The organism is Streptococcus oralis (genome assembly GCF_022749195.1).
In the GTDB taxonomy this organism is placed as follows: Bacteria; Bacillota; Bacilli; order Lactobacillales; family Streptococcaceae; genus Streptococcus; species Streptococcus oralis_CI.
Genome location: NZ_CP094226.1, coordinates 957,402 through 1,072,744, shown reverse-complemented (window position 1 = coordinate 1,072,744; position 115,343 = coordinate 957,402). Strand labels below are relative to the sequence as shown.

General features: G+C 39.9%; 114 protein-coding genes, 1 tRNA gene and 1 riboswitch (2 of these 116 cut by a window edge). Of the genes, 95 read left to right on the top strand and 20 right to left on the bottom strand.

All coding sequences use genetic code 11. The features are described from left to right. From rpoD to MP387_RS05205, 8 genes are all read left to right on the top strand, one after another. A protein-coding gene (gene rpoD, locus MP387_RS05240) for an RNA polymerase sigma factor RpoD (RefSeq protein WP_000201892.1) crosses the window boundary here: on the top strand, positions 1-98 show its final stretch. The gene continues 1,012 nt to the left of window position 1, outside the view; the window shows 98 of its 1,110 coding nt (coding positions 1,013-1,110); its start codon lies beyond the left edge, outside the window; it ends in the stop codon at positions 96-98. Positions 99-112: 14 nt separating this feature from the next. Next, positions 113-442, top strand: coding sequence for a metal-sulfur cluster assembly factor (locus MP387_RS05235; protein ID WP_000331930.1), 330 nt, complete (start codon positions 113-115; stop codon positions 440-442). A gap of 112 nt (positions 443-554) precedes the next feature. Then, positions 555-1,598: a glycosyltransferase family 4 protein gene (locus MP387_RS05230; protein WP_242745548.1), complete on the top strand. Its 1,044-nt coding sequence runs from the start codon at positions 555-557 to the stop codon at positions 1,596-1,598. Between the two features lie 8 nt (positions 1,599-1,606). Beyond that, entirely contained in the window at positions 1,607-2,932 is a 1,326-nt protein-coding gene (locus MP387_RS05225) for a glycosyltransferase family 4 protein (protein WP_242745541.1), read from the top strand. A 20-nt stretch (positions 2,933-2,952) separates the two neighbouring features. Further along, on the top strand, positions 2,953-3,141 hold the full coding sequence (locus MP387_RS05220) for a PspC domain-containing protein (protein ID WP_000735789.1): 189 nt from the start codon (positions 2,953-2,955) through the stop codon (positions 3,139-3,141). A 29-nt stretch (positions 3,142-3,170) separates the two neighbouring features. Continuing rightward, entirely contained in the window at positions 3,171-3,305 is a 135-nt protein-coding gene (locus MP387_RS05215; RefSeq protein ID WP_000863851.1) for a DUF4044 domain-containing protein, read from the top strand. A gap of 71 nt (positions 3,306-3,376) precedes the next feature. Further along, positions 3,377-4,687 (top strand): GTPase ObgE, encoded by a 1,311-nt coding sequence (gene obgE, locus MP387_RS05210; protein WP_242745539.1) that lies wholly within the window; start codon positions 3,377-3,379, stop codon positions 4,685-4,687. Positions 4,688-4,696: 9 nt separating this feature from the next. Further along, entirely contained in the window at positions 4,697-4,861 is a 165-nt protein-coding gene (locus tag MP387_RS05205; RefSeq protein ID WP_242745537.1) for a hypothetical protein, read from the top strand. A gap of 35 nt (positions 4,862-4,896) precedes the next feature. On the opposite strand, the gene MP387_RS05200 is transcribed toward MP387_RS05205, so the two are convergent. Next, positions 4,897-5,367 carry an arginine repressor gene (locus MP387_RS05200; RefSeq protein ID WP_242745530.1) on the bottom strand — a complete coding sequence of 157 codons (471 nt, stop codon included), beginning with the start codon at positions 5,365-5,367 and terminating at the stop codon, positions 4,897-4,899. A 519-nt stretch (positions 5,368-5,886) separates the two neighbouring features. After that, positions 5,887-8,169 carry a Xaa-Pro dipeptidyl-peptidase gene (locus MP387_RS05195; protein WP_242745529.1) on the bottom strand — a complete coding sequence of 761 codons (2,283 nt, stop codon included), beginning with the start codon at positions 8,167-8,169 and terminating at the stop codon, positions 5,887-5,889. Positions 8,170-8,582: 413 nt separating this feature from the next. Here MP387_RS05195 and MP387_RS05190 point away from each other — a divergent pair, with 413 nt between their 5' ends. From MP387_RS05190 to sdbB, 9 genes are all read left to right on the top strand, one after another. Beyond that, positions 8,583-11,684: a DNA polymerase III subunit alpha gene (locus MP387_RS05190; protein ID WP_242745527.1), complete on the top strand. Its 3,102-nt coding sequence runs from the start codon at positions 8,583-8,585 to the stop codon at positions 11,682-11,684. An 81-nt stretch (positions 11,685-11,765) separates the two neighbouring features. Then, complete coding sequence (pfkA, locus tag MP387_RS05185; RefSeq protein WP_242745525.1) at positions 11,766-12,773, top strand: 6-phosphofructokinase; 1,008 nt, start codon at positions 11,766-11,768, stop codon at positions 12,771-12,773. Between the two features lie 66 nt (positions 12,774-12,839). After that, positions 12,840-14,345: a pyruvate kinase gene (pyk, locus tag MP387_RS05180; RefSeq protein ID WP_042902347.1), complete on the top strand. Its 1,506-nt coding sequence runs from the start codon at positions 12,840-12,842 to the stop codon at positions 14,343-14,345. Positions 14,346-14,505: 160 nt separating this feature from the next. Next, a complete protein-coding gene (locus MP387_RS05175) occupies positions 14,506-15,765 on the top strand; it encodes a UDP-N-acetylglucosamine 1-carboxyvinyltransferase (RefSeq protein ID WP_049479008.1) in 1,260 nt (419 codons plus the stop codon). Positions 15,766-15,780: 15 nt separating this feature from the next. Further along, positions 15,781-16,332, top strand: a complete 552-nt coding sequence (locus MP387_RS05170) for a GNAT family N-acetyltransferase (protein ID WP_242745523.1) — start codon at positions 15,781-15,783, stop codon at positions 16,330-16,332. Next, positions 16,325-17,602, top strand: coding sequence for a CBS-HotDog domain-containing transcription factor SpxR (gene spxR / locus MP387_RS05165; RefSeq protein WP_125414106.1), 1,278 nt, complete (start codon positions 16,325-16,327; stop codon positions 17,600-17,602). Before MP387_RS05170 ends, spxR begins: the two co-directional genes overlap by 8 nt. A gap of 15 nt (positions 17,603-17,617) precedes the next feature. After that, entirely contained in the window at positions 17,618-18,478 is an 861-nt protein-coding gene (locus MP387_RS05160; RefSeq protein ID WP_049485226.1) for a methionyl aminopeptidase, read from the top strand. A gap of 126 nt (positions 18,479-18,604) precedes the next feature. Then, positions 18,605-19,312: a thiol-disulfide oxidoreductase-associated membrane protein CcdA2 gene (gene ccdA2, locus MP387_RS05155; RefSeq protein WP_242745521.1), complete on the top strand. Its 708-nt coding sequence runs from the start codon at positions 18,605-18,607 to the stop codon at positions 19,310-19,312. Between the two features lie 11 nt (positions 19,313-19,323). Beyond that, positions 19,324-19,869, top strand: a complete 546-nt coding sequence (sdbB, locus tag MP387_RS05150; RefSeq protein WP_000755591.1) for a thiol-disulfide oxidoreductase-associated lipoprotein SdbB — start codon at positions 19,324-19,326, stop codon at positions 19,867-19,869. A gap of 30 nt (positions 19,870-19,899) precedes the next feature. Here the strand turns inward: sdbB and pbp3 are convergent, their stop codons facing one another. Beyond that, complete coding sequence (gene pbp3 / locus MP387_RS05145) at positions 19,900-21,141, bottom strand: D-alanyl-D-alanine carboxypeptidase PBP3 (RefSeq protein ID WP_242745519.1); 1,242 nt, start codon at positions 21,139-21,141, stop codon at positions 19,900-19,902. A gap of 104 nt (positions 21,142-21,245) precedes the next feature. Between pbp3 and MP387_RS05140 the strand changes: the two genes are divergently transcribed. The 4 genes from MP387_RS05140 to ffh all read left to right on the top strand — a co-directional run bounded on the left by MP387_RS05140 (position 21,246) and on the right by ffh (position 25,844). Further along, positions 21,246-22,355, top strand: coding sequence for an AI-2E family transporter (locus MP387_RS05140; RefSeq protein ID WP_242745517.1), 1,110 nt, complete (start codon positions 21,246-21,248; stop codon positions 22,353-22,355). A gap of 235 nt (positions 22,356-22,590) precedes the next feature. After that, complete coding sequence (gene tuf, locus MP387_RS05135; protein WP_001040720.1) at positions 22,591-23,787, top strand: elongation factor Tu; 1,197 nt, start codon at positions 22,591-22,593, stop codon at positions 23,785-23,787. A gap of 141 nt (positions 23,788-23,928) precedes the next feature. After that, positions 23,929-24,261 carry a putative DNA-binding protein gene (locus MP387_RS05130; RefSeq protein WP_000402068.1) on the top strand — a complete coding sequence of 111 codons (333 nt, stop codon included), beginning with the start codon at positions 23,929-23,931 and terminating at the stop codon, positions 24,259-24,261. Positions 24,262-24,272: 11 nt separating this feature from the next. Further along, a complete protein-coding gene (gene ffh, locus MP387_RS05125; protein ID WP_242745515.1) occupies positions 24,273-25,844 on the top strand; it encodes a signal recognition particle protein in 1,572 nt (523 codons plus the stop codon). A gap of 72 nt (positions 25,845-25,916) precedes the next feature. Here ffh and guaA read toward each other — a convergent pair whose 3' ends face one another. Further along, on the bottom strand, positions 25,917-27,479 hold the full coding sequence (gene guaA / locus MP387_RS05120; RefSeq protein WP_242745508.1) for a glutamine-hydrolyzing GMP synthase: 1,563 nt from the start codon (positions 27,477-27,479) through the stop codon (positions 25,917-25,919). A 140-nt stretch (positions 27,480-27,619) separates the two neighbouring features. Here guaA and MP387_RS05115 point away from each other — a divergent pair, with 140 nt between their 5' ends. From MP387_RS05115 to MP387_RS05065, 11 genes are all read left to right on the top strand, one after another. Further along, positions 27,620-28,318, top strand: a complete 699-nt coding sequence (locus MP387_RS05115) for a GntR family transcriptional regulator (RefSeq protein ID WP_000936178.1) — start codon at positions 27,620-27,622, stop codon at positions 28,316-28,318. Between the two features lie 136 nt (positions 28,319-28,454). Then, the gene (locus MP387_RS05110) at positions 28,455-29,741 is read left to right on the top strand and encodes a peptidase U32 family protein (RefSeq protein WP_000169095.1); all 1,287 of its coding nucleotides are present in this window, start codon (positions 28,455-28,457) and stop codon (positions 29,739-29,741) included. A gap of 14 nt (positions 29,742-29,755) precedes the next feature. Further along, complete coding sequence (locus MP387_RS05105; protein ID WP_242745506.1) at positions 29,756-30,067, top strand: CHY zinc finger protein; 312 nt, start codon at positions 29,756-29,758, stop codon at positions 30,065-30,067. A gap of 231 nt (positions 30,068-30,298) precedes the next feature. Beyond that, entirely contained in the window at positions 30,299-30,499 is a 201-nt protein-coding gene (locus MP387_RS05100; RefSeq protein ID WP_001054555.1) for a F0F1 ATP synthase subunit C, read from the top strand. A 34-nt stretch (positions 30,500-30,533) separates the two neighbouring features. Further along, positions 30,534-31,247 (top strand): F0F1 ATP synthase subunit A, encoded by a 714-nt coding sequence (atpB, locus tag MP387_RS05095; RefSeq protein WP_242745504.1) that lies wholly within the window; start codon positions 30,534-30,536, stop codon positions 31,245-31,247. Positions 31,248-31,260: 13 nt separating this feature from the next. Then, the gene (gene atpF / locus MP387_RS05090) at positions 31,261-31,755 is read left to right on the top strand and encodes a F0F1 ATP synthase subunit B (RefSeq protein WP_242745502.1); all 495 of its coding nucleotides are present in this window, start codon (positions 31,261-31,263) and stop codon (positions 31,753-31,755) included. Continuing rightward, on the top strand, positions 31,755-32,291 hold the full coding sequence (locus MP387_RS05085) for a F0F1 ATP synthase subunit delta (protein WP_038806143.1): 537 nt from the start codon (positions 31,755-31,757) through the stop codon (positions 32,289-32,291). The genes atpF and MP387_RS05085 overlap by 1 nt, the downstream gene beginning before the upstream one ends. A 14-nt stretch (positions 32,292-32,305) precedes the next feature. Next, a complete protein-coding gene (gene atpA / locus MP387_RS05080) occupies positions 32,306-33,811 on the top strand; it encodes a F0F1 ATP synthase subunit alpha (RefSeq protein ID WP_000996617.1) in 1,506 nt (501 codons plus the stop codon). A gap of 15 nt (positions 33,812-33,826) precedes the next feature. Continuing rightward, on the top strand, positions 33,827-34,705 hold the full coding sequence (locus MP387_RS05075; protein ID WP_000301228.1) for a F0F1 ATP synthase subunit gamma: 879 nt from the start codon (positions 33,827-33,829) through the stop codon (positions 34,703-34,705). A gap of 85 nt (positions 34,706-34,790) precedes the next feature. Continuing rightward, a complete protein-coding gene (gene atpD / locus MP387_RS05070) occupies positions 34,791-36,197 on the top strand; it encodes a F0F1 ATP synthase subunit beta (RefSeq protein ID WP_242745500.1) in 1,407 nt (468 codons plus the stop codon). A 10-nt stretch (positions 36,198-36,207) separates the two neighbouring features. Then, the gene (locus MP387_RS05065) at positions 36,208-36,627 is read left to right on the top strand and encodes a F0F1 ATP synthase subunit epsilon (RefSeq protein ID WP_000940836.1); all 420 of its coding nucleotides are present in this window, start codon (positions 36,208-36,210) and stop codon (positions 36,625-36,627) included. A 32-nt stretch (positions 36,628-36,659) separates the two neighbouring features. On the opposite strand, the gene MP387_RS05060 is transcribed toward MP387_RS05065, so the two are convergent. Then, positions 36,660-37,673: a lactonase family protein gene (locus MP387_RS05060; RefSeq protein WP_242745498.1), complete on the bottom strand. Its 1,014-nt coding sequence runs from the start codon at positions 37,671-37,673 to the stop codon at positions 36,660-36,662. A gap of 144 nt (positions 37,674-37,817) precedes the next feature. Here MP387_RS05060 and MP387_RS05055 point away from each other — a divergent pair, with 144 nt between their 5' ends. From MP387_RS05055 to MP387_RS05035, 5 genes are all read left to right on the top strand, one after another. After that, complete coding sequence (locus tag MP387_RS05055; protein ID WP_242745496.1) at positions 37,818-38,984, top strand: AI-2E family transporter; 1,167 nt, start codon at positions 37,818-37,820, stop codon at positions 38,982-38,984. Continuing rightward, entirely contained in the window at positions 38,974-40,203 is a 1,230-nt protein-coding gene (locus MP387_RS05050; RefSeq protein WP_242745494.1) for a tetratricopeptide repeat protein, read from the top strand. Before MP387_RS05055 ends, MP387_RS05050 begins: the two co-directional genes overlap by 11 nt. A gap of 137 nt (positions 40,204-40,340) precedes the next feature. After that, positions 40,341-40,982 carry an amino acid ABC transporter permease gene (locus tag MP387_RS05045; RefSeq protein ID WP_242745492.1) on the top strand — a complete coding sequence of 214 codons (642 nt, stop codon included), beginning with the start codon at positions 40,341-40,343 and terminating at the stop codon, positions 40,980-40,982. A gap of 10 nt (positions 40,983-40,992) precedes the next feature. Then, positions 40,993-41,622, top strand: coding sequence for an amino acid ABC transporter ATP-binding protein (locus MP387_RS05040; RefSeq protein ID WP_000891743.1), 630 nt, complete (start codon positions 40,993-40,995; stop codon positions 41,620-41,622). A gap of 15 nt (positions 41,623-41,637) precedes the next feature. Then, entirely contained in the window at positions 41,638-42,477 is an 840-nt protein-coding gene (locus MP387_RS05035) for an amino acid ABC transporter substrate-binding protein (protein WP_242745490.1), read from the top strand. 227 nt (positions 42,478-42,704) lie between these two features. Here the strand turns inward: MP387_RS05035 and lysS are convergent, their stop codons facing one another. The 5 genes from lysS to MP387_RS05010 all read right to left on the bottom strand — a co-directional run bounded on the left by lysS (position 42,705) and on the right by MP387_RS05010 (position 47,187). Next, on the bottom strand, positions 42,705-44,195 hold the full coding sequence (gene lysS, locus MP387_RS05030; protein WP_242745488.1) for a lysine--tRNA ligase: 1,491 nt from the start codon (positions 44,193-44,195) through the stop codon (positions 42,705-42,707). 138 nt (positions 44,196-44,333) lie between these two features. After that, a complete protein-coding gene (locus MP387_RS05025; RefSeq protein WP_242745486.1) occupies positions 44,334-44,957 on the bottom strand; it encodes a histidine phosphatase family protein in 624 nt (207 codons plus the stop codon). Next, positions 44,957-45,439 carry an aminoacyl-tRNA deacylase gene (locus MP387_RS05020; RefSeq protein ID WP_242745484.1) on the bottom strand — a complete coding sequence of 161 codons (483 nt, stop codon included), beginning with the start codon at positions 45,437-45,439 and terminating at the stop codon, positions 44,957-44,959. The genes MP387_RS05025 and MP387_RS05020 overlap by 1 nt, the downstream gene beginning before the upstream one ends. Then, positions 45,439-46,281: a DUF368 domain-containing protein gene (locus MP387_RS05015; RefSeq protein ID WP_242748046.1), complete on the bottom strand. Its 843-nt coding sequence runs from the start codon at positions 46,279-46,281 to the stop codon at positions 45,439-45,441. Before MP387_RS05015 ends, MP387_RS05020 begins: the two co-directional genes overlap by 1 nt. Positions 46,282-46,386: 105 nt before the next feature. Beyond that, entirely contained in the window at positions 46,387-47,187 is an 801-nt protein-coding gene (locus MP387_RS05010; protein WP_242745482.1) for a glycoside hydrolase family 25 protein, read from the bottom strand. 155 nt (positions 47,188-47,342) lie between these two features. Here MP387_RS05010 and glmU point away from each other — a divergent pair, with 155 nt between their 5' ends. The 7 genes from glmU to MP387_RS04975 all read left to right on the top strand — a co-directional run bounded on the left by glmU (position 47,343) and on the right by MP387_RS04975 (position 53,326). Further along, the gene (glmU, locus tag MP387_RS05005; RefSeq protein ID WP_242745480.1) at positions 47,343-48,722 is read left to right on the top strand and encodes a bifunctional UDP-N-acetylglucosamine diphosphorylase/glucosamine-1-phosphate N-acetyltransferase GlmU; all 1,380 of its coding nucleotides are present in this window, start codon (positions 47,343-47,345) and stop codon (positions 48,720-48,722) included. A 9-nt stretch (positions 48,723-48,731) separates the two neighbouring features. Then, positions 48,732-49,277, top strand: a complete 546-nt coding sequence (locus MP387_RS05000) for an NUDIX hydrolase (protein ID WP_242745478.1) — start codon at positions 48,732-48,734, stop codon at positions 49,275-49,277. 11 nt (positions 49,278-49,288) lie between these two features. Continuing rightward, positions 49,289-49,600 carry a cell wall synthase accessory phosphoprotein MacP gene (macP, locus tag MP387_RS04995; protein WP_000517873.1) on the top strand — a complete coding sequence of 104 codons (312 nt, stop codon included), beginning with the start codon at positions 49,289-49,291 and terminating at the stop codon, positions 49,598-49,600. 15 nt (positions 49,601-49,615) lie between these two features. Next, positions 49,616-50,308 (top strand): 5'-methylthioadenosine/adenosylhomocysteine nucleosidase, encoded by a 693-nt coding sequence (locus tag MP387_RS04990; protein WP_242745476.1) that lies wholly within the window; start codon positions 49,616-49,618, stop codon positions 50,306-50,308. Between the two features lie 76 nt (positions 50,309-50,384). Beyond that, positions 50,385-50,879, top strand: a complete 495-nt coding sequence (gene rocS, locus MP387_RS04985) for a chromosome segregation protein RocS (RefSeq protein WP_000021252.1) — start codon at positions 50,385-50,387, stop codon at positions 50,877-50,879. Between the two features lie 81 nt (positions 50,880-50,960). Next, positions 50,961-51,554 carry a 3'-5' exonuclease gene (locus MP387_RS04980; protein ID WP_061421081.1) on the top strand — a complete coding sequence of 198 codons (594 nt, stop codon included), beginning with the start codon at positions 50,961-50,963 and terminating at the stop codon, positions 51,552-51,554. An 8-nt stretch (positions 51,555-51,562) separates the two neighbouring features. Next, a complete protein-coding gene (locus MP387_RS04975; RefSeq protein ID WP_242745474.1) occupies positions 51,563-53,326 on the top strand; it encodes a glycerophosphoryl diester phosphodiesterase membrane domain-containing protein in 1,764 nt (587 codons plus the stop codon). Between the two features lie 38 nt (positions 53,327-53,364). On the opposite strand, the gene MP387_RS04970 is transcribed toward MP387_RS04975, so the two are convergent. Next, positions 53,365-53,664: a YbaB/EbfC family nucleoid-associated protein gene (locus MP387_RS04970; protein WP_000981515.1), complete on the bottom strand. Its 300-nt coding sequence runs from the start codon at positions 53,662-53,664 to the stop codon at positions 53,365-53,367. A 440-nt stretch (positions 53,665-54,104) separates the two neighbouring features. Between MP387_RS04970 and MP387_RS04965 the strand changes: the two genes are divergently transcribed. The 17 genes from MP387_RS04965 (at position 54,105) to lacG (ending at position 69,747) form a co-directional block, all read left to right on the top strand. After that, a complete protein-coding gene (locus tag MP387_RS04965) occupies positions 54,105-54,812 on the top strand; it encodes an IspD/TarI family cytidylyltransferase (protein ID WP_084943574.1) in 708 nt (235 codons plus the stop codon). 4 nt (positions 54,813-54,816) lie between these two features. Next, positions 54,817-55,839 carry a ribitol-5-phosphate dehydrogenase gene (locus MP387_RS04960; RefSeq protein ID WP_044020846.1) on the top strand — a complete coding sequence of 341 codons (1,023 nt, stop codon included), beginning with the start codon at positions 54,817-54,819 and terminating at the stop codon, positions 55,837-55,839. Between the two features lie 16 nt (positions 55,840-55,855). Beyond that, on the top strand, positions 55,856-56,713 hold the full coding sequence (locus MP387_RS04955; RefSeq protein ID WP_000413085.1) for a phosphotransferase family protein: 858 nt from the start codon (positions 55,856-55,858) through the stop codon (positions 56,711-56,713). Between the two features lies 1 nt (position 56,714). Beyond that, positions 56,715-57,593 (top strand): DMT family transporter, encoded by an 879-nt coding sequence (locus MP387_RS04950; protein ID WP_242745472.1) that lies wholly within the window; start codon positions 56,715-56,717, stop codon positions 57,591-57,593. Positions 57,594-57,604: 11 nt separating this feature from the next. Next, positions 57,605-58,294: a sugar phosphate nucleotidyltransferase gene (locus tag MP387_RS04945; protein ID WP_180833182.1), complete on the top strand. Its 690-nt coding sequence runs from the start codon at positions 57,605-57,607 to the stop codon at positions 58,292-58,294. Between the two features lie 190 nt (positions 58,295-58,484). After that, complete coding sequence (locus tag MP387_RS04940) at positions 58,485-58,961, top strand: PTS sugar transporter subunit IIA (RefSeq protein ID WP_242745464.1); 477 nt, start codon at positions 58,485-58,487, stop codon at positions 58,959-58,961. A gap of 37 nt (positions 58,962-58,998) precedes the next feature. Beyond that, positions 58,999-59,304 (top strand): PTS sugar transporter subunit IIB, encoded by a 306-nt coding sequence (locus MP387_RS04935; protein ID WP_000590551.1) that lies wholly within the window; start codon positions 58,999-59,001, stop codon positions 59,302-59,304. Positions 59,305-59,359: 55 nt separating this feature from the next. Beyond that, on the top strand, positions 59,360-60,835 hold the full coding sequence (locus MP387_RS04930; RefSeq protein ID WP_049484387.1) for a PTS galactitol transporter subunit IIC: 1,476 nt from the start codon (positions 59,360-59,362) through the stop codon (positions 60,833-60,835). Positions 60,836-60,942: 107 nt separating this feature from the next. Further along, positions 60,943-61,839 (top strand): aldose 1-epimerase family protein, encoded by an 897-nt coding sequence (locus MP387_RS04925; protein WP_242745463.1) that lies wholly within the window; start codon positions 60,943-60,945, stop codon positions 61,837-61,839. A 286-nt stretch (positions 61,840-62,125) separates the two neighbouring features. Further along, positions 62,126-62,551 carry a galactose-6-phosphate isomerase subunit LacA gene (lacA, locus tag MP387_RS04920; RefSeq protein WP_000029277.1) on the top strand — a complete coding sequence of 142 codons (426 nt, stop codon included), beginning with the start codon at positions 62,126-62,128 and terminating at the stop codon, positions 62,549-62,551. A gap of 148 nt (positions 62,552-62,699) precedes the next feature. Beyond that, positions 62,700-63,215, top strand: a complete 516-nt coding sequence (gene lacB, locus MP387_RS04915) for a galactose-6-phosphate isomerase subunit LacB (protein WP_001216921.1) — start codon at positions 62,700-62,702, stop codon at positions 63,213-63,215. Between the two features lie 10 nt (positions 63,216-63,225). Then, entirely contained in the window at positions 63,226-64,155 is a 930-nt protein-coding gene (locus tag MP387_RS04910) for a tagatose-6-phosphate kinase (RefSeq protein ID WP_242745461.1), read from the top strand. 1 nt (position 64,156) lies between these two features. Further along, positions 64,157-65,137, top strand: a complete 981-nt coding sequence (lacD, locus tag MP387_RS04905; RefSeq protein ID WP_065371753.1) for a tagatose-bisphosphate aldolase — start codon at positions 64,157-64,159, stop codon at positions 65,135-65,137. A 235-nt stretch (positions 65,138-65,372) separates the two neighbouring features. Further along, entirely contained in the window at positions 65,373-66,209 is an 837-nt protein-coding gene (locus MP387_RS04900) for a PRD domain-containing protein (protein WP_242745459.1), read from the top strand. 35 nt (positions 66,210-66,244) lie between these two features. Beyond that, positions 66,245-66,562, top strand: a complete 318-nt coding sequence (locus MP387_RS04895) for a PTS lactose/cellobiose transporter subunit IIA (protein WP_001078319.1) — start codon at positions 66,245-66,247, stop codon at positions 66,560-66,562. Next, positions 66,562-68,256, top strand: coding sequence for a lactose-specific PTS transporter subunit EIIC (locus tag MP387_RS04890; RefSeq protein ID WP_242745457.1), 1,695 nt, complete (start codon positions 66,562-66,564; stop codon positions 68,254-68,256). The genes MP387_RS04895 and MP387_RS04890 overlap by 1 nt, the downstream gene beginning before the upstream one ends. A gap of 84 nt (positions 68,257-68,340) precedes the next feature. Next, on the top strand, positions 68,341-69,747 hold the full coding sequence (gene lacG, locus MP387_RS04885; protein WP_242745445.1) for a 6-phospho-beta-galactosidase: 1,407 nt from the start codon (positions 68,341-68,343) through the stop codon (positions 69,745-69,747). Positions 69,748-69,786: 39 nt separating this feature from the next. Here the strand turns inward: lacG and MP387_RS04880 are convergent, their stop codons facing one another. The 4 genes from MP387_RS04880 to nrdH form a co-directional block, all read right to left on the bottom strand. After that, entirely contained in the window at positions 69,787-70,554 is a 768-nt protein-coding gene (locus MP387_RS04880; protein ID WP_000917580.1) for a DeoR/GlpR family DNA-binding transcription regulator, read from the bottom strand. 139 nt (positions 70,555-70,693) lie between these two features. Continuing rightward, the gene (gene nrdF / locus MP387_RS04875; RefSeq protein WP_000451378.1) at positions 70,694-71,656 is read right to left on the bottom strand and encodes a class 1b ribonucleoside-diphosphate reductase subunit beta; all 963 of its coding nucleotides are present in this window, start codon (positions 71,654-71,656) and stop codon (positions 70,694-70,696) included. A 194-nt stretch (positions 71,657-71,850) separates the two neighbouring features. Beyond that, entirely contained in the window at positions 71,851-74,010 is a 2,160-nt protein-coding gene (gene nrdE, locus MP387_RS04870) for a class 1b ribonucleoside-diphosphate reductase subunit alpha (protein ID WP_206283619.1), read from the bottom strand. Positions 74,011-74,090: 80 nt separating this feature from the next. Further along, a complete protein-coding gene (gene nrdH, locus MP387_RS04865; protein WP_057528781.1) occupies positions 74,091-74,309 on the bottom strand; it encodes a glutaredoxin-like protein NrdH in 219 nt (72 codons plus the stop codon). Between the two features lie 362 nt (positions 74,310-74,671). Between nrdH and MP387_RS04860 the strand changes: the two genes are divergently transcribed. The 6 genes from MP387_RS04860 (at position 74,672) to MP387_RS04835 (ending at position 86,271) form a co-directional block, all read left to right on the top strand. Then, a complete protein-coding gene (locus MP387_RS04860) occupies positions 74,672-74,935 on the top strand; it encodes a phosphocarrier protein HPr (protein ID WP_000146948.1) in 264 nt (87 codons plus the stop codon). Between the two features lie 5 nt (positions 74,936-74,940). Beyond that, the gene (gene ptsP / locus MP387_RS04855; RefSeq protein WP_041170815.1) at positions 74,941-76,674 is read left to right on the top strand and encodes a phosphoenolpyruvate--protein phosphotransferase; all 1,734 of its coding nucleotides are present in this window, start codon (positions 74,941-74,943) and stop codon (positions 76,672-76,674) included. A 252-nt stretch (positions 76,675-76,926) separates the two neighbouring features. Then, positions 76,927-79,389: a pneumococcal-type histidine triad protein gene (locus MP387_RS04850; protein WP_242745444.1), complete on the top strand. Its 2,463-nt coding sequence runs from the start codon at positions 76,927-76,929 to the stop codon at positions 79,387-79,389. A 157-nt stretch (positions 79,390-79,546) separates the two neighbouring features. Beyond that, entirely contained in the window at positions 79,547-82,072 is a 2,526-nt protein-coding gene (locus MP387_RS04845; protein ID WP_242745442.1) for a pneumococcal-type histidine triad protein, read from the top strand. Between the two features lie 229 nt (positions 82,073-82,301). After that, positions 82,302-83,219 (top strand): metal ABC transporter substrate-binding protein, encoded by a 918-nt coding sequence (locus tag MP387_RS04840; protein ID WP_242745440.1) that lies wholly within the window; start codon positions 82,302-82,304, stop codon positions 83,217-83,219. 13 nt (positions 83,220-83,232) lie between these two features. Then, positions 83,233-86,271 carry a pneumococcal-type histidine triad protein gene (locus MP387_RS04835; RefSeq protein WP_278190185.1) on the top strand — a complete coding sequence of 1,013 codons (3,039 nt, stop codon included), beginning with the start codon at positions 83,233-83,235 and terminating at the stop codon, positions 86,269-86,271. Between the two features lie 43 nt (positions 86,272-86,314). On the opposite strand, the gene pepT is transcribed toward MP387_RS04835, so the two are convergent. Beyond that, positions 86,315-87,538 carry a peptidase T gene (pepT, locus tag MP387_RS04830; protein ID WP_242745436.1) on the bottom strand — a complete coding sequence of 408 codons (1,224 nt, stop codon included), beginning with the start codon at positions 87,536-87,538 and terminating at the stop codon, positions 86,315-86,317. Between the two features lie 311 nt (positions 87,539-87,849). Between pepT and pitA the strand changes: the two genes are divergently transcribed. The 6 genes from pitA to hemH all read left to right on the top strand — a co-directional run bounded on the left by pitA (position 87,850) and on the right by hemH (position 95,440). Beyond that, a complete protein-coding gene (pitA, locus tag MP387_RS04825; protein WP_242745434.1) occupies positions 87,850-90,444 on the top strand; it encodes a vWA domain-containing protein in 2,595 nt (864 codons plus the stop codon). Then, complete coding sequence (gene sipA / locus MP387_RS04820; protein ID WP_242745432.1) at positions 90,444-90,995, top strand: PI-2 pilus system signal peptidase SipA; 552 nt, start codon at positions 90,444-90,446, stop codon at positions 90,993-90,995. Before pitA ends, sipA begins: the two co-directional genes overlap by 1 nt. Then, entirely contained in the window at positions 90,995-92,302 is a 1,308-nt protein-coding gene (locus MP387_RS04815) for a DUF7601 domain-containing protein (RefSeq protein ID WP_278190184.1), read from the top strand. The genes sipA and MP387_RS04815 overlap by 1 nt, the downstream gene beginning before the upstream one ends. Positions 92,303-92,318: 16 nt before the next feature. After that, positions 92,319-93,320 (top strand): PI-2 pilus system class B sortase SrtG1, encoded by a 1,002-nt coding sequence (gene srtG1, locus MP387_RS04810; RefSeq protein WP_242745430.1) that lies wholly within the window; start codon positions 92,319-92,321, stop codon positions 93,318-93,320. 75 nt (positions 93,321-93,395) lie between these two features. Continuing rightward, the gene (gene srtG2, locus MP387_RS04805; protein ID WP_242745428.1) at positions 93,396-94,268 is read left to right on the top strand and encodes a PI-2 pilus system class B sortase SrtG2; all 873 of its coding nucleotides are present in this window, start codon (positions 93,396-93,398) and stop codon (positions 94,266-94,268) included. Between the two features lie 77 nt (positions 94,269-94,345). Further along, positions 94,346-95,440 (top strand): ferrochelatase, encoded by a 1,095-nt coding sequence (hemH, locus tag MP387_RS04800; RefSeq protein ID WP_242745426.1) that lies wholly within the window; start codon positions 94,346-94,348, stop codon positions 95,438-95,440. A 41-nt stretch (positions 95,441-95,481) separates the two neighbouring features. On the opposite strand, the gene mscL is transcribed toward hemH, so the two are convergent. Both mscL and MP387_RS04790 read right to left on the bottom strand, forming a co-directional pair. Further along, a complete protein-coding gene (mscL, locus tag MP387_RS04795) occupies positions 95,482-95,862 on the bottom strand; it encodes a large conductance mechanosensitive channel protein MscL (RefSeq protein ID WP_061852644.1) in 381 nt (126 codons plus the stop codon). Between the two features lie 78 nt (positions 95,863-95,940). Beyond that, positions 95,941-96,378: a GtrA family protein gene (locus MP387_RS04790; protein ID WP_242745424.1), complete on the bottom strand. Its 438-nt coding sequence runs from the start codon at positions 96,376-96,378 to the stop codon at positions 95,941-95,943. Between the two features lie 28 nt (positions 96,379-96,406). Next, positions 96,407-96,503: riboswitch (PreQ1 riboswitch) on the top strand. Between MP387_RS04790 and MP387_RS04785 the strand changes: the two genes are divergently transcribed. From MP387_RS04785 to dapA, 4 genes are all read left to right on the top strand, one after another. Then, a complete protein-coding gene (locus MP387_RS04785) occupies positions 96,501-97,013 on the top strand; it encodes a QueT transporter family protein (protein WP_242745421.1) in 513 nt (170 codons plus the stop codon). It overlaps the preceding riboswitch by 3 nt. Positions 97,014-97,117: 104 nt before the next feature. Continuing rightward, a tRNA-Thr gene (locus MP387_RS04780) sits at positions 97,118-97,190 on the top strand. A 357-nt stretch (positions 97,191-97,547) separates the two neighbouring features. Beyond that, the gene (locus tag MP387_RS04775; protein WP_000542494.1) at positions 97,548-98,624 is read left to right on the top strand and encodes an aspartate-semialdehyde dehydrogenase; all 1,077 of its coding nucleotides are present in this window, start codon (positions 97,548-97,550) and stop codon (positions 98,622-98,624) included. Between the two features lie 56 nt (positions 98,625-98,680). Continuing rightward, positions 98,681-99,616 carry a 4-hydroxy-tetrahydrodipicolinate synthase gene (gene dapA, locus MP387_RS04770; RefSeq protein WP_000121601.1) on the top strand — a complete coding sequence of 312 codons (936 nt, stop codon included), beginning with the start codon at positions 98,681-98,683 and terminating at the stop codon, positions 99,614-99,616. A 46-nt stretch (positions 99,617-99,662) separates the two neighbouring features. On the opposite strand, the gene mnmE is transcribed toward dapA, so the two are convergent. Continuing rightward, positions 99,663-101,036 carry a tRNA uridine-5-carboxymethylaminomethyl(34) synthesis GTPase MnmE gene (gene mnmE / locus MP387_RS04765; RefSeq protein WP_242745420.1) on the bottom strand — a complete coding sequence of 458 codons (1,374 nt, stop codon included), beginning with the start codon at positions 101,034-101,036 and terminating at the stop codon, positions 99,663-99,665. A gap of 134 nt (positions 101,037-101,170) precedes the next feature. Beyond that, positions 101,171-101,353, bottom strand: a complete 183-nt coding sequence (locus tag MP387_RS04760; RefSeq protein WP_242745413.1) for a 4-oxalocrotonate tautomerase — start codon at positions 101,351-101,353, stop codon at positions 101,171-101,173. Positions 101,354-101,475: 122 nt separating this feature from the next. On the opposite strand from MP387_RS04760, the gene MP387_RS04755 reads away from it, so the two are divergent. The 18 genes from MP387_RS04755 to MP387_RS04670 form a co-directional block, all read left to right on the top strand. Beyond that, entirely contained in the window at positions 101,476-102,066 is a 591-nt protein-coding gene (locus MP387_RS04755; RefSeq protein WP_000068127.1) for a thymidine kinase, read from the top strand. After that, positions 102,063-103,142 carry a peptide chain release factor 1 gene (prfA, locus tag MP387_RS04750; RefSeq protein ID WP_242745411.1) on the top strand — a complete coding sequence of 360 codons (1,080 nt, stop codon included), beginning with the start codon at positions 102,063-102,065 and terminating at the stop codon, positions 103,140-103,142. Before MP387_RS04755 ends, prfA begins: the two co-directional genes overlap by 4 nt. After that, entirely contained in the window at positions 103,142-103,978 is an 837-nt protein-coding gene (gene prmC, locus MP387_RS04745; protein ID WP_242745409.1) for a peptide chain release factor N(5)-glutamine methyltransferase, read from the top strand. The genes prfA and prmC overlap by 1 nt, the downstream gene beginning before the upstream one ends. Beyond that, positions 103,962-104,564, top strand: a complete 603-nt coding sequence (locus tag MP387_RS04740; RefSeq protein WP_242745407.1) for an L-threonylcarbamoyladenylate synthase — start codon at positions 103,962-103,964, stop codon at positions 104,562-104,564. The genes prmC and MP387_RS04740 overlap by 17 nt, the downstream gene beginning before the upstream one ends. Position 104,565: 1 nt before the next feature. Then, entirely contained in the window at positions 104,566-104,997 is a 432-nt protein-coding gene (locus MP387_RS04735) for a GNAT family N-acetyltransferase (RefSeq protein ID WP_000942957.1), read from the top strand. Positions 104,998-105,057: 60 nt separating this feature from the next. Beyond that, positions 105,058-106,314: a serine hydroxymethyltransferase gene (glyA, locus tag MP387_RS04730; protein WP_000575498.1), complete on the top strand. Its 1,257-nt coding sequence runs from the start codon at positions 105,058-105,060 to the stop codon at positions 106,312-106,314. A 7-nt stretch (positions 106,315-106,321) separates the two neighbouring features. Next, positions 106,322-107,296, top strand: a complete 975-nt coding sequence (locus MP387_RS04725; protein WP_242745405.1) for a nucleoid-associated protein — start codon at positions 106,322-106,324, stop codon at positions 107,294-107,296. Further along, positions 107,296-107,898, top strand: coding sequence for a lysozyme family protein (locus MP387_RS04720; RefSeq protein WP_242745404.1), 603 nt, complete (start codon positions 107,296-107,298; stop codon positions 107,896-107,898). Before MP387_RS04725 ends, MP387_RS04720 begins: the two co-directional genes overlap by 1 nt. An 87-nt stretch (positions 107,899-107,985) precedes the next feature. After that, positions 107,986-108,960, top strand: a complete 975-nt coding sequence (locus MP387_RS04715) for a DUF1002 domain-containing protein (RefSeq protein ID WP_242745402.1) — start codon at positions 107,986-107,988, stop codon at positions 108,958-108,960. A 73-nt stretch (positions 108,961-109,033) separates the two neighbouring features. Beyond that, on the top strand, positions 109,034-110,392 hold the full coding sequence (gene rlmD, locus MP387_RS04710; protein ID WP_242745400.1) for a 23S rRNA (uracil(1939)-C(5))-methyltransferase RlmD: 1,359 nt from the start codon (positions 109,034-109,036) through the stop codon (positions 110,390-110,392). A gap of 44 nt (positions 110,393-110,436) precedes the next feature. After that, on the top strand, positions 110,437-111,243 hold the full coding sequence (locus MP387_RS04705) for an alpha/beta hydrolase (RefSeq protein WP_242745399.1): 807 nt from the start codon (positions 110,437-110,439) through the stop codon (positions 111,241-111,243). An 11-nt stretch (positions 111,244-111,254) separates the two neighbouring features. Further along, positions 111,255-111,383: an ADP-ribosylglycohydrolase gene (locus MP387_RS04700; protein ID WP_242745392.1), complete on the top strand. Its 129-nt coding sequence runs from the start codon at positions 111,255-111,257 to the stop codon at positions 111,381-111,383. 76 nt (positions 111,384-111,459) lie between these two features. Continuing rightward, positions 111,460-111,870 (top strand): DUF7668 domain-containing protein, encoded by a 411-nt coding sequence (locus tag MP387_RS04695; protein WP_061409433.1) that lies wholly within the window; start codon positions 111,460-111,462, stop codon positions 111,868-111,870. A 333-nt stretch (positions 111,871-112,203) separates the two neighbouring features. Then, positions 112,204-112,821, top strand: a complete 618-nt coding sequence (locus tag MP387_RS04690) for an SAP domain-containing protein (protein ID WP_242745390.1) — start codon at positions 112,204-112,206, stop codon at positions 112,819-112,821. Positions 112,822-112,861: 40 nt separating this feature from the next. Continuing rightward, positions 112,862-112,990, top strand: a complete 129-nt coding sequence (locus MP387_RS04685; protein ID WP_314977782.1) for an ADP-ribosylglycohydrolase — start codon at positions 112,862-112,864, stop codon at positions 112,988-112,990. Positions 112,991-113,287: 297 nt separating this feature from the next. Next, entirely contained in the window at positions 113,288-114,259 is a 972-nt protein-coding gene (locus tag MP387_RS04680) for a DUF6892 domain-containing protein (protein ID WP_242745388.1), read from the top strand. A gap of 71 nt (positions 114,260-114,330) precedes the next feature. Continuing rightward, entirely contained in the window at positions 114,331-115,002 is a 672-nt protein-coding gene (locus MP387_RS04675; protein ID WP_242745386.1) for a hypothetical protein, read from the top strand. Positions 115,003-115,061: 59 nt separating this feature from the next. Beyond that, positions 115,062-115,343, top strand: the 5' portion of a protein-coding gene (locus MP387_RS04670) for a DUF443 domain-containing protein (protein ID WP_242745384.1). The gene runs 381 nt beyond the window's last position; only the first 282 of its 663 coding nucleotides appear in the window; it begins with the start codon at positions 115,062-115,064; its stop codon lies beyond the right edge, outside the window.

Below are 115,343 nucleotides of genomic sequence, written 5' to 3'. Positions count from 1 at the left end.
TGACTCGTGAGCGTATCCGTCAGATCGAGGCCAAGGCTTTGAGAAAATTGCGCCAACCAAGTCGCAGCAAACCCCTTCGTGATTTTATTGAAGACTAAGAGTGAGGATGAACATGGCTTATACAGAAGAGCAAATTGAAACAATCAAAACACGCATTTTAAATGCCTTGGAAGAAGTCATCGACCCTGAGTTGGGGATTGATATTGTCAACCTAGGTTTGATTTATGAAATTCGTTTTGATGGTGAAACAGGTCACACTGAAATTGATATGACCTTGACAACTATGGGCTGCCCACTGGCTGACCTTTTGACAGACCAGATACATGATGCGATGACAGATGTGCCTGAGGTAACTAATACCGAGGTCAAATTGGTCTGGTATCCAGCTTGGACGGTTGAAAAAATGAGCCGATATGCACGTATCGCTCTAGGAATTAAATAAAGACTAAGAAAAATGCGAGAGACGATTGGAAAAAAGGTAATTTTATCCTTTTTCCAATCGTCTCTTCTTTCTTTTGCTGATTTTCTGGAAATAAAATGGTATAATGAAAGGTATGGAAAACGAAAAATTGCGTATTAATATGCTAAGTTCAAGTGAAAAAGTAGCTGGTCAAGGAGTGTCAGGAGCTTATCGAGAATTGGTTAGTCTCCTTCACCGCGATGCCAAAGACCAGTTGATTGTTACAGAGAATCTTCCTGTAGAGGCAGATGTAACTCATTTTCACACCATTGATTTCCCTTATTATTTATCTACTTTCCAAAAGAAACGCTCTGGGAGAAAAATTGGCTATGTGCATTTTTTGCCTGATACGCTTGAGGGGAGTTTGAAGATTCCATTTTTCCTAAAAGGAATTGTCAAACGCTATGTTTTTTCCTTTTACAACCGAATGGAACACTTGGTGGTGGTCAATCCCATGTTTATCGAGGATTTGGTGGCTGCTGGTATTCCGCGTGAAAAAGTAACTTATATTCCAAACTTTGTAAACAAAGAAAAATGGCATCCATTACCAGCTGAACAGGTTGCACAACTCCGGAAGGAAATGGATCTTGCGGAAGATCAGTTTGTCGTAATCGGTGCGGGTCAAGTTCAGAAACGTAAAGGAATTGATGATTTTATTCGTCTTGCTGAGGAATTGCCAGAAATTACCTTTATCTGGGCAGGTGGTTTTTCATTTGGTGGGATGACAGATGGTTATGAACGCTACAAGAAGATAATGGACAAGCCACCTGAAAATCTTATTTTCCCTGGGATTGTGTCACCCGAACGGATGCGGGAGCTTTACGCTATGGCGGATCTATTCTTGCTACCAAGTTACAATGAATTATTCCCTATGACCATCTTAGAGGCCGCTAGTTGCGAGGCTCCTATTATGTTAAGAGATTTGGATCTGTATAAGGTTATTCTTGATGGGAATTATCGTGCTACAAGTGATGTTTCCGAGATGAGAGAAGCAATCCTAGAATACAAGAATGACCCTGAAGCCTTAAAGGACTTGAAAGAAAAAGCTCGCGAGATCTCCAAAGAGTACTCTGAGGAGCATTTGTTGGAAATCTGGTTAAAATTTTATCGAGAACAGGCTGCTTTGGGCAAAAAGTGAGGTAATTTATGCGAATTGGTTTATTTACAGATACCTATTTCCCTCAGGTTTCCGGGGTCGCGACTAGTATTCGGACTTTGAAAACTGAGCTTGAAAAGCAGGGGCATGCAGTTTTTATCTTTACAACAACTGATAAAGATGTGAATCGATACGAGGATTGGCAAATTATTCGCATTCCGAGTGTCCCTTTCTTTGCATTTAAGGATCGACGATTTGCCTACCGAGGTTTTACAAAGGCGCTTGAAATTGCCAAGCAGTATCAACTCGATATTATTCATACCCAGACAGAATTTTCTCTTGGTTTGTTAGGGATTTGGATTGCTAGAGAATTGAAAATTCCAGTTATTCATACCTACCATACCCAGTATGAAGACTATGTGCATTACATTGCTAAGGGCATGCTAATTCGTCCGAGTATGGTAAAATATTTGGTGCGTGGCTTCCTTCATGATGTAGATGGCGTGATTTGCCCTAGTGAGATTGTTCGTGACCTTTTATCTAAATACAAAGTCAAGGTTGAAAAGCGTGTCATCCCAACTGGAATTGAGCTGGCTAAGTTTGAACGACCTGAGATCAAAGACGAAAACTTACAAGAGCTTCGTTCGAAGTTAGGTATTCAGGAAGGCGAGAAAATGCTACTGAGCCTTTCGCGTATTTCTTATGAGAAGAATATCCAAGCAGTCTTAGCTGCCTTTGCGCAGGTTTTGAAAGAAGAAGACAAGGTGAAGTTGGTTGTTGCTGGAGACGGACCTTATCTGGATAGTCTGAAAGAACAAGCAGGGAAATTAAACATACAAAAACATGTGATTTTTACAGGTATGATTGCTCCAAGTGAGACAGCCTTGTACTATAAGGCAGCTGATTTCTTTATTTCAGCCTCTACGAGTGAAACTCAGGGTTTAACCTATCTAGAAAGTCTAGCCAGTGGAACGCCTGTTATTGCTCATGGCAATCCCTATCTTGAAAATCTGATCAATGATAAAATGTTTGGGACCCTCTACTATGGAGAACGAGAGCTTGCAGGAGCTATCCTTGAAGCTTTGATCGCTACTCCTGATATGTCTGAACAAAAGTTGGCGGATAAGTTGTACGAGATTTCGGCTGAAAATTTTGGGAAACGAGTACATGAGTTTTACCTTGATGCCATTATCTCAAATAACTTTGAACATGAGCTACATGATGGACAACCTGTCACTCAGCGCTTTTTAAAAACGATTCTCTATCTACCTCAACAGGCTGTTACAAGCCCAGTAAAAGAATCCAAGCGTATTTTAAGAGCGTCTCGAAAACAATTGTCTAGCATCAGAGATTATTGGAGAGACGAATTCAAATAATAGAATAAGAGGAAGAAAAAATGAAAAAATTAATGAGAAGCGGGAAAGATCAAAAAATTGGTGGAGTATGCGCAGGAGTTGCTCATTATTTTGATATCGATCCAACAATTGTTCGTGTCATTTGGGCTGTTCTTGCATTTTGTTATGGGACAGGAGTTCTTGCTTATATCATTTTATGGTTGATTGCACCAGTTTCGACAGACTATTAAATTAGAATTATATAAAAAAAGGAGAAGTTATGGCTTTTGGAGATAACGGAAAACGTAAGAAAACTTTGTTTGAAAAGGTGACGCTTGTTGTCGTGCTCATCATGTTGTTTGTAACCCTTGCTGGTATCTTTGCAACTGCGCTTGGAGCTTTTAGTAGATTCTAAGCAAGCTACGAGGATAGAAACAATAACTAATGACTGGGTTCTCCCCAGCCTTTTTAAAGTGAGAAGAAAATATGAGTATGTTTTTAGATACAGCCAAGATTAAGGTTAAGGCTGGTAATGGTGGCGATGGCATGGTTGCCTTTCGCCGTGAAAAATATGTCCCTAATGGCGGTCCTTGGGGTGGTGATGGTGGACGAGGAGGTAACGTTGTTTTCGTGGTAGACGAAGGTTTGCGTACCTTGATGGATTTCCGCTATAACCGTCATTTCAAGGCTGATTCCGGTGAAAAAGGGATGACCAAAGGAATGCACGGACGTGGTGCAGAAGATCTTCGTGTTCGCGTACCACAGGGGACTACTGTACGTGATGCAGAAACTGGCAAAGTAATTACAGACTTGATTGAACATGGTCAAGAATTTATCGTGGCTCATGGCGGTCGAGGTGGTCGTGGAAACATCCGTTTTGCCACTCCCAAAAATCCTGCACCTGAAATCTCTGAGAATGGAGAACCAGGACAAGAACGTGAGTTGCAACTGGAATTGAAAATCTTAGCGGATGTCGGTTTGGTCGGTTTCCCATCTGTTGGAAAGTCAACTTTGCTTAGTGTCATCACTTCAGCTAAACCTAAAGTCGGTGCTTACCACTTTACGACGATTGTCCCTAATTTAGGTATGGTTCGTACGCAGTCAGGTGAATCTTTTGCAGTAGCAGATCTTCCAGGTTTGATTGAAGGGGCTAGTCAAGGTGTTGGTCTTGGAACCCAGTTTCTCCGTCATATTGAACGTACACGAGTTATCCTCCATGTCATCGATATGTCAGCTAGCGAAGGACGTGATCCTTATGAGGACTACCTTGCTATCAATAAAGAATTGGAATCTTATAACCTTCGTCTCATGGAACGTCCACAGATCATTGTAGCCAACAAGATGGATATGCCTGAAAGTCAGGAAAATCTTAAAACTTTCAAGGAGAAGTTGGCAGCAAACTACGACGAGTTTGAGGAACTTCCAGCTATCTTCCCTATTTCTGGATTGACCAAGCAAGGGTTGGCGACTCTTTTGGACGCGACAGCTGAATTGTTAGACAAGACTCCAGAATTCCCGATTTATGATGAATCCGATATGGAAGAAGAGGCTTACTATGGCTTTGACGAGGAAGAAAAAGCCTTTGAGATTAGTCGTGATGATGATGCGACATGGGTACTTTCTGGTGAAAAACTCATGAAACTCTTTAACATGACCAACTTTGACCGTGACGAATCGGTCATGAAGTTTGCCCGTCAGCTTCGTGGTATGGGGGTTGACGAAGCTCTTCGTGCACGTGGTGCCAAAGATGGTGACTTGGTCCGAATTGGTAAATTTGAATTTGAATTTGTAGACTAGGAGATTGATATGGGAGATAAACCGATATCATTCCGAGATGCAGATGGAAATTTTGTTTCTGCAGCAGATGTGTGGAATGAAAAGAAACTAGAAGAATTGTTTAATCGTCTAAATCCTAAACGTGCTCTTCGATTGACGCGTACAAAGAAAGAAGAAACACAGTCAAAGAAATAAAAAATTCCCGTGATCTTTTAATCACGGGATTTGTTTTATTCACTAAAGAAAAATGGTGGTGTATATTTTTTGAGACTCTCAAAACAAGCTTGCGCTTTTGTAGCATCTTCACAGATAATCATGCAGACATCGTCTCCACAAAGGGTTGCAACGATATCTGGAAAGGCCAAGGAATCAATTACAGATCCAAATGATTGGGCTAAACCGGGTAAAGTTTTCAAAATAACCTGGTGTTGCACAGGACGTAGCATAACAAGAGCGTCTTCCATATAGTTTTCAAGACGTTTTTCCCACTTGGAGATAGATCCTGTATTTAGCACATAGTAAGAATTATCCTCTTCGCGCACTTTTGAAAGGTTCATGGTTTTGATATCGCGTGATAAGGTAGCCTGAGTAACTTGGATATCATTTTCCGCTAATAAGGCTTGTAATTCAGCTTGAGTATGGATTTTGTTTTTTGAAACGAGGGCGCGGATAAGTTGGTGTCTGTGTTCTGATTTGTTCATAAAGTAAGTACTCCTTTTACAAGGTACAGTAGCGTGGACTGAACGAAAATGTCAGTCGGGTGGTAGGCGGTATTGTCACGTATGATGATTTCACAGTCAGTAGGATAAAGAACTAGATGGAGAGATTCTCCTTCTTTTAACTTGTCACTAGTTGCGTGCAGATAAACTGGGTAGCGATTCGTTCATCTACATTGATGTTCTTTAATGACAGTGAATCATTCAATTTGGGTAGCTTTTTGTCACGGCGTTTTGTGAATTTACTCTAAATGTAATTCACAGAGATTTCCAACATATGGTTTAGTAGCGTGTATGATAAATGGTTACACATGTTGGTTAGAGGGAGTATCTTTTGTCCAAGTTCTATCTAGGGGCTTCTATAATGCTTTCAGATGAACTGGATTTGATACGAAGTTTATGTTTGATTTGACTGTTCAAGTGGAAATCCTTGGTTATAGGAAGTTCAATGGTCAAATTCATTGACTTTTCCTTTGAATACTTCCATATTGAAAGTCTGGTAGATTATACCTTTTGACAAGGTAGGATAAGAGTAGACTGTGCTAAATCAACAGTCAATTGATAGTCAGTATTATCTCGAATTGTAATCTCAAAGTCTGTTGTATAGAGAACCAAACGGAGAGTATCTCCTTCTTTAAGTTTGTAGATAGTTGGTTGAAGCTCTAGTTTGAAGTCCATCCATTCATTTGGTTGGATTTCTTCAATCGTCAAGAGATTGGTTCGATTTTGAAGATTAAGGTAGCCTTTGGTGATGACACGTTGGTCACTTGGGTTGAATGGTAGTTCACAGAGATTTTCTAACATGTGGTAACGACCATTATCAATGGTTCTAGCACTTAAAACAGCTGGATAAGGCTGCAGATATTTCTTTTGTCCAAGTTCTAACAATTGGGCTGATAATAAGCCTTTGTTCGTACTTGATTTGACACGAAGTTTCAGCTCCACTCGCCCATTTAAGTGAAGGTCTTGACTTACTGGAAGGTCAATGGTGATCTGATTGGCTTTTCCTTGGTAAAGTTCGGTGTTGAAGGACTGGTAAGTCTTACCATAACGATCAAAATCTTTTTGATCATACTGGTTTTGAATCACTTTTTCTTCAGTTCCAAGAGAGAAGGTATGCAGTTCATCCTGCTTGCCAAAGTTATCAAGATCTTGCCATCTTTGCGGTGCGATATTGTCCTGCCAGATAACAGTCGGAAGTTGATAGCTTGAGTCAAGTCCTAACAATTTCTTACTTAACAAGGCATTCATGGACTCGCGGAAGTCGATTGACTGCCAGTTGTTCATATAAACATGGGCACCATGATGGAAAAAGAGGTGCTTATTGATATGGCTAGGAAGGGCATGAAACATCTGGTAAACATGAAGAGGTTTGACGTTCCAATCCTGGGAACCATGCGTAAAGACGACCTCAGCTTGAACCTTGTGAGCATTGAGCAGATAGTTGCGGTCATGCCAAAACTGATTGTAGTCACCAGTCTTGCGATCGAGTTTCTCTTTAACCTTTTCTAAGTCTGCTTGATGAGCTTCATTGCCACGAATATAGTCACCGCCTAAGAGATTGCGGGAGTAGGTCAATTCAGCAAGTGAGTCAAAATCCTCACCTGGATAACCACCTGGGCTGGTTACCAGACCATTTTCACGATAGTAGTTGTACCAAGAGGAAATACCTGCTTCTGCGATGATCACTTCCAAACCATCAACACCAGTGGTGGCGAGACCATTAGACATGGTACCTAGATAGGAAATACCTGTTGTTGCGACTTTGCCGTTTGACCAGTCAGCCTTGATTTGGCGCTTGCGCGTGTGGTCCGTGAAAGCACGACAACGACCATTGAGCCAATCAATGACATTTTTATATGCTTCAATCTGCTGGTAGTCACCATTGGTCATGAGACCTTGAGAATCTTTGGTTCCAACACCTGATACATAGAGATTGGCAAATCCACGTGGGAGGAAGTAGTCATTGAGTGTGTATGAGCTATTGATATGAGATAGCTTTTCTTCAGCTTCTAAGACGACTTCTGCTTGACCATGTGGTTCAACTAAATTCAGCTTAGGTTCCTCAAGTTCAATGGTGTGGGGCGGTTTGACCTCAAGCTCTCCCTCCATTTTGTAGAGAGCCTTGTCGCTGGCTTTGTCGTTGGTCCCTTGGTGATAAGGGCTGGCAGTCATGACTGAAGGAATCTGTCCATCATAACGTGGGCGGATAACGCTGACTTTGACTAAATCAGGGAGTCCGTCTTTATCAGTATCCACACGGCTCTCGACATAGACGACTTCACGAATGACATCATGAGTAGAGAAGGTTGCCAAGCTCTTACCGTTAAAGTAGTGGTAGTGATTATCTTCTGGAATGAGTCCATCACTAACAAGCTGATCGATGAGCGTATTTCCTTTTTTCGTTCTCGTATTGAGTAACTGATAAAGATTTTCAATGAGATCCCCATAAACAATAGAAAAACCAGTTTCATTACGGAACTGTTCAGCATCCTCAAAGTCAACAAGATAGCTAAATCCTAAAAGTTGAAAAACTACTGTGTAGAAAATCTCTGCAGTTAACTCACGGTCTGACTGGAAAAAAGTTACTAAATCTGTTTCTTTATCCGCAGCCAAAGTCGACAAGGCATAATCCGTGTTAGAATAGGTGAAAAAACTCCAACGAATGAAGTCTTCAAACTGTCTTTTTAAGGACAGTTGGGGTGACAGCTTTAGACCAAGACCTTCTAATTCCTCAAATCGTTGAGAACTAGTGGTTGGTTGATAGCTGAATTGATTAAAACGCATGTTTCTCTCCTTTGAAAACAACTAAATTTATTATATCAAAAAAGAGGGAAAAATGGAATAAATTAACTTAAATGAAATAAATTTCTTAAACCAGCATATCTATTTGGTAAGTTATTATAAAATACTGAATAAATACCATAGAAGTAAGCCTTTTTCTAGAGATTTTTATATGTAAAACTGCATATAACTCCTATCTTTATTATTCTTCGTTTGGTATAAATATATCTAAATTTACATTTAAAACTATTATATAATATTAATTTTTATTTTCTTCCTTTGAAAAGTGAAGAATTTAACACTAAGAAGAGAAGAAGTTTGTAACTGATGATTATTGAAAAGAAAGTGCAGAGTAGCTTCAATATCTAACTTAAAATGGTATAATAGTAGTAAAAAGAAAGCAAGGAGGAGAAGAAATGATTGCACAGCTCGACACCAAGACTGTTTATAGTTTTATGGAAAGTGTGGTTTCGATTGAAAAATATGTACAAATGGCTAAAGAATACGGCTATTCTCACCTTGCTATCATGGATGTGGATAATCTCTATGGAGCCTATCATTTTCTAGAAGCAACTCGTAAGCATGGCATTCGACCTTTAATTGGTTTAGAAATGACCTTGGTCAAAGATGAGGAGAATCTCTCTCTACGTTTTCTAGCCCTATCCACTAAAGGTTATCAAGAGTTGATGAAGTTATCCACTTTAAAAATGACTGGACGGAAAAATTGGTCTGACTTCACCTCCCACCTCGAAGATGTTGCTATTATTGTTCCCTATTTTAATGGGGTCGAACAGCTGGATTTGGGGGTTGATTATTTTATCGGTGTTAGTCCAGATACTCCTCAAGAAGTCTTTATAAGACCCATTCTTCCACTCTATCAGGTCAACTCCTTTGAGAAAGAAGACCTACAGGTTTTACAAATCTTGTCAGCAGTCAAGGACAATGTCAGTCTGAGAGAAGTGGATCTGCATTCACAACAAGGTATCTTTCTACCTGCCTCAGACTTGGAAGCACGTTTTATGAATCGCTTCCCTCAGGCGCTTGCCAATCTCCAAGGTCTGATAGAGAATGTAGGCTATCAAATCGACCCAAATTTAAAACTTCCTCGCTTTAATCCTGAAAGACCAGCGGTAGAAGAGCTTCGAGCAAGAGCCGAGCAAGGCTTGAGTGACAAGGGGCTAACCTCAGCTATCTATCATGAGCGACTAAATGAGGAATTAGCTGTGATTCATGATATGGGCTTTGACGACTATTTCCTTGTAGTTTGGGATTTGCTCCGTTTTGGACGTTCCCAAGGCTACTATATGGGCATGGGGCGTGGTTCTGCGGTTGGTAGTCTAGTAGCTTACTCACTGGATATTACAGGAATTGACCCGGTTGAAAAGAACTTGATTTTCGAGCGCTTTTTAAATCGTGAGCGCTATACCATGCCCGATATCGATATCGACATTCCTGACCTCTATAGACCAGAGTTCATTCGCTATGTTCGTGATCGGTATGGTAGTCAACACGTGGCACAAATTGTCACTTATTCGACCTTTGGAGCAAAACAGGCAATTCGTGATGTTTTCAAACGCTATGGTGTTCCAGAGTACGAATTAACCAATATTACAAAAAAAATTAGTTTTCGAGATACGCTAACGACAGCCTATGAAAAGAATTTACAGTTTAGGCAGATCATCAATAGTAAGATTGAATATCAAAAAGCTTTTGAGATTGCTCGAAAGATTGAAGGGTATCCTCGTCAGACCTCTATCCATGCCGCTGGAGTCGTTATGAGTGACCAAGACTTGACGGACTATATTCCACTAAAATATGGTGAGGATATGCTCATCACCCAGTATGATGCTCATGGTGTTGAAGCCAATGGACTTCTAAAAATGGATTTCCTCGGTTTACGTAACCTGACTTTCGTACAAAAAATGCAGGAATTATTGGCTGAGGCAGAGGGTGTTCATATAAAAATCGAAGAGATTGATTTGGAAGACAAGGCAACTCTGGGCCTCTTTGCTGCTGGAAATACTAAGGGGATTTTCCAATTTGAACAACCTGGTGCCATTCGACTCTTGAAACGTGTTCAGCCGCAAGTCTTTGAAGAGGTAGTAGCCACAACCTCGCTCAACAGACCAGGGGCAAGCGATTATATTGATAACTTTGTCGCTCGGAAGCATGGTAAAGAAAAGGTGACGGTGCTGGATCCTGCCTTGGAGGACATTCTGTCATCAACCTACGGTATCATGCTCTATCAAGAGCAAGTCATGCAGGTTGCTCAGCGTTTTGGAGGCTTTAACCTTGGTAAAGCCGATATTCTCAGACGAGCTATGGGGAAGAAAAATGCTAAAGAGATGCATTTGATGAAGGAAGATTTTATCACAGGAGCTATGAAACTTGGGCATACAGAAGACAAGGCCAACCAAGTTTTTGCAGTGATGGAAAAGTTTGCCGGCTATGGATTTAACAGATCCCACGCTTATGCTTACTCAGCGCTGGCTTTCCAGCTTGCTTATTTCAAGACACACTATCCTACTATTTTCTTTCAAGTCATGTTGAATTATTCAAGCAGTGATTACATTTTAGATGCATTGCAGATGGGCTTTGAAGTAGCTCCCTTAGCAATAAACAGCATTCCCTATCATGATAAAATTGCTCAGAAGAAAATCTATCTTGGTTTGAAAGCTATTAAGGGAATGCCAAGAGATTTGTCTTACTGGATTATTGAAAATCGTCCTTTCTCAAGCATTGAAGATTTCGTCACACGTCTTCCCAAGAATTACAAGAAACTGTCGCTTTTGACTTCTTTGGTTGAACTAGGGCTTTTTGATGAATTTGATAAGAACCGTCAGAAAATCTTAGTCAACCTACCAAACTTATTTGTCTTTGTTGAGGAGTTGGGAGGTCTCTTTGCGGATACAAATTATAGTTGGACTGAAGCTGATGATTTTACGGAAGCAGAGAAATTTTACAAAGAGCAGGAACTGATTGGGGTAGGTATCAGTCCCCATCCTCTCCAAACTCTTGCCAAACAAGCCCTATATCCGACCACGCAAATCACTAATCTAACCGAGGGAGCTCAAGCCACTCTCCTAGTTGAAATTCAAAAGATTAAAGTGATTCGAACCAAGAAAGGCGAGAGTATGGCCTTTCTACAGGTTCATGATAGTAAGTCTCGGATGGATGTAACTGTATTTTCAGACCAATATAGAAAATTTGCTTCCATTTTATCCGAAGGGAAATTTTACTACATCAATGGCAAAGTTCAATCTCGAGATGGTCGTCTGCAAATGATTGCACAAGATTTGAAAGAAGCAGTAGCGGAACGATTCTGGATTCAAGTTAAAAATCATAAATACGATAAAGAAATTTCAAATATCCTAGAACAATACAAAGGCCCAATCCCTGTCATTATCAGGTATGAAGAGGAACAAAAAACGGTTGTTTCTACACAACATTTTGTAAGAAAAGATTCTGCTCTAGAGGAAAAATTAGAGGGAATTGCTATGAAAACGATTTATCGCTAAAAATACGGAAAATAGAAGAATTTTCGATTTAAATGTGGTATAATCAGTAAGAATGTTAAAAGAAAAAGGAGCATAAACCAAATGAAACGTATTGCTGTTTTGACCAGTGGTGGAGACGCCCCTGGTATGAATGCTGCCATCCGTGCAGTAGTTCGCCAAGCAATCTCAGAAGGAATGGAAGTTTTTGGTATCTATGATGGATACGCAGGTATGGTTGCCGGTGAAATTTATCCACTTGATGCTGCTTCAGTAGGAGACATCATTTCACGTGGTGGTACTTTCCTTCATTCTGCTCGTTACCCTGAGTTTGCACAACTTGAAGGCCAACTTAAAGGGATTGAGCAATTGAAAAAACACGGTATCGAAGGAGTCGTAGTTATCGGTGGTGATGGTTCTTATCATGGAGCTATGCGCTTGACTGAGCATGGATTCCCTGCTATTGGACTTCCAGGTACAATCGATAACGATATCGTAGGTACTGACTTTACAATCGGATTTGATACTGCAGTAACGACTGCAATGGATGCGATTGATAAGATTCGTGATACATCATCAAGTCACCGTCGTACTTTCGTTGTTGAAGTAATGGGACGTAACGCTGGTGATATCGCTCTTTGGGCAGGTATCGCAACTGGTGCTGACGAAATTATCGTCCCTGAAGAAGGTTTCAAATTTGAAGACATCGTAGCAAGCATCAAAGCTGGATATGAACACGGTAAGAAACACAATATTATCGTTTTGGCAGAAGGTGTCATGTCAGCAGCTGAATTTGGTCAAAAACTAAAAGAAGCTGGCGATACAAGTGATCTTCGTGTAACTGAACTCGGACACATCCAACGTGGTGGATCACCAACCGCTCGTGACCGAGTATTGGCATCACGCATGGGTGCACACGCTGTTAAACTCCTTAAACAAGGAATCGGTGGTGTCGCTGTTGGTATCCGTAACGAGAAAATGGTAGAGAATCCAATTCTTGGAACAGCAGAAGAAGGAGCTTTGTTTAGCTTAACAGCGGATGGTAAGATCGTTGTTAACAACCCTCATAAAGCTGATCTTGAACTTTCTGATTTGAACAAGAGCTTGTCCTAATCAACTTTCATTAATTTGGTAACATGACCTTAAAAGGTCGAATTATATAAAGGAGTCACAAAAATCATGAACAAACGTGTAAAAATCGTTGCAACTTTAGGTCCTGCGGTTGAAATCCGTGGTGGTAAAAAATTCGGTGAAGACGGATACTGGGGTGAAAAACTTGACGTTGAAGCTTCAGCTCAAAATATTGCTAAATTGATTGAAGCAGGAGCAAACACTTTCCGTTTCAACTTCTCACACGGTGACCACCAAGAACAAGGTGAGCGTATGGCAACTGTTAAACTTGCTGAGAAACTTGCAGGTAAAAAAGTTGGTTTCCTTCTTGATACTAAAGGACCTGAAATCCGTACAGAATTGTTTGAAGGTGACGCAAAAGAGTACTCTTACAAAACTGGTGAAAAAATCCGTGTTGCAACTAAACAAGGAATCAAATCAACTCGTGATGTGATTGCTTTGAACGTTGCTGGTGCCCTTGATATCTACGATGATGTTGAAGTTGGTCACCAAGTTTTGGTTGACGACGGTAAATTGGGTCTTCGTGTTTTCGCAAAAGACGATGCAACTCGTGAATTTGAAGTAGTCGTTGAAAATGACGGTATCATTGCTAAGCAGAAAGGTGTAAACATCCCTAACACTAAAATTCCTTTCCCAGCTCTTGCTGAACGTGATAACGATGATATCCGTTTCGGTTTGGAACAAGGTATCAACTTCATCGCGATTTCATTCGTACGTACTGCAAAAGACGTCGACGAAGTTCGTGCAATCTGTGAAGAAACTGGTAATGGTCACGTTCAATTGTTTGCGAAAATCGAAAACCAACAAGGTATCGATAACTTGGATGAAATCATTGAAGCTGCTGACGGTATCATGATCGCTCGTGGTGACATGGGTATCGAAGTACCATTCGAAATGGTTCCAGTTTATCAAAAAATGATCATCACTAAAGTGAACGCAGCAGGTAAAGTTGTTATCACAGCAACAAACATGCTTGAAACAATGACTGAAAAACCACGTGCAACTCGTTCAGAAGTATCAGACGTATTTAACGCTGTTATCGACGGAACTGACGCTACAATGCTTTCAGGTGAGTCTGCAAACGGTAAATACCCACTTGAGTCAGTAACAACAATGGCTACAATTGACAAGAACGCACAAACTCTTCTTAACGAATACGGACGTTTGAACTCAGATACATTCGAACGTAATTCTAAGACAGAAGTTATGGCTTCAGCTGTTAAAGACGCTACTAACTCAATGAATATCAAATTGGTTGTTACTCTTACTAAGACTGGTCACACAGCTCGTTTGATTTCTAAATACCGTCCAAATGCTGATATCTTGGCATTGACATTCGACGAATTGACAGAGCGTGGATTGATGTTGAACTGGGGTGTTATCCCAATGTTGACTGAAGCTCCATCATCAACTGATGATATGTTCGAAATCGCTGAACGTAAAGCAGTTGAAGCAGGTCTTGTAGAATCTGGTGACGATATTGTTATCGTTGCAGGTGTGCCACTTGGAGAAGCTGTTCGTACAAACACAATGCGTATCCGTACAGTACGTTAATCTAACACAAAAACCTATCATTTTAGGCTGAAAAGCTTGAGTGATAGGTCTTTTTTTATTAAAATGAGATGCTATTTAGTAAATAGGAATGGGAAAAAACTGAAAATTATGGTATAATAGAATGAAAAGACCTTTTTAGTAAATTTTGAAAGAGTAAAACATGAGAAAAATTGTCATCAATGGTGGACGTCCATTGCAAGGTGAGATCACCATTAGTGGTGCTAAAAATAGTGTTGTAGCGCTTATTCCAGCTATTATCTTATCAGATGATATTGTCACTTTAGATTGTGTTCCAGATATTTCAGACGTTGCTAGTCTTGTCGAAATCATGGAAATTATGGGGGCGACTGTTAAGCGTTATGAGGATGTCTTGGAGATTGATCCAAGAGGTGTTCAAAACATTCCTATGCCTTATGGCAAGATTAATAGCTTGCGTGCTTCTTATTATTTCTACGGAAGTCTTTTAGGTCGCTTTGGTGAAGCTACAGTTGGACTTCCTGGTGGATGTGATCTGGGGCCTCGTCCGATTGACCTTCATTTAAAAGCCTTTGAAGCCATGGGTGCTAAGGTCAGCTATGAGGGAGATAATATGAATTTATCAGCCCAAGGTAAGGGGCTTCATGGCGCAAGTATTTACATGGATACCGTCAGTGTAGGTGCAACGATTAACACGATGATTGCTGCGGTTAAAGCTAAGGGACGTACTGTCATTGAAAATGCGGCTCGTGAACCGGAAATTATTGATGTCGCTACCCTTTTGAACAATATGGGGGCCCATATTCGTGGTGCAGGAACTGATATTATCATTATTGATGGTGTCGAGAAACTTCATGGAACGCGTCATCAGGTTATTCCAGACCGTATCGAAGCTGGAACCTATATTTCACTTGCTGCAGCGGTAGGAAAAGGAATTCGTATTAACAACGTTCTCTATGAACACTTAGAAGGCTTTATCGCCAAACTAGAGGAAATGGGCGTTCGTATGACGGTCTCAGAAGACAGTATCTTCGTTGAAGAGCAATCTGGTTTGAAGGCCATCAATATCAAAACAGCACCCTATCCAGGGTTCGCAACCGATTTGCAACAGCCTATCACGCCACTTTTACTAACTGCCCAAGGTCGTGGAACCATTATTGATACGATTTATGAGAAACGTGTCAATCATGTCTTTGAGTTAGCAAAAATGGATGCGGATATTACGACTACAAACGATCACATTATCTACAACGGTGGTCGTAAGTTACACGGGGCAAGTGTAAAAGCTACAGACTTGCGAGCTGGTGCTGCACTTGTCATCGCTGGCTTGATGGCTCAAGGCCAGACTGAAATTACGAATATTGAGTTTATCCTTCGTGGCTACTCAGATATTATTGAAAAATTGCGTAGTCTTGGAGCAGATATTACACTCGTTGAAGACTAAGCCGTTGAGGTGATTATGAATATTTGGACCAAATTAGCAATGTTTTCTTTTTTTGAAACGGAGCGCTTGTATTTGCGTCCTTTCTTTTTTAGTGACAGTCAAGCGTTTTTCGACATTGCTTCAAACCCTGAGAATTTGCAGTTTATTTTTCCCAGTCAAGCAAGTTTGGAAGAAAGTCAGTACGCACTTGCTAACTATTTTATGAAGAATCCTCTAGGGGTTTGGGCAATTTGTCTCCAAGGAAATCAGGAAATGATTGGCTCCATTAAATTTGAAAAAATCGATGAAATCAAAAAAGAAGCAGAAATTGGTTACTTCTTAAAAAAAGATTCTTGGTCACAAGGTTTTATGACAGAAGTGGTTACCAAGCTTTGTCAGCTTTCATTTGATGAATTTGGTTTAAAACAATTATCCATCATCACTCATTTGGAGAATCAAGCTAGTCAAAAAGTAGCCTTAAAATCGGGCTTTAGCCTCGTACGACAGTTTAAGGGGAGCGATCGCTATACACGTAAAATGAGGGACTATCTTGAATTTCGATACATAAAAGGAGAATTCAATGAGTAAACACCAGGAAATTTTGTCCTATCTGGAAGAGTTGCCAATTGGGAAGAGAGTTAGTGTTCGCAGTATTTCCAATCACCTAGGTGTTAGTGACGGAACAGCCTACCGAGCTATCAAAGAAGCTGAAAATCGTGGCATCGTTGAAACTCGGCCACGCAGTGGAACCATACGAGTCAAGTCCCAGAAAGTGGCTATTGAGCGGCTAACCTATGCTGAAATCGCTGAAGTCACCTCCTCTGAAGTTTTAGCTGGTCAGGAAGGGTTGGAGAGAGAGTTTAGCAAATTCTCCATTGGAGCTATGACAGAGCAAAATATCCTGTCCTATCTCCATGATGGCGGTCTTTTGATTGTTGGTGACCGTACTCGTATTCAACTTTTAGCCTTGGAAAATGAAAATGCAGTCCTTGTGACAGGTGGTTTTCATGTCCAAGATGATGTTCTTGATTTGGCTAATAAAAAAGGGATTCCAGTTCTAAGAAGTAAACATGACACTTTTACAGTAGCGACCATGATTAACAAAGCCCTCTCAAATGTTCAAATCAAAACCGATATTCTGACAGTTGAGAAGCTCTATCGTCCCAGTCATGAGTATGGTTTTTTGAGAGAAACCGATACAGTAAAAGACTATCTAGACTTGGTCCGTAAGAACAGAAGTAGTCGTTTTCCAGTCATTAACCAACACCAAGTGGTTGTTGGCGTTGTTACTATGCGTGACGCAGGAGATAAATCCCCCAGCACGACGATTGACAAGGTGATGACACGTAGTATCTTTGTAACAGGATTAGCGACCAATATTGCCAATGTCAGTCAACGAATGATTGCAGAAGACTTTGAGATGGTTCCAGTTGTCAGAAGTAACCAAACTCTACTTGGTGTCGTAACACGACGAGATGTCATGGAAAAGATGAGCCGTTCCCAAGTTTCTGCTTTGCCAACTTTTTCAGAGCAAATTGGGCAGAAGCTCTCTTATCATCATGATGAAGTCGTCATTACTGTTGAGCCCTTCATGTTGGAGAAAAATGGTGTCCTTGCTAATGGAGTCTTGGCTGAAATCCTCAACCATATGACCCAAGACCTCGTTGTTAATAGCGGACGTAATCTCATCATTGAACAGATGTTGATTTATTTCTTGCAGGCTGTGCAGATAGATGATACTTTGCGGATTCAGGCTCGCATTATTCACCACACGAGACGCTCAGCTATTATTGATTATGATATTTATCATGGGCATCAGATTGTTTCAAAAGCAAATGTTACGGTTAAAATTAATTAGAATCTAGGAGAAAAAATGATAACTTTAAAATCAGCACGTGAAATCGAAGCCATGGACAAGGCTGGTGATTTCCTAGCAAGTATCCATATTGGCTTACGTGATTTGATTAAGCCAGGCGTGGATATGTGGGAAGTTGAAGAGTACGTTCGTCGTCGTTGTAAAGAGGAAAATTTCCTTCCTCTACAGATTGGAGTAGATGGTGCAGTCATGGATTACCCCTATGCCACTTGTTGCTCTCTCAACGACGAAGTAGCTCACGCTTTTCCACGTCATTACATCTTGAAAGATGGCGATTTGCTCAAGGTTGACATGGTACTGGGTGGTCCGATTGCCAAATCCGACCTCAATGTCTCTAAACTTAACTTCAACAATGTTGAGCAAATGAAAAAATACACCCAAAGTTATACTGGTGGTTTAGCTGACTCATGTTGGGCTTATGCGGTTGGTACACCGTCTGAAGAAGTGAAAAACCTGATGGACGTAACCAAGGAAGCTATGTATGTAGGAATTGAGCAAGCAGTTGTCGGCAATCGTATCGGTGATATTGGTGCAGCCATTCAAGAATACGCTGAAAGTCGCGGTTACGGTGTCGTTCGTGATTTGGTTGGTCATGGTGTTGGTCCAACTATGCACGAAGAGCCAATGGTTCCTAACTACGGTATTGCAGGCCGTGGACTCCGTCTCCGTGAAGGAATGGTACTAACCATTGAACCCATGATCAATACTGGTGACTGGGAAATTGATACAGATATGAAGACTGGCTGGGCTCATAAGACTATAGATGGCGGCCTGTCTTGCCAATATGAACACCAGTTCGTGATTACCAAAGACGGACCTGTTATCCTGACCAGTCAAGGTGAAGAAGGAACGTATTAAAAAAAAGGAGCTAAGCTCCTTTTTTTGTGTCAACTTTAGTCAAAATAAATAAGCGTAGCGGACTTCTTACAAATTTATTCTTTTGTAGTAAAATAGGATTAGAATTTTGAGAAAGTAGGTAATTCGTTGGAGTCGATTATATTTCTAGTATCTGTTTTTTTAGCTGGTATTCTGTCCTTCTTTTCCCCCTGCATCTTTCCTTTGCTACCTGTTTATGCTGGTATTTTACTGGATGATCAGGGAAATTCGAAAAGCTTTCGCTTTTTTGGAAGAGACGTTGCATGGTCAGGTTTAATTCGAACCTTGTGCTTTATTGCTGGAATCTCCCTCATTTTCTTTATTTTAGGATTTGGAGCTGGATTCCTAGGGCACATGCTCTATGCAGACTGGTTTCGTTATGCTATGGGAATAGTCATTATTTTTTTAGGACTTCATCAGATGGAAATCTTGCATTTCAATAAACTGGAAGTTCAAAAGACAGTCACATTCAAACAATCAAAGTCTAATCACTATCTGTCAGCCTTTTTACTTGGGATAACCTTTAGTTTTGGTTGGACCCCTTGTATCGGACCAGTCTTAAGTTCAGTCTTGGCTCTGGCGGCTTCAGGTGGCAATGGTGCTTGGCAAGGAGCCGTGTTAACATTAGTATACACATTGGGAATGGCCCTTCCTTTCATTGTTTTGGCCTTGGCTTCGGGCTGGATTATGCCTTATTTTAGTAAATTAAAACCCCATATGATCCTACTAAAGAAAATCGGGGGAGCTTTGATTATTTTGATGGGATTATTATTAATGCTAGGGCAGTTAAATGCCTTGTCAGGAATTCTTGGATAAAAGGAGAAAAAATGAAAAAAGTTATTTTTGCTGGATTGAGCCTCATGTCTCTATTCTTGTTGATTGCCTGTGGTGAAAAAGAAACCAAACAGACAAGCAGTCCAAAACAACCTGCAGTACAACAAATCGCAGTTGGTAAGGATGCGCCAGACTTCACCTTGCAGTCTATGGATGGTAAAGAAGTGAAGTTATCAGACTATAAAGGAAAAAAGGTCTATTTGAAATTCTGGGCTTCTTGGTGCGGACCATGTAAAAAAAGCATGCCTGAGCTGATGGAATTAGCTGCCAAACAAGATCGAGACTTTGAAATCTTGAGTGTCATTGCACCTGGTTTACAAGGTGAAAAAACAGTTCAAGACTTTCCAAAATGGTACCAAGAACAAGGCTACAAGGATATTCCTGTTCTATATGATACGCAAGCAACTACCTTCCAAGCCTACCAAATTCGTAGTATTCCAACGGAATACTTGATTGACAGTCAGGGTAAAATCGGAAAAATCCAATTTGGTGCTATTAGTAATGCTGATGCAGAAGCGGCTTTTAAAGAGATGAAATAAAGAAAAAATCGCGATTGTTCGCGATTTTTTTTATAGTTTTTCATTGATAAAGCGGATAAATTGATTCCACCAAACTTTCAAAAAGAAGGCTTTTTCTACTTTCTTTTCAGAAACCATTTCAAAAGATGGTTTGTCGGAAGTGAGATAGCCCTGGCCGACCAAATCCTGGTCATCATAGGTTAGAGTACCAACAACCTTGCCTTCTTCTAATGGAGCCATTTCTGATGTTGATTTTGGTGTGAATTGGAGAGTTGGTGTAGTACCGCTTCCGATGCGTTGGACGATGGAAATGTCTGACTTAGCGACAGCTGTCACATTATCTTCTTTACCATCCAGAACTGTTACTTTACTATCATTGTATGCTTCACCTTTCTGAACAACAGTTTTTAAGGCAAAGTTTGCAGAAATATAATCTAAAAGCGCAGAAGTAGCAGTAAAACGTGCATAAGGGTTGGTATCTTGTTGATCTGCGTTCAAAACAACCGTAATAATACGCATCCCTTTCTCAACAGTTGTTCCAACGAATGAAGCACCAGCTTTATCAGTAGTACCTGTCTTTAGTCCATCAATACCACCACGATAGGCAGGCATTCCCTCCAACATGTAGTTGGTTGAGTGGATTTCAAGTCCTGCAAAGATAGAAGTTGGTTTTTTTGTAATTTCCAAAACTTGAGGATAATCTCGGATGAGGTTACGAGCGACGATTGCAACATCGTAGGCACTCAACTTGTTTTCATCGTCTTTTTTAGAACCAGGATAGATATTATCGCCAAGGGTCTCATTATTTAAACCAGTTGTGTTTACAATAGTTGCATCTTGAATTCCCCATTCAAGAAGTTTAGCCCTCATCTTGTCTACAAAGTCTTTCTCAGAACCAGCAATCTTTTCTGCTAGTGCAATCGCAGCGCTGTTTGCACTGGATACCATTGTAGCCTCTAATAGTTGTTCAACAGTATAATTTCGAGCTTCCATAGGGACGTTACTCGCCTCAGAATTAGTTGTAAGTTTGTAAGGATAGTCCGAAATATCAACAGGTGTAGATAGGCTGATAGTTCCTTGTTCTAGAGCTTCATAGACCAAATAAACTGTAACCAGTTTTGTAATAGAAGCAATTTCTACAGGCTGATTTGCATCTTTTTCGTAGAGGATTTTTCCAGTTGTAGCCTCGACGGCAATGGCATGTTTAGCAGCAACATCAAACTCCTGAGCAGAAACAGTGGAAGCTGTTCCAAAAACTAAAAGTGTCATAAAAGATAAAATTATTTTTTTCATATTAGCTTTATTTTATCATAAAGAAAAAAAATATTCTCGCTTTTTTACTAAAGCCATCTTATCTTTTTCAGAAATATGGTAAAATAGAGAGAAGGAGGATACCTATGTTCCGTAGAAACAAATTATTTTTTTGGACAGCTGAAATTTTATTGTTAACATTGATTTTCTATCTTTGGAGAGAAATGGGAGCCATCATTACTCCCTTCGTGACGGTTGTGAATACCATTATGATTCCATTTTTACTTGGTGGATTTTTTTACTACATTACAAATCCAGTCGTGACTTTCTTAGAAAAGAGATGTAAGATCAATCGTCTAATTGGTGTCTTGATCACTCTTTGTGCCTTGATTGGTGCTATCGTTGTAGGGGTCGTTTATCTCTTGCCGATTTTGATTAATCAGTTGACCAGCTTGATTATTTCTAGTCAAAACATCTATAGTAGACTACAAGATTTGATCATCGATTTGTCCATGAATCCAGTATTCCAAAATATTGATATTCAACAAACAATTCAACAACTTAATCTCTCCTATGTGGATATCCTCCAGAATATCCTTAATAGCGTCAGCAATAGTTTAGGAAGCGTCCTTTCAGCCTTATTTAGTACAGTTCTCATTCTCATTATGACCCCTGTATTCTTGATTTATTTCTTGTTGGATGGTCATAAGTTGCTACCAATGTTGGAACGTACCGTCTTAAAGCATGACAAATTGAATCTTTCAAGCCTTTTAACCAATCTCAATACAACCATAGCGCGCTATATCAGTGGAATTGCGATTGATGCGGTTATTATTGGATGTTTAGCCTATATTGGCTATAGTGTTATCGGATTAAAGTACGCCCTTGTTTTTGCTATTTTCTCTGGAATCGCAAATTTGATTCCTTATGTTGGTCCAAGTATTGGCTTGATTCCAATGGTGATTGCCAATGTGTTCACGGATCCTCATCGCATGTTGATTGCAGTTGCTTATATGCTTATTATCCAACAGATTGATGGAAATGTTCTCTATCCACGTATCGTTGGAGGAGTTATGAAAGTGCATCCGATTACGATCTTAGTGCTCCTCTTACTGTCAAGTAATATCTATGGTGTCATAGGAATGGTCGTAGCAGTACCTACTTATTCTATTTTTAAAGAAATTACTAAGTTCCTAGCGAAATTATATGAAAATCATAAAGAAGCTAAGGAACTGGAAAAAACAGAATTAAATTAAAATCAGGGAAACCTGATTTTTTTGATGAAAATACTGTCGCCCAAACAAAATAAGTTTGAATTCATATTGCCTTAAAGAAGCAGAAGAACAGGATTTGATAAGATTTAGATTAATTCACAAAATATGTGTAAAACACTTGCAATTTAGCAGAAATTTGATAAAATAGTAAGGAAAGTTAGACTGTATTGCCTACTGTCTATCTATAAAATATATTTTATTGGAGGCTTTTACTCAAATGGCAAAAGAAAAATACGATCGTAGTAAACCACACGTTAACATTGGTACTATCGGACACGTTGACCACGGTAAAACTACTTTGACTGCAGCTATCACAACTGTATTGGCACGTCGCTTGCCTTCAGCAGTTAACCAACCTAAAGACTATGCGTCTATCGATGCTGCTCCAGAAGAACGCGAACGCGGTATCACTATCAACACTGCGCACGTTGAGTACGAAACTGAAAAACGTCACTACGCTCACATCGACGCTCCAGGACACGCGGACTACGTTAAAAACATGATCACTGGTGCTGCTCAAATGGACGGAGCTATCCTTGTAGTAGCTTCAACTGACGGACCAATGCCACAAACTCGTGAGCACATCCTTCTTTCACGTCAGGTTGGTGTTAAACACCTTATCGTCTTCATGAACAAAATCGACTTGGTAGACGACGAAGAATTGCTTGAATTGGTTGAAATGGAAATCCGTGACCTCTTGTCAGAATATGACTTCCCAGGTGACGATCTTCCAGTTATCCAAGGTTCAGCTCTTAAAGCTCTTGAAGGTGACTCTAAATACGAAGACATCATCATGGAATTGATGAACACTGTTGATGAGTACATTCCAGAACCAGAACGTGACACTGAAAAACCATTGCTTCTTCCAGTCGAAGACGTATTCTCAATCACTGGACGTGGTACAGTTGCTTCAGGACGTATCGACCGTGGTACTGTTCGTGTCAACGACGAAATCGAAATCGTTGGTATCAAAGAAGAAACTCAAAAAGCAGTTGTTACTGGTGTTGAAATGTTCCGTAAACAACTTGACGAAGGTCTTGCTGGAGATAACGTAGGTGTCCTTCTTCGTGGTGTTCAACGTGACGAAATCGAACGTGGACAAGTTATCGCTAAACCAGGTTCAATCAACCCACACACTAAATTTAAAGGTGAAGTCTACATCCTTACTAAAGAAGAAGGTGGACGTCACACTCCATTCTTCAACAACTACCGTCCACAATTCTACTTCCGTACTACTGACGTTACAGGTTCAATCGAACTTCCTGCAGGTACTGAAATGGTAATGCCTGGTGATAACGTGACTATCGACGTTGAGTTGATCCACCCAATCGCCGTAGAACAAGGTACTACATTCTCTATCCGTGAGGGTGGACGTACTGTTGGTTCAGGTATGGTTACAGAAATCGAAGCTTAATTCGATTAAGTTCCCAGAAGAACAATTATTTAAGTCAGACACTAAAAGAATCTTGCCTTGCAAGGTTCTTTTTTTCTTCTTACTCTATTTGAAGTGCTTCTACTCTAGCAGTATAATCGTTTTTTTGGTATAATAAAAGTTATGGAAATCGAAAAAACCAATCGTATGAACGCCCTTTTTGAATTTTATGCGGCGCTTTTGACAGACAAGCAGATGAACTATATAGAACTCTATTATGCTGATGATTATAGTCTTGCTGAGATTGCTGAAGAGTTCGGTGTCAGTCGTCAGGCTGTCTATGATAATATCAAGCGGACGGAAAAGATTCTAGAAGATTATGAGATGAAACTTCACATGTATTCGGACTACATTGTCCGTAGTCAGATTTTTGACCAGATCTTGGAGCGTTATCCCAAGGATGACTTTCTGCAGGAGCAGATAGAAGTTTTAACAAGCATTGATAATAGAGAATAAGAGGAAGAAAAATGGCATTTGAAAGTTTAACAGAACGTTTGCAGAACGTCTTTAAAGATCTACGTAAAAAAGGAAAAATCTCTGAGGCTGATGTCCAAGAAGTAACCAAAGAAATCCGTTTGGCCTTGCTTGAAGCCGATGTTGCTTTGCCAGTTGTAAAGGACTTTATCAAGAAGGTTCGTGAACGTGCAATTGGTCACGAGGTCATTGATACCCTCAATCCTGCCCAACAGATTATCAAAATCGTTGATGAGGAACTGACAGCTGTTTTAGGTTCTGATACGGCTGAGATTATCAAGTCACCAAAAATTCCAACCATTATCATGATGGTCGGTTTGCAAGGGGCTGGTAAAACGACCTTTGCTGGTAAGCTGGCTAATAAACTCAAGAAGGAAGAAAATGCTCGTCCTTTGATGATTGCGGCGGATATTTATCGACCAGCAGCCATCGATCAGCTGAAAACACTTGGACAGCAGATTGATGTTCCAGTCTTTGCACTTGGAACAGAAGTGCCAGCTGTTGAGATTGTTCGCCAAGGTTTGGCGCAAGCTCAAGCGAATCACAACGACTATGTCTTGATTGATACGGCAGGGCGTTTACAAATCGATGAACTTCTTATGAATGAGCTTCGTGATGTTAAAGCACTGGCTCAACCAAACGAAATCCTCCTTGTCATTGATGCCATGATCGGTCAGGAAGCGGCTAATGTTGCCCGTGAGTTTAATGCTCAGTTGGAAGTAACTGGTGTCATCCTTACCAAGATTGATGGGGATACTCGTGGTGGTGCAGCTTTGTCTGTTCGTCACATCACTGGAAAACCTATCAAGTTCACTGGTACGGGTGAAAAGATAACAGATATCGAAACCTTCCACCCAGACCGTATGTCAAGCCGTATCCTTGGTATGGGGGATATGCTCACTTTGATTGAGAAAGCTTCTCAGGAATACGATGAGCAAAAAGCTCTTGAAATGGCTGAGAAAATGCGCGAAAACACCTTTGATTTCAATGATTTCATTGATCAATTGGATCAGGTGCAAAATATGGGGCCAATGGAAGACTTACTCAAGATGATTCCAGGTATGGCTAACAATCCTGCCCTTCAAAATATGAAGGTGGATGAGCGCCAGATTGCGCGCAAACGTGCCATTGTGTCTTCTATGACACCTGAAGAACGCGAAAACCCTGATCTGTTAAATCCAAGTCGTCGCCGTCGTATCGCTGCTGGTTCTGGAAATACCTTTGTCGAAGTCAATAAATTTATCAAGGACTTTAACCAGGCCAAACAGCTCATGCAAGGTGTCATGTCTGGGGATATGAACAAGATGATGAAGCAGATGGGAATCAACCCAAATAACCTTCCAAAAAATATGCCAAATATGGGAGGGATGGATATGTCTGCCCTTGAAGGCATGATGGGACAAGGTGGAATGCCGGATATGTCAGGTCTTGGAGGAGCAGGCATGCCAGATATGAGCCAGATGTTTGGTGGCGGACTCAAAGGTAAAATCGGTGAATTTGCCATGAAACAGTCTATGAAACGTATGGCCAACAAAATGAAAAAAGCGAAGAAAAAACGTAAATAAAAAAGGAAAGCAGAAGTGCTACCTAAAAAAGAACTCTGAATCCGATTCAGAGTTCTTTTGTGTTTGATTGGTTTATTCCCACTCAACAGTTGCAGGTGGTTTACTTGTAATGTCGTAGACGATACGGTTAACGTGATCCACTTCATTTACGATACGTACAGAGATTTTTTGAAGGACTTCCCAAGGAATCTTGGCAAAGTCAGCTGTCATACCATCGATAGAAGTAATGGCACGAATGGCGATGGTGTAGTCATAAGTACGACCGTCACCCATAACACCGACTGAACGAACGCCTGTGTTGACAGTAAAGTATTGCCAGATATCGCGGTCAAGACCAGCTTTAGCGATTTCTTCGCGAAGGATAGCATCAGACTCACGAACAGTTTCTAGTTTTTCTTCAGTGATTTCACCCATGACACGGATAGCAAGTCCTGGTCCTGGGAATGGTTGGCGCCATACGATGTGGTCTGGCATACCAAGCTCTGTACCGAGAGCACGGACTTCGTCTTTATAAAGAGTGTTCAATGGTTCAATCAATTCAAACTGCATATCTTCTGGAAGTCCACCAACGTTGTGGTGTGACTTGATAGTTTGAGCAGTATCTGTACCAGACTCAATCACGTCAGTGTATAGTGTTCCTTGAGCAAGGAATTTTACATCTTTTAGCTTACTTGCTTCATCATCAAAGACATAAACAAACTCGTTACCGATAATCTTCCGTTTTTGTTCAGGGTCAGAAACACCTGCAAGTTTATCAAGGAAGCGTTTTGCAGCATCTGCTTTGACGATATTCAAACCAAACTTACCACCAAGCATGTCCATAACTTGGTCAGCCTCTCCCTTACGGAGAAGACCGTGGTCTACAAAGATACAGATCAATTGATCACCGATTGCTTTTTGGAGAAGAACTCCAACAACAGAAGAGTCAACACCACCTGATAGGCCGAGAAGAACACGCTTGTCACCTACAGTTTCACGGATTTTCTTGATCTGCATATCGATGAAGTTGTCCATTGACCAGTCGCCTTTAGCCTGACAGATGTTAAGGGCAAAGTTGCGAAGGATATCATTCCCGTATACAGAATGGCGAACTTCTGGGTGGAATTGGATACCATAGATGTGCTTGTTAGGGTTTTCAATAGCTGCATAAGGACAGTCAGCAGAAGTTCCAGTACAAACGAAATCAGCTGGAATCTCTGTAACAGCATCGCCATGGCTCATCAAAACAATCTGTTCTTCAGGAGTCCCTTCAAAGAGGGCAGAAGTGGTATGGGTAAGTGGTGATTGGCCATACTCGCGGTTACCAGCATCACCTGCAGGTACAACTTTTCCTCCAAGTTTATGAGTTAAAAGTTGCATACCATAGCAGATTCCCAAAATTGGAATGCCAAGTTCAAAAATTTCTGGGTCAATATCAAATGAACCATCTTCGTATACAGAGTTTGGTCCACCAGAGAGGATGATCCCTACAGGGTTAATCGCACGAACCTCTGCAGCTGAGATTTTATGACTTTTTAGCTCTGAAAAAACACCAATTTCACGAATACGGCGCGAAATCAGCTGGTTGTATTGGCTACCATAGTCCAGCACGATGATTTTTTCGACATCTTGCAAATCAGTTGAAATGTTGCTCATCTTTTTCCTTTCTCAAAAGAAATATCTTTTTCAATATTCTATCACAAATAGGGGCGAATTACCAACTAAACAAGGCAAAGTTTGACTTTTTATTAGCAAATACGGTACAATGGAGAAAATAAAGAAAAGAAGTGAGAATCATGTTACCAGCTTATATGAAAATCCACGATCAGATCAAGAAGGATATAGATGAGCATCATTGGAAAATCGGAGAGAGACTTCCAAGTGAGCGAGATTTAGCTGAACAGTTTCAAGTTAGCCGGATGACATTACGCCAGGCTATCTCTCTCTTGGTTGAGGAAGGAGTTTTGGAGCGTCGTGTAGGAAGTGGGACTTTTGTCTCTAGCACTCGTGTCCAAGAAAAAATGCGGGGAACGACTAGTTTTACGGAGATTGTCAAATCTCAGGGGAAAGTCCCTTCTAGTCAGCTCATTTCTTACAGAAGAACCATTCCAAATGAGCAAGAGGTCGCTAAGCTAGGGATTACTCCGACAGAGAATATTATCCGTATGGAACGGGTGCGTTACGCTGACCAAGTTCCGCTAGTCTATGAAGTCGCATCCATTCCTGAGAAATTTATCAAGGATTTCAAAAAAGAAGAGATCACCAGTCATTTCTTTCAAACCTTGCAGCAACATGGTTACCGGATTGGCAAATCCCAACAGACCATTTATGCGAGATTGGCTAAGGAAAAGATTGCTCACTATCTAGAAGTCGAAAAGGGGCATGCCATTTTAGCCTTGACTCAGGTCTCTTATCTTGAAGATGGGACGGCTTTTGAGTATGTAAAGAGTCAATACGTGGGCGAACGCTTTGAATTTTATCTTGAAAATAACTAGTCTAGAAAGGCTAGTTTTTTGTTTTAGAAAAGATTAGAATTGTCAAAACAATCTGTCTAGGCTTGATTTTATCTATTATTTACTATAAAATGAGAAGGAAAAACGTCAAACTTTTATATTGCAAATAGGAGAAAAAATGACAAAAACATTAAAACGTCCTGAGGTTTTATCACCTGCAGGAACTTTAGAGAAGCTGAAAGTAGCTGTCCAATATGGTGCGGACGCAGTCTTTATCGGTGGGCAAGCCTATGGTCTTCGTAGCCGTGCAGGAAACTTCACCTTTGAACAGATGGAAGAAGGCGTGCAGTTTGCTGCTAAGTACGGTGCCAAGGTCTATGTGGCTGCTAACATGGTTATGCACGAAGGAAACGAAGCTGGTGCTGGAGAATGGTTCCGTAAGTTGCGTGACATTGGGATTGCCGCAGTTATCGTGTCAGATCCAGCCTTGATTATGATTGCAGCAACAGAAGCACCAGGTCTTGAAATCCACCTTTCAACCCAAGCCAGTGCGACGAACTATGAAACTTTAGAGTTCTGGAAAGAACTTGGTCTAACTCGCGTGGTTTTGGCCCGTGAAGTTTCAATGGAAGAATTGGCAGAGATTCGCAAACGTACTGATGTTGAGATTGAGGCCTTTGTCCATGGAGCCATGTGTATTTCTTACTCAGGTCGCTGTACGTTATCAAACCACATGAGTATGCGTGATGCCAACCGTGGGGGCTGTTCTCAGTCTTGTCGTTGGAAATACGATCTTTATGACATGCCCTTTGGTCAAGAACGTAAAAGTCTGAAAGGTGAAATCCCAGAAGAATTTTCGATGTCTGCCGTTGATATGTCTATGATTGACCATATCCCAGATATGATTGAAAATGGCGTAGACAGTCTCAAGATTGAAGGTCGCATGAAGTCTATCCACTATGTTTCAACTGTGACCAACTGTTATAAGGCGGCTGTAGATGCTTATCTCGAAAGTCCTGAGAAGTTTGAAGCCATCAAACAAGACTTAGTAGACGAGATGTGGAAAGTTGCCCAACGTGAATTGGCAACAGGTTTCTACTATGGTACGCCGTCTGAAAATGAACAGTTATTTGGCGCACGTCGTAAAATTCCTGAATACAAGTTTGTCGCTGAAGTGGTTGCGTATGATGATGCGACTCAAACGGCAACCATTCGTCAACGGAATGTCATCAACGAAGGCGATCAAGTCGAGTTTTATGGACCAGGTTTCCGTCATTTTGAGACTTATATCGAAGACCTTCATGATGCCAAGGGCAATAAAATTGATCGTGCTCCAAATCCAATGGAACTCTTGACAATCAAGGTTCCACAACCTGTTCAAGCTGGGGACATGGTCCGCGCTCTCAAGGAAGGTCTTATCAATCTCTATAAGGAAGATGGAACCAGCGTCACAGTTCGTGCCTAGAAAAGGAAAAGTGAATGAATCAAGCACAAGGTTTGTTAGTTGATGATGAAGGCAGATGCGTTCATTATCATGGCGAAAAGGACATCGTTTCTCTTCAGTGCTATGAGTGTAAAAAATACTATGCTTGCTATCAGTGCCACAATGCTATAGAAACGCATGTGTTTTCGCCCTATCCCTTGGTCCTTTCTGAGGATCGACCGATTTTATGTGGGGTTTGTAAGAGGACAATGACTTTCCAAGAATACCAAAAACTGATGGCTTGTCCTTACTGCAGTGCTCCATTTAATCCAGGTTGTAAACAACACTATTCCTGCTATTTTAAATAAACTGAATCGATCCAAGTTCTAAACTTGGATTTTTCAGTTTGTTTCAGAAAATATAGTAAAATCAAGAAAAACTCGCAATCTAAAATGGAAAAACTTTCTATAGAATAGGATAAAAATAGCAAAAATAGAAATATATTATCTGAAACGCTTTCAACGTAAGTAAAAAGTTGACAAATCAAAATTTTAGGACTAAACTAAGTAAGTAAATTTTAAATAAAAGGAGAATTCATCATGAATTTAACATTTTTCGGTCTTTGTCTTGCCTGTATGGGTGTATCCCTTGCAGAAGGTATGTTGATGAACGGTTTGTTCAAATCAGCAGCTCGTCAACCAGACATCATTCCACAATTGCGTAGCTTAATGATCATGGGGATTGCCTTTATCGAAGGAACATTCTTTGTAACTCTCGTATTTTCATTTATCATCAAATAAAGAGAAGTATAAAATGGAAAAGGGAGGATTCTAGATGGAAGAAAGTATCAATCCAACCATCAATATTGGTCCTGTTACCTTTGATTTGACCTTGACTGCCTTGACCTTGCTGTCAGTAGTCGTTATTTTTGGCTTTATCTATTGGGCAAGTCGGAATATGACTGTGAAACCCAAAGGAAAGCAAAATGTACTGGAGTATCTCTATGACTTCGTAGTCGGATTTACTGAACCTAATGTAGGCTCACGGTACATGAAAGATTACTCACTCTTTTACTTGTGTTTATTTCTTTTTATGGTGATCGCAAACAATCTTGGTTTGATGGCCAAACTTCAAACTACAGATGGGACAAATCTTTGGACATCGCCAACTGCCAATCTTCAGTTTGACTTGGCTTTGTCATTTGGAATTATCCTGATGACCCATATAGAAGGAATTCGTCGCCGTGGTGTTAAAAAGTATCTGAAAGGCTTTGTTACCCCAGGTTTTATGACACCGATGAATCTCCTTGAAGAAGTCACGAATTTCCTATCACTTGCTTTGCGGGTTTTCGGAAATATCTTTGCCGGAGAAGTAATGGCTAGTTTGCTGATCACACTTTCTCATCAGGCTCTATATTGGTATCCAGTCGCATTTGTTACCAATCTTGTCTGGACGGCGTTTTCTGTGTTTATTTCCTGTGTTCAGGCTTATGTATTCACAGTCTTGTCTTCTATGTATCTAGGAAATAAAATTAATGATGGAGAGTAGAAAGGAGTAACAGATGCACGTAACAGTAGGTGAATTAATTGGTAACTTTATTTTAATCGCTGGCTCTTTTATCCTTTTGATTGTCTTAGTTAAGAAATATGCGTGGTCAAACTTGACAAGTGTCTTCGAAGAAAGGGCAAATAAAATTGCTGCTGATATTGATGGAGCTGAACAAGCTCGTCAAAAAGCAGAAACTCTTGCCCAAAAACGTGAAGATGAATTGGCTGGTAGTCGCAACGAAGCCAAAACAATCATTGAAAATGCTAAAGAGACTGCAGAGAAGAGTAAAGCAGATATTCTGGCAGATGCTAAAGTAGAAGCAGGTCGCTTAAAAGAGAAGGCGAATCAAGAAATTGCTCAGAATAAAGCTGAAGCTTTGAAAAGTGTTAAGGGAGAGGTGGCAGATTTGACGATTAGTCTCGCTGGTAAAATCATCTCAAAAAACCTTGACAGTCATGCTCATAAGGAACTCATTGATCAGTATATCGATCAGCTAGGAGAAGCCTAATGGACAAGAAAACAGCAAAGGTAATTGAAAAGTACAGCATGCCTTTTGTCCAATTAGTGATTGAAAAAGGAGAAGAGGACCGGATTTTTTCAGACTTGGATCAAATCAAGCAAGTCGCAGAAGAAACGGGCTTACCTTCTTTTTTAGCTCAGGTGGCAGTTGATGAGTCTGATAAGGAAAAAACAGTTGGTTTCTTTCAAGACTCTGTCTCACCTTTAATGCAAAACTTTATTCAGGTTCTGATTTACAATCACAGAGCAAATCTTTTTTATGATATCATTGTTGATTGTTTGAATCGTCTTGAAAGAGAAACCAATCATTTTGTTGTCACGATTTCTTCAGCTCATCCTTTAACGGACGAACAGAAGGAACGTTTGCTTCCCTTGATAGAGAAAAAAATGTCTCTGAAAGTACGGAGTATCAAAGAACAAATTGATGAAGGACTCATTGGTGGTTTTGTCATTTTTGCTAATCACAAGACAATTGATGTGAGTATAAAACAACAACTTCGAGTTGTTAAAGAAAATTTGAAATAGAAAGTGGTGTTCTTTTGGCAATTAACGCACAAGAAATCAGCGCTTTAATTAAGCAACAAATTGAAAATTTCAAACCCAATTTTGATGTGTCTGAAACAGGTGTTGTAACCTATATCGGGGACGGAATTGCGCGTGCTCACGGTCTTGAAAATGCCATGAGTGGAGAGTTGTTGATCTTTGAAAACGGCTCTTATGGGATGGCGCAAAACTTGGAGTCTACAGACGTTGGGATTATCATCCTTGGAGACTTTACAGATATTCGTGAAGGTGATACTATTCGCCGTACAGGTAAAATTATGGAAGTACCTGTTGGGGACAGCCTAATCGGACGTGTTGTCGACCCACTTGGTCGTCCAGTTGATGGTCTTGGTGATATCCATACTGACAAGACTCGTCCAGTAGAAGCGCCAGCTCCTGGTGTTATGCAACGTAAGTCTGTATCAGAACCATTACAAACGGGTTTGAAAGCTATTGACGCCCTTGTACCAATTGGTCGTGGTCAACGTGAGTTGATTATTGGTGACCGTCAGACAGGGAAAACAACTATTGCGATTGATACAATCTTGAACCAAAAAGGGCAAGATATGATCTGTATCTATGTAGCAATTGGACAAAAAGAATCAACAGTTCGTACGCAAGTAGAAACACTTCGTCAGTATGGTGCCTTGGACTACACAATCGTTGTGACAGCCTCTGCTTCACAACCATCTCCATTGCTCTTCCTAGCTCCTTATGCCGGAGTTGCTATGGCGGAAGAATTTATGTACCAAGGCAAGCATGTTTTGATCGTTTACGATGATCTTTCAAAACAAGCGGTCGCTTATCGTGAGCTTTCTCTCTTGCTTCGTCGTCCACCAGGTCGTGAAGCCTTCCCAGGGGATGTTTTCTACCTTCACAGTCGTTTGCTTGAGCGCTCAGCTAAAGTTTCTGATGAGCTTGGTGGTGGATCTATTACAGCCCTACCATTTATCGAGACACAAGCAGGAGATATCTCTGCCTATATCGCAACCAACGTGATTTCTATCACTGACGGACAAATCTTCCTTGGTGATGGTCTCTTCAATGCGGGTATTCGTCCAGCCATCGATGCGGGTTCATCTGTATCCCGTGTAGGTGGTTCCGCTCAGATTAAAGCTATGAAGAAAGTAGCTGGTACACTTCGTATCGACCTTGCTTCATATCGCGAGTTGGAAGCCTTCACTAAGTTTGGTTCGGATCTGGATGCGGCTACTCAAGCTAAGTTAAATCGTGGACGTCGTACTGTGGAAGTACTGAAACAACCTGTTCACAAACCACTACCTGTTGAGAAACAAGTAACCATTCTCTATGCTTTGACACATGGTTTCTTGGATACGATTCCAGTAGATGACATTGTTCGTTTTGAGGAAGAGTTCCATACTTTCTTTGATGCTCATTATCCAGAGATTTTGGAAACCATTCGTGAAACAAAAGACTTGCCAGAAGAAGCAGTCTTGGATGCTGCGATTACAGAGTTTCTCAATCAATCCAGCTTCCAATAAGAATAGAGGTGTCAGATGGCAGTATCTCTAAATGATATTAAAACAAAAATCGCCTCAACCAAAAATACGAGTCAAATCACTAATGCCATGCAAATGGTATCGGCTGCCAAGTTAGGTCGCTCTGAAGAAGCAGCGCGCAACTTCCAAGTTTACGCTCAGAAAGTTCGTAAGCTTTTGACGGATATTCTACATGGTAACGGATCTGGTGGTTCAACCAATCCAATGCTCATCAGTCGCCCAGTTAAGAAAACAGGCTATATCGTTATCACTTCAGACCGTGGCTTGGTTGGAGGTTATAATGCTTCCATCCTTAAAGCCGTTATGGAGTTGAAAGAAGAATACCATCCAGATGGTAAAGATTTTGAGATAATCTGTATCGGTGGTATGGGAGCTGATTTCTTTAAGGCTCGTGGTATTCAGCCAATCTATGAACTACGTGGCTTGGCTGATCAACCTAGTTTTGATGAAGTTCGTAAAATTATTTCAAAAACGATTGAGATGTACCAAAACGAACTTTTTGATGAATTGTACGTCTGCTACAACCATCATGTCAATACTCTCACAAGTCAAATGCGTGTGGAACAAATGCTTCCGATTGTTGACTTGGATCCAAATGAAGCGGATGAAGAGTATAGCTTGACCTTTGAGTTGGAAACGAGCCGTGATGAGATTCTAGAGCAGTTGTTGCCACAGTATGCCGAAAGTATGATTTACGGGGCTATTATCGATGCCAAGACAGCTGAAAATGCTGCAGGTATGACCGCCATGCAAACGGCGACTGATAATGCCAAGAAGGTCATCAATGATTTGACAATCCAGTATAACCGTGCTAGACAGGCGGCGATTACACAAGAAATTACAGAAATCGTAGCGGGGGCTAGTGCCTTAGAATAAGGCTTTGCCTCCCTCGTATCAAAATGAACTTAGGACCTAGTTGAACTAGGAACCGACAGTATCTTATATAGAATAGGAGAAGGAGATGAGTTCAGGTAAAATTGCTCAGGTTATCGGACCCGTTGTAGACGTTTTGTTTGCAGCAGGGGAAACACTTCCTGAGATTAATAATGCACTTGTCGTCTACAAAAATGACGAAAGAAAAACAAAAATCGTCCTTGAAGTAGCCTTGGAGTTGGGTGATGGTATGGTCCGTACGATCGCCATGGAATCAACAGATGGTTTGACTCGTGGAATGGAAGTTTTGGACACAGGCCGTCCAATCTCTGTGCCAGTGGGTAAAGAAACTTTGGGACGTGTCTTCAACGTTTTGGGGGATACGATTGACTTGGATGCTCCTTTCGCTGAAGACGCTGAGCGTCAGCCAATTCATAAGAAAGCTCCAACTTTTGATGAATTGTCTACCTCATCTGAAATCTTGGAAACAGGGATTAAGGTTATCGACCTTCTTGCCCCTTACCTTAAAGGTGGGAAAGTTGGACTCTTTGGTGGTGCCGGAGTTGGTAAAACCGTCTTAATCCAAGAATTGATTCACAACATTGCCCAAGAACACGGTGGTATTTCAGTATTTACTGGTGTTGGGGAACGTACTCGTGAAGGGAACGACCTTTACTGGGAAATGAAAGAATCAGGCGTTATCGAGAAAACAGCCATGGTATTTGGTCAGATGAATGAGCCACCAGGAGCACGTATGCGTGTTGCCCTTACAGGTTTGACAATTGCTGAATACTTCCGTGATGTAGAAGGCCAAGATGTGCTTCTCTTTATCGATAATATCTTCCGTTTCACCCAAGCTGGTTCAGAAGTATCTGCCCTTTTGGGTCGAATGCCTTCAGCCGTTGGTTACCAACCAACACTTGCTACGGAAATGGGTCAATTGCAAGAACGTATCACATCAACTAAGAAGGGTTCTGTAACCTCTATTCAGGCTATCTATGTGCCAGCGGATGACTATACTGACCCTGCGCCAGCCACAGCCTTTGCTCACTTGGATTCAACGACTAACTTGGAACGTAAGTTGGTACAGTTGGGTATCTATCCAGCCGTTGACCCACTTGCTTCAAGCTCTCGTGCCTTGGCACCTGAAATTGTTGGTGAGGAGCACTACGCAGTTGCTGCTGAGGTTAAACGTGTCCTTCAACGTTACCATGAATTGCAAGATATCATTGCTATCCTTGGTATGGATGAACTTTCTGATGAAGAAAAGACCTTGGTTTCTCGTGCCCGTCGTATCCAGTTCTTCTTGTCTCAAAACTTTAACGTTGCAGAACAATTTACTGGCCAACCTGGTTCTTATGTACCAGTAGCGGAAACAGTTCGTGGCTTTAAGGAAATCCTTGAAGGAAAACATGACCAGCTACCAGAAGATGCCTTCCGTGGTGTCGGTTCAATCGAAGACGTCATTGCTAAGGCAGAGAAAATGGGATTTTAAGAGGTGATCTATGGCTCATTTAACTGTCCAGATCGTGACACCAGATGGCCTCGTCTATGATCACCATGCCAGCTTTGTATCGGTACGAACTCTGGATGGTGAGATGGGGATCTTGCCACGACATGAAAATATGATTGCGGTTTTAGCGGTTGATGAAGTGAAGGTAAAACGTATCGATGATGATACTCATGTGAACTGGATTGCAGTGAACGGAGGAATTATCGAGATTGCTAATGATATCATTACTATTGTAGCAGACTCAGCAGAGCGTGCTCGTGATATTGATATCAGTCGGGCAGAACGTGCGAAACTTCGCGCTGAACGAGAAATCGAAGAAGCCCATGACAAGCACTTGATTGACCAAGAACGTCGCGCAAAAATCGCATTGCAACGTGCTATCAACCGTATTAACGTTGGAAATAGACTATAAAAAAATGAACTTGAAACTCAAGTTCATTTTTTTTAATGTGGGAAGTTGATGCAGACTCCTTCAGGGACATGGAAGTCGTTAGAAAGCTCTGCCAGACGACCACTTTTAGGATTGCGCTTAAAGACGGTTGCGTTATCAGAATCTTGATGAACAGCAATGAGAAACTCTTGATCAGGAGTTAGGTCGAAATCACGTGGATTTTTACCATGGCTTGGTACAATCTCTAATAATTCCAAGCTACCATCAGCGAGGATTGTATAGACTGCAATGGAATCATGACCTCGGTTGGATGCATAGAGGTATTTGCCATCTTTTGAAAGACGAATGGCAGCAGTAGCATTAAAGCCTTCGTATCCATCTGGTAAGGTTGAAATAACTTGCATGCGTTCAAATTCACCAACCCCATCATAAATCAAGACCTCTATCGTGCTATTAAGTTCGCAGATGAGATAGGCAATCTTATAGTGATGGTGGAAAACGATGTGGCGAGCACCTGCTCCAGCTTGGCTATGATAAGTATAGAGTTTACTTAGTTTTCCTTCTGGACTGACATCGTAGGTCGTTACTTCATCCGTACCTAGATCACATGTGACGAGATACTGGTCAGGTGTTAGATCTGTAAAGTGGACATGAGGAGAAGTTTGATTTTCATGAGGACCTTGTCCACTATGCTGAACTAGATCCGCTTGGATAAGGCTACCATCCGTTTGACGTTTATAAACCAGAACTTGACCCTTATGATAGTTGGCCCCATAAACGAGACCACGCTTTTCATCCACTGCCACATAACAATGGGGAGCGCCTTCTTCAACCACATGATTTAGCAAAGCGCCATCTGTCTTGTAAGCAGCGATTCCGCCTAAGCCATCCTGACTCCCTACGGTGTATAAGTGTTGCTGTTGGTCAAAGGCAAGGTAGGTTGGACTTGGTTCAGCAGCAAAGAGTTCAAGATTTTCAAGCTGGCCTGTTTCTGTATCAAAATCTGCCTTGTAAATCCCTTTAGATAAGCGACGAGTGTAAGTTCCAAAATAAACAGTTTCTTTCATGTCCATACCTCTTAATAATGATAAGTTCATTATACCACAAAATGGCAGTCATGAAGCACTAGATTCATTCATGTAAGCACTTTAAAAAAGAGTTATTTTAGTCTAAAAATGGTATAATGAGAGAATGACAGAAAGGATGTATTTATGGAACATAAAGAGAAACATTTTAGCCTATCTTGGTTTTTTAAGTGGTTTTTAGATAATAAAGCCATCACTGTATTTTTAGTAACCTTGTTACTGGGGCTAAATATTTATATTCTAAGTAAGATTAGTTTTATCTTTTTACCGGTATTGGACTTTTTAGGGGTTGTCATGTTGCCAGTTATTTTATCTGGTTTACTTTATTACCTCCTCAATCCGATTGTGGACTGGATGGAGAAGCACAAGATCAATCGTGTTCTTGCCATTAGTATTGTTTTTGTCATTATCGGACTCTTTATCATTTGGGGATTGGCAGTCGCAATTCCTAATCTGCAACGTCAAGTCTTAAATTTTGCGAAGAATGTGCCGACATACCTGGAAGATGCTGATAAGGTGATCAATGACCTTGTAACCAAACGCTTGCCAGATGATTTTAGACCACAGTTGGAGCAGGTTCTTTCCAATATTTCTAGTGAGGCGACCATGTGGGCCAGCAAAATCTCTTCTCAAGCTGTTAACTGGGTTAGCGCCTTTATCAGTAGCGTTTCCCAGGTCATTGTTGCGGTTATTATCGTACCCTTCATGCTCTTTTATCTTTTGAGAGATGGGAAAGGCTTGCGAGATTACCTGACTAAATTCATCCCAAACAAGTTAAAAGAACCTGTCGGACAAGTTTTGTCAGATGTTAATAAACAGTTGTCAAACTATGTTAGAGGGCAGGTTACAGTTGCTATTATCGTGGCAATTATGTTTATTATCTTCTTTAAGATTATCGGTCTCAGATATGCTGTGACTCTTGGTATTACGGCTGGTATCCTTAATCTAGTACCTTACTTGGGTAGTTTTCTAGCGATGTTGCCTGCTCTGGTTTTGGGCTTAATAGCGGGGCCTGTCATGCTTTTGAAAGTGATTATTGTCTTTATTGTTGAACAAACGATTGAAGGTCGCTTCGTTTCTCCACTTATTTTAGGTAGTCAGCTAAACATCCATCCGATAAATGTCCTCTTTGTTCTCCTAACTTCAGGATCCATGTTTGGTATTTGGGGAGTCTTGCTGGGAATTCCTGTCTATGCTTCTGCCAAGGTCGTTATCTCAGCTATCTTTAACTGGTATAAGAAAGTCAGCGGTTTGTATGAAGAAGAAGGGGAGAAAATCAATAGTGAACAATAGTCAACGCATGCTCCAGGCTTTGGATGACCAAGACTTAACCAAAGCGGATCAGTTTTTTCACAAAGCCCTCGAAACAGATTCAAGTGAGGTTCTCTATGAACTAGCAAACTATCTTGAGGGAATTGGCTTTTATCCTCAAGCAAAAGAAATTTACCAACATATCGTTACAGAATTTCCAGAAGTGAATCTGAACTTAGCCAGCATTGCTAGCGAGGATGGCAATGTTGAGGAAGCCTTTGCTTACCTTGAGGAAATCACATCCGAAAGTGACTGGTACGTGTCGGCCTTGGCCTTGAAGGCTGACCTCTATCAGTTGGAAGGATTGACAGATGTAGCGCGTGAAAAGTTACTGGAAGCCCTAAACTACTCAGACGATCCCTTATTAGTTTTTGGTTTGGCTGAGTTGGATAGTGAGTTAGGAAATTATCAGGAAGCTATTCAGGGTTATGCTCAATTAGACAATCGCTCCATCTATGAGCAAACGGGTGTCTCAACCTATCAACGAATTGGTTACGCTTATGCCCAGTTAGGCAAGTTTGAAGCTGCAACTGAATTCCTAGAAAAAGCCTTAGAACTAGAATACGATGACCAAACTGCCTTTGAACTGGCTAGTCTTTACTTTGACCAAGAAGAGTATCAAAAATCTGTTCTTTACTTTAAGCAGATTGATACCATTTCACCAGATTTTGAAGGATATGAATATGGTTATAGTCAAGCCTTGCATAAGGAACATCAGGTGGAAGAGGCCCTTCGTATCGTTAAAAAAGGACTGGAGAAAAATCCATTTGAGACTCGGCTCTTACTAGCTGCTTCTCAGTTCTCGTACGAATTGCATGATCCTAGTGCTGCAGAGCAGTTTCTCCTTACTGCTAAGGATGATGCAGAGGATACAGAAGAAATTTTCCTTCGCCTTGCAACCATTTATATGGAACAAGAGCGGTACGAAGATATCATTGCTCTCCAAAGTCAAGAACCTGAAAATCTCTTGACCAAGTGGATGATTGCCCGTTCTTATCAGGAAATTGAGGATTTAGATAAGTCCTATGAGCTCTACCAGGCACTATCGTCTGACCTTAAGGATAATCCTGAGTTTCTGGAGCAGTATACTTATCTTTTGCGTGAATTGGGGTATTTTGAAGAAGCCAAAGTGCAAGCTGAAGCTTATTTAAAACTCGTTCCAGATGATGTTCAGATGCAAGAACTCTTAGAAACACTTTAAAAGTTATCTCTCTAAAAGAACGTATCCGTCAATTTGGCAGATACGTTTTTTTTGAAAAATAGAATTTTTTTACAAAAACCCTTGCTAAATTGTTTATTTATGCTATAATAGGAACAATAATTTTTAGGAGGTGCAGTATGTCTTATATGTTTGAGATATTACCAAGTTTATTGAACGGTGCAAGTATGACTCTTCAAGTCTTTGCTCTGGTCTTGATATTTTCAATTCCTTTAGGTATTGTCGTTGCCTTTGCTTTGCAAGTTCGCTGGAAACCCCTCCATTATCTCATTGACCTTTATATTTGGGTGATGCGAGGGACTCCCTTGCTCTTGCAATTAATCTTTATTTACTATGTTCTCCCTAGCATTGGGATACGTTTAGATCGTTTGCCTGCTGCTGTAATCGCTTTTGTATTGAACTATGCTGCCTACTTTGCTGAAATTTTTCGTGGAGGGATTGAAACCATTCCAAAGGGGCAGTACGAGGCTGCTAAGGTCTTGAAGTTTAGACCATTTGACACAGTGCGCTATATTATTTTGCCTCAGGTTACAAAGATTGTCTTACCGAGCGTCTTTAATGAAATTATGAGTTTGGTCAAGGATACTTCATTGGTTTATGCCCTTGGGATTTCAGATTTGATTTTGGCAAGTCGGACAGCAGCCAATCGAGATGCCAGTCTTGTTCCTATGTTTTTAGCTGGAGCGATTTATTTAATCATGATTGGTCTTGTAACCATTGTAGCGAAAAGACTTGAGAAGAAGTACAGTTATTACAGATAGGAGGATTGCTATGTTAGAATTACGAAACATTAACAAGGCCTTTGGTGGCAAACAAATCTTAACCAATTTCAGCCTATCAATTCCTGAAAAGCAAATCCTTGCAATCGTAGGTCCATCAGGAGGCGGAAAGACAACCCTATTACGTATGCTAGCTGGATTAGAAACCATCGATTCTGGAGAAATCTACTATAACGGCGAATCGCTAGCTATAGACGAACTAGAAAAGCGTAATCTTCTGGGATTTGTTTTCCAAGATTTTCAACTCTTTCCGCATTTGTCAGTTCTAGATAACTTAACCTTGTCGCCCATAAAAACGATGAGTATGGACAAGGAAGTTGCTGAGAAGAAGGCGCGTGGTTTGTTAGAACAGCTTGGGTTAGCTGGGCACGCAGATGCCTTTCCGTTCTCACTTTCAGGTGGGCAAAAACAACGGGTGGCTTTAGCTCGCGCTATGATGATAAACCCAGAAATTATTGGATATGATGAGCCTACATCAGCCTTAGACCCAGAATTGCGATTAGAAGTAGAAAAACTTATCCTTCAAAATAAAGAGCGTGGGATGACTCAGATTGTTGTGACCCACGATCTTCAGTTTGCAGAAAACATTGCTGATCAGATCCTTAAGGTTGATCCAAAGTAGGACTAGGAGGTGCCTATGAAGAGAAAGAAAATTGCCCTTGTACTTGCTCTGTTCTTTAGCTTCTTCCTGACGGCTTGTACTCAGAAGGCAAGTGATCCAAATCAGGATAATTGGGCCAAATATCAAAAACAGGGAAGCATTACCATTGGATTTGACAATACCTTTGTTCCCATGGGATTTGAGGAAAAGAATGGCCAGTATGCAGGTTTTGATATTGACCTAGCCCAAGCTGTCTCTGAAAAGCTAGGAATTCAGATTAAATTTCAACCCATCGACTGGGATATGAAAGAAACCGAACTACAAAATGGTACTATTGATGCCATCTGGAATGGCTATACAGCAACAGATGAACGGAAAGAGAAGGTTGTTTTTACCATTCCTTACATGGAAAATCAACAAGTTTTGGTCTCTAAAAAGTCTCAAAACATCCACTCAGTTCAGGATATGACTGACAAAGTTTTAGGGGCCCAGGCTGGATCTTCTGGATATTTGAATTTTGAGGGACAACCCGAACTACTCAAGAATCGAGTGAAAGACCAGAAGGCTAATCAATACCAAAGTTTCAATGAAGCCTTGATTGATTTGAAAAATGATCGGATTGATGCCTTGTTGATTGACCGGGTATATGCCAATTATTATCTCCAGTCTGAAGGAATATTAAATGACTACAATGTCTTTTCAGCTGGATTTGAAAGTGAAGCTTTTGCAGTGGGTGTTAGACCTGCTGATAAAACTTTGCTAGCTGCTCTGAACCAAGCCTTTATCTCACTATACCAAGAAGGAAAATTCCAGGAAATCAGCCAGAAATGGTTTGGGGAAGATGTAGCCACCAGTCAAGTTAAAAATCAAGAATAAGAAAAAGAGATTGAGTTTATCTCAGTCTCTTTTTGTATCGAAAAATCCTCTGACAAGAGCCAGAGGATAAGAGTTTATACTCAATGAAAATCAAATAGCAAACTAGAAAGCTAGCCGCAGGCTGCTCAAAGCACTGCTTTGAGGTTGTAGATAAGACTGACAAAGTCAGGAACATGTATCTACGTCAAGGAAACGCTGACGTGGTTTGAAGAGATTTTCGAAGAGTATTATTTCATTGTTGGGAAGAGCAATACATCACGGATAGTAGTTGTATCAGTGAGGAGCATGCAGAGACGGTCGATACCGATACCCAAACCACCTGTTGGAGGCATACCGTATTCAAGAGCCTCGATGTAGTCGTAGTCAATACCAGTTGCTTCATCATCACCAAGCTCTTTAGCTTTAGCTTGAGCTTCAAAACGGCTAAGCTGATCTATTGGGTCGTTCAACTCAGTAAAGGCATTACCGTATTCCTTAGTCATGATGAAGAGCTCGAAACGGTCAGTAAAGCGTTCATCTTCAGGATTTTTCTTAGCGAGTGGAGATACAGCTACTGGATGTCCGTAGACAAAAGTTGGTTGGATTAAGGTTTCTTCAACAAATTCTTCAAAGAAGGCATTGATGATGTGACCAACTTCAGTGTAATGTTTTTCAACTGGAACTTTCTTCTCAGCAGCGATAGCTTTAGCTTTCTCAAAAGTCATGTCTTGCCAGAAATCCACACCAGTAATTTCCTTGATAGCATCTACCATGTGTACACGTTTAAATGGTTCGTTGATCTTAATTTCAGTACCTTGATAGTTAACTGGACCATCCCCCTTAACTGCCTTAGCAGCGTGTTGGATAATACCTTCCGTCAAGTCCATGATATCTTGGAAGTCTGCATAAGCTTGGTAAACTTCGATAGAAGTAAACTCAGGGTTATGAGTAGCGTCCATTCCTTCGTTACGGAAGATACGGCCAATCTCATAAACACGTTCCATACCACCAACGATAAGACGTTTTAAGTGAAGCTCCGTCGCGATACGAAGAACCATATCGATATTTTGGGCATTGTGGTGAGTGATAAATGGACGAGCAGCAGCGCCCCCAGCTTCGTTGTGGAGAACAGGTGTTTCCACTTCAAGGAAACCTTTTTGGTCAAGGTAACGACGGATTTCAGAGATGATTTTTGAACGAGTGACAAAACGTTCAAAGCTTTCACGATTAGAAATCAAGTCAAGGTAACGTTTACGATAGATGGTTTCAACGTCTGTCAAACCGTGGAATTTCTCAGGAAGTGGGCGAAGCGCTTTAGACAAGTGAGTGATATGAGTTGCCTTGATAGAGAGTTCACCCATATCCGTACGCATGACTTCACCTTCGACACCGAGGAAGTCACCGAGGTCAGCCTTTTTGAAGATTTCGTAGTTTTCTTCACCGACTTCATCTTTACGAACGTAGATTTGGATTTGACCTTCTCGGTCTTGAAGATGGGCAAAGCCAACTTTTCCTTTTCCACGTTTGGTTACTAAGCGTCCAGCGATAGTAGCAGTTTCATTTAATTCATGTAATTGTTCTTTATCAAGTTCTGCAAATTTGTCTTTTAGTTCTTGAGAGTTAGCAGTGCGTTCAAAACGTTTTCCGAAGGGATCGATTCCTTGTTCACGGAGCGCAGCCATTTTTTCACGGCGAACGATCTGCTGGTCATTTAGTTCTTCCATATGTTCTGTAGACATGGGTTCCTCCTAATTTTACTCAAAATTTGATACGATGAGTCATTTTTTGCGATACTCCCATTTTATCATAAATAGCAGAGAAATTCACGGATATTCTTTGAAAACTAAAAAGAACTTGACTATTAAGATCAAGTTCCATTATTTTTCTTGATAGGAAGTGTCATTCCATCTTTCTAGAGTGAAGGTTTCAAAATCATCGGTCTCTAAAACTGTCAGACTAGCATTGGCCAAGCCTCCATCTTTACGAAGGTGAGCCTCTTTATAGCCTAAGAGAGTGCGTAGGCTAGCAGTGAGATTTGCCCCATGCCCGACAATTAAAATTCTTTCAGCCGGACTTTCTTTCAGAGATTTGATAAACTGAATGGTTCGCTGAGTCGTAGAGTAGAGAGATTCGGCTTCAAACATCCTCGTATCAAACTGAGCCAGATTAGAGCGAAAGGCCTTGATTTGTTGTGGGTAGATGGCATTGAGCGTAGCGATTTTTAATCCCTCTAGTTTGCCAAGTTGCCATTCACGTAGGTCAGGAATGCTCTTCAAAGGACAAGGGGCTAGGAGTTGACTTTGGATAATCTCAGCAGATTTGACTGCTCTGGGTAAATCACTAGAATAAATCGTATCAAAAGAAATTTCCTTGAGATGTTGACCCAGTTGTTTTAAAACGTTAATGGACTCTGGAAGAAGGGGAGAATCACCGCTAGCACCTTGAAAACGTCCTTCAAGATTCCAGAGGGTGCGACCATGACGGACAAAGTAGAGTTTCATCAGTTGTTTTCCTCCAAGATATCAGCGAAGTCCGCTTTTACAAAGTTGGCTAAGTCTTGAGGTTGGATGATGATACTGTGCCCGACTTCTCCAGCAGAGACAATCATTTGGTCCAAATCTAAAGCTGTCTGATCAATAAAAATGGGATAATTATGTTTTTGGCGAATGCCGACGGGGTTATTAGCCCCATGAATATAGCCTGTCGTTTTTTCCAGATCTTTTTGAGGAATCATGCTCACTTTTTTATTACCAGAAACCTTTGCTAGTTTTTTCTCAGCCAGGTGTTCTGTTATGGGAACGATTCCGATGATTGGCCCCGTTTTGTCTCCTAATAGTGCCAAGGTTTTAAAGATGTGAGTTCGATCATATTCCGAAGGAAGTTCTCCCTCAAGCGCATTGATTTGAATCCCTGTGTGCTCAATTCCTGCTTTGGTTAAGATTTGCTCGACAAGAGTTTTTTTTACCTTTACTTTTTTTGCCATTATTTATACTTATCCTCCAATTGGCTCATCCAGATACCAAGCCAAATGCCAAGTGCAAAGAAGAAGGCGATGAGAACATAGCTCACAATAGAAAGTCCAGTGTATTGGATACTTTCGGCATTTCCAGCATTTGGAATCAAAATCAAGAGAGTGCTTGACAGCACAATCCCAATGATGAAGTGATACACACGCGAGTGGTAGTTGTTCAAGGCGTGGTCCATTAATTTTGAAAAAATGATGAGGGTTGCACCTGCACCAATTCCGATAGGAAGGAAAGTACCGAATAAATCAAAGGTCTTAAAACCAGTTAGCATTGGAGCATACAGCCCTAAAATCAAGAGTAGGTTTGACGGACTTAAACCAGGCACCAAGACACCAAGCGCTAAAAGAGCACCCGCTAAGATGAAACTAGCGAAACTAGCACTGAGAGAACCAACAACAAAATTTAATGCGTAGAGCCCGACACCTGAAAGGATAAAGGTGGTCCAGAACCAGACTAGGTCAATCTTATCACGATCAGATTCTCGAGTAGATTCTTTAAGGAGACTTGGAACTGTACCGATGATAGCTCCAGCAAAACTCCATAAAACATAGACCTGGTAATTTTCTAGCAGATACTCGATTGGATAAGAAAACAAACCAATGCCTAGCAACATCCCGATTGCTACTGGGATAAAGTATAGGAAATTCGCTTTAAAATCCTTAAAAGGATGAGCCAGAAAGCTAATCATTCGCTCGTAAATTCCCAAAATAGCTGCCAAAACACCGCCAGAAATTCCAGGTAGGATAAATCCTAAGGCGATGACGATTCCTTTAATAACTCTTGCAATCCATGAAAACATCATAAAATCCTCAATTTCATAAAATTCTTTCTCTATTCAATTAATTATAACACAGACGAGAAGAAAATAAAAAGACAAGTGGAAAAGAGAGCAATTTCACTTGTCTTATGGTCTTAAAAATAGTTTTCTGAAGGTTTCTTCTTTTTCCTTCAAGGTAGAAATGAGATTAATATCTAAATGATGCTCAAATCCAGCAATTCTTCCTTTTGAAGTATACTGATGGAGGTCATAGTCTAAATCAGTATTAGGCGTGGTTTCAAAGTAACCTGAATCCGTCCCATAAGATGGAATCCAGACAGCAGAGAACTTGGCTGTATTGATACTATGCTCTTGCATGAAATAAACACCAATGTAAATCCCGATATTTTTAGCACCTAAAGATTCCAGTTTGGCACGAAACGCTTCGACCCCTTCGTTCATATCAGACATTGTTTTTTCTTCAACATCAAGCCAGTAGTAACTAGGGTTGTAAGGAGAAGCAGAGTTGTAGAAAACTTCAGCAGCTTTTTCCATTTCTTCCTTGCTAGTACCTGCTAGATAGGCATAGACAGCAACTGGAACATTGCGTTTTTGAAATTCTGAAATATGATTTATATAGGCTTTATCGACACCATTGACATGGGCGGCGTTATTTGTTTCAGTATGCTGAGCCCCGTTGTGGACACGAACAATAACACCAGAAATATTTTGAGACAAGGTATCGTAGTTGATTTCCTCAGGTCTTTGCCAGCCAGAGACGTCAATAATAGGTTTGTCAAGATTATGCAAGGCCTGATTTTCAACCTGGACTGCATTGGGTTTTGATTTGACAGGGTGGTCTTCATAAGTTGGTCTATTGAGGATCAAAATAGCTATAAATATAGTAAATAAAGTAAAAATAATAGCTGGATGAATCTTTTTTCTCATATTTAAATAGTTTAACGTAAATAGATAAAAAAATCAAAGAAAACATCGGAAAAAGTGAATATATGGGCGTCTTTTCCCTATTTCTCTGTTTGTTTACTCCTAAGAAACTAAATTATGGTATAATATAAGGGAATTTCTAGAGAAAAGAGAAGATTATGTCAAATTATGCCATTATTCTAGCAGCGGGTAAAGGTACTCGCATGAAATCAGATCTTCCAAAGGTACTTCATAAAGTAGCTGGAATTTCGATGTTGGAACATGTTTTTCGTAGTGTTGGTGCTATTCAACCTGAAAAAACAGTTACTGTAGTTGGTCACAAGGCAGAGCTAGTTGAGCAAGTATTAGCCGGTCAGACAGACTTTGTTACCCAATCAGAACAACTAGGAACTGGGCATGCTGTCATGATGGCAGAGCCTATTCTCCAAAATCGTACTGGCCACACCTTGGTTATTGCTGGGGATACTCCTCTGATTACAGGTGAAAGTTTGAAAAACCTCTTGGATTTCCATATCAACCACAAAAATGTGGCGACGATTTTAACAGCTGAAGCAGCTGATCCTTTTGGATATGGTCGTATCGTCCGTAACGATAATGCTGAAGTTCTTCGTATTGTTGAGCAGAAAGATGCCACAGACTTTGAAAAGCAAATTAAGGAAATCAATACAGGAACTTATGTATTTGACAATGAACGTCTTTTTGAAGCCCTTAAAAACATCAACACCAACAATGCCCAAGGTGAGTATTATATTACTGACGTGATTGGTATTTTCCGTAATGCGGGTGAGAAGGTTGGTGCCTATACTCTCAAGGATTTTGATGAAAGTCTTGGCGTAAATGACCGTGTAGCTCTTGCGACTGCGGAATCAGTGATGCGTCGCCGCATCAATCAAAAGCACATGGTTAATGGTGTTAGCTTTGTTAATCCGGAAGCAACTTACATTGATATTGATGTTGAGATTGCTCCCGAAGTCCAAATCGAAGCCAACGTTACCTTAAAAGGTCAAACGAAGATTGGTGCGGAGACTATTTTATCAAATGGAACTTATATCGTAGATAGTACCGTTGGAGCTGGAGCCGTGATTACCAACTCTATGATCGAGGAAAGTAGTGTTGAGGACGGTGTAACAGTTGGTCCTTATGCCCATATTCGTCCAGGTTCAAGTCTGGCTGCTCAAGTTCACATTGGAAATTTTGTTGAAGTAAAAGGATCTTCAATCGGTGAAAATACCAAGGCAGGTCATTTGACTTATATTGGAAACTGTGAAGTGGGTAGCAACGTTAATTTTGGTGCAGGAACTATTACAGTCAACTACGATGGCAAAAATAAATACAAAACTGTCATTGGCAACAATGTCTTTGTTGGCTCAAACTCAACTATTATTGCTCCTGTAGAACTTGGGGATAATTCTCTGGTTGGAGCGGGTTCAACCATTACCAAGAATGTTCCTGCTGATGCTATTGCTATCGGCCGTGGACGTCAGGTAAATAAAGATGAATATGCGACTCGCCTCCCTCATCATCCAAAGAACCAGTAGGAGTTTGTCATGGAATTTGAAGAAAAAACGATTAGTCGGAAGGAAATCTATCAAGGTCCTATTTTCAAACTAGTACAAGACCAGGTGGAACTACCAGAAGGAAAGGGGACTGCCCAACGTGACTTGATTTTTCACAATGGAGCTGTTTGTGTACTAGCTGTGACAGCCGAAGACAAAATCGTTCTCGTTAAGCAATACCGAAAGGCTATCGAGGCGGTTTCTTATGAGATTCCTGCAGGTAAACTAGAACTTGGTGAAAATGCTGATCCAATGGCAGCGGCACTTCGTGAATTGGAAGAAGAAGTTGCCTACACGGCTAAGTTAGAGCTGATATACGATTTCTATTCTGCGATTGGATTTTGTAATGAAAAACTAAAACTCTACCTTGCTAGTGATTTGGTCAAGGTGGAAAATCCTCGCCCTCAAGACGATGATGAAACTTTGGAAGTTCTAGAAGTGAGTCTAGAGGATGCCAAGAACCTGATCCAGTCAGGTCATATCTGTGATGCCAAGACCATTATGGCGATCCAGTACTGGGAACTACAAAAGAAATAGAGGAGAAACCCATGGGAAAACCTTTATTAACAGACGAAATGATTGAACGTGCCAACCGAGGTGAGAAAATCTCAGGACCACCTCTTCAAGATGATGAGGAAACAAAGATCCTACCAACGTCTTCACAACATTTTGGTTATTCACGCTCTAGAGACCACGGTTTTAGTCAAGATACACTTACAATCGAAGTAGAACCAACAATTCATAAGAGTCGCCGCATTGAGAACACTAAGAGAAATGTTTTTAATTCGAAACTCAATCGCATCTTGTTTGCAGTCATCCTACTTTTGATTTTGTTAGTGTTGGCAATGAAACTCTTGTAATTGAAAGGACTTGAAATGAAAATTGGAATCATTGCTGCCATGCCAGAAGAACTCGTATATTTAACTCAGAATTTGGATAAACCTCAAGAAGTCCAAGTCTTAGGAAATACTTACTACACTGGCACTGTTGGCAAGACAGAAGTTGTTCTGGTTCAGAGTGGGATTGGAAAGGTCATGTCGGCTATGAGTGTAGCTATTCTAGCTAACCATTTCCAAGTAGAAGCCATCATCAATACAGGATCTGCAGGTGCTCTTGCTGAAGGGATTGCTGTTGGAGATGTAGTGATTGCGGATAAGTTGGCTTATCATGATGTGGATGTGACTGCTTTTGGCTATGCTTATGGCCAAATGGCTGGTCAACCTCTTTACTTTGAATCTGATAAGAAGTTTATCGCTAGGATTAAAGAAAACTTATCTCAGTTAGAACAGACCTGGCACCTAGGCTTGATTGCTACAGGGGACAGTTTTATAGCTGGAGATGATAAGATTGCTAGTATCAAATCCCACTTCCCTGATGTTTTAGCAGTTGAAATGGAGGGTGCAGCCATTGCTCAAGCGGCTCAGTCTCTTAATTTACCGTTTCTAGTCATTCGTGCCATGAGTGACAATGCCAATCACGAAGCCTCTATCTCTTTTGATGAGTTTATTATCGAAGCTGGACGTCGTTCTGCCCAAGTCTTACTAGCCTTTTTAAAGGCCTTAGATTAAGCGGAAATTTGACAGTTTATCTAGCTTATGATAAGATTTAAATAAAGAAAAGCTAGAAAACGTTTCAGAGGATATTATGAGTATTGAAATGACCGTCAGTGAGATTGCAGAGGTCTTAGGATTATCTCGTCAAGCAATCAACAATCGTGTCAAAGAACTTCCAGAAGAGGACACGAAAAAAAATGACAAAGGTGTAACTGTAGTTACTCGAAGTGGCTTGATTAAGCTAGAAGAAATCTATAAAAAAACAATTTTTGAAGATGAGCCTGTCAGTGATGATGTCAAACAACGTGAACTGATGGAAATCTTGGTCGATGAAAAAAACGCTGAAATTCTTCGCTTGTACGAGCAGCTCAAGGCTAAAGATCGCCAGTTATCAGAAAAAGATGAACAGATGCGTATCAAAGACCGCCAGATTGCTGAAAAGGACAAACAGTTGGACCAACAGCAACAGTTAACTCTTCAAGCGATGAAGGATCAAGAAACCTTGAAACTCGAGTTGGACCAAGCAAAAGAAGAAGTCCAAGCAACCAAAAAAGGCTTTTTTGCTCGCCTTTTTGGAGGAAAATAAAGAAGCTGTTTGGGTTACTCACTAACCTAATGGCTTCTTTTATTATTTATAGTTTATTTTGGGTAGTAATTGAGGTAAATAATGGAAAAATTAAGAGATTATATCGCCTTTGATTTGGAATTCAATCAACACGAGGGGGTTACCCATTTAATTCAAGTATCGGCAGTCCGCTTTCAAGATGGACAAGAAAGTGCTGCTTTTGATTCTTATGTTCATACTACAGCACCATTGAAGAGTTTTATCAATGGTTTGACTGGAATCACAGCTGAAACCTTGAAAGATGCGCCAAAAGTAGAACAAGTTTTAAAGGACTTTCAAGCATTTGTTGGCGACTTACCTATTGTTGGATACAATGCAGCTAAGAGTGATTTGCCTATTCTCTTGGAGCATGGTATTGATTATCGTGACCAGTATAAGGTTGATTTATATGAGGAGGCTTTTGAACGCCGTAGTTCTGATTTACACGGCATAGCCAATCTTAAATTACAAACTGTAGCGAATTTTTTAGGCTTTCACGGGAAGTCTCATAACAGTTTAGAAGACGCCCGCATGACGGCGCGTGTTTACGAAGCTTTTTTGGAATCAGATGAAGGAAAGCTATTAATAGAAGACCAGAGTAGTTTTTCTATGAATAATCCTTTCGGTGGCTTAGATTTATCCCAATTTTTAGACTAGGAGTGCCTATGAAACCTGAAAAACCTAAAAAGCTAGGTTTTAGGAAGATATACTATAACCTAGATAAGATTTTATTTCTATTTTTCTTGATATTTATGATGGTTGAGTTTGTCTGGCTACCATTAAATTCGTGGATTGCTGGCATCCTTCTGAGACAAACAGGTTACTTGTTTATCTCCTACAATAACTTTTGGGCGATTATACAAGGCTCGCCTTTTATCAGTTTAGCCTTTCTCATCTTAATTGCAATCAATCTCCTGGTTGCCTATTTCCAGATTTGTCTTTTGTTTATCGGTGCTCGTCACCTTCTCTATCATGAAAAGAGAACTTTAATTGAGTATAGTAGAAAAGTATTTCACCAGAGCTTTCTATTCGTTAAGCGATTGAGCTTTTGTAAGATGGCCTTTGTCTTTTTTTACATTGCTTTGCTTTTCCCGTTCATCCGTAAGATTTTAAAAATCTACTACCTCAACAAGATTATTATCCCTGATTTTATTGTGAATTATTGGGAAGGTAAACATTGGCTGGTAGGTCTGATGATCATAGCATCCGCTTGGATCTTTCTCTACATCTCTGTCCGATTTATGTTTGCTCTTCCTAAGATTCTCTTTGAAAGAAAGACCGTAAGAGAAAGTGTGAAATATAGTCTCCAAAAGACAAAGAAAAATGTCCTATTCTTCTCTTGGCATCTATTACTCATTATCATTAAAACCTATCTCTTCTTCTTTGGTTTGTTAATTCCCTTGCTTTTTGCGCAAGCAGTGATGGATAATTTAACTCAAAAAGAATCCTTGATTCTCGGTGTGATTAATTTTGTCTTGATTAAAAATTTCCATTATATGACTCTGACTTACTTCTTAGTGAAGTTTGTTTCCTTCCTGACAGGAGAAGAGTTGGAGATCATGCCAAGGCGAAAGAAAGATCATCTGATGAGATGGGGTGTCATGGGGTGTGCAAGCATCTTCTTTGCCATAGAAGGCTACGTTTATCTGGAATCTCCGGATACCAATACACCTTTAGTGATTTCGCACAGAGGAGTAAGTAATAAAAACGGTGTTCAAAATACTGTGCAGTCTTTAGAAAAAACAGCTCAACTAAAACCTGATCTCATCGAAATGGATGTGCAGGAAACGAAAGACGGTCAGTTCGTGATGATGCACGATGCCAACCTCAAAAATTTAACAGGTATTAATGCTACACCACAAGATTTGACTCTGGATGAATTAACAAATACAGATATTTACGAGAATGGTTATCAAACAAAGATTTCAAGCTTTGATGCCTATTTAGAGCGTGCAAATGCTTTAAACCAAAAATTGCTGATTGAGATTAAAACCAGTAAAAAAGATAGTCCGCAAATGATGGACCATTTCCTCGAAAAGTATGGGGCGACTATCAAGAAATATGGGCATCAGATGCAATCACTAGACTATCATGTGATTGATAAAGTGTTGACTTATGATTCTGAAATTCCAATTTACTTTATTCTTCCCTATAACAGTATCTTCCCAAGAACCAAGGCAACGGGTTACACTATGGAGTACTCAACTTTGGATGAATACTTTGTCAATAAACTCTGGACAACTGATCAGAGACTCTATGTTTGGACCGTAAATGGTTCGGAGGCATTTGATAAAGCAGTTCGTCTCGGCGCAGATGGCATGATTACTGATGATCTTGAAATGGTCCAGTCACAAGTCACAACGGCTCAAGACGATCCGGAATATACGGAATTACTCTTAAAGAAAGCAATGGAATTCTTTGACTTCTAATAAAAAAAGAGAAACATCTGTTTCTCTTTTTTTGTGGATTAGAAAGGCAATTTTCCAGCGAAAGCTCCTAGTTTCTTCTTAGTCGTTTCATCAATTTGTTCAAGTGCAGCGTTAATTGCTTGCGCAGTCATGTCAGAAAGGGTTTCGAGATCTTCTGGATCTACAACTGCTGGGTTGAAGTCAATGCTGACAACTTTTTTGTCTCCAGTTAGGGTTGCTTGGACAAGGTCCTGAGCTGATTTTCCAACAAATTCCATGGCAGCGAGTTCTGCTTGGCTCTGTTCCATTTGTTTTTGAAGTTTTTGTGCTTGGCGCATCATGTTTTGCATGTTCATCATGGCGGTTTACAGTTTCCTTTTTCTATTATTTTCCTTTTTATTTTATCAATTTTAGGTGCAAAAGTCTATTATTTGTTTAATTCATTAGATATATGAACTTTTATAATGAGTCCCTTAAACAACTTTTAAGAAATTTACTATGCACACCTGGTATTCTTTGCGAAACAAATAAATTTCATTTAAGTTTTCTTTAAGGATTCTATTATATTCTAGAGAACTCTATGTTAACCGAACGTTAAGCAGAAAATATAGAGGATAACCTAATTTTATTTCTTAATTTGTTATAGTCTTTCCAGATTTAGTAACACATTGTTCACTTTTTACCTTTAATGGTGTGTTGATTAGACTAAATGACGCTCTGTCTTTTTTTCATGATGGAGGCAGATTGTGATATAATAGATAGTAATGAGTTTTTTAGAATAAACTAAAGGAGAATATAAATGATCTATGCAGGAATCCTAGCCGGAGGAACTGGCACACGCATGGGAATCAGTAATTTACCAAAACAATTCTTGGAGTTGGGTGATCGACCTATTTTGATCCACACAATTGAAAAATTCGTCTTAGAACCAAGTATTGAAAAAATTGTAGTTGGAGTTCATGGAGACTGGGTGTCACACGCTGAGGACCTAGTTGACAAGTATCTTTCTCTCCACAAGGATCGCATCATCATTACCAAAGGTGGGGCTGATCGCAATACCAGTATCGAGAAGATTATAGAAGCCATTAATGCCTATCGTCCAATCACTCCAGAAGATATCGTGGTTACCCACGACTCTGTTCGTCCTTTTATCACACTTCGCATGATTCAGGACAATATCAAACTTGCTCAAGATCATGATGCGGTTGACACAGTAGTAGAAGCGGTTGATACCATTGTTGAAAGTACAAATGGTCAGTTTATCACGGATATTCCAAATCGTGCTCACCTCTATCAAGGTCAAACACCTCAGACATTCCGTTGCAAGGATTTCATGGATTTGTATGGTTCCCTATCTGATCAAGAAAAGGAAATCCTGACGGATGCATGTAAAATTTTTGTTATCAAAGGAAAGGATGTTGCTCTAGCTAAAGGGGAATATTCAAACCTTAAAATCACAACGGTGACAGACTTGAAAATCGCGAAAAGCATGATTGAGAAAGACTAAGGCTATGATTAATCAAATTTATCAACTGACCAAACCAAAGTTTATCAATGTAAAATATCAAGAAGAGGATATTGATCAGGAGAATCATATCCTGATTCGTCCAAATTATATGGCGGTTTGTCATGCGGATCAACGTTACTATCAAGGGAAGCGTGATCCAAAGATATTGGCTAATAAACTTCCTATGGCCATGATTCATGAGTCTTGTGGAACTGTTATTTCAGATCCGACTGGGACTTATGAAGTCGGTCAAAAGGTAGTTATGATTCCCAATCAACCGCCTATGCAGAGTGACAAGGAGTTCTACGAGAACTACATGACCGGAACCTACTTCCTATCAAGTGGTTATGATGGCTTTATGAGAGAATTTGTCTCTCTTCCAAAAGATCGTGTTGTGTCTTATAATGACATTGAGGACACAGTTGCAGCCATTACTGAGTTTGTGAGTGTTGGTATGCATGCCATGGATCGTTTCTTGCATCTTGGTCATAGTAAGCGAGAGCGCATTGCTGTTATCGGAGATGGTAGTTTGGCCTTTGTTGTTGCAAATATTATCAATTATACCTTGCCAGAAGCAGAGATTATCGTCTTTGGTCGCCATTGGGAAAAACTAGAGCTCTTCTCTTTTGCAAAAGAGTGCTATATTACTGATAATATCCCAGAGGATTTGACCTTTGATCATGGGTTTGAGTGTTGCGGTGGCGATGGTACAGGCCCAGCTATCAATGACTTGATTCGCTATATTCGTCCACAGGGAACGATTCTCATGATGGGAGTGAGTGAATACAAGGTTAATATCAATACACGAGATGCTTTGGAAAAAGGATTGTTATTAGTAGGATCATCTCGCTCAGGACGCGTCGATTTTGAGAAGGCCATTCAAATGATGGAAGTTAAAAAGTTTGCAAATCGTCTGAAGAATATCCTTTATGTTGAAGAACCAGTGAGAGAAATCAAGGACATTCACCGTGTCTTTGCTACAGACCTAAATACTGCTTTCAAAACAGTATTTAAGTGGGAAGTGTAGAAGATGGAGGTTAATTGTGGAGAAACTCATCAAAGAAAAAATTTCTTCTTTACTATCTGATGAAGAGGAAGTACTCAGTGTTGAACAACTGGGAGGCATGACCAATCAGAACTATTTGGTTAAAACAACCAACAAACAGTATATTGTGAAATTTTTTGGTAAAGGGACTGAAAAACTCATCAATCGTCAAAATGAAAAGTATAATCTTGAACTTTTAGAGGATTTAGATTTAGATGTTAAAAATTATCTCTTTGATATTGAGTCAGGGATCAAAGTAAATGAATACATCGAATCAGCAGTAACTCTTGATTCAACATCAATTAAGTCCAAGTTTGAAAAGATTGCACCAATTTTACAAACCATCCACGCTTCAGGGAAAGAATTAAGAGGAGAATTTGCTCCTTTTGAGGAAATCAGCAAATATGAATCCTTGATTGAGGGACCTATCCCTTATGAAAACTATGAAGCTGTAAGAAAAGATGTATTTTCACTAGAAAAGAGATTGGCTGATTTGGGTGTTGATAGAAAGTCCTGTCACATCGATTTGGTACCAGAAAACTTTATCGAGTCACCACAAGGTCGTTTGTATTTGATTGACTGGGAATACTCTTCTATGAATGACCCGATGTGGGATTTGGCAGCTCTTTTCTTAGAGTCTGAATTTACAAAGCAAGAGGAAGATGATTTCCTTTCCTACTATGAAAGTGACAAAACGCCTGTATCACGTGAGAAGATTCGTATCTATAAAATCTTGCAAGATACTATCTGGAGTTTGTGGACAGTGTACAAAGAAGCTCAAGGGGCTGATTTTGGAGATTACGGTGTCAATCGTTACCAAAGAGCTGTCGAAGGTTTGACTTATTATGGAGGTTAGGATGAAGAATAAAAATGGTGTTTCCTTTGGTCTGCTCTCTGGTATCTTCTGGGGATTAGGTCTAACAATTAGTGCTTATATCTTTTCAATTTTTACAAATCTTTCGCCTTTTGTTGTGGCTGCCGCTCATGATTTCTTGAGTATCTTTATCTTGTTAGCTTTTCTTTTGGTAAAAGAAAGAAAAGTTCGTCTCTCGATTTTCTTAAATATTCGAAATGTAAGTGTAATTATCGGAGCTTTACTAGCAGGACCTATTGGTATGCAGGCCAATCTTTATGCGGTTAAATATATTGGTAGTTCTCTAGCTTCATCTGTATCGGCTATTTACCCAGCAGTTTCAGTTTTACTAGCCTTCTTCATTTTGAAACACAAGGTTTCAAAGAATACAGTATTCGGTGTTTTCTTGATTATTGCAGCGATCATTGCTCAAACCTACAAAGTTGAACAAGTTAACTCGTTTTACATTGGGATTCTTTGTGCCCTTATCTGTGCCATTGCCTGGGGGAGTGAAAGTGTTCTCAGCTCCTATGCTATGGAAAGTGATTTAAGTGAAATTGAAGCCTTGTTAATTCGACAAGTAACCTCATTCTTGTCCTATCTTGTGATTGTGCTCTTTTCTCACCATTCGTTTGCAGAAGTGGCAGATGGGCAATTATTCGGCCTCTTGCTTGTCTTTGCGGCCTTTAATATGATTTCCTACTTAGCTTATTATATCGCCATTAATCGCTTGCAACCTGCGAAAGCAACAGGTTTGAATGTTAGCTATGTAGTCTGGACTGTCTTATTTGCAGTTATTTTCTTGGGTGCACCGCTAGATATGCTGACAATCATCACTTCACTTATTGTTATGGCTGGTGTTTATATTATTATTAAAGAATAAAGGAGATTCGTGTGAAAGCGATTATTTTAGCAGCGGGCTTAGGAACTCGTCTACGCCCTATGACTGAAAATACCCCAAAAGCTTTGGTTAAGGTTAATCAAAAACCCTTGGTAGAATACCAAATCGAGTTTTTGAAAGAGAGAGGAATTGATGAGATTATCATCGTTGTCGGTTACCTCAAAGAACAATTTGACTACCTAAAAGAAAAATATGGTGTCCGTTTGGTCTTTAACGACAAGTATGCTGATTACAATAACTTTTACTCACTTTATCTAGTAAAAGAAGATTTGGCTAACAGCTATGTCATTGATGCGGATAACTACCTCTTCAAGAATATGTTTAGAAATGATCTAGAACGTTCTACGTATTTCAGTGTTTATCGTGAAGATTGTACAAACGAATGGTTCCTAGTTTATGGTGATGACTATAAGGTTCAAGATATCATTGTTGACAGTAAGGCAGGCCGTATTTTGAGTGGTGTATCATTCTGGGATGCTCCAACTGCAGAGAAGATTGTTGGCTTTATTGACAAAGCTTACGAAAGTGGTGAATTTGTTGATCTCTACTGGGACAACATGGTTAAGGATAATATCAAAGAATTGGATGTCTATGTCGAAGAATTAGAAGGAAATAGCATCTATGAAATTGATAGTGTAAAAGATTACCATAAGTTAGAAGAGATTTTATCTACTATTAAGTAAGGAAAGAGAAGAAGGCTTGGGCCTTCTTTTTTTGTGGATTTTATAACAAGAATGTTTGATATTGATTGTATTCTTTAAATAAAACAAAAATTACAAAAAAATGAACAAAATAAAACAAAAATTATTGACAACGATTTCATATAGTGTTATACTTATAGCATAAAAGATAATTGAAAGAAGGGAAAATGTTATGGGATTAGATCATTTCTTTGACAAAAACCTGGTGTTTTGCTTAGAAGCGGATAATCAAGAACAACTCTTTGATCAGGTAGCAAGCTTGTTGGAAGAACGAGAAATTGTCACTCCAACTTATCGTGAAGCCTTGATCACGCGTGAAAAGTCATTTCCAACTGGTTTAGATATGGAATTTCTAGGAAAGGACTTGCCAAATGTAGCGATTCCTCATACAGATATTGTTCATAATCTAGCTGAGAAAGTGGTGGTTGTTCGATTAGAAAAACCAGTAACTTTTCACAATATGATTGCTCCTGATAAGGAAGTAGAAGTATCCCTACTCTTCTTTATCATTAACAACTCAAGTTCAAGTCAAACAAATATTCTGGCTCAGTTGATGGACTTTTTCACAGGAAATGGACATCTGGAAGATCTATCAAAAATTTCCGAACCAGAAAAACTTTATGCTTACATTTCCGAAGCAACCGCTTAATCTTGTCTATTAAAAAATAAAATCGGAGGAAATCCAAATGATTAAAATTCTTGCTGCCTGCGGTGCAGGTGTTAACTCAAGTCACCAAATTAAAAGTGCTCTAGAAGAAGAACTTTCAAACCGTGGTTATGATGTTCACTGTGATGCAGTCATGGTTAAAGATGTAAACGAAGACCTTATCAAGGGCTACGATATCTTTACACCAATCGCTGCAACTGACCTTGGTTTTGAACCTGGTATTCCAGTAATTGAAGCTGGACCAATCTTGTTCCGTATTCCAGCAATGAGCGCTCCAGTATTTGACAATATTGAAGCAGCTATCAAAGAACACGGACTAAGCTAATTTATTCTTTATCTTGTTAACATTCATATAACTAAAAAAAACGGGAGGAACTATTATGGATGTCATTATCAATCTGGCCAACGATATCTTCAAACCTATCTTGGCTATGGGTGGCCCTATCATCATGCTGATCATTTTGACAGTATTGGCCCTACTTTTTGGAGTGAAATTCTCCAAAGCACTTGAAGGTGGTATCAAACTTGCCATCGCCCTTACTGGTATCGGTGCTATCATCGGTATGCTTAACGGAGCTTTCTCAGCATCACTTGCGAAATTCGTTGAAAACACTGGTATCCAATTGAACATCACCGACGTTGGTTGGGCACCACTTGCAACTATCACTTGGGGTTCTGCATGGACACTTTACTTCTTGCTTGTAATGTTGATTGTCAACATTGTGATGCTTGCAATGAAGAAAACAGATACACTTGACGTCGATATCTTCGATATCTGGCACTTGTCAATCACTGGTCTTTTGATTAAATGGTATGCAGACAACAACGGTGTAAGCCAAGGGGTTTCACTCTTCATCGCAACTGCAGCAGTTGTCCTTGTAGGTATTTTGAAAATCATCAACTCTGATTTGATGAAACCAACTTTCGACGACCTTCTTAATGCACCAAGTTCATCACCAATGACTTCAACTCACATGAACTACATGATGAACCCAGTTATCATGGTCTTGGATAAAATCTTTGATAAAGTATTGCCTGGTCTCGATAAATATGACTTTGACGCTGCAAAATTAAACAAAAAAATCGGTTTCTGGGGTTCTAAATTCTTCATCGGTTTCATCCTTGGTATTGTTATTGGTTTGATGGGGACTCCACACCCAGTTGCTGGAGTAGAAGATGCTTCCTCATGGGAACTTGTTATTAAAGGTTGGTTGTCTCTTGGTTTGACAGCCGGTGTAGCTTTGGAACTCTTCTCACTTATCGGATCATGGTTCATCGCAGCCGTAGAACCACTTTCACAAGGTATTACAAACGTTGCTACTAAACGTCTTCAAGGACGTAAATTCAACATCGGTCTTGACTGGCCTTTCATCGCTGGTCGTGCTGAAATCTGGGCTTGTGCTAACGTACTTGCTCCAATCATGCTAGTAGAAGCTGTGCTTCTTTCAAACGTCGGAAATGGTATCTTGCCACTTGCAGGTATCATCGCTATGGGTGTAACTCCAGCTCTCTTGGTTGTTACACGTGGTAAATTGCTCCGTATGATTATCTTCGGAACACTCTTGTTGCCTCTCTTCCTTCTTTCTGGTACTCTTATCGCACCATTCGCAACAGAACTTGCTAAAGGTGTAGGTGCCTTCCCAGAAGGTGTGAGCCAAACTCAATTGATTACCCACTCAACTCTTGAAGGACCAATTGAAAAACTATTTGGTTGGGCAATCGGTAATGCTACAACAGGTGATATCAAAGCAATCCTTGGTGCAGCAGTCTTCCTTGTATTCTATGTAGGTATCTTTGCTTGGTATAGAAAACAAATGATCAAACGTAACGAAGAATACGCAGCAAATGCTAAATAATTCGCTCCTATAAAATGTAAATTGTGAAAACTAGGTTGTTAATTTCCTACATTGGGAGTGGCAACCTAGTTTTTTATATAAAGATCTAAAAATAGTTGGAGAATATTATGGTAATTGAAATAAAATCAGATCAGTTAACGGTCCAGTTTAAAACTCTAGGTGGCGCCTTGTCGTCGATCAAGGATCGAGAAGGCATTGAGTATCTGTGGCAAGGAGATGCCACTTACTGGAGTGGACAAGCGCCTGTACTTTTTCCAATCTGCGGCTCTTTAAGAGAAGATACAGCCTTCTACAGTCATGCAGATGGAACGGAGACGAAAGGAAACATTCCTCGCCATGGTTTGGTCCGTAAAAAAGAATTTGAGTTGGTTGATCAAACAGAAAACAGCGTAACGTTTGCTATCGAAGATGATGAGAATACTTATCAAAACTACCCTTATCATTTCCGTCTTGAAATCACTTATCTAGTGACCGGCAAGACTGTTCGTACTCAATACAAAGTCTTCAATAAAGAAACTAGCAAGGTCATGCCATACTTTATTGGTGGACATCCAGGCTTTAATTGCCCTCTGCTAGATGGCGAAACTTATGAAGATTACTATTTAGAGTTTGAGAAAGAAGAGACTTGCTCTGTTCCCCGTCCTTTCCCAGAAACTGGCATGTTAGACTTTCAAGATAGAAGTCCATGGTTGGATTCACAAAAGGAAGTGGATCTCAGTTACGATCTGTTTAGTCTTGATGCAGTGACTTTGGATGAGTTGCAATCCAGAACAATTGCCCTTCGTTCTCGTAAGCATGAGAAGGGATTAAAAGTACACTTCCAAGAGTTTTCAAATCTCATTATCTGGTCAACTTTGAATAAGGGACCTTTCATTGCGTTTGAACCATGGTCTGGCTTGTCAACATCTCTTGAAGAAGGAGATCATTTAGAAGATAAGAAAAACGTTCGTCTCCTAGAACCTGGTCAAGTAGATCAGATTGGCTTTGATATTGAAATATTTTAGATAAAAAACCACAAAAACAAACATTTACTGTTGACTTTTTCTATAAATAGGAGTATATTATGTTTGTAAACAACAAATGATGTTTGTAACAAACAAATAATCGCTTGTTATATTCTCTATCGCAGAGAAAGTTTTTTTCTAGGAACTTGATTTCCTGGACTTGGATAAGGTGATATTCATCTCATTCAATCAAATTTGTCAATAAACTGCTAGAAAGTCTTTTGTAGGTAAACTGCTAACTATAAAAGTCTTTACTAGCCTAGAAAAATAAAAAGGAGTATACAATATGTCTATTGTTATCGGTGCAGATGCTGCAGGTTTGAGATTGAAAGAAGTTGTGAAAGACTTCTTGGAAAAAGAAAACTTCCACGTTGTGGATGTTACAGCTGAAGGTCAAGACTTTGTTGATGTGACTCTTGCCGTTGCTGCGGAAGTAAACAAAGAAGAACAAAACCTTGGTATCGTGATTGATGCTTATGGAGCTGGTCCATTCATGGTCGCAACTAAAATCAAAGGAATGGTTGCTGCAGAAGTTTCAGATGAACGTTCAGCATATATGACTCGTGGACACAACAACTCACGTATGATCACTATGGGTGCACAACTTGTTGGTGATGAATTGGCTAAAAATATTGCTAAAGGATTTGTTAACGGGAAATACGACGGTGGACGTCACCAAATCAGGGTCGACATGTTGAACAAAATGTGCTAATACTCTTCAAAAATCAAGATAATCTGTCGTCAGCTCACTTTAGCTAACTTCAGTTATGCTTGCAGCTCGCTTCCTAAGCTAATCTTGATTTTTCTTGAGTATGGATAAATGATATTAGATTTATATAATTAATCGGAGGGAATAACTAATGAGAATTGCAATTGGATGTGACCACATCGTAACAGATGAAAAAATGGCGGTTTCAGAATTTTTGAAATCAAAAGGATATGAAGTCATCGACTTTGGTACATATGACCACACACGTACTCACTACCCAATCTTTGGTAAAAAAGTTGGTGAAGCTGTAACTAGCGGTCAAGCTGATCTTGGGGTATGTATCTGTGGTACTGGTGTTGGTATCAACAACGCTGTCAACAAAGTTCCAGGAGTTCGTTCTGCCTTGGTTCGTGATATGACAACAGCTCTTTATGCAAAAGAACAATTGAACGCCAATGTTATTGGTTTTGGTGGTAAAATTACTGGTGAATTGCTCATGTGTGATATCATTGAAGCTTTCATCAATGCTGAATACAAACCATCAGAAGAAAACAAAAAATTGATTGCGAAAATTGAGCACGTTGAAACTCACAATGCTCATCAAGCAGATGCAAACTTCTTTACAGAATTCCTTGAAAAATGGGATCGCGGTGAATACCACGACTAAGAGGTGACGCATGATTTTAACAGTCACAATGAATCCATCCATTGATATTTCTTATCCTTTGGATGAATTAAAAATTGATACTGTCAACCGTGTAGTGGACGTGACCAAGACAGCTGGTGGTAAAGGTCTCAATGTTACACGAGTTCTTTCAGAATTTGGTGATTCTGTTGTTGCTACCGGTTTGGTCGGTGGTAAACTTGGTGAGTTTTTAGTAGAGCATATCGATGATAAAGTAACGAAACGTTTCTTCTCCATTCAAGGAGAGACTCGTAACTGTATCGCTATTCTGCACGGAGACAACCAAACAGAAATCCTTGAAAAAGGGCCTGAAGTTTTGGAACAAGAAGGGCAAGATTTCTTGGTTCATTTCGAGCATCTCCTTGACACTGTGGAAGTAGTTGCTATCTCTGGTAGTCTGCCAGCAGGTCTTCCAGTTGACTACTATGCAAGCTTAGTAGAACTTGCTAATCAAGCAGGCAAACCAGTTGTTCTAGACTGTTCAGGTGCAGCTCTTCAGGCTGTCCTTGAATCACCACACAAACCAACAGTTATTAAACCAAATAACGAAGAATTGTCTCAGCTTCTTGGGAAAGAAGTTTCTGAGGATTTGGATGAATTAAAAGAAGTTCTTCAAGAGCCTCTATTTGCAGGGATTGAGTGGATAATTGTTTCACTTGGTGCAAATGGTGCTTTTGCAAAACATGGGGACACTTTCTACAAGGTAGATATTCCAAGAATTCAGGTAGTCAATCCTGTCGGATCTGGAGATTCTACTGTTGCAGGTATTTCATCAGGTCTTCTTCATAAGGAATCGGATGCAGAACTCCTCATCAAGGCAAATGTCCTTGGTATGCTTAACGCTCAAGAAAAGATGACAGGTCATGTCAATATGGCCAACTATCAAGCTTTATATGATCAATTAATAGTAAAAGAGGTATAAAATGGCTTTAACAGAACAAAAACGTGCACGCTTAGAAAAACTTTCAGATGAAAATGGAATCATCTCAGCTCTTGCCTTTGACCAACGTGGTGCTTTGAAACGCCTCATGGCTCAATACCAAACAGAAGAGCCAACAGTGGCTCAAATGGAAGAACTCAAAGTATTGGTAGCAGATGAATTGACAAAATACGCATCCTCTATGCTTCTTGACCCTGAGTATGGTCTTCCAGCTACAAAAGCGCTTGATGCCAACGCCGGCCTTCTCCTTGCTTATGAGAAAACTGGATACGACACAACTAGCACCAAACGCTTGCCAGACTGCTTGGATGTTTGGTCTGCCAAACGCATCAAAGAACAAGGCGCTGATGCTGTCAAATTCTTGCTTTACTATGACGTAGACAGCTCTGACGAACTCAACCAACAAAAACAAGCCTACATCGAACGCATCGGTTCTGAGTGTGTGGCAGAAGACATTCCTTTCTTCCTTGAGATCTTGGCTTACGATGAAAAGATTGCTGATGCAGGTTCAGCAGAATACGCAAAAGTGAAGCCACACAAGGTTATCGGTGCTATGAAAGTCTTCTCAGACCCACGCTTCAACATCGATGTTTTGAAAGTGGAAGTTCCAGTCAACGTCAAATACGTTGAAGGCTTTGGCGATGGTGAAATCGTCCATACTCGAGAAGAAGCAGCAGCCTTCTTCAAAGCTCAAGATGAAGCAACTAACTTACCATACATCTACTTGAGTGCGGGTGTATCAGCTAAACTCTTCCAAGAGACTCTTGTCTTTGCCCACGAATCAGGAGCAAACTTCAACGGAGTTCTTTGTGGACGTGCAACCTGGGCAGGATCAGTTGAAGCCTACATTAAAGACGGTGAAGCAGCAGCTCGTGAATGGCTACGCACAACTGGATTTGAGAACATTGATGAACTCAACAAAGTTCTCCAAACCACAGCGACTTCATGGACTGAACGTGTATAAGTTTTCCCCCTAATCTTAGGAACATTGATCTAAATAAAAATTTTAAAAAAGTTGAATGTAAAGGTTTACAAAAAAACTTACTTGTGCTATACTTAAATCACAAGTTAATACAAGGTGAGTGTTACTAAGTAATATTAGGCATGATCACAGGTGAATTAGAAATCGGCTGATTTTCTAGTTCATTTGTGGTCATTTTTTGTACTCATATACCTTTAAGATATAAAAGGAGGTTGACATGTATCGAATTCTAAACCCAATGAATCACAACGTCTCGCTTGTCAGAAATGACAAAGGAGAAGAGGTGATTGTGATTGGTAAGGGGATTGCATTTGGGAAAAAGAAGGGGGATTTAATTTCTGAAGATCAAGTTGAGAAAATCTTTCGGATGAAGACAGAAGAGTCCAGAGAAAACTTTATGGCTCTCCTCAAAGATGTTCCGCTTGATTTTATCACAGTGACTTATGAAATCATTGATAAGCTATCAAAGAAATATCATTATCCGATTCAAGAGTATCTCTACGTAACCTTGACAGATCATATTTACTGTTCTTATCAAGCTCTAACACAAGGAAGGTACAAGGATAGCAATCTGCCAGATATTTCTGCCAAGTATCCTATCGCTTTTCAAATCGCAAAGGAAGCCTTTGAAATCTATCGTCAGAAGTTGACAGATCATTTCCCTGAGGATGAAATTATTCGGATCGCTTATCATTTCATCAATGCCGAAGGGGAGAACGAAGTTCAAGTGGTTGAGTCGATAGACAAGAGGAAAGAAATCCTCAGGAATGTTGAAGAAGTGCTACAGACTTACGCTATTCAACGAACCAAAGAGAATAACCATTTCTATGATCGCTTTATGATTCATCTCAACTATTTTTTGGATTATTTAGACAGATCTAGAGATGATAACCAATCACTTCTGGATATGGAAGATCATATTAAACAATCCTATCCAAAAGCGTTCGAGATTGGTTCCAAGATCTATGATGTGATTACGCAACATACGGGTCTTGATTTGTATAAAAGTGAACGAGTTTATCTAGTTCTACATATCCAACGTTTATTGTCATAAAAATTTAATTAAAAATACATAAGGAGAATTCTATCATGAATAGAGAAGAAGTAACATTGTTAGGTTTTGAAATCGTAGCCTATGCTGGCGATGCTCGTTCAAAACTATTGGAAGCCTTGAAGGCCGCTGAAGCTGGTGATTTCGCGAAAGCGGATAGCTTAGTTGAGGAAGCTGGTGGCTGTATCGCTGAGGCACACCACGCGCAAACAAGCCTTTTGACCAAGGAAGCAGCTGGTGAGGATTTGGCTTATAGTGTAACCATGATGCACGGTCAAGACCACTTGATGACTACCATTTTGTTAAAAGATTTGATGCACCATTTAATCGAACTCTACAAGAGAGGAGTTAAGTAATGAATAAATTAATTGCATTTATTGAGAAAGGAAAACCTTTCTTTGAGAAATTATCTCGTAATATTTACCTTCGCGCTATTCGTGATGGTTTCATTGCTGGGATGCCCGTTATCCTCTTCTCAAGTATCTTTATCTTGATTGCTTTTGTACCAAACTCATGGGGCTTTAAATGGTCTGATGATGTTGTTAATCTCCTCATGAAACCTTATAGCTATTCAATGGGGATTCTGGCTCTCTTGGTAGCTGGTACAACAGCTAAGTCATTGACTGACTCAGTAAACCGTAGCATGGAGAAAACCAATCAAATCAACTATATGTCAACATTGTTGGCAGCAATTGTTGGTTTGTTGATGTTAGCAGCTGATCCGATTGAAGCTGGCTTTGCGACAGGTTTCCTTGGAACAAAAGGTTTGCTTTCAGCCTTCCTTGCTGCCTTTGTTACTGTAGCTATCTATAAGGTTTGTGTTAAGAACAACGTCACTATTCGCATGCCTGACGAAGTTCCACCAAATATCTCACAAGTCTTTAAAGATGTGATTCCATTCACTCTATCTGTTGTTTCTCTTTATGTCCTTGATTTACTTGCTCGCCAGTTTGTTGGAGCCAGCGTTGCAGAATCAATCGGTAAATTCTTTGCACCATTATTCTCTGCTGCTGATGGTTATCTAGGTATTACCATTATCTTTGGTGCCTTTGCCTTCTTCTGGTTTGTGGGTATCCATGGACCATCTATCGTTGAACCAGCAATCGCAGCTATTACCTATGCAAATGCCGAAGTCAACTTGAACCTTCTCCAACAAGGGATGCACGCTGACAAGATTCTTACTTCTGGTACACAAATGTTTATCGTTACCATGGGTGGTACTGGTGCGACACTGGTTGTTCCATTCATGTTCATGTGGTTAACAAAATCAAAACGTAACCGTGCAATCGGACGTGCTTCAGTAGTTCCAACTTTCTTTGGTGTAAATGAACCAATCCTGTTTGGTGCACCGCTTGTATTGAACCCTATTTTCTTTATTCCATTTATCTTTGCGCCAATTGCCAACGTATGGATCTTTAAATTCTTCATTGAAACGCTTAGCATGAACTCATTTACTGCCAACCTTCCTTGGACAACACCAGGTCCGCTCGGTATTGTTCTCGGTACAAACTTCCAATTCTTGTCATTTGTACTTGCTGCTTTGTTAATCCTTGTTGACGTAGCCATCTACTATCCATTCCTCAAGGTTTATGATGAACAAATTCTTGAAGAAGAGCGTTCAGGTAAAGCCAATGATGAATTGAAAGAAAAAGTAGCAGCAAACTTCAATACTGCTAAAGCAGATGCTATTCTTGAAAAAGCTGGTGTAGAAGCAGCGCAAAACACAATCACTGAAGAAACCAATGTCTTGGTTCTCTGTGCAGGAGGAGGAACAAGTGGTCTCCTTGCAAATGCTCTAAACAAGGCAGCTGCGGAGTACAAGGTTCCTGTTAAAGCAGCAGCTGGTGGCTATGGTGCTCACCGTGAAATGTTGCCTGAGTTTGATCTGGTTATCCTTGCTCCTCAAGTTGCTTCAAACTTTGAAGACATGAAGGCCGAAACCGACAAACTTGGTATCAAACTTGCCAAGACAGAAGGTGGCCAATACATTAAATTGACTCGCGATGGAAAAGGCGCTCTTGCCTTTGTTCAAGCGCAGTTCGAAGAATAAAATGTAAATAGCGAAGAAGTGAGATGGCGGAACTCCTCCCAACTCTATCTCCATCTCATTTCTATTTCTTGAAAGGTGAATCAAATGACAAAAACACTTCCAAAAGACTTTATTTTTGGCGGGGCAACAGCAGCCTATCAAGCAGAAGGTGCGACCAATACTGATGGTAAAGGGCCAGTCGCCTGGGACAAATACCTCAAAGATAACTATTGGTACACTGCTGAGCCAGCCAGTGATTTCTACCATAAATACCCAGTTGACCTCAAACTAGCAGAAGAGTATGGTGTCAATGGTATCCGTATTTCAATCGCTTGGTCACGTATCTTTCCAACTGGTTACGGGAAAGTCAATGCCAAGGGAGTTGAGTTCTATCATAATCTATTTGCAGAGTGCCACAAACGTCATGTTAAGCCCTTTGTAACTCTTCATCACTTTGATACGCCAGAAGCTCTACATTCAAATGGAGACTTCTTAAACCGTGAAAACATTGAACACTTTGTAGACTACGCGGCTTTCTGTTTTGAAGAATTCCCAGAAGTCAACTACTGGACGACCTTTAATGAAATTGGTCCAATCGGTGATGGTCAATACTTGGTCGGTAAATTCCCACCAGGTATTCAATATGACCTTGCCAAAGTCTTTCAATCCCATCACAATATGATGGTTTCTCATGCTCGTGCTGTGAAATTGTACAAAGACAAAGGCTATAAAGGTGAAATCGGGGTTGTTCACGCCCTGCCTACCAAGTATTCTCTGGATCCTAAAAATCCTGCAGATATCCGTGCAGCTGAGTTAGAAGATATTATCCATAACAAGTTTATCCTAGACGCTACTTATCTAGGACGATATTCCGAAGAAACCATGGAAGGTGTAAACCACATCTTATCAGTAAATGGTGGTAGCTTGGATCTTCGTGACGAAGACTTTGCAGCACTTGAAGCAGCTAAAGATTTGAACGACTTTCTTGGAATTAACTATTACATGAGTGATTGGATGCAAGCCTTTGATGGTGAGACGGAAATCATCCACAATGGAAAAGGTGAGAAAGGAAGCTCTAAGTACCAAATCAAAGGTGTTGGTCGTCGTGTAGCTCCTGATTATGTACCACGTACGGATTGGGATTGGATTATCTACCCTCAAGGTTTGTATGACCAAATCATGCGCGTGAAGAAAGATTATCCTAATTACAAGAAAATCTACATCACTGAGAATGGTCTCGGATACAAAGATGAGTTTGTGGATGGGACAGTCTACGATGATGGGCGGATTGATTATGTTAAGAAACATATGGAAGTGATTGCAGATGCAATCACTGATGGAGCCAAAGTCAAAGGCTACTTTATCTGGTCGCTGATGGATGTCTTTTCTTGGTCAAATGGCTATGAAAAGCGTTATGGCCTCTTCTATGTTGATTTTGAAACCCAGGAGCGTTATCCAAAGAAATCAGCTCACTGGTACAAGAAACTAGCTGAGACCCAACTTATTGATTAAAATTCCATAAAAATTCCCCGCCAAAAGGCAGGGGAATTTTTATGGTTTTGATAAAAGAATGGTTGTTTGTTTCGACAGCTCTTCAAATGTTTCCTGACTCAGTTTGGCATCTGAAACGATGGTATCAATCTCTGAGATATTGTAGAACGTGTAAAAATCAAACTTATTAAACTTACTGTGGTCTGCCAGTAAGTATTTTTTATTGGCATTGTTCAAGGCGATTCGTTGTACCTCGCCCTCTTCTTCACTGAAAGTAGCAATTGCCTTATCCTTAATACCATTACAGCTTACAAAAGCTTTAGAAAACTGAAGATTGGCTAAATCCTGCAGGGTAAGTGTTCCCACAAAAGCTCCAGTGATAGAGCGATAATTTCCACCAATCAAAATCAAATCTGTTAGTTTTCGTTCGTTTAGGATGAGAAAAACAGGAAGACTGTTTGTTACAACACGAATGTTATCGATAGGGAGCTCACGAGCAAAACATTCTAAGGTTGTTCCTGGCCCGATAAAAATAGTTTCACCTTCGTCAATCAAATGACCAGCAAAACGGCTAATTTCTTGTTTTTCAGCAATCTGCAAGCCTTGTTTTTCAACGTTTGAGCGTTCGTTGTTTAAGAGAGAACCTGTACGAAGTTTTTCAGCGCCACCATGCACACGGACCAGCAAATCCTTGTCTGCCAATTCTTGTAAGTAGCGGCGAGCTGTCATATCTGACACATCAAGACTCTCCATAATCTCTTTTACAGTAATAGTGCCTTTTGTGTTTACTGCTTCTAGAATACTATCTAGTTTTTCTTGCTTTAGCATCCTTATCACCTCGATTTCTACTATTATTATCTTACCATAAAACGCTCAATCAATCAAATAGAAAAAAACAAAATAAAACAAAAACAAAAATATCATGGTTGTTTTAAACAAACCATGATATTTTGAATGATTGGTCAAATTAGTCCAAACCGTAGTTGTAATCCTCGTCTTGCATGGCTTCAACTTCACCAAGGAGGTAACCATTTCCGACTTGAGAGAAGAAGTCGTGGTTAGAAGTTCCTGTTGAAATACCGTTCATGACGATAGGATTGACATCATCTGCTGAATCTGGGAAGAGTGGATCTTGTCCTAGGTTCATAAGGGCCTTATTGGCATTGTAACGAAGGAAGGTTTTAACTTCCTCAGTCCAGCCAACACCGTCATAGAGGCTTTCTGTATAGCCCTCTTCGTTCTCGTAGAGGGTGTAGAGCAGGTCGTACATCCATTCTTTGAGCTTTTCTTGCTCTTCTTCAGGTAATTCGTTGAAACCAAGTTGGAATTTGTAACCAATATAAGTTCCGTGAACAGACTCATCACGGATGATCAGTTTGATGATTTCCGCAACGTTGGCTAGTTTGTTGTTACCGAGATAGTAGAGGGGGGTGAAGAAACCAGAGTAGAAGAGGAAGGTTTCAAGGAAAACACTGGCAACTTTCTTTTCAAGTGGGCTACCATTGAGGTAGATTTCATTGATAATTTCCGCTTTTCTTTGTAGGTAGGGGTTAGTGTTGGTCCATTCAAAGATTTCTTCGATTTCGGCCTTGGTGTTCAAGGTCGAAAAGATAGAAGAGTAAGATTTTGCGTGGACAGATTCCATAAATTGGATGTTGTTAAAAACAGCTTCCTCATGCGGTGTACGGATGTCCGAGCGAAGTGCTTGAACCCCTGTTTCAGATTGCATGGTATCCAAAAGGGTCAAACCACCAAAGACTTTTCCAACCAAGTCTTTTTCTTTGTTTGATAGTTTTCTCCAGTCGTCTAGGTCATTTGACAAGGGGATACGCGTATCGAGCCAAAATTGCTCCGTTAGCTTTTCCCAAGTTGATTTGTCGATGACATCTTCGATGGCATTCCAGTTAATGGCTTTGTAGTAAGTTTCCATTTGAAATCTCTTTCTGTATGTAATAATGCGATTGTCGAATCATCTCTATTTTATCATAGTCTGAGAAGAGTATCGCACAAAAAGTCGGAAGCCCGACTTTTTAGTTTTTCATAGTATTTAAGATACTTATCAAGTTTTGTCTGGCGGGTAACTTAATCAGTAGTCTGAGAAAACGTGGCTGCCTCAGATAAAAATTAAATCACACAGCTTTCACATTGGTTAGCACCGACTTCTCCACCGTCGTCTGTAAAGGTACGGACATAGTAGATAGACTTGATACCCTTGTTAAAGGCATAGTTACGAAGGATAGACAGGTCACGTGTAGTTTGTTTATTTTCTTTCTTCCATTCGTAAAGACCTTTTGGAATGTCGCTACGCATGAAGAGAGTGAGTGAAAGCCCTTGGTCCACGTGCTCTGTTGCAGCAGCGTAAACATCAATCACCTTACGCATATCCATGTCATAAGCAGAAGTGTAGTAAGGAATGGTATCTGTAGACAAACCTGCAGCAGGATAGTAGATCTTACCGATTTTCTTCTCTTGGCGTTCTTCGATACGTTGTGTAATAGGATGGATAGAAGCAGAAACGTCGTTGATGTAGCTGATAGAACCATTTGGAGCAACAGCTAGACGGTTTTGATGGTAAAGTCCATCTGCTTGAACCTTTTCGCGAAGTTCAGCCCAGTCAGTAGCACTTGGGATAAAGACATCTTTAAAGAGTTCTTTAACACGGTCTGATTTTGGAACAAATTCGCCAGTTACATACTTGTCAAAGTAGCTTCCGTTAGCATAGTCTGATTTTTCAAAGTTGTGGAAGGTGATACCACGTTCACGCGCGATGTTATTAGATTCTACCAAGGTCCAGTAGTTCATAAGCATAAAGTAGATGCTTGTAAATTCAACTGACTCAGGAGATCCGTACTCAATCAGTTGTTGGGCAAGGTAACTATGAAGCCCCATGGCACCAAGACCAAAGGTGTGAGCCAAACTGTTTCCGTGGTCGATAGTAGGAACAGCTACGATGTGTGAACTATCTGTAACGAAAGTAAGGGCACGAACCATAGCGCGAATAGAACGACCAAAGTCAGGTGAAGTCATCATGTTGACCACGTTGGTTGATCCAAGGTTACATGAAACGTCCGTTCCCATTTGAAGGAATTCTTGAGCATCGTTGATCAAGCTTGGTTCTTGGACTTGAAGAATCTCAGAACACAAGTTACTCATGATAATCTTTCCATCAACAGGATTTGCACGGTTAGCCGTATCAATGTTGACGACATAAGGGTAACCAGATTCTTGTTGCAATTTAGAGATTTCAGTTTCCAAATCACGCGCCTTGATTTTTGTCTTGCGGATGTTTGGATTTGCGACCAATTCATCGTATTTTTCAGTGATGTCGATGTAGTTGAATGGCACACCGTACTCAAGCTCTACAGAGTAAGGGCTAAAGAGATACATTTCTTCATTTTTACGAGCTAATTCGTAGAATTTATCGGGTACTACAACACCAAGTGAAAGGGTCTTTACACGAACTTTTTCATCAGCATTTTCTTTCTTAGTGGAAAGGAAAGCGATGATATCTGGGTGAAAGACGTTGAGGTAGACAACACCAGCACCTTGACGTTGACCAAGTTGGTTTGAGTAGGAGAAACTGTCTTCGAAGAGTTTCATAACAGGTACGACACCAGAAGCAGCACCTTCATAACCTTTAATAGGAGCTCCGGCTTCACGAAGGTTGCTGAGGGAAATTCCCACACCACCACCGATACGTGAAAGTTGGAGAGCAGAGTTGATAGAACGTCCGATAGAGTTCATGTCATCAGTTACTTGAATCAAGAAGCAAGATACCAACTCCCCACGACGAGCACGACCTGCGTTCAAAAAGGAAGGAGTAGCTGGTTGATAGCGTTGGTGGATGATTTCATTGGCAATATCAGTCGCAATCGCTTCGTTCCCGTCAGCAAAGTAAAGTGCATTAAAGAAGACACGGTCTTCCATACTTTCAAGGTAATATTCACCGTCATTAGTCTTCAAGGCATATTGATTGTAAAACTTATAGGCAGCCATGAATGATTTGAATTGGAAGTTTTGGTCCTTGATAAATTGATGCAATTCTTCCAAAAACTCTGGACGGTATTTCTTGAGAAATGCAGTTTCGATGTAGTTATGTTCAATGAGGTAGTTGATTTTATCAGTAATTGAATCAAAAACCATGGTATTTGGAACAACATTTTCTTTAAAGAAGGCATCCAAGGCTTCTTTATCTTTATGAAGCATGATTTGTCCATTGACAGGACGGTTGATTTCGTTATTGAGACGGAAGTAAGTTACGTCCTCAAGATGTTTTAATCCCATAAAATTTCCTTTATCTAATTACAAAAGAAAGGCCTCTAAGTTAGCCCTAGAAGCAATCTCTTCTGGATGATGTACTAAGATTATGCTAATTGTTTCAGTTTTCCTGGTTGGAAGCCTGAAAAGATTTCAGTTGGTGTTTGGATAACAGGAGCAGCGCTGAAACCGAGCTCTTTAACTTGATCGATGTACTCTGGTTGCTCGTCGAGATTGATCTCACGATAAGCGACATTGTTGCTGTCCAAGAAACGCTTGGTCATCTTACATTGGACACAGTTGTTTTTAGAATAAACGGTTACCATTTTCGTAACTCCTCTTTCAAAATTGATTACTTTCTTAGTATATCAGAAAAAAAAACTTTGTCAAACTTTTTAAACTAAATCTTGTGCTAAAAAGTTACAGTTTCAAAAACAAAGCACAAGATATAGTGTTTTGTCAGAGTGTAAAATTGGGTTTTCATTGAACTATCAAAGTTTATCAAAACAAAAAAACTATATACTGTATATTGGTAAGATAAATAGAAGATTTTCAGCAAGTTATCTGAAAGGAAATAGAAGAAAGTCCATAAAACACTTGAAAAATAATCTAGAAGGTGATATAATACAGTCTTGTAAGGGTTATCACATATAATCCAAAAAAGAAATAACTAAAGGAGAGTCAAACTATGGCTTCTAAAGATTTCCACGTAGTGGCAGAAACAGGTATTCACGCACGTCCAGCAACATTGTTGGTTCAAACAGCTAGCAAATTTGCTTCAGATATCACTCTTGAATACAAAGGTAAATCAGTAAACCTTAAATCTATCATGGGTGTTATGAGTCTTGGTGTTGGCCAAGGTGCTGACGTTACAATTTCAGCTGAAGGTGCAGATGCTGACGACGCAATCGCTGCTATCACTGAAACTATGGAAAAAGAAGGATTGGCATAAGGAAAATGACAGAAATGCTTAAAGGAATCGCAGCATCTGACGGTGTTGCAGTTGCAAAAGCATATCTACTCGTTCAACCGGATTTGTCATTTGAGACTATTACAGTCGAAGATACAAACGCAGAAGAAGCTCGCCTTGATGCCGCTCTACAGGCATCACAAGACGAGCTTTCTGTTATTCGCGAGAAAGCAGTAGGTACGCTCGGTGAAGAAGCAGCTCAAGTTTTTGACGCTCACTTAATGGTTCTTGCTGACCCAGAAATGATCAGCCAAATCAAGGAAACAATCCGTGCGAAGAAAGTGAATGCAGAAGCAGGTCTGAAAGAAGTAACAGACATGTTTATCACTATCTTTGAAGGCATGGAAGACAACCCATATATGCAAGAACGCGCAGCGGATATCCGCGACGTGACAAAACGTGTATTGGCCAACCTCCTTGGTAAAAAATTGCCAAACCCAGCTTCTATCAATGAAGAAGTGATTGTGATTGCGCATGACTTGACTCCTTCAGATACAGCTCAATTGGACAAAAACTTTGTAAAAGCTTTTGTAACCAACATTGGTGGACGTACAAGCCACTCAGCTATCATGGCGCGTACACTTGAAATTGCAGCAGTATTGGGTACAAACAACATCACTGAAATCGTTAAAGACGGTGACATTCTTGCCGTTAACGGTATCACTGGTGAGGTTATTATCAACCCAACTGATGAGCAAGCAGCAGAATTCAAGGCTGCTGGTGAAGCGTATGCGAAGCAAAAAGCTGAATGGGCTCTCTTGAAAGATGCACAAACAGTAACTGCTGATGGCAAACACTTTGAATTGGCTGCCAACATCGGTACTCCAAAAGACGTTGAAGGTGTCAATGACAACGGTGCTGAAGCTGTTGGTCTTTACCGTACAGAGTTCTTGTACATGGATTCTCAAGACTTCCCAACAGAAGACGAGCAGTACGAAGCTTACAAGGCTGTACTTGAAGGAATGAACGGTAAACCTGTTGTTGTTCGTACAATGGACATCGGTGGAGATAAGGAACTTCCTTACTTCGATATGCCTCACGAAATGAACCCATTCCTTGGATTCCGTGCTCTTCGTATCTCTATTTCTGAAACTGGAGATGCTATGTTCCGCACACAAATCCGTGCCCTTCTTCGTGCGTCTGTTCACGGTCAATTGCGTATCATGTTCCCAATGGTTGCGCTCTTGAAAGAATTCCGTGCAGCGAAAGCAGTCTTTGACGAAGAAAAAGCAAACCTTCTTGCTGAAGGTGTTGCAGTTGCGGATAATATCCAAGTTGGTATCATGATCGAGATTCCTGCAGCAGCAATGCTTGCAGACCAATTTGCTAAAGAAGTTGACTTCTTCTCAATTGGTACAAACGACTTGATCCAATACACAATGGCAGCAGACCGTATGAACGAACAAGTTTCATACCTTTACCAACCATACAACCCATCAATCCTACGTTTGATTAACAACGTTATCAAAGCAGCTCATGCTGAAGGTAAATGGGCAGGTATGTGTGGTGAGATGGCTGGTGACCAACAAGCTGTTCCACTTCTTGTCGGAATGGGCTTGGATGAGTTCTCTATGTCAGCAACATCAGTACTTCGTACACGTAGCTTGATGAAGAAACTCGATACAGCTAAGATGGAAGAGTACGCAAACCGTGCCCTTACAGAATGCTCAACAATGGAAGAAGTTCTTGAACTTCAAAAAGAATACGTTAATTTTGATTAATCGAAAAATCCCTGCAACGCAGTTGCAGGGATTTTTTTGATATTTTAAAAAGAATTTTCAAGAAAATTTTTCTTATAGAAAGTCCAATCTTGAAAAAGTAGTGGTCAGAACAAAAATGCTTAACTGATTCATAAAATTCTTGACAAGTTGGAGATTTAAGAGTAAACTATTAACCAGTTAAGTAATAGAGGGGAGTTTCTGCAATTCAGAAATGAATTGCAACTAGAAATATCAAAAAGAAAGTGAGTTTCAATGAAAATTAATAAAAAATACCTTGCTGGTTCTGCGGCAGCTTTAATTTTAAGTGTTTGCTCTTACGAGTTGGGACTGTATCAAGCCAGAACAGTCAAGGAAAATAATCGTGTTTCCTATATAGATGGAAAACAAGCGGCACAAAAAGCGGAGAATCTGACTCCTGATGAAGTCAGCAAGAAAGAAGGCATCAATGCCGAGCAAATCGTCATCAAGATAACAGACCAAGGCTATGTCACTTCACATGGAGACCACTATCATTATTACAATGGTAAGGTTCCTTATGATGCTATCATCAGTGAAGAGTTGCTGATGAAGGATCCAAACTACCAGCTAAAAGACGAGGATATTATCAGTGAAATCAAGGGTGGTTATGTTATCAAGGTAGATGGAAAATACTATGTTTACCTTAAGGATGCAGCCCATGCCGATAATGTCCGTACAAAAGAAGAAATTAATCGACAAAAACAAGAGCATAGTCAGCAGCGTGAAGGTGGGACTCCAAGAAATGATGGTGCGGTAGCCTTGGCACGTTCACAGGGACGCTACACCACAGATGATGGTTATATCTTTAATGCTTCTGATATTATAGAGGATACTGGTGATGCTTATATCGTTCCTCATGGCGACCATTATCATTACATTCCTAAGAGTGAGTTATCAGCTAGCGAATTGGCTGCAGCAGAAGCCTTCCTATCTGGTAGAAGTGGCCAATCAAATACGACTACTTATCGTCGTACCAATAACAACAGTACCAGTAGCGATGTAGATAGATGGATCCCATCCTATAATAATCAAGGCAGTGGCTATACGAACACAAACACATCTAACAACAGTAGCGACGATAGTCAAGCAGGTCAAAGTGATGACATTGATAGTCTTTTGAAACAGCTCTACAAACTGCCTTTAATCCAACGACATGTGGAATCTGATGGCCTTATCTTTGACCCGGCACAGATTACAAGTCGAACCGCCAGAGGTGTAGCTGTCCCTCATGGGGACCATTACCATTTTATCCCTTACGAACAAATGTCTGAATTGGAAGAACGAATCGCTCGCATCATCCCGCTTCGCTATCGTTCAAACCACTGGGTGCCGGATTCAAGACCAGAACAACCAAGTCCACAACCGACTCCGGAACCTAGTCCAAGCCCGCAACCTGCACCAAATCTTAAAATAGACTCAGATTCTTCTTTGGTTAGTCAGCTGGTACGAAAAGTTGGGGAAGGATATGTATTCGAAGAAAAGGGCATCTCTCGTTATGTCTTTGCGAAAGATTTACCATCTGAAACTGTTAAAAATCTTGAAAGCAAGTTATCAAAACAAGAGAGTGTTTCGCACACTTTAACTGCTAAAAAAGAAAATGTCGCTCCTCGTGACCAAGAATTTTATGATAAAGCATATAATTTATTGGCCGAGGCTCATAAAGCCTTGTCTGAAAATAAGGGTCGTACTTCTGATTTCCAAGCCTTAGACAAATTAGCAGAACGCTTGAATGATGAATCTTCTAATAAAGGAAAATTGGTAGATGATTTATTGGCATTCCTAGCACCAATTACCCATCCAGAGCGACTTGGCAAGCCAAATTCTCAGATTGAGTATACTGAAGACGAAGTTCGTATTGCTCAATTAGCTGATAAGTATACAACGTCAGATGGTTACATTTTTGACGAACATGATATAATCAGTGATGAAGGAGATGCATATGTAACGCCTCATATGGGCCATAGTCACTGGATTGGAAAAGACAGCCTTTCTGATAAGGAAAAAGTTGCAGCTCAAGCCTATACTAAAGAAAAAGGTATCCTACCTCCATCTCCAGACGCAGATGTTCAAGCAAATCCAACTGGAGATAGTGCAGCAGCTATTTACAATCGTGTGAAAGGGGAAAAACGAATTCCACTCGTTCGACTTCCATATATGGTTGAGCATACAGTTGAGGTTAAAAACGGTAATTTGATTATTCCTCATAAGGATCATTACCATAACATTAAATTTGCTTGGTTTGATGATCACACATACAAAGCTCCAAATGGCTATACCTTGGAAGATTTGTTTGCGACGATTAAGTACTACGTAGAACACCCTGACGAACGTCCACATTCTAATGATGGATGGGGCAATGCCAGTGAGCATGTGTTAGGCAAGAAAGACCACAGTGATGAACCAAATAAGAACTTCAAAGCGGACGAAGAGCCAGTAGAGGAAACACCTGCTGAGCCAGAAGTCCCTCAAGTAGAGACTGAAAAAGTAGAAGCCAAACTCAAAGAAGCAGAAGTTTTGCTTGCGAAAGTAACGGATTCTAGTCTTAAAGCTAATGCAACAGAAACTCTAGCTGGTTTACGAAATAGTTTGATTCTTCAAACTATGGATAATAATGGTATCATGGCAGAAGCAGAAAAATTACTTGCGTTGTTAAAAGAAAGTAATCCTTCATCTGTAAGTAAGGAAAAAATAAACTAATGAAAAATGAAAGTCTCGATAAAGAGGCTTTCATTTTTATTATGTGGATATGTAAAATTCTTGACAAGCAATATTAAAAAGAGTAAACTATTAACTAGTTAATTAACTGGTTTATTATTTTATAGTGAATCAAATATACTTAAGAAAAGAGGAAAGAATGAAAATCAATAAAAAATATCTAGCTGGGTCAGTAGCTACACTTGTTTTAAGTGTCTGTGCTTATGAACTAGGTTTGCATCAAGCTCAAACTGTAAAAGAAAATAATCGTGTTTCCTATATAGATGGTAAACAACAAGCAGCACAAAAAACGGAGAATCTAACTCCTGATGAGGTTAGTAAAAAAGAAGGAATCAATGCTGAGCAAATCGTCATCAAGATAACAGACCAGGGATATGTCACTTCACATGGAGACCATTATCATTACTATAATGGCAAGGTTCCTTATGATGCTATCATCAGTGAAGAGTTGCTGATGAAGGATCCAAACTACCAGCTCAAGGACGAGGATATTATCAGTGAAATCAAGGGGGGGTATGTTATCAAGGTAGATGGAAAATACTATGTTTACCTTAAGGATGCGGCCCATGCAGATAATGTCCGTACGAAAGAAGAAATCAATCGACAAAAACAGGAGCATAGTCAGCATCGTGAAAGAGGGACTTCAGCAAACGATGGTGCGGTAGCCTTGGCACGTTCACAGGGACGCTACACCACAGATGATGGTTACATCTTTAATGCATCCGATATCATTGAAGATACTGGTGATGCTTATATCGTTCCTCATGGCGACCATTACCATTACATTCCTAAAAGTGAGTTATCAGCCAGCGAATTGGCTGCCGCAGAAGCCTTCCTATCTGGTAGAAGTGGTCAATCAAATACGCCTACTTATCGCCGCACCAATAACAACAGTGCTAGCAGCGATGTAGATAGATGGACCCCATCCTATAATAACCAAGGCAACAGCTATAACAATCAAAACAACAGCTATACGAACACGGACACAGCTAACAACAGTAGCGACGATAACCAAGCAAGTCAAAGTGATGAGGATATTGATGGCCTTCTGAAACAACTTTATGCCTTGCCGCTCAGTCAACGACACGTGGAATCAGATGGGCTTGTCTTTGATCCAGCGCAGATTACAAGAAAAACTGCGAATGGTGTTGCAGTGCCACACGGAGATCATTATCACTTCATCCCTTATTCTCAAATGTCTGACTTAGAGCAGAAGATTGCGAGAATGATTTCTGTAAAAGGACAAAATAACGGAAACAACAGGCCAGTAAATACTCAAAAGCCAACAAACAGTACAGTTGAGCATACATTTTTAGGAAATTCAATTAAGGCTTATGGTAAGGGTCTGGATGGCAAACCATACGATACTAGTGATGGATATGTATTCAGTAAAGATTCTATCTATTCAGTTGATAAATCAGGCATTATAGCGAGACATGGAAATCATTTCCATTATGTGGGATTTGGAGAGTTAGAACAGTTCGAATTAGATGAAGTTAGCAAATGGATGAAGGAAAAAGGCCAACCTAATGAGAGTGTTATTCCTTCAGAGAATATGGATAACAAAGAAAAACCAAAATTTGATTCAAAAAAAGTGACTGGTAAAGTGACTAAAGATGGTAAAGTAGGCTATGTTCTTAAAGAAAACGGAAAAGAATACTTCTACTCTCGAGATGAACTTGATCTTACTCAAATTGCTTTTTCTGAACAAGAACTCATGCTTAAGGATCGAGATCATTATCGTTATGATATAGTAGACACAGGAATCAAACCAAGATTAGCTGTAGATGTCTCAAGTTTGCCGATGCATGCAGCGAATACTACCTATGATACTGGAAGTTCATTCATTATTCCACACATTGATCATATTCATGTTGTGCCTTACTCATGGTTAGAGCCTGATCAAATTGCGACTATTAAATATGTCATGCAACACCCTGAGGTTCGTCCTGAAGTTTGGTCTAAGCCGGGTCACGAGGATTCAGGTTCCGTTATTGCTAATGTGACTCCTCTTGAAAAACGCGCTGGAATGCAGAATTGGCAAATTATCCATTCTGCTGAAGAAGTTCAGAAAGCTCTAGCAGAAGGTCGATTTGCAACTCCAGATGGTTATATTTTTGATCCGAAAGATGTATTGGCAAAAGAAACTTTTGTATGGGAAGACAAATCATTTAGTATTCCAAGAGCTGGAGGTGGTTCATTGAGAAGTATCACTAAATCCGACTTATCAGAAGTAGAATGGAAACAAGCGCAGGACTTAATAGCCAAAAGAATGAAAGAAAAGGAATCTAAAACTGAAACGTCTACACATCCTAATGAAGAATTAAAACTTGATTCAAACAATACTGAAAATAGTGATAAGAATAAGACTACTGTAGATAAAACTGAGGAGCAACCGAAGAAAAATATAGGGGAGAATGAGACTGGTACAAACAACGAAATTCCTTCAGAAAATAAAGAAATTTCCAAAGAAGAAAATGATGATGATTTACCAGACTATGGGTTAGATAAAGTAACTTTAAATGAACATATAGAAAAGTTAGCGAAAATTGCCCAAATTGATCCTAAGTTTCTAATCTTTCAACCAGAAGGGGTTCAGTTTTACAATAAAAATGGTGAATTAGTGATGTATGACATTAAGACACTAAAACAAATAAAATCTTAAAAGATTTTTATTAGTTATAATCTATTCGAAAGGATATTGTTCTATTTTTGATAGAATAATGTCCTTTTCTTTGTTAAAAAAGCTGGGGGTTACCGTCTTAAAAAAATGAATCAAAGAGTCCTAAAACAGTGATTTTATTTTTGACGATTAAAATCTTGACTTATTAAATAAAAAAAGATAAACTATTTACTAGTTAATTAAATGGTTAAATACTAGTTAAGGAGTAACGATGAAAAAAAGAACATTTCTATTATTAGTGGTAGGTCTGCTGGTTCTTGTCTTAGGAGCATGTGGTCAAAAAGAAAAACAAGAAGCAAAAGGGATGAAGATTGTAACAAGTTTTTACCCAATCTATGCCATGGTCAAAGAGGTATCAGGTGATTTGAATGACGTACGGATGATTCAGTCAAGTAGTGGGATTCACTCCTTTGAACCGTCAGCAAATGACATTGCTGCTATCTATGACGCGGATGTCTTTGTCTACCATTCTCATACGCTCGAATCTTGGGCTGGAAGTCTAGATCCTAACTTGAAAAACTCAAAAGTTAAGGTTTTAGAAGCTTCTGAAGGAATGACCTTGGAGCGTGTTCCAGGTTTAGAAGATGTAGAAGCTGGTGACGGCATCGATGAAAAAACACTCTACGACCCACACACTTGGTTAGATCCTGAAAAAGCAGGTGAAGAAGCTCAGATTATCGCTGACAAACTTTCGGAGATTGATAGTGCTAATAAGGAAACGTATCAAAAGAATGCTAAAAACTTTATCGCTAAAGCCCAAGAATTGACTAAGAAGTACCAGCCTATTTTTGAAAAAGCGAGTCAAAAGACCTTTGTTACACAACACACAGCCTTTTCTTATCTCGCTAAACGCTTTGGTTTGAAACAACTTGGTATAGCAGGGATTTCCCCTGAACAAGAGCCAAGTCCGAGACAGTTGACAGAAATCCAAGAATTCGTTAAAACCTATAAGGTTAAAACCATCTTTACTGAGAGCAATGCTTCTTCTAAAGTCGCTGAGACCTTGGTCAAATCAACAGGAGTTAGTCTAAAGACACTCAATCCTTTAGAAGCAGATCCTGAAAATGACAAAACTTACTTAGAAAATCTAGAAGAAAACATGAATGTTCTAGCAGAAGAATTAAAATGAGGAGATGATGAAAATGAAGAAGAAATACCTTGCAGCAGGATCGGCTCTTGTCCTTTCCCTAAGCCTTTGCATCTATGCATTGAACCAACACCAGGTAGAAGGAAACAAAGATAATAACCGTGTGTCTTATGTCGACGGGAAGCAAGATTCTCAAAAAACAGAGACCCAGACACCAGATCAAGTTAACAAAAAAGAAGATATTCAGGCTGAACAAATTGTTGTGAAAATTACCGATCAAGGTTATGTGACTTCACACGGTGATCATTTCCATTATTACAATGGTAAAGTTCCTTTTGACGCGATTTTCAGCGAAGAACTGTTGATGAAAGATGTCAATTTTCAACTGAAAGACGCTGATATTGTCAATGAAATCAAAGGTGGCTACATTATCAAGGTGGATGGTAAGTATTATGTCTACCTTAAAGATGCGGCTCATGCTGATAACATTCGTACGAAGGACGAAATTGAGCGCCAAAAACAAGGTCATACTCACGATGCACCAACTTCTAACAGTGCAGTGGCGCTTGCGCAATCTCAAGGTCGTTATACTACAGATGATGGCTACATCTTTAATCCGTCTGATATTATAGAGGATACTGGAGATGCCTATATTGTCCCTCATGGTGGACATTACCACTACATTCCAAAGAGCTCCTTGTCTGCTAGCGAATTAGCTGCTGCCCAAGCCTACCTCTCTGGAACTAGAAAACAAGCAAGTGTGACTGACTATCGTCCGAGTCCAAACACAACTAGTCAAACTAGCAATCCGAGTCAAGAAGCTGAAAGATCAAGAAATCCAGAAGAGAGCTTACAGAGTCTATTGCAGCAACTCTATGCTCTTCCAAGTAGTCAACGTTATGCTGAATCAGATGGCTTGATTTTTGACCCTGCTAAGATTTCGAGCAGAACACCGAGTGGCGTGGCGATTCCTCACGGTAATCACTATCATTTCATCCCATATACAAAGCTTTCTGCCTTGGAAGAAAAGATTGCGCGTATGATTCCTTTATCTAGCGACAGTGGGAAGCCAACACCTTTGGAAAATCCAAGCAAACCAGCAGAACATCCAGCTCAACCAAATCATCCTCATGACCAAGACGGTGACCATGGAAGTCAGGATACCAACCACGAAGATCATGACCATGATGGAGAGGAGCATGACCATCACCACGGTGAAGAACATGATCATGGTTTTGCAACTGACCGTGTTATTAGTGAAGATGAGCAAGGGTTTGTAGTTTCTCATGGAGATCACGCTCATTATTTCTTTAAGAAAGACTTGACTGCAGCCCAAATCAAAGCTGCCCAAGATCACTTGAAAGAAAATCATCAGTCTCAGCACGTTCAACCACTTGCAAAGACTGTGGAAAGTTTCTCAAGAGATGCTAGCGATGAAGAAAAAATCAAGTATATCTCACAGACCTACGGGGTTCCGCTCGAAGCGATTCGTATTTCAAACGGCTTCTTTGTCTTTGGAAATCCGGATCAAGCCTATGATCCAACCCATATCCATCCCTATGCTGTTCGAAAAGAACATGTTCGTATTCCTCTCCAAACTGGGAATCCAGAACTGGATTTCCTAAATGAACTGTATACGACTGCCCTACGTGATGGGGTATCTCCTTATAGTTTACAGGTAGAAAGTGGTAGTTTTGTGATTCCTCACGGAGACCACAATCACTACATCAAGGTTCAAACTAAGGGATATGAAGTAGCTTTGAAAAACAAGATTCCAGCCCTACAATCGACCTATCAACCTGGAGCATTTGATGAACAAACAGTTCTATCTAAGGTGGATCAACTTTTAGCAGATAGCAGAAGTCTCTACAAAGATCAGCCAATCATGCAGAGACGTGTTGAACTTGTTTTGGGGCAGTTCACCGAAAATATGAAAAAACTGGCAACAAACTCAACTGCTGGATACCTAGCAGCCTTGGATCTCTTCGATAAACAATACATCCATGTGGATCAAAGTGTGGCACCGGTTGAAACTTCACCTTTAGATAAGAAGTACCAAGCCCTTGTAGATAAGATCAATACACTGGATACGGACACTTATGGCTTGCCTAAGAAAGATCTTTTGGTACATTTGCAGGAAGCAAAACTAGCACAGGATGAGACAGAGTTGGCTGCCATTGAAGCGAAACTGCAGGCCTTGCAAGATTTCCGAGATCGGACAGGAGTTACAACAGTAGAGTACATCAAGTACTTCTACGAACATGTATCTGATGGTCGTTTGAGAGAAGAACTTCGAAACCGTGTTGCTAAATTGACATGGGAACTTTACCAGTCACAATCTTTCCTCAAAGCAACCGACTTGAACAAGTTATTCCCAACTATTTACCAAACTAAGCTAGAAGTAGAAGAAGCTCTCAAAGAAGAACCCGTTTCTACAAAAGTTGGTAAGACTATTCTAGATACGGAAAAAGTAGATAGTCAAACTGCTAAGACCGCCATCTATGAATTCCTAAAAGAACTCTACGGTGATTTTATGCCAGAAGAGCGGGTTAGCCATGTTAAGAAGGAAGAAGTGGATGCTCTCCTAACTAAAGCTGCCCAACTCCTAGCACGTGTCAAAGAAGATGGTGTCAAACAATCCCTAGCTGAAGAAGCAGCTAATATCAAAGCGGCTACTGAAAAGGAAAATGCAGACCTTGACGAAGCTAAAACACAACTTGAGGATCTTTTAAATCGTATTGCAGCGACTATCCAACGAGAGAAAAAAGAAGCAGAACAAGATCCACAAACGGTGATCATCTATCAAAAACTCTATAATGTCTTGCTCTCTCTTCACAAGTATCTTGAGGATAACAAGGGATCCGATGCAGACTTTGAACGTGTTGATGGCCTATTTGATCAACTTGCAGCCAAAAGCAGTGATAAAGAAGGTCTCCTCACTCTAGCTAAAGAAATCATTAGCTTGAACCAGGAATTCCGTTCAAAAGCAAGTGAAACGGATAGCCAATCTAAGTCTGAGAAAGACAGTGAAACAGCTGCTTCTAAACCAACAGAAAAGCAAGCGCAAAGTGAGTCTGAGCCAAGTGCTCAATAAAACGAATAAAAAAAGGCGAAGTAGCTGAGCTACCTCGTCTTTTTTAGTCTTTATAAGTTACAATGCCAATGATGGTATCAACCGCACGCTCCATAGTCTGAAGGCTGACGTATTCAAAACGTCCATGCATGTTTTCACCACCAGCAAAGATATTTGGAGTCGGGATACCCATAAAGGAAATCTTAGAGCCATCTGTTCCTCCACGAATTGGTTCGATAATAGGCGTGATTCCTAAATCTTCCATAACAGCTTTAGCAATGGTAACGGGAGTCATGTCTTGCTCAATGACTTCCTTCATATTGTAGTACTGGTCAGTCAGAGTCAAGGTCACGCGATCATTCCCAAGTTCTTGATTCATCTTGTCAGCAATAGACTGCATAGCTTCTTTACGTGCTTCAAAGGCATCTTTTTCAAAGTCTCGAATGATATAGATTGCACGCGCCTCCTCTACACTACCTGACACATCCATAAGATGATAGAAACCTTGGTAACCATCTGTTAGTTCAGGTCGGTCATTCTCAGGAAGTTGATTATGAAAATCAATCGCTAGCTGAAGTGCATTGACCATCTGACCTTTAGCAGTACCAGGATGGACATTGCGCCCTTGAAAATGGAGTTCAGCAGCAGCTGCTGAGAAAGTCTCGTACTGAAGCTCCCCTAGTGGGCCCCCATCAACAGTATAGGCAAAGTCAACATCAAAGTCTTCTGCATCAAACTTATTGGCACCGACACCAATTTCTTCATCTGGTCCAAAACCGACACGGATTTCACAATGCTTGATTTCAGGATGAGCAGCCAGATATTCAATAGCAGTCATAATCTCAGCAATCCCAGACTTGTCATCAGCACCCAGCAAGGTCGTGCCATCGGTTGTGATAAGTGTTTGGCCCGGATATTTCTGAAGACTCTTGAAATCAGCAGGATCCAGTTTGAAGCCTGAATCACCCAAGTCGATAGCTCCACCATCGTAATTTTCGATGACTTGCGGATTAACTCCCTCAGCATTAAAGTCAGCAGTGTCCATGTGGGAGATGAAGCCAACCTTGCGTGTCAGGCTGGGATCATTAGCTGGTAAGGTACCAATAGCAAAACCATTTGGAAGGTAGTAGACGTTTTGCAGACCGACACGTTTCATTTCGGGAATAAGGACATTGGTCGCAAAATCTACCTGGCTTTGCGTACTTGGAGTAGTAGTAGAGTGTTCATCAGAACGCGTGTTGACCTTAACGTAGGTCAAAAAACGATCTAAAAGGTTCGGATAAGTCATAAAAACTCCTTTTACAATTAAAAATAAAATGCTATCTTCAGAAAAAACTAATTCCGAAGGTTTTATGATTTAAAAAATATAATAACTCAAATCCATAATAATCTCAAATAGAAAAACGGTTATTCTATTCTTTTTTCATTTTACCATAGAATAGTTTGAAAGACAAAGAAGAATCATGCCATTTCACAATCGATATAATATAAAATAATTATATTGATTGACACTGTTTGGACTTTAGTGTAAAATTGTTTTATCAATCTATAGATTGATATAGTAACAATGTAAAAAACATTCTAGTTAAGGAGAATAAAATGAACATTCGCTTTGATTTTAAGAAAGTTCAAATTATTGCGCGCCGTTTAGTTACACTGTTAGCTATTCTCTTTTTGTGTGCTCCGATAGGTATGTTAAATGCTGATTCTAATACAGAACCTCAGACAACTCTTCACAAGACAATTACTCCGATATCCGGACAAGATGACAAGTATGAGTTGTCATTGGATATCACTTCTAAGCTTGGGACAGAAACTCAAACGGATCCCTTAGATGTTGTTTTAGTAGCAGATCTCTCAGGAAGTATGAACAAGAGAGATGTTCCTTCTTCTACTGGCCGAACAATTACAAGATTGGATGCTTTAAAAAATACCCTTAAAGGAACTCGAGATCGTCAGGGATTAATTGATACGATTTTATCCAATTCAAATAATCGGTTATCCATGGTAGGTTTTGGCGGAAAGATTGATAATAAGTTTGCGGAACAAGCATGGAATGCCTACTACCGAAAATGGGAGTGGGGGTATCGGTATTGGCCGTATGAAGAGAGAACAGCATTTTATGATGGTGTGTCCCCATGGGATGATGCGGAAACAATTTTAAATTGGAATAACGATGCTAGTGGTTCAAAGACTGCTGTCAGTAATATGAGAATTGCTGGTGGCAAATCAATAGGGACTGAATCAGGAATCGGTACAGGAACCAATATTAGTGCGGGTATTCGTATTGCTAATCAATTGATAGATAGTGCAAGACCAAATGCCAAGAAGGTTGTTATTGTTCTATCAGATGGTTTTGCCAATATGTATTACAATGATAATGGTTATACAGTTTACAACTATAATAATCAGGATGGATCAGAAACGGCGCCTGAATGGTTCTGGAATAATTTAGATGGCTCTATCAATAATCTAGCCTATAGTCTCGCTCCAAAACTAGATGGCTTTTATTCCATTAAGTTTCGTTATTCAAATAATGTCGACAGTATTACCAGTCTGCAATATTATATGAGGCAACATAATGCCTCCATTCCAAATGAAATATTCTCTGCAAATGATGAAGACCAGTTACAAGACAGTTTCAAAGATATCACTGATAAGATTCTGCCACTGGGAATCCACCACGTGACCATAAAGGATGTTCTTTCTAAGTATGTTCAGCTATTACCGAACGGATCGTCAGAGTTTCGTGTAGTGAAAGAAAAGGCTGGTAGTAGTGAAATATTAACTGAAAATCAAGTAACTTTTGATACCAAAACAACCTCAGAAGGATTAGTGGAAGTTACGGCTAAATTTTCTCCGAATTATTCCTTAGAAGATGGAGCTAGATATGTCCTTAAATTTACTGTTACATCTAGTCAAGATGCCTTAGATGCTATTGCTGGTGATAAGAAGATAGAGGCTGGTGATGCTGAAGGTTCTGATGTCAATAAACTCTATTCCAATAAAGGTGCCAGTGTCACCTATTCCTATGGAATAGGCACCTCCCAAACCAAGACCAAAGAATACTCTGACAACCCAACATTTAAGCCTTCGGATCCATTAACGGTACCAGTGGAAGTTGAATGGCAAGGTGTGACGGGTGCGAGAACTGTTATTACAGCTGATCAACCGAGTAATGTTGAGCTGAAACTGGTTCAAAAGAACAAGAACGGAGGTTCTGACAATCAAGAATATCGAAAGACCAATGTGAATGTTAGAAAAAACGTATCTAATGAAACGAGGAACTTTGAAAAAGTTGCCAAAGGATATCAATACGATTTAATTGCACCGGACGTCCCAGCCTTTACCAAAGAAATAAAAAATGTTGGTACAGAAACTAACCCATCCTTTAAGGTAATCTATAAACAATTACCAAGCCTGACAATCAAAAAAGTGTTGAAATCTGAAAACAACTTGAACAAGGAGTTTTGGATTAAAGTAAAACTAACCTCACCTGATTCTAACCCATTGAATGGAACTTTTGGTGAAATAAATGTTGTGAATGGAGAAGCGAAGATTCGTGTTGACAAACGAAAACGTTGGAAAGGTATTCTAAGCTATCTTCCTCGAGGAACCCATTACAAGGTTGAAGAAGAAGCCACATCAACAATTGGTTACCATGTTACATATGAGAATCAAGAGGGGTATCTGAATAAAGATGAAACCAGTACTGTCACGAACCACAAGCTTCCAAGCTTGTACGTTACAAAAAAGGTTACGGGTGTATTTGCCAATCTATTAAAATCTTTTAAGATTACCATTAACATAAAGGATGCTCAGAATAGACCATTGAATGGTTCCTATAATGTATTGGTGAATAACAAAAGAACGATCTTGCAGTTTACTGATGGACGAGCGTCTGTTGATCTTAACAAAGACCACACGATAAAAATTTATGGGCTACCACTCGATAGCTCCTATACCGTAGAAGAAGAATCAAACTCTTCGATTGGTTATCAGGTTACTTATGAAAACAAAGAAGGTAAGCTTGATGCGGACAAGTATGCAACAGTTACAAATGATAAGAATAGTGTACCTGAGACCGGGATTGACTTCCTCAGCAGTACACTCGTGTTAGGAATAATCCTTCCTCTAGGAGGAATCTTCTTTACAATTCTACTCGGATATCTAGTGGTACATAGGAGAAAATAATGCTACTTAAAAAGAAACATAAGAAAACAGTAACACAAGTCAATCGGGATAAGTCTCCGCCTAGTGTATGGGGAGATATCCTCTACTTAGTCAGTAAGCTTTTGATGGTTGGGTTTATACTGGCCACCCTTTACTTTTTTGTCTTTGGACTATTGAGATACAATGACGATGGCATGAAACCAGCCTTAAAAGATGGCGACTTGGTTGTCTACTATAGATTGGATAAGCGTTATTCGATTGGTGATCTGCTTGTCTATAGTTATAAGGGTAAGGAAAGAGTGGCGCGTGTCATTGCAACCGAAGGAAGTACGATCGATATAAATGAAAATGGTCTCATCATCAACGGTTCTCCTCAACAAGAACAGGATATCTACAAAGAAACGCTGCTCTATAAGGAAGGGGTTACCTTCCCGATGAAAGTCCCAGCAGGACAACTCTTTGTCCTCGGAGACAATCGAACAACGGCTGTAGATAGCCGTGCTTTTGGAACCATTCCAATACAGGATACCCATGGCAAGGTGGTAACAGTCCTAAGGCGACGGGGCTTTTGATGACAATTTATGAAAAAAGAAATATAAAAATAAAAGGAATAATCATGAAAAAAACATTTTTGAAAAAATTAGTTACTGCAAGTATTGCAGCTGTAACCGCCTTGTCGGTCTTTAGAGGAGTGCCAACATTTGCGGATGATAATGATGTGGCAACTGCTAAAGCAACTGGTGAAACAAGTGCAAAAGTAGCTATTAATAAAACACTGAATATTGCTGAAGGAATTACAACACCGAAAGCGACTTTTAGGTTTACTTTTACTCCACAACCTGGAACTTCTTCAAATGATGCTCCTTATCAAATGGCTTCAAATTCGGAAAGTAATAAGGGATTCATTCCTGATCGTACGGTGACATATTCGGAAGCTGATCGCTTAGCTAGTGGTCAATCAAGCATTAAAAAAGATACAGGTGACATTTTTGCTGGAGTTTCATATGATCATGCAGGCGAGTATGTTTACCTCGTAAAGGAAACAGATAAAACTTATACACCTATTAAAGATAAAAATGATCAAGATATAGATGCTGTGAAATATGATACTCGCACTTATAAAATGCATGTAATTGTCAAAAATAAAGAAAATTCAGGTACCTTTATTTCTTCTGTTTACTTTAGAGAAGAGAATAAACCTGGCGCTGCTAAAGTTGCTCCATCCTCAAATTCAAATATTTTCAAATATGATTTATTTGAGAACACATATACTAAAAATGGAGGGAAAATTGATCCAACAGATCCTAAACACCCAAATGAACCAACAAAAGATATAACAGACAATGCAAAAAAATCCTTAACTATTCTAAAAAAAGTTGACGGAGGGACTGCGGATCGTACAAAAGATTTCCAATTTGAGATAACAGTAAAATTACCCAAAACAAATGAAACAGCAGTATCTCCTGTAACACAAATTACAGTTCATTATGGTGATAAAACTGAAAATGTTGATGTTGCTACCGATAAAGTCACATTTACTAAAACTTTTACTTTGAAGCATGGTCAAGAGTTTGCCATTGCTAATCTTCCAGCAGGTTCTCGTTATACTGTAAAAGAAACCGGAAGCAAAGGATATACCGCTACTTCTAAATATACTGAGAATGGTGAAAGTAAAACCAAATCAGATGGTACTCAAGCCCAAGATTATACAGTTGAAAATGTTCTTGTCGGTGAAAAATTGAACGACAACACTTTTACCAATAAATATCAAGACGTTACCCCTACTGGTCTCTTGATTGACAATCTTCCTTTCATCTTGATGATTGGTCTTGGTTTGGCTGGATTTGTTGTTTTGTCTAAAAAACGCAGACAAGCTTAGGCAAGTGGTTTGACCGATGAAAATCAAGCGTGAGAAACCAAAAAGGAGTTTGTCTAGGCGTCTGGTCCTTGCTGTAGATGCATTGATGAATCATATCTTGCTCCTCTTGGCAGCCTTAGTCTTTCTCTTTGGTTTCTACGCCCTTTGGGATGCCAATCAGGTTTATTCTCAGGCTTCATCAAGTGAGTATGAGGCTTATAGACCTGTTAGTACCAGTGAGAAGGATGAGCTTGCTAGTTTTTCTGGCTTTCACAAGCTACAGCAAGTCAATCCAGAGGTTCTCGGCTGGATCAATGTCTATGGCACTAATATAGACTATCCCTTAGTCCAAGCCAAAGATAATGAGAAATACCTGAACAAGGATTCCAAGGGAGAATTTGCAGCTACAGGAGCTATCTTTCTAGAGGCTCGAAATGAATCCAAGTTCGAAGACTTTAATACCATCATCTACGGACACCATGTAGAAAATGGGGTTATGTTTGGAGATGTAGCAAAGTTTTCTGATAAGGAATTCTTTGACCAGCATCGCTACGGTAGTATTTACTATAATGGTGTTGAAAAAGGTCTTGAGATCTTTGAGATGCTCGAGGTGGACGCCTATGACTTTAACATCTACGATCCAGGTATTAATGGGGATGATCGGCGCCAAGAATATATCGATCACTTACTCTCGGTTGCCATTCACAAACGAGACATTACACTGGGGCCAAATGACCATATCATCCTTCTCAGTACCTGTTTCCTAGACGTAACAAATGGGAGACATATCGTAGTTGCCAAGATTACGGATACAGTTCCAAAGAACACCTTCCATACGAAAAAATCAAAACCATTCCCTTACAGCGTCTTTGATGATTCGTCGCTCGGACGATTTCTCTCATCGATTCCTTTGTGGATATGGTATATCATCTTATTTATCTTGCTCTTGCTATTGATCTTCTTGCTCATCATTCTCTACTTGATCTTGCGTCGTAGAAGAGAAGCAAAGGAAGAAGGAGAAGATACCATTACTGACTAAACTACCAATAATAGAGAAAGGGATAGCCTCTCTTGCTCTTTTATTTTCAAGGCTAGAAAGGAGAAAGAAGGAAATATGAAAACAAGTACGAGTCACAAGATCATAAAGGTCATTCTATCCCTCTTTCTAGCTTTTTTCTGTCTTTTTACAGCTGATAGAGTTCTTGCGAGTGACTACGATCATTATAATCCCATTGAAAAGGATGCTAGCAGTACGGGCTTTGAAACCTTGCAACACCTTAACAAGGATGTTTGTGGTTGGATTAGCCTCGATGGGACCAAGGTAGACTATCCCCTCTTGCAGAGTCAGGATAATGTCAAATACCTTGACCGAAATGCTTTTGGCGATTATACTGTGTCAGGTTCTATATTCCTAGACTATCGTTTTAACCCCAACTTTACCGACTTTAACACCATCATCTATGGTCACTCTATGGCCTCTGGTGCCATGTTTGGTGAGATACAAAAGTTTGCTAACCAAGAGTTTTTCGAAAATCACCGTTATGGCTCTATCTATTATAACGGTCGTGAACGAGGGCTTGAGATTTTTGGGATTTTAGAAGTAGATGCCTATGACACGGATATTTACCGAACTTTGAGTTCCAACGATGAGGAGCACCAGGCCTACTATCAATATCTGCTAAGTAAAGCCAAGTACAAGCGAGATGTCTCCTTGACCTCAACGGACAAGATTGTTTTATTAAGCACCTGTTTCCTTAATATTACCAACGGACGGCATATCCTCTTAGCTAAAATAACGGATGCACCAGTAAAAGTAGCCCAGGATAAAAGTGGAGAAGCAGTAGGAACACGGTATTTCGATCAAGGGATTCCAACGCATTGGATTTATATCCTTGCCTTTCTTCTCCTGATTATCGTTATTTTACTCCTTGTTGTTATCATCCTAATCATAAGGCGAGATAGAAAGACAAAAGAACAAAAGAAATAGTAGACGTCGGAAGCGTTTACTATTTTTGTCTTTCGTGATAGAATGGATAGTGAAAATAATATCATAAGGATAATAACATGAAAAAAGCAATATTAATGATGACCTTTGGATCTCCAGAGGAGATTAGTTTTGAAGGAGTAGCAGAATTTTTTACAAACATTCGTCGTGGTGTTAGACCCGAAGACCACGAGATTCAGACCCTCTATGACAACTACGTCCTTATCGGTGGGACACCTTTGCAGCGGATTACAAGGGAAGAAGTTGCTTTAGTAAGAGAACGTATAGGGGAGGAGTACGGTATCTACTTTGCCAATAAGTTTTCTCGCCCCTTTATTCCAGACGTGATCAAGCAGATGGAAGCTGATGGTGTTGAAGAATGTATCTGCTTGATTTTGGAACCTCATTATTCCTTTTACTCGGTGATGGGGTATGAAAAGTTTTTGGAAAGTCAGCAGATCCGATTTTTAGTAATTAAAGACTGGTATCAACAACAGCCTTTGCTGGACTTCTGGACAGATGAGATTGAAAAAATTTTACGAAACCATGTGGGAGAAGAGCCTTTCAAGGTGATCTTTTCAGCTCACAGTGTTCCCATTTTTGCCTTGGACTATGGAGATCCATATATCGATCAGATTTTTGATAATAGCAAGCTAATCGCTGAACAACTCGGCCTGACAACCGATCAGTATACCAATACTTGGCAGAGCGAAAGCGATATTGGAATCCCTTGGATCAAGCCAGATGTCTTAGAATATTTGCGAGAACAAAAGCAACATCCAGAGCATTATATTTTTGTCCCGATTAGCTTTATCAGTGAACATATCGAAGTTCTTTTTGATAACGATGTAGAATGTTATGAGTTGTGTCAAGAATTAGGTGTCACCTACCATCGCCCACCTATGCCCAATACGGATAGCCGTTTAATTGACTCTTTAGTTGCTACTGTACGAGCCAACGAAAACAAAGAATTTAAAGCTTTTCTCCCAGAAGAAGAAACCTTTGATGAGTTAGCGCCTTCGGCAACTACCAAGGACATCATGAAAGAGACAGATGATCTTCAGATGCCAGAATTTGTCAAAAAACTCATTGAGAAAAAAGGCCGTGAAAATGTGAAGATGCCTTACTTGATTAAGAAAATGCTCGAAAAGGCTGGGAAGTTACCAAAAGAGTAAAGAAAAAAGGATTTAACTTAAAGCTAAATCCTTTATCTGTTTTATTTTTTCTCAAGAAGAGCTTTGATTTCTTGAAGAACTTCAAGTTCAGTTGGAGCAGCAGGTGCTTCCTCAACCACTTCCTCTTTCTTACGAAGGTTTTGCGCTTTTTCCATACCTTTAATAACGAAGAAAAGCACAGTACCTACAACGAGAAAGTTGATAATAGCACTCAAGAATTTACCATATGTAACACCATTCCATGCAAGCTCAGCTATGTTTTGTACTTGCGCAGCTTCCAAAGCTGGGTTCAATAGAAGTGGAGTGATGATATCATTAACAAATGAAGTAACGATAGCACCAAAAGCAGAGGCAATGATTACACCGACAGCAAGGTCAACAACATTACCACGAAGCAAGAATTCTTTTAAATCCTTTAACATTTTCATAATGTCCTTTCCTAAATTTCTATCTAATTATATCTTAATTTGTAAAAGAAATCAACATAGATGCTCAGGAAGTCAGTCATAGCTTTTAAATATATAGATTTTGCTGAAAATATAGTTTAAAATGATGATCAAAATTTGTGCTAGAATAGTTTCAACAGTATTAACCCTATCTATATTCTGTTCGACAAACTGGCCAATAATATCCGGAAAGGTTGTAACAAAGATATAAGTTAAAAGAAGGTCCAGTCCAAGAGTAGAGAGACGAGCTAAGAAAAACTTAGCCAGGCGAGTCGGCCAATTTCTTCTCTCTTGTTTAAAGACGATTGTATCATTTGTGAGAAAGGCAAAGAGAATCCCGATAAGGTTTGCGAGTGCAGTTGCGAGGATTTCTTGGTGGGTGATATAATAAATAACCAAACGTGATACAATAGAAACCAGAGTCGTAGCACCACCGAAAAATATGTAGGAGAGAATCTCGTTATCAAAGAAAGCTCTTATTAGTTTTTTCATGATTTTAGTATAGCATAAAGCTGGCTAATGTGCTATACTAGTAAGGTTGACAATCTCAACCCTTGGTGCTTAGCTTCTTTCACCAAGCATATTTTACGCGGGAAACCGTTAAAGGAGAAATCATGAAAAAATTAACTGTTCGTGACATGGCAGACATCGCTATCGTTGCTGCTATTTATGTAGTTTTGACTATTACGCCACCAATCAATGTTCTTAGTTTTGGGGTGTATCAGTTCCGTATTTCAGAAATGTTGAATTTTTTGGCATTTTACAACCCTAAATACATCATCGGTGTGACAATTGGATGTATGATTGCTAATTTATTTAGTAGTTTTGGCCTAATAGATGTCTTTGTCGGTGGAGGTTCTACCCTAGTTTTCCTTAGTCTAGGGGTATGGCTCTTTGCAAAATACAGCAAAGATTACCTCTTTAACGGATTGATTCGAAAAGATCATTTCTTCTTTTCAATCCTCTTCTCTATTTCAATGATTACCATTGCAGCTGAACTCCATATCTTGACAGAAGCTCCCTTCTTCTTCACATGGTTCTCTACTGGAATTGGTGAGTTTGCATCACTTATAGTGGGAGCGATTTTGATTGGTAAACTGGGACAGCGAATCGATCTAACAAAATAAAAAGTTTATAAGCTAGATTCTTGATAAGTCTAGCTTTTTTCATTCCATAAATTAAAAGAGAGCGCTTGACAAGAACATAGAACTATAGTATACTTTTTAGGTAAGCTGATTTAGCTCAGTTGGCAGAGCGCATCCATGGTAAGGATGAGGTCGCCGGTTCAATCCCGGCAATTAGCATGATAGAAACAAAATGACCTTGGGAGACCAAGGTTTTTCTTATCTACCTGTATAAATGAAGTTAAAGCGTTTTGGCTGTTGACAAAAGTGCCCCTATCTAGTAGAATAGTAGATGCGATGAGTCGATAGGTAGTCTTCGGATTGCTATTGAGCATAAGGAGGTCATAACGCAGGAGCGGACCTTGATGAGTTGTGTGAACCTGCTCATCACATGAAGATGCCTCTTAGTCCCTAGTCAATGACTAGGGATTTTTAGTTTTCAGAGAATATAACCCAAAAATGCTTTTCAATTTCTGGAAAAAGTAGTATAATACATCTATTATAGAAATTTTTAGAAAATTCCGAAAGAGGTTATTTATGGGATATACAGTTGCTGTAGTCGGCGCGACAGGTGCTGTCGGAGCTCAGATGATAAAAATGTTGGAAGAATCAACACTTCCGATCGATAAAATTCGTTACCTTGCTTCTGCACGTTCAGCAGGCAAGACTTTGAAATTTAAAGACCAAGATATTACGATTGAAGAAACGACTGAGACCGCTTTTGAGGGTGTTGATATTGCACTCTTCTCAGCAGGTGGTTCGACATCAGCTAAGTATGCACCATACGCAGTTCAAGCTGGAGCGGTAGTAGTAGATAACACATCTTATTTCCGCCAAAATCCAGACGTACCTTTGGTTGTTCCAGAGGTCAATGCTCACGCACTTGATGCCCACAACGGGATTATTGCTTGCCCTAACTGTTCAACAATCCAAATGATGGTGGCGCTTGAGCCTGTTCGTCAAAAATGGGGCTTGGACCGTATCATCGTTTCAACTTACCAAGCGGTCTCAGGTGCTGGTATGGGAGCGATTCTTGAAACACAACGTGAACTTCGTGAAGTCTTGAATGATGGTGTGAATCCACGTGATTTGCATGCGGAAATCTTGCCTTCAGGTGGTGATAAGAAACACTATCCTATCGCCTTTAACGCTCTTCCACAAATCGATGTCTTCACTGACAATGATTACACTTACGAAGAGATGAAGATGACCAAGGAAACGAAGAAAATCATGGAAGATGATAGCATCGCAGTGTCTGCAACATGTGTGCGTATTCCTGTCTTGTCAGCTCACTCTGAGTCTGTTTACATTGAAACAAAAGAAGTGGCCCCAATCGAAGAAGTGAAAGCAGCTATCGCAGCCTTTCCAGGTGCAGTTCTTGAAGATGATGTAGCTCATCAAATCTATCCGCAAGCCATCAATGCAGTTGGTTCACGTGATACCTTTGTTGGTCGTATCCGAAAAGACTTGGATGCTGAAAAAGGAATCCATATGTGGGTTGTTTCAGATAACCTTCTTAAAGGTGCTGCCTGGAACTCAGTTCAGATTGCAGAAACGCTTCACGAACGTGGATTGGTTCGTCCAACAGCTGAGTTGAAATTTGAATTAAAATAGTCATATCGTTTAGGAGTTCAGATGAACTCCTTCTTTGAAATAGAGAGGTGTTTCTCATGTCTTATCAAGATTTAAAAGAGTGTAAAATCATCACAGCCTTTATTACCCCTTTCCATGAGGATGGTTCCATCAACTTTGATGCCATTCCAGCCTTGATTGAGCATTTATTGGCCCATCATACAGATGGAATTCTTCTAGCTGGAACGACTGCTGAGAGTCCGACCTTGACCCACGATGAGGAGTTGGAACTCTTTGCGGCTGTACAAAAGATTGTTAATGGACGTGTTCCTTTGATTGCGGGTGTTGGTACCAATGATACGCGTGACTCGATTGAGTTTGTCAAAGAAGTAGCAGACTTTGGTGGCTTCGCTGCTGGACTTGCTATCGTACCATACTACAACAAACCTTCTCAAGAAGGAATGTATCAGCACTTTAAAGCGATTGCAGATGCTTCTGACCTACCAATTATTATCTATAACATTCCAGGACGCGTAGTAGTGGAATTAACTCCAGAAACCATGCTTCGTTTGGCTGACCATCCAAATATCATTGGTGTCAAAGAATGTACTAGCTTGGCTAATATGGCTTACTTGATTGAGCACAAGCCAGAAGAATTCTTGATTTATACAGGTGAAGATGGAGATGCCTTCCATGCCATGAACCTTGGTGCGGATGGGGTTATTTCTGTTGCCTCCCATACAAATGGAGATGAGATGCACGAGATGCTCACTGCCATTGCAGAAAGCGATATGAAGAAAGCCGCAGCTATTCAGCGCAAGTTCATTCCTAAGGTCAATGCCCTCTTCTCTTATCCAAGCCCTGCTCCAGTTAAGGCTGTTTTGAACTATATGGGATTTGAAGCTGGACCAACTCGATTACCTCTAGTTCCAGCACCAGAGGAAGATGCTAAACGCATTATCAAGGTTGTTGTAGATGGCGACTACGAAGCGACTAAGGCAACCGTAACAGGAGTCCTTAGGCCAGATTACTAATAAAGACAATAAAATCCATGACCGCAAGAAGGATCATGGATTTTGCTTATTTTCCTAAACAGAATTGGCTAAAGAGCTGGGTGATGAGTTCATCTGGAGCAGCATCCCCAGTGATTTCTCCGAGGATTTCCCAAGTACGAGTCAAGTCAACTTGAAGCAAGTCAACTGGCATCCCCAGTTCAAGACCTTCATTAACAGCTTGTAGGCTTTCAACAGCCTTCTCAATCAAGGAAATATGACGGGCATTAGACAGGTAAGTGACATCTTGCTCGACCAAACCAGCATTTTCAAAGAAGAGGTTATTGATACGCTCTTCAATTTTATCAATGTTTTGATTTTTAAGAACTGAAATACGAATGACATCTTCAGGAAGTTCTGAAGTTTCAATCGCTTCTGGCAGGTCTGTTTTATTAAGTAAAATAATGCGGTTAGTATCTTGACTGATTTCTAGGAGTTGGCGGTCTTGGGCGGTTAGTGGTTCGCTGGCATTTAGTACTAGTAGTACCAAGTCAGCTTCCTTGAGGGCTTTCTTGGAGCGTTCAACTCCGATTTGTTCCACGACATCATCTGTTTCCCGAATTCCAGCTGTATCAATCAATTTGAGAGGTACACCATTAATGTTGACGTATTCTTCGATGACATCACGGGTGGTACCAGCGATGTCTGTAACGATGGCCTTGTCCTCACGCAAGAGGTTGTTGAGGAGGCTCGATTTTCCAACGTTGGGACGGCCGATGATAGCTGTTGAAATTCCTTCGCGAAGGATCTTACCGCGACGAGCTGTTCTAAGGAGATTGGTTAGCAATTGTTCAAACTCCATAGTCTTCTCGCGGACAACAGCAGTAGTAGCTTCCTCAACATCATCATACTCAGGATAGTCAATATTGACCTCAACTTGGGCAAGTGTATTGAGGATTTCTCGGCGAGTATTATTAATGAGGTCAGAAAGAGAACCGTCCAATTGTTTGACTGCAATATTCATGGCCTTATCTGTCTTGGCACGAATGATGTCCATCACTGCCTCAGCCTGAGTCAAGTCCACACGTCCATTTAGAAAGGCGCGCTTGGTAAATTCACCAGGTTCTGCCATACGAGCTCCTTCACGTATTACAAGTTGAAGAATTTCATTGGTCACGGCAATCCCACCGTGGGTGTTAATCTCGATAATATCTTCACAAGTGAAGGTCTTTGGAGACTTCATGGCTCCAACCATGACCTCGTCCATGACTTTTTCAGTCAGAGGATCAACAATGTGACCATAGTTAAGAGTGTGGCTAGCAACCTTACTCAAGTCTTTCCCTTTGAAAATCTTTTGCGCAATGGCAAAACTATCTGTTCCGCTCAGGCGGACAATACCAATGGCTCCTTCACCTAGTGGAGTAGAGATAGCAGCGATGGTATCAAATTCACGTGTAATCATACTAATTCCTTTTGTATTTCTTTTCTTAGGATAGGTATCCAAGCATCTCTTCAAATTGTAACAAAATTAGACTATTTCTTCAATGGATGCCACTTGGAGATTGAAAAAGCCTAAGCAATTCTGCTTAAGCTAGTTTATTTGGTGCGCATTTCTCCTTGTGGGAAGTAAGTTCCTTCTGGCATGTCGTTGATGATGACATGAACGGCTGATTGAGGGGCTCCAGTGTTGCGGACAACAGCTTCCGTTACTTCCTTAGCCAGAGCTTTCCTTTGCTCGAGCGTGCGTCCTTCAAATAAATCGATGCGTACAAATGGCATAATAACTTCCTCCACTAGTTTTTGATTTCTTCTATTTTACCACATTTTGCCGTTTAAAGCTTCAGAAAATTATGATATACTAGAATGTAGCAAAAATTTAGAAATGGACGTGAATTAGAAGCATGGCACAGTTGTATTATCGTTATGGGACCATGAACTCTGGTAAGACGATTGAGATTCTCAAGGTGGCCTATAACTACGAGGAGCAAGGAAAGGGAGTTGTGATTATGACTTCGGCTCTGGATACGCGTGACGGAGTTGGCTATGTATCCAGTCGGATTGGTATGAAACGCCCAGCTATTGCGATTGAGGAAACGACGGATATCTTCGGCTATATCCGAGATTTACCTGAAAAACCTTACTGTGTGTTGGTCGATGAGGCCCAGTTTCTCAAGCGTCACCATGTTTACGACTTAGCTCGTGTTGTTGATGAGTTAGATATACCTGTCATGGCTTTTGGTTTGAAAAATGACTTTCGCAATGAATTGTTCGAAGGTTCCAAATACCTCTTGCTTTTAGCAGATAAGATTGACGAAATCAAGACTATCTGTCAGTATTGTAAGAAAAAGGCGACTATGGTGTTGCGTACGCAGGATGGTGTGCCAGTCTATGATGGCGAACAAATTCAGATCGGTGGAAATGAAACCTATATCTCAGTCTGCCGAAAACATTATTTTGCCCCTGAAATCAATAAGGAGAATGAAGAAAAATGAACATCTATGATCAACTACAAGCTGTAGAAGACCGTTATGAAGAATTAGGAGAATTGCTTAGTGACCCTGATGTAGTCTCTGATACCAAGCGTTTTATGGAATTGTCCAAAGAAGAAGCTTCAACCCGTGATACGGTGACGGCTTACCGAGAATACAAACAAGTCCTTCAAAATATCATCGATGCTGAAGAAATGATTAAAGAGTCTGGCGGAGATGCGGACTTGGAAGAAATGGCTAAGCAAGAACTCAAAGACGCCAAGGCTGAAAAAGAAGAATACGAAGAAAAACTCAAAATCTTGCTCCTTCCAAAGGATCCAAACGATGACAAGAACATCATCCTTGAAATCCGTGGAGCAGCTGGTGGAGACGAAGCAGCGCTCTTCGCTGGAGATTTGCTAACTATGTACCAAAAGTATGCGGAAGCCCAAGGCTGGCGCTTTGAAGTCATGGAAGCTTCTATGAATGGTGTTGGTGGTTTCAAAGAAGTGGTTGCCATGGTTTCGGGTCAATCTGTATACTCTAAACTCAAGTATGAGTCTGGAGCCCACCGTGTTCAACGTGTCCCTGTGACAGAAAGTCAAGGGCGTGTTCATACCTCGACAGCGACAGTTCTAGTCATGCCTGAAGTGGAAGAAGTAGAATACGATATCGATCCAAAAGACCTTCGTGTTGACATCTACCACGCATCAGGTGCTGGTGGACAGAACGTCAATAAGGTTGCGACTGCCGTGCGTATCGTTCACTTGCCAACCAATATCAAGGTTGAGATGCAGGAAGAACGTACCCAGCAGAAGAACCGTGAGAAAGCCATGAAAATCATCCGTGCGCGTGTTGCTGACCACTTTGCACAAATTGCCCAGGATGAACAAGACGCTGAGCGTAAGTCAACAGTCGGTACTGGTGACCGTTCAGAACGGATTCGTACTTATAATTTCCCGCAAAACCGTGTTACGGACCACCGTATTGGCTTGACCCTCCAAAAACTAGATATGATTTTATCTGGTAAATTGGATGAAGTTGTGGATGCCTTGGTGCTCTATGACCAAACACAAAAATTAGAAGAATTAAATAAATAATGAAATTAGCCCAATTATTTTCAGATTTTGAAGAAGCGTTGATAAGACAAGGAGAGGAAGCAGAAAGCCTCTCTTTTGTCTATCGTAGCTTAAAAAATCTCTCTTTTACAGACTTTGTCTTTGCCCTCCAGCAAGAGGTAACAGAGGAAGAAAAACGATTTGTAGAAGAAATTTACCAGCAGTTAGCGTCCCATAAACCAGCTCAGTATATCATCGGACAGGCAGAATTCTTTGGAATGCAGTTAAAAGTGGATGAGCGAGTTTTGATTCCTCGGCCAGAGACAGAAGAGTTGGTGGATCTCATCCTCACAGAAAATCCTGAGGAAAGTCTTAAGATTCTAGATATCGGGACTGGAAGTGGTGCCATAGCCCTTGCATTAGCTAAAAACAGACCAGATTGGTCAGTGACAGCAGCAGATATTTCCCAAGCCGCCTTAGAGCTTGCATCAGAGAATGCTAGCAATCAAAATCTTAATATATTTTTTAAAAAATCTGATTGTTTTGCAGAAATTTCTGAAAAATATGATATAATTGTATCCAATCCACCCTATATCTCTCGTGAAGATGAGTCAGAGGTTGGTTTGAATGTTTTGCATTCAGAACCTCATCTAGCTCTCTTTGCAGATGAGGATGGCCTAGCTATTTATCGCAGAATTGCGGAAGATGCAAAAGACTATCTCACAGATGGTGGTAAGATTTACCTTGAAATTGGATACAAGCAAGGTCAAAGTGTTCCTGCGCTTTTTAGGAAACATCTTCCTGAAAAACGGGTACGAACACTCAAGGACCAATTTGGTCAAGATAGGATGGTTGTAGTTGATGATGGACAGGATTAGACAAGAGTTGGAAAAAGGCGGAGCTGTTGTTTTGCCTACAGAGACAGTTTATGGTCTCTTTGCTAAGGCCTTAGACGAAAAAGCTGTCGACCATGTTTACCAACTCAAACGTCGTCCCAGAGATAAGGCACTCAATCTTAATGTCGCTTCTCTAGAGGACATCTTGCACTTTTCAAAGAATCAGCCAACTTATCTACAAAAGCTTGTAGAGGCCTTTTTACCGGGTCCCCTGACCATTATCCTCGAAGCCAATGACCGAGTTCCCTATTGGGTCAACTCTGGTATTGCAACTGTCGGATTTCGGATGCCGAGTCACCCCATTACACTTGATTTGATTCGAGAGACAGGACCCTTGATTGGGCCGTCTGCCAATATTTCAGGTCAGGCAAGTGGCGTGACCTTTGCTCAAATTCTAGAGGATTTTGACCAAGAGGTTCTGGGGCTGGAGGACGATGCTTCTTTAACTGGACAGGATTCGACGATTTTGGATTTGTCTGGAGACAAGGTGAAAATCTTACGCCAGGGGGCGATTAAGCGAGAAGACATTCTTGCTCGGTTGCCAGAGATTTCTTTTGAGGAGGAATGAGATGTTAAGAGATTTGCAAGAAACAGATGTGAATGCTATATGTGAGATTAACCAAGAGGCTTTGGGCTATTCTTTTAGTCCAGAGGACACAGCTAGTCAACTAGCTAGACTGTCTCAGGATTCTCATCATTTCCTACTTGGCTATGAGGATGAGGTCAGCCATGTCCTACTTGGATATGTCCATGCTGAAGTTTATGAATCCCTCTATTCCAAAGCAGGCTTTAATATCTTAGGCTTAGCGGTTTCGCCTCAAGCACAAGGGCAAGGTATCGGTAAAAGTTTACTGCAAGGGTTGGATCAAGAAGCAAAAAGACGGGGTTATGGGTTTATCCGCTTAAACTCTGCTGATCATCGTCTGGGAGCTCATGCATTTTATGAAAAAGTTGGTTATACTTGTGATAAAGTGCAGAAACGGTTTATTCGCATCTTTTAGTTTATTTTCTTATTGGAAAAACAAACTAAAGGACCAGTCACACTATAAAGGAGAAGACCTATGATTTTTGACAAAGACGATTTTAAAGCATACGATGCTGATCTCTGGAATGCTATTGCCAAAGAAGAAGAACGCCAGCAAAACAATATTGAGTTGATTGCTTCGGAAAACGTGGTTTCCAAGGCTGTTATGGCAGCTCAAGGGTCTATCTTGACGAATAAATATGCTGAAGGTTACCCAGGACGCCGTTATTATGGTGGAACTGATGTAGTAGACGTGGTAGAAACTCTAGCTATTGAACGTGCAAAAGAAATTTTCGGTGCTAAATTCGCCAATGTCCAACCTCACTCAGGAAGCCAAGCTAACTGTGCGGCTTACATGGCCTTGATTGAGCCTGGTGATACCGTTATGGGGATGGATTTGGCAGCAGGTGGACACTTGACCCACGGAGCTCCAGTTAGCTTCTCTGGTCAAACCTACAACTTTGTTTCCTATAGTGTGGATCCTGAAACAGAACTCTTGGACTTTGATGCTATCTTGAAACAAGCCCAAGAAGTAAAACCAAAACTAATTGTAGCGGGTGCTTCAGCCTATTCTCAAATTATTGACTTCTCAAAATTCCGTGAAATCGCAGATGCTGTTGGAGCTAAGCTCATGGTCGATATGGCCCATATCGCTGGTTTGGTTGCAGCTGGACTCCATCCAAGCCCAGTGCCATACGCTCATATCACTACAACAACGACCCACAAAACTCTTCGTGGACCGCGTGGTGGTTTGATTTTGACAAATGATGAGGACTTAGCTAAGAAAATCAACTCAGCTATTTTCCCTGGTATTCAGGGTGGTCCTTTGGAGCATGTTGTGGCGGCTAAGGCGGTTTCCTTCAAAGAAGTTTTGGACCCAGCCTTCAAGGAATATGCTGCTAATGTCATCAAAAACAGCAAGGCTATGGTTGAAGTCTTCTTGCAGGATCCTGATTTCCGTATCATTTCTGGTGGAACTGAAAATCACCTCTTCCTAGTGGATGTAACCAAGGTTGTAGAAAACGGAAAAGTTGCTCAAAACTTGCTAGATGAAGTTAATATTACCCTAAATAAAAACTCAATTCCATACGAAACCTTGTCACCATTCAAGACAAGTGGGATTCGTATCGGTTCTGCAGCCATCACTGCACGTGGATTTGGTGAAGAAGAAAGCCGTAAAGTAGCTGAACTCATCATTAAAACCCTTAAGAATGCAGAAAATGAAGCTGTCTTAGAAGAAGTGAGAAGCGAAGTCAAAGCATTGACAGATGCCTTCCCACTATACGAGGACTAATACTTTTATGGACATTTATATTAAGAAAGCCATTATCCATCAGTTTAGCCCGGATGATACAGAGCTGTTTCTAGCGGATAAGTTTCTCAATATCACTCCAAAAATCGAAGAATACCTGCGCAAAAAAATTGAACGCGTGTATTCAGATGAAGCCAAGACTGGGATTTTCGAAGAAGAAAATCCCTTCTTCAATCATATCACGGATGATTTGTTGGAGACATCAGTAACACTGGCTAATCTCTGGAAAGAGGAGTTTAGCATTTCTGAAAATCTCAAGACCAATGACTTGATTTTTGTTCAGTTTTCTAAAGAAGGCGTTGAACATTTCGCTTTTTTGCGAATTGCTCTACGTGAGACCTTGACTCACCTTGGTGGAGAAGTTGATAACCCAATTAAGCTAACTCAGAATAACCTACCTGGATTTGGAACGGGGGCTGATGAGGCTTTGGTGGTCAATCTTCAAAGTCGCAAGTACCATCTCATCGAGAAACGCATCAAGTATAATGGGACTTTTTTGAATTATTTTTCAGAAAATCTCCTTGCTGTCGCTCCTAAGATTTCTCCCAAGAAATCCATCAAGGAACTGGAAAAAACGGCTCAGAGAATTGCAGAGTCCTTTAACACAGATGATTTTCAGTTTCAATCCAAGGTCAAATCAGCGATTTTCAACAATCTGGAAGAAAACAATGAGTTGTCTCCTGAAAAATTAGCCAACGACCTTTTTGATAATAATCTGACAGCTCGCTTGAGCTTTATCGACCAAGTCAAGGAAGCTGTACCAGAACCAGTCCAGTTTGATGAAATTGATGCCAGTCGTCAGCTCAAGAAATTTGAAAACCAAAAACTTTCCTTGTCAAATGGAATTGAGCTCATCGTTCCCAATAACGTCTATCAAGATGCGGAGTCTGTTGAGTTTATCCAAAATGACAATGGAACCTATTCTATCTTAATCAAAAATATCGAGGATATTCAAAGTAAATAATGTTTAAATTTATAAGAAGAGTGCTTGTGCTAGCAGTCTTCCTTTTCGTAGGATATAAAGCTTATCATATCCATCAGGATGTTAAACAGGTCATGACCTACCAACCCATGGTTCGAGAAATCTTGAGCGAAAGAGATACTCCAGCCAATGAAGAGTTGGTGCTCGCCATGATTTATACCGAAACGAAGGGTAAAGAGCGGGATGTCATGCAGTCTAGTGAGTCTGCTAGTGGCGCTACCAATACCATCAAAGACGATGCCTCTAGTATTCGCCAAGGGATACAGACACTAACAGATAACCTCTATTTGGCACAGAGCAAAGGAGTAGATGTCTGGACCGCTGTTCAAGCCTATAATTTTGGACCTGCCTATATAGACTTTATCGCTCAGAATGGTAAGGAAAATACTCTGGCACTAGCTAAGCGTTACTCCCGAGAAACGGTCGCTCCTATCCTTGGAAATACCACTGGGAAGACCTATACCTACATCAACCCAATTTCTATCTTTCATGGTGCAGAACTTTATGAAAATGGTGGAAATTATTACTACTCAAGACAGGTTCGCTTTAATCTCTATATCATGAAATTCTTTAATTTCTTTTAAACATCTGGTTTGATCAGGTGTTTTTTCACTATAAGTTTTCTTTAAGATTGTTTTATTAACCTAGAAAGGTAAAGGAGGGAATACCCCATGAGAAAGAAATTCTTTCTAACAAGTGCTGCAGTATTGTGGGCCGCAACCGCTATGACGAGTGTCCACGCAGCAACAGATGTTCAAAAAGTAATCGATGAAACCTATGTACAACCCGAATATGTCCTAGGTTCTTCTCTATCTGAAGACCAGAAAAATCAAACTCTTAGCAAACTTGGCTATGACACATCAAAAGACACCAAAGATATCAAAACCATGACACCTGATATCTATTCGAAAATCATGAATGTGGCTAATGATGCTAGTCTACAACTCTATTCTTCGGCCAAGATTCAAAAGCTGGGTGACAAATCACCTCTAGAGGTCAAGATTGAAACGCCTGAAAATATCACCAAGGTGACACAGGATATGTACCGTAATGCAGCAGTGACCCTGGGAGTTGAGCATGCCAAAATCACAGTTGCAGCTCCTATACCAGTTACAGGTGAGAGCGCCCTAGCTGGGATTTACTACTCGTTAGAGGCCAATGGTGCTAAAGTACCGCAAGCCAATAAAGACTTGGCTCAAGAAGAGTTGAAAGCCTTGTCCGATATTAATGCTGAAAACAAGGACAAGTCAGGCTACGATGCCAATAAGCTCAATGCGGCTATGACAGATATCAAGGCAGGAATCGCAAAGGCAAAAGAAGCCAAAGGAAATCTGATAGAAGAAGATGTTCGCAAAATCGTTGAAGACACTCTAAAAAACTACAAACTCGATCAGGTTATAACAGGAAACCAGATCAATATCATCGTCAATTTTGCGCTCAACCTCTCAAAGAGTGATATCTTGAACAATGCTGATTTCACCAAAACCCTAAATGATCTCAAACAAAGCATCGTTTCCCAAGCTGGAGATAGTTTTAAAAATATCAACCTCAACTTTGATGCTAATAAAGCGCTAGAAGAGGGGGGCAACTTCTTTAGCTCTCTTTGGCAAGCCATTGTCAACTTCTTCAAGAGTTTTGGTGCTTAGGTCATTTCATGATATAATAGATGGTAACAGAAATGTTGCCGTCTTTTTTGTCGGCCGATAGAAAGTGAAAAATATGCTAAAGAAAAATGATATTGTAGAAGTTGAAATTGTTGATTTGACCCATGAAGGGGCAGGAGTTGCCAAGGTAGATGGTTTGGTTTTCTTTGTAGAGAATGCTTTACCAACTGAGAAAATCCTCATGCGTGTCCTTAAAGTCACTAAAAAGATTGGCTTTGGGAAGGTTGAAGAATACCTTACATATTCTCCGCATCGTAACCAAGACCTTGACCTAGCTCATCTACGCTCAGGTATCGCTGACTTGGGGCATCTTGCCTATCCAGAGCAGCTAAAGTTTAAAACCAAGCAAGTCAAAGACAGTCTCTACAAGATTGCTGGTATTACAGATGTAGAGGTCTCTGAAACGCTCGGCATGGACCATCCAATCCAGTATCGAAATAAGGCGCAGGTACCTGTTCGTCGAGTGAATGGTATCTTGGAAACTGGTTTTTTCCGTAAGAATTCGCACGACCTCATGCCTCTTGAAGATTTCTTTATCCAAGATCCTGTTATTGACCAAGTCGTAGTAGTTTTACGCGATTTGCTTCGTCGTTTTGATTTAAAACCTTATGACGAAAAGGAACAGTCTGGCTTGATTCGAAATCTTGTGGTGCGACGTGGGCACTATTCAGGGCAAATCATGGTCATTTTAGTAACAACTCGTCCGAAAGTTTTCCGAGTAGAGCAATTGATTGAACACCTTATCAAGCAGTTCCCAGAGATTGTGTCTGTCATGCAGAATATCAACGACCAGAATACCAATGCGATTTTTGGTAAGGAGTGGCGCACTCTTTATGGTCAAGACTATATTACGGACCAGATGTTGGGAAATGACTTCCAAATCGCTGGCCCAGCCTTTTACCAGGTCAATACTGAAATGGCAGAGAAACTTTATCAAACGGCCATTGACTTTGCGGAGTTAAAAGCAGATGATGTGGTGATCGATGCTTATTCTGGTATTGGAACGATTGGCCTCTCTGTTGCGAAACATGTTAAGGAAGTCTATGGAGTTGAGGTCATCCCAGAAGCAGTTGAGAATAGCCAGAAGAATGCTGCATTAAATAATATCACAAATGCCCACTATGTCTGCGACACAGCTGAAAATGCCATGAAGAACTGGCTCAAAGACGGTATTCAACCAAGTGTTATATTAGTGGACCCACCGAGAAAAGGACTCACTGAAAGCTTTATCAAGGCAAGCGCTCAAACAGGAGTAGACCGCATTGCTTATATCTCTTGTAATGTCGCAACCATGGCGCGTGATATCAAACTCTACCAAGAGTTGGGATATGAATTGAAGAAAGTCCAACCGGTGGATTTGTTTCCTCAAACGCACCACGTAGAGTGTGTAGCTTTGCTTGTACGAGCTGATTAAACAAGGATGTAGCTAGTGAAAGTCCTAAAGTAAGGAGTTTAAACATGAAATTCCATGAATTTGGTGATAAGAATTTGCCTCCTATCTTACTGATACATGGTGGTGGCAGTTCTTGGTGGAACTATCTTCGTCAAGCACGAATCTTGTCAGAAGAATACCGTGTTATTCTACCCACTTTGAATGGCCACGGCGAGGAATATCAACTTGATTATGTTTCTACTGAAGATTCTGCTTTGGAGATTCTAGACTATATCAAATCAAATTGTGATGGGAAATTGTTTGCAATCGGTGGTGTTTCACTTGGTGGTCAAATTGCCATGGAGCTTTTGTCTTTAGACAGTGAAATTGCTAAGAAGGCCATCATAGACGGAAGTCTCTGTATTCCTCAACCATGGTTAGCTAAAATCAGCATCTTTCTAGTGTCTCTATTTGGTAAGTTGATGTTCAATAAATTCTCTTGCGAACTTGAGTTAAGCATGATGAACAAACTCTATCCTAAACTGGCTTATCCAGAGGAAATAAAAGCTTATTATTTAGAAGATTTGCCAAGGACGCCTGTCAAAACATTGGTGACCATTTACAAAAACTATATGGGATGTTACAAGCTGAAAGATATGATTTCTGCTAGCAAGGCTCAGGTTCTGTATATCTATGGTGAAAAAGAATTGAACTGTGTGAAAGAATCAGCGAAATTATTTCATCAGCTACATTCAAATACAATTTTGTATGAAGCAAAGGGCTATAACCACGGCTATTTATCAGCTTACCTGCCTTATGAGTGGATTGATTTGGTGGTTCCATTTTTAAAGAGTGACTCATTAGAAATGTGTAACGAATCTGATATGCCATAAGGAGGAATCTTATGCTAGGAGCAATTATTGGAGATATTGTAGGTTCAGTTTACGATTGGAACAATATCAAAACGAAGGATTTTCCTTTATTTTGTGATGATTGTTTTTTCACGGATGATACGGTAAGTCCGAACCGCTGAGTGTGTGAGTTTGTTAGTGAAACATTTTTAATATTCATAAGATTTAAAGTTGATTACAAAAAAAGGAAGTATTATCATGGGAATATTCGATGATTTTGAGTACAAAGAAAACTACCAAGATGAAGAAAAAGTAATTGAAGTACTCAAAAAGATTTTAAGAGCAATTCATCTAAATAATTATAGAGATATTTTGGATTGTGTTGATGGTTCAGAAGTTGATGATGTAAGAGAGTTACTTGAATATATTGACGATTCATTACAATTAAATGATTTTGATAAAATTGATGAATATGGTGTAGATTGTAATTTCCATCCGAATTATGAGTACTCCCAACTACAAGTTTATGAATTTAATGATCAAACTGGCTTTGTTGTTGAATATGAGATGACCTCCGATTCTGAATTAGTAGATTTAACCCTACAATTAGAATTTTTATACAATAATGATGGTTACAAAATAACTTCTATAGATGTCGACCCTGGATAAACAACACTTAATTATCTTCGTTATATGATAAATGCGTATATTAAGGCTAGATAATTTGATTGTAAGTTGCTTAAAATATCGGTTAGTTTTTCAAGTATTGAGAGATTAAAGATGTATCTATTGGAATTGTACCAAAATGATTATTTTAAAAATTTAGTCGCTTTTGATTCTTTAGAAGAAGGGAAAGCCTTTGTTTTTCACGGATGATACGGTAAGTCCGAACCGCTGAGTGTGTGAGTTTGTTAGTGAAACGTTGCTAATCCTCAAAATAAAGAAACCCAAATACTATTATTTAGAAATGAAAACCTAAACTGTTTTTAAGGAGGTGTTATATTGATAGAGAGCAGACCTGTGTTTGAAAAAATCTCATCCTTTAATGAGTTTAATAAATACTACTGGTATCGTGATGAACTTTCACAGATATGCCAGTCATTAGGGCTTGAAAATAGAGGTACAAAACAAGAACTCAATGATATTATTGAGCAGTACTTTAAGGGGAATTTGATTAAAAAATCATCAGTAAAAAGGAAAAAGAAACGAGTAGAAGTCGTTACTTTAGATACGCCCTTACTTGAATGTGGATTCTCCTTTAATGCACACTTTAGAGAATATTTCTCAACTTTAACAGGTGTTTCGCCCTTTAAATTTACTGCTGATATGGCCACTGCTTGGAGAAAAGTAAAAAAAGAAAATGATTTGAATTTCACAATCCAAGATATGCTAAAAGTTTATTATGGAGATTCAGATTATGCCAAGTATGACCATTCGGTTTGTCAATGGAATCAATTTTTAAAGGACTTCTGTGCAGACGAAAATAGTCGTAACTACTCAAACAAGTTAAAAGTTGCTTCTATTCTTTGGAAAGAAGTTAGAAATTCAAGTAATGCAAAAATTTATTCAAAGAATCTTTTAACTGAATATGCTGATAAAATAGACGAGTATGACAAGTAGAAATGTCAGTCTAAACTAACAGTTTGTAAGGAGGAATACCATGCTAGGAGCTATTATTGGAGATATTGTAGGTTCAGTTTACGAATGGAACAACATCAAAACAAAAGACTTTCCATTATTTCGTGAGGATTGTTTTTTCACGGATGATACGGTAAATCCGAACCGCTGAATGTGTAAGTTTGTTAGTGAAACGTAGCTAATCCTCTTACCTTTTCATTTTAAGGCAAGAAGGCTTCAAAGCTCCACTGGAGCTTTGAACTCCCCAAACCTTTTGAGTTCCGCAAACGCATCATGCAGAGGCGGTAAGTCTATTAGTGAAGAGTAATTAATTTTCAGAAGGCTTCCTGCTTTTTTAATCCTACGGACGAAAAATACGGCAAAACCTTATTTTATACAGTAAATTTTCTGATGTTAGAAAAATAGATTTGATGCATTTAGATAAACAAATTATAAATAGGAGAATCAAATGTTTAGTTTTTTTAAAAAGAAAAGTCCTAAAAACCTCGAAATCAATTTTCATGACAATTCAATGGTAATGAACGGAACCAGCTTGTCTTTTCCTTTATCTTTGAAAGATATTGAGGCTGTATTAGGAAAGCCTGATCAGGTTGTCAAAAAAGAAAATAAATACATAAAGTACATTTACGACAATGCTGGTATTGTATTTGAACATTCTCTTTCTGTCAAGAATCATTTAAAGAAATGCAGGGTCTATATTGATGATGAGCATCTACTTTCTACTATCAGTCTCTACTACGGTGATGTTGTAAAACCTATGTTTGGGGAAGAAGAATTACCCAAGATGCCTTGTCATGCCTTAGTATCCACTGATGGGAAGACTCCCTATTTTCTTTATGATAGACACAGAACTGGGGATTTCAATTTTATTTTATGGACCCCTCGTGGAACAAATTTTAATGGAAGACCAGATGTAATGAGATATCCACTCACCATTTCTTACTATCCAGAAATCAAGCATGAACGTCAAAAATCAAATCCAAAAGTTGTTCAAGAAAAATATCTTCATTTTGATAATCTGAATTTTAAACTAGCTATTATCCAAGTATTGATGTATGATTTTGAGCTTTTAAATCCAGCTTTTGATATTTTTGATTTTTCAGAGGAATTTAGCGAGTTGGATATTGATACAGAAAGTACAGAATTTGTCGAGCCTGCCTTAGAATACTTTAAAAATTTTCAGATTTCACAGAAGTATGCAAGTCTTGTAAAAGAGATTGATATGGATGGCGGGAATGAAATCTTTATGAATCTGATTCCTCAGTGGGATGGTGAGGATAGTATTTTTGATTTGAATGAGGTTAGTTTGGCTGAATTAAAGCAGTTCCCAAATTTAAAACAAGCGACAATCATGTCAAGTAATTTTGAACAAGTTAAGGAAACTTTTGCTGCAGCTGGAGTTGACGTAGAACTAGCGTAAGTTAAACTAAACATTTATAGATTTTTGAAAAAATCTTACTTTTATGACTCGAAAAAAGGATTAAATAAAATATGAAAAAGTTTAAATGGTGTTTATGGTTAACTGGAGTTCTTGTTATTCTTTTGACAGCATCTTCATTGAATGCTTGTAGTTTTGGTGGTGAAACTATTACCCAAAATAGAACAAAGGAACAGTTCGAGTTTGAAAAAACGTTTGAGTCTATGTTTAAATTTTTGGAACAAGAGCAGAAGGATTTTAATGGGCTGGAAGCTTATAAAAGCAGAGTCTATATAAAAAATGGTGACGAAGTCAAAAGATATGAAATTGACCTAGACATTACCAAGGCAGAGGGTAAGGGTGACTATAGAATACAAATCGGAGAAAACAAAAAAACGGTTCCTGTTAGTTATTCTAATGGCAAGTTGCATTACGATTCGGAGATAGACCCTTTATTTGATGAAGAGATTCTTAACTTAGTTGTCAAAAGAGATGTTTTTGACTCCTTGAATGTAAAAAGAACGTTAAGAACTGGAACAACAGAGCTTAGTGAAATTATCTACCAGCCAGACACTCACTCTGAACTCTTTCAGAAATTGAAAAGCAAATATGATTTACCTGAGGAAACAACATGCCAAATTAGAATAGATCACTCAGATAAAACAAATTATGGGATCACAATACAGTTAACATCGAAAGAGATGTCTGTCAAAATTGGTTTAACTATTATTAAAAAACGGGGCTAACGATTTAGCAATGTTATTGAAAAGAGTTTTTTAACTCTGAGAAGGATTTAAAGGTGAGTATGAAAGTAAAATTTAAAGAAACGAATAAAGCTTTTTTCAAAATAGTGGAAGTTGAGGGAGAAAAGTATATTCTAGATTTGACGACCATTAGTCCAAAATCCTATTTCTGGGGTTCTCTTCCCGATGAAATTACTGCAAAAATGCAAAAGTTAGATAAAAGAGATATGCGTTTTGAGAGTGTAGCTCCAACTATGAGTAAATCAATTGGGATTGCAATTGGTACAGCAATAGGGGGATCTGGCTATCGGCTTGTGACAAATTTTTTTAGAAACAATGGGATT

Excerpts from the sequence above, each read along its gene's own strand:
- MP387_RS04790 (WP_242745424.1), bottom strand. The coding sequence starts at position 96,378 with ATGAAAAAACTAATAAGAGCTTTCTTTGATAACGAGATTCTCTCCTAC.
- MP387_RS04860 (WP_000146948.1), top strand. The coding sequence starts at position 74,672 with ATGGCTTCTAAAGATTTCCACGTAGTGGCAGAAACAGGTATTCACGCA.
- MP387_RS05075 (WP_000301228.1), top strand. The coding sequence starts at position 33,827 with ATGGCAGTATCTCTAAATGATATTAAAACAAAAATCGCCTCAACCAAA.
- MP387_RS04890 (WP_242745457.1), top strand. The coding sequence starts at position 66,562 with ATGAATAAATTAATTGCATTTATTGAGAAAGGAAAACCTTTCTTTGAG.
- MP387_RS05205 (WP_242745537.1), top strand. The coding sequence starts at position 4,697 with ATGGGAGATAAACCGATATCATTCCGAGATGCAGATGGAAATTTTGTT.
- MP387_RS05010 (WP_242745482.1), bottom strand. The coding sequence starts at position 47,187 with ATGAGAAAAAAGATTCATCCAGCTATTATTTTTACTTTATTTACTATA.
- MP387_RS04835 (WP_278190185.1), top strand. The coding sequence starts at position 83,233 with ATGAAGAAGAAATACCTTGCAGCAGGATCGGCTCTTGTCCTTTCCCTA.
- MP387_RS05230 (WP_242745548.1), top strand. The coding sequence starts at position 555 with ATGGAAAACGAAAAATTGCGTATTAATATGCTAAGTTCAAGTGAAAAA.
- lacB (WP_001216921.1), top strand. The coding sequence starts at position 62,700 with ATGAGAATTGCAATTGGATGTGACCACATCGTAACAGATGAAAAAATG.
- MP387_RS05045 (WP_242745492.1), top strand. The coding sequence starts at position 40,341 with ATGTCTTATATGTTTGAGATATTACCAAGTTTATTGAACGGTGCAAGT.
- MP387_RS04975 (WP_242745474.1), top strand. The coding sequence starts at position 51,563 with ATGAAACCTGAAAAACCTAAAAAGCTAGGTTTTAGGAAGATATACTAT.
- MP387_RS04880 (WP_000917580.1), bottom strand. The coding sequence starts at position 70,554 with ATGCTAAAGCAAGAAAAACTAGATAGTATTCTAGAAGCAGTAAACACA.
- MP387_RS04675 (WP_242745386.1), top strand. The coding sequence starts at position 114,331 with ATGAAAAAGTTTAAATGGTGTTTATGGTTAACTGGAGTTCTTGTTATT.
- MP387_RS05140 (WP_242745517.1), top strand. The coding sequence starts at position 21,246 with ATGTTCCGTAGAAACAAATTATTTTTTTGGACAGCTGAAATTTTATTG.
- rocS (WP_000021252.1), top strand. The coding sequence starts at position 50,385 with ATGAGTATTGAAATGACCGTCAGTGAGATTGCAGAGGTCTTAGGATTA.
- MP387_RS05170 (WP_242745523.1), top strand. The coding sequence starts at position 15,781 with ATGAATATTTGGACCAAATTAGCAATGTTTTCTTTTTTTGAAACGGAG.
- MP387_RS05175 (WP_049479008.1), top strand. The coding sequence starts at position 14,506 with ATGAGAAAAATTGTCATCAATGGTGGACGTCCATTGCAAGGTGAGATC.
- lysS (WP_242745488.1), bottom strand. The coding sequence starts at position 44,195 with ATGTCTACAGAACATATGGAAGAACTAAATGACCAGCAGATCGTTCGC.
- prmC (WP_242745409.1), top strand. The coding sequence starts at position 103,142 with ATGAAATTAGCCCAATTATTTTCAGATTTTGAAGAAGCGTTGATAAGA.
- hemH (WP_242745426.1), top strand. The coding sequence starts at position 94,346 with ATGAAAAAAGCAATATTAATGATGACCTTTGGATCTCCAGAGGAGATT.
- lacD (WP_065371753.1), top strand. The coding sequence starts at position 64,157 with ATGGCTTTAACAGAACAAAAACGTGCACGCTTAGAAAAACTTTCAGAT.
- mscL (WP_061852644.1), bottom strand. The coding sequence starts at position 95,862 with ATGTTAAAGGATTTAAAAGAATTCTTGCTTCGTGGTAATGTTGTTGAC.
- MP387_RS04720 (WP_242745404.1), top strand. The coding sequence starts at position 107,296 with ATGTTTAAATTTATAAGAAGAGTGCTTGTGCTAGCAGTCTTCCTTTTC.
- MP387_RS04705 (WP_242745399.1), top strand. The coding sequence starts at position 110,437 with ATGAAATTCCATGAATTTGGTGATAAGAATTTGCCTCCTATCTTACTG.
- MP387_RS04740 (WP_242745407.1), top strand. The coding sequence starts at position 103,962 with ATGATGGACAGGATTAGACAAGAGTTGGAAAAAGGCGGAGCTGTTGTT.
- MP387_RS05000 (WP_242745478.1), top strand. The coding sequence starts at position 48,732 with ATGGAATTTGAAGAAAAAACGATTAGTCGGAAGGAAATCTATCAAGGT.
- MP387_RS04895 (WP_001078319.1), top strand. The coding sequence starts at position 66,245 with ATGAATAGAGAAGAAGTAACATTGTTAGGTTTTGAAATCGTAGCCTAT.
- spxR (WP_125414106.1), top strand. The coding sequence starts at position 16,325 with ATGAGTAAACACCAGGAAATTTTGTCCTATCTGGAAGAGTTGCCAATT.
- obgE (WP_242745539.1), top strand. The coding sequence starts at position 3,377 with ATGAGTATGTTTTTAGATACAGCCAAGATTAAGGTTAAGGCTGGTAAT.
- MP387_RS05055 (WP_242745496.1), top strand. The coding sequence starts at position 37,818 with ATGGAACATAAAGAGAAACATTTTAGCCTATCTTGGTTTTTTAAGTGG.
- MP387_RS04735 (WP_000942957.1), top strand. The coding sequence starts at position 104,566 with ATGTTAAGAGATTTGCAAGAAACAGATGTGAATGCTATATGTGAGATT.
- MP387_RS04685 (WP_314977782.1), top strand. The coding sequence starts at position 112,862 with ATGCTAGGAGCTATTATTGGAGATATTGTAGGTTCAGTTTACGAATGG.
- sipA (WP_242745432.1), top strand. The coding sequence starts at position 90,444 with ATGCTACTTAAAAAGAAACATAAGAAAACAGTAACACAAGTCAATCGG.
- MP387_RS04910 (WP_242745461.1), top strand. The coding sequence starts at position 63,226 with ATGATTTTAACAGTCACAATGAATCCATCCATTGATATTTCTTATCCT.
- atpF (WP_242745502.1), top strand. The coding sequence starts at position 31,261 with ATGCACGTAACAGTAGGTGAATTAATTGGTAACTTTATTTTAATCGCT.
- lacG (WP_242745445.1), top strand. The coding sequence starts at position 68,341 with ATGACAAAAACACTTCCAAAAGACTTTATTTTTGGCGGGGCAACAGCA.
- nrdE (WP_206283619.1), bottom strand. The coding sequence starts at position 74,010 with ATGGGATTAAAACATCTTGAGGACGTAACTTACTTCCGTCTCAATAAC.
- guaA (WP_242745508.1), bottom strand. The coding sequence starts at position 27,479 with ATGAGCAACATTTCAACTGATTTGCAAGATGTCGAAAAAATCATCGTG.
- MP387_RS04970 (WP_000981515.1), bottom strand. The coding sequence starts at position 53,664 with ATGATGAACATGCAAAACATGATGCGCCAAGCACAAAAACTTCAAAAA.
- MP387_RS05085 (WP_038806143.1), top strand. The coding sequence starts at position 31,755 with ATGGACAAGAAAACAGCAAAGGTAATTGAAAAGTACAGCATGCCTTTT.
- MP387_RS04900 (WP_242745459.1), top strand. The coding sequence starts at position 65,373 with ATGTATCGAATTCTAAACCCAATGAATCACAACGTCTCGCTTGTCAGA.
- MP387_RS05035 (WP_242745490.1), top strand. The coding sequence starts at position 41,638 with ATGAAGAGAAAGAAAATTGCCCTTGTACTTGCTCTGTTCTTTAGCTTC.
- MP387_RS04695 (WP_061409433.1), top strand. The coding sequence starts at position 111,460 with ATGGGAATATTCGATGATTTTGAGTACAAAGAAAACTACCAAGATGAA.
- MP387_RS04925 (WP_242745463.1), top strand. The coding sequence starts at position 60,943 with ATGGTAATTGAAATAAAATCAGATCAGTTAACGGTCCAGTTTAAAACT.
- ffh (WP_242745515.1), top strand. The coding sequence starts at position 24,273 with ATGGCATTTGAAAGTTTAACAGAACGTTTGCAGAACGTCTTTAAAGAT.
- MP387_RS04940 (WP_242745464.1), top strand. The coding sequence starts at position 58,485 with ATGGGATTAGATCATTTCTTTGACAAAAACCTGGTGTTTTGCTTAGAA.
- MP387_RS04775 (WP_000542494.1), top strand. The coding sequence starts at position 97,548 with ATGGGATATACAGTTGCTGTAGTCGGCGCGACAGGTGCTGTCGGAGCT.
- atpB (WP_242745504.1), top strand. The coding sequence starts at position 30,534 with ATGGAAGAAAGTATCAATCCAACCATCAATATTGGTCCTGTTACCTTT.
- MP387_RS04935 (WP_000590551.1), top strand. The coding sequence starts at position 58,999 with ATGATTAAAATTCTTGCTGCCTGCGGTGCAGGTGTTAACTCAAGTCAC.
- MP387_RS05215 (WP_000863851.1), top strand. The coding sequence starts at position 3,171 with ATGGCTTTTGGAGATAACGGAAAACGTAAGAAAACTTTGTTTGAAAAG.
- pitA (WP_242745434.1), top strand. The coding sequence starts at position 87,850 with ATGAACATTCGCTTTGATTTTAAGAAAGTTCAAATTATTGCGCGCCGT.
- dapA (WP_000121601.1), top strand. The coding sequence starts at position 98,681 with ATGTCTTATCAAGATTTAAAAGAGTGTAAAATCATCACAGCCTTTATT.
- srtG2 (WP_242745428.1), top strand. The coding sequence starts at position 93,396 with ATGAAAACAAGTACGAGTCACAAGATCATAAAGGTCATTCTATCCCTC.
- MP387_RS04725 (WP_242745405.1), top strand. The coding sequence starts at position 106,322 with ATGGACATTTATATTAAGAAAGCCATTATCCATCAGTTTAGCCCGGAT.
- MP387_RS04760 (WP_242745413.1), bottom strand. The coding sequence starts at position 101,353 with ATGCCATTTGTACGCATCGATTTATTTGAAGGACGCACGCTCGAGCAA.
- MP387_RS05110 (WP_000169095.1), top strand. The coding sequence starts at position 28,455 with ATGACAAAAACATTAAAACGTCCTGAGGTTTTATCACCTGCAGGAACT.
- MP387_RS04950 (WP_242745472.1), top strand. The coding sequence starts at position 56,715 with ATGAAGAATAAAAATGGTGTTTCCTTTGGTCTGCTCTCTGGTATCTTC.
- MP387_RS05065 (WP_000940836.1), top strand. The coding sequence starts at position 36,208 with ATGGCTCATTTAACTGTCCAGATCGTGACACCAGATGGCCTCGTCTAT.
- MP387_RS04930 (WP_049484387.1), top strand. The coding sequence starts at position 59,360 with ATGGATGTCATTATCAATCTGGCCAACGATATCTTCAAACCTATCTTG.
- rlmD (WP_242745400.1), top strand. The coding sequence starts at position 109,034 with ATGCTAAAGAAAAATGATATTGTAGAAGTTGAAATTGTTGATTTGACC.
- atpD (WP_242745500.1), top strand. The coding sequence starts at position 34,791 with ATGAGTTCAGGTAAAATTGCTCAGGTTATCGGACCCGTTGTAGACGTT.
- MP387_RS04980 (WP_061421081.1), top strand. The coding sequence starts at position 50,961 with ATGGAAAAATTAAGAGATTATATCGCCTTTGATTTGGAATTCAATCAA.
- MP387_RS05020 (WP_242745484.1), bottom strand. The coding sequence starts at position 45,439 with ATGGCAAAAAAAGTAAAGGTAAAAAAAACTCTTGTCGAGCAAATCTTA.
- prfA (WP_242745411.1), top strand. The coding sequence starts at position 102,063 with ATGAACATCTATGATCAACTACAAGCTGTAGAAGACCGTTATGAAGAA.
- MP387_RS05235 (WP_000331930.1), top strand. The coding sequence starts at position 113 with ATGGCTTATACAGAAGAGCAAATTGAAACAATCAAAACACGCATTTTA.
- glmU (WP_242745480.1), top strand. The coding sequence starts at position 47,343 with ATGTCAAATTATGCCATTATTCTAGCAGCGGGTAAAGGTACTCGCATG.
- MP387_RS04960 (WP_044020846.1), top strand. The coding sequence starts at position 54,817 with ATGATTAATCAAATTTATCAACTGACCAAACCAAAGTTTATCAATGTA.
- macP (WP_000517873.1), top strand. The coding sequence starts at position 49,289 with ATGGGAAAACCTTTATTAACAGACGAAATGATTGAACGTGCCAACCGA.
- MP387_RS05060 (WP_242745498.1), bottom strand. The coding sequence starts at position 37,673 with ATGAAAGAAACTGTTTATTTTGGAACTTACACTCGTCGCTTATCTAAA.
- MP387_RS05105 (WP_242745506.1), top strand. The coding sequence starts at position 29,756 with ATGAATCAAGCACAAGGTTTGTTAGTTGATGATGAAGGCAGATGCGTT.
- mnmE (WP_242745420.1), bottom strand. The coding sequence starts at position 101,036 with ATGATTACACGTGAATTTGATACCATCGCTGCTATCTCTACTCCACTA.
- MP387_RS05200 (WP_242745530.1), bottom strand. The coding sequence starts at position 5,367 with ATGAACAAATCAGAACACAGACACCAACTTATCCGCGCCCTCGTTTCA.
- MP387_RS04850 (WP_242745444.1), top strand. The coding sequence starts at position 76,927 with ATGAAAATTAATAAAAAATACCTTGCTGGTTCTGCGGCAGCTTTAATT.
- MP387_RS05190 (WP_242745527.1), top strand. The coding sequence starts at position 8,583 with ATGATTGCACAGCTCGACACCAAGACTGTTTATAGTTTTATGGAAAGT.
- MP387_RS05115 (WP_000936178.1), top strand. The coding sequence starts at position 27,620 with ATGTTACCAGCTTATATGAAAATCCACGATCAGATCAAGAAGGATATA.
- MP387_RS05025 (WP_242745486.1), bottom strand. The coding sequence starts at position 44,957 with ATGAAACTCTACTTTGTCCGTCATGGTCGCACCCTCTGGAATCTTGAA.
- MP387_RS04840 (WP_242745440.1), top strand. The coding sequence starts at position 82,302 with ATGAAAAAAAGAACATTTCTATTATTAGTGGTAGGTCTGCTGGTTCTT.
- nrdF (WP_000451378.1), bottom strand. The coding sequence starts at position 71,656 with ATGGAAACTTACTACAAAGCCATTAACTGGAATGCCATCGAAGATGTC.
- lacA (WP_000029277.1), top strand. The coding sequence starts at position 62,126 with ATGTCTATTGTTATCGGTGCAGATGCTGCAGGTTTGAGATTGAAAGAA.
- MP387_RS04785 (WP_242745421.1), top strand. The coding sequence starts at position 96,501 with ATGAAAAAATTAACTGTTCGTGACATGGCAGACATCGCTATCGTTGCT.
- MP387_RS05160 (WP_049485226.1), top strand. The coding sequence starts at position 17,618 with ATGATAACTTTAAAATCAGCACGTGAAATCGAAGCCATGGACAAGGCT.
- MP387_RS04700 (WP_242745392.1), top strand. The coding sequence starts at position 111,255 with ATGCTAGGAGCAATTATTGGAGATATTGTAGGTTCAGTTTACGATTGG.
- pfkA (WP_242745525.1), top strand. The coding sequence starts at position 11,766 with ATGAAACGTATTGCTGTTTTGACCAGTGGTGGAGACGCCCCTGGTATG.
- tuf (WP_001040720.1), top strand. The coding sequence starts at position 22,591 with ATGGCAAAAGAAAAATACGATCGTAGTAAACCACACGTTAACATTGGT.
- ptsP (WP_041170815.1), top strand. The coding sequence starts at position 74,941 with ATGACAGAAATGCTTAAAGGAATCGCAGCATCTGACGGTGTTGCAGTT.
- MP387_RS05130 (WP_000402068.1), top strand. The coding sequence starts at position 23,929 with ATGGAAATCGAAAAAACCAATCGTATGAACGCCCTTTTTGAATTTTAT.
- MP387_RS05040 (WP_000891743.1), top strand. The coding sequence starts at position 40,993 with ATGTTAGAATTACGAAACATTAACAAGGCCTTTGGTGGCAAACAAATC.
- MP387_RS04990 (WP_242745476.1), top strand. The coding sequence starts at position 49,616 with ATGAAAATTGGAATCATTGCTGCCATGCCAGAAGAACTCGTATATTTA.
- MP387_RS04965 (WP_084943574.1), top strand. The coding sequence starts at position 54,105 with ATGATCTATGCAGGAATCCTAGCCGGAGGAACTGGCACACGCATGGGA.
- MP387_RS05195 (WP_242745529.1), bottom strand. The coding sequence starts at position 8,169 with ATGCGTTTTAATCAATTCAGCTATCAACCAACCACTAGTTCTCAACGA.
- sdbB (WP_000755591.1), top strand. The coding sequence starts at position 19,324 with ATGAAAAAAGTTATTTTTGCTGGATTGAGCCTCATGTCTCTATTCTTG.
- MP387_RS04815 (WP_278190184.1), top strand. The coding sequence starts at position 90,995 with ATGACAATTTATGAAAAAAGAAATATAAAAATAAAAGGAATAATCATG.
- MP387_RS04755 (WP_000068127.1), top strand. The coding sequence starts at position 101,476 with ATGGCACAGTTGTATTATCGTTATGGGACCATGAACTCTGGTAAGACG.
- MP387_RS04680 (WP_242745388.1), top strand. The coding sequence starts at position 113,288 with ATGTTTAGTTTTTTTAAAAAGAAAAGTCCTAAAAACCTCGAAATCAAT.
- pbp3 (WP_242745519.1), bottom strand. The coding sequence starts at position 21,141 with ATGAAAAAAATAATTTTATCTTTTATGACACTTTTAGTTTTTGGAACA.
- MP387_RS05220 (WP_000735789.1), top strand. The coding sequence starts at position 2,953 with ATGAAAAAATTAATGAGAAGCGGGAAAGATCAAAAAATTGGTGGAGTA.
- MP387_RS05015 (WP_242748046.1), bottom strand. The coding sequence starts at position 46,281 with ATGTTTTCATGGATTGCAAGAGTTATTAAAGGAATCGTCATCGCCTTA.
- glyA (WP_000575498.1), top strand. The coding sequence starts at position 105,058 with ATGATTTTTGACAAAGACGATTTTAAAGCATACGATGCTGATCTCTGG.
- pyk (WP_042902347.1), top strand. The coding sequence starts at position 12,840 with ATGAACAAACGTGTAAAAATCGTTGCAACTTTAGGTCCTGCGGTTGAA.
- MP387_RS04715 (WP_242745402.1), top strand. The coding sequence starts at position 107,986 with ATGAGAAAGAAATTCTTTCTAACAAGTGCTGCAGTATTGTGGGCCGCA.
- MP387_RS05100 (WP_001054555.1), top strand. The coding sequence starts at position 30,299 with ATGAATTTAACATTTTTCGGTCTTTGTCTTGCCTGTATGGGTGTATCC.
- MP387_RS05225 (WP_242745541.1), top strand. The coding sequence starts at position 1,607 with ATGCGAATTGGTTTATTTACAGATACCTATTTCCCTCAGGTTTCCGGG.
- pepT (WP_242745436.1), bottom strand. The coding sequence starts at position 87,538 with ATGACTTATCCGAACCTTTTAGATCGTTTTTTGACCTACGTTAAGGTC.
- srtG1 (WP_242745430.1), top strand. The coding sequence starts at position 92,319 with ATGAAAATCAAGCGTGAGAAACCAAAAAGGAGTTTGTCTAGGCGTCTG.
- MP387_RS04845 (WP_242745442.1), top strand. The coding sequence starts at position 79,547 with ATGAAAATCAATAAAAAATATCTAGCTGGGTCAGTAGCTACACTTGTT.
- nrdH (WP_057528781.1), bottom strand. The coding sequence starts at position 74,309 with ATGGTAACCGTTTATTCTAAAAACAACTGTGTCCAATGTAAGATGACC.